The organism is Xanthomonas sp. 3075 (assembly GCF_014197275.1).
Classification (GTDB): domain Bacteria; phylum Pseudomonadota; class Gammaproteobacteria; order Xanthomonadales; family Xanthomonadaceae; genus Xanthomonas; species Xanthomonas campestris_B.
The window spans coordinates 115,344-230,686 of sequence record NZ_JACIFI010000005.1; the positions used below are offsets into that span (position 1 = coordinate 115,344).

Genomic DNA, 115,343 nt, shown 5'->3' on the forward strand with positions numbered 1-115,343 from the left:
GAAGAACGTGCCCGGATCGAACGCGGCATGACCACCTTGTTCGGCACCGTCTTCGGCGAAGTGGTCGCCACCTACGACAGCGACGTGCCGTACTGGTCCACCTCGCCGGGCACCAACTTCGATGGCGCCGCCGACCAGGCCACCGATGGCGACATGCATTACTGGAAGGTATGGGGCGGCCCTGCCCTGCCGGTGACCGAATACCTCAACGTCACTCCGCGTTTCATGTCCGAATACGGCCTGCAGTCGTTCCCGGACATGCGCACCGTGCGCGCGTTCGCCGAACCCGGCGACATGGACCCGGAATCGCCGGTGATGCGCGCGCACCAGAAGTTCGACAAGGGCAATGGCAACAAGCGGCTGATGCTCTACATCCGTCGCGAATTCGGCGAGCCCAAGGATTTCGAGAGCTTCGTCTACCTGAGCCAGCTGATGCAGGCCGAGGGCATCAACCTGGCCGCCTCGCATCTGCGCGCCTCGCGCCCGCAATCGATGGGCTCGCTGTACTGGCAGCTCAACGATGTGTGGCCGGGTGCGTCGTGGTCGAGCGTGGACTACTACGGCCGCTGGAAGGCGCTGCACTATCATGCACGCCGTTTCTACGCGCCGGAATTGATCGCCCCACTGCGTAACGACAAGGGCCAGACGGAGGTGTCGTTGGTCTCGGATCGCACGACACCGCTGGCTGCACGCTGGCGCGTGCGGGTGATGGGCATGGATGGCAAGGTGCTGAGCAAGCGCGAAGAAAAAGCAACGCTCAAGCCGCTCAGCAGCCTGCAGGTGGGCAACTTCAGCGACAAGCAATTGCTGGGCAGCGCCGATCCGAAGCGCACCTATGCGGTGTTCGAGTTGCTGGACGGCGACACGCTGCTGTCGCGCGAGGTGGTGTTCTTCGCACCGGCCAAGCAGCTGGCATTGCCAAGCGCGAAGATCGACAGCCAGTGGCGCGCCGATGGCGACGGCTATGCGCTGACCTTGACCAGCAACACGCTGGCGCGCGAGGTCTGGCTGTCGTTCGGCGATGTGGATGCCACCTTGTCCGACAACGCGTTCGACTTGTTGCCGGGCGAGCCGTTGACGGTGCACGTGAGCAGCAAGGCTGCGCTGACGCAGTTGCAGTCCACGTTGCAGGTACGCGATCTGGCCAGCACGCTGGCCGGTGCGCCGGCGGAGCCGGTGCAGGCGAAATGAGGCCGCCCTCATCCGCCCTGCGGGCACCTTCTCCCGCAATGCGGGAGAAGGAACGGCCGGCTGTCGCAGGACGACCCGGTAGAGCTGGCGGTGCGCCTCCGCCAGAGCCCGCACACGTTGAGTTCCCCTTTCCCGCCAGCAGCCGCATACCTTTGAGTTCTCCTCATCCAGCCAGCCGCCGCACACCCTGAGTTCTCCTCATCCAGCTAGCCGCCTCTCCTGATCCAGCCAGCCGCCACACCTGAGCTCCTTGTCCCGTCGGCAACCAACCGCTGAGCTCGCCCTTCTCCCGCGCGCGGGAGAAGGTGCCCCGAAGGGGCGGATGAGGGCAACGCAGTACCGCCCCACCACGCACCAAAAGACCATTCCCACCCATCCCTCTGCTGCCCCCCTCGAGCCGCCCAATCCGCAGCAGAGTCAAGACAACGCATGGCGGCACGGCCGCTGCGCAGGAGTGAATCGATGTCACCCGTGTTTGTATCGCGCCTGGCCATTGCGCTGGGCTTGAGCCTTGCAGTGCCGTGTGTGGCGCTGTCCGCGACAACCTCCGACCGAACCGCCAACGCTCCGGAACAACGCGCCGCCGCTCTGGTCGCGCAAATGACCCGCGAGGAAAAAGTCGCGCAGGCGATGAACGATGCTCCGGCGATTCCCCGCCTGGGCATCCCGGCCTACGAATGGTGGAGCGAAGGCCTGCACGGCATCGCACGCAATGGCTACGCCACGGTATTTCCGCAGTCGATCGGCCTGGCTGCCAGCTGGAATACCGAGTTGATGCACCAGGTGGGCACGGCGGTCTCCACCGAGGCGCGTGCCAAGTTCAATCAGGCCGGCGGCCCGGGCAAGGACCATCCGCGTTACGCAGGGCTGACCATCTGGTCGCCCAACATCAATATCTTCCGCGACCCGCGCTGGGGCCGTGGCATGGAAACCTACGGCGAGGATCCGTTCCTCACCGGGCAACTGGCAGTGGGCTTCATCCGCGGCCTGCAAGGCGATGATCTGGATCACCCGCGCACCATCGCCACGCCCAAGCACATCGCCGTGCACAGCGGCCCGGAGCCCGGCCGTCACGGCTTCGATGTGGACGTGTCGCCGCGCGACGTGGAAGCGACCTACACGCCCGCCTTCCGTGCCGCGCTCGTGCAAGGTCAGGCCGGCTCGGTGATGTGCGCGTACAACTCCCTGCATGGCACACCGGCCTGCGCGGCCGACTGGTTGCTCAACGGCCGCGTGCGTGGCGACTGGGGATTCAAGGGGTTTGTGGTCTCCGACTGCGATGCAGTGGACGACATGACCCAGTTCCATTACTTCCGTCCCGACAATGCCGGCTCATCGGCCGCTGCGCTCAAGGCTGGCCACGATCTCAATTGCGGGCATGCCTATCGCGACCTCGGCACGGCGATCGAACGCGGCGAAGTGGACGAAGCCTTGCTCGACCAATCACTGGTGCGCCTGTTTTCCGCACGCTATCGCCTGGGCGAACTGCAAGCGCCGCGCAAGGACCCGTATGCCCGCCTCGGCGCCAAGGACATCGACAACCGTGCCAATCGGGCGCTGGCGTTGCAGGCGGCGGCAGAGTCGATCGTGTTGCTCAAGAACCAGGCCAACACCTTGCCGCTGAAAGCCGGCACGCGGCTGGCAGTGATCGGCCCCAATGCCGATGCGTTGGCGGCGCTGGAGGCCAACTATCAGGGCACCTCGTCCGCGCCGGTGACGCCGCTGCTTGGCCTGCGTCAGCGCTTCGGCGCACAGCAGGTCAGCTATGCGCAAGGAGCGCCGCTGGCCGCGGGCGTGCCGGGCATGATTCCGGAAACCGCGCTGCGCAGCGATGGCGGGCCGGGACTGCGTGGCGAATACTTCGACAATGTCGACATGGACGGTTCGCCGCGCGTGGTACGGCAGGATCGCGTGGTGAGTTTCAACTGGGACCAGGTCAGCCCGGCCAAGGGCGTACCCGCCGATCGCTATGCGGTGCGCTGGAGCGGCGAGTTGCTGCCGCCGAGCGCTGGCGACTACACGCTGGCGGTGCGGGTGGCGCGCTGCTTCGATTGCACCGGCCACGATCCGGTGCGGCTGTACATCGACGACAAGCTGGTGGTCGCCGGCAATGCCGAAGACAAGCACGTGCCGGCCGGCATGCACAACGCCGATGGCCGCAGCGTGGAAACCGTGCTGCATTTCGACGACACCCGCCCGCGCAAGATCCGCCTGGAAATGGAACACCGCGGCCAGGATCAGGGCGTGCGCCTGGAGTGGCTGGCGCCGGCCGCAGCGCAACTGGCCGAAGCCGAGCAGGCCGTGGCGCAGGCCGATGCAGTGGTGGCCTTCGTCGGCCTGTCGCCGGACGTGGAAGGCGAGGAATTGCGTATCGACGTACCGGGCTTCGACGGCGGCGACCGCAACGACATCGCCCTGCCCGCCCCGCAGCAAGCGCTGCTCGAACGCGCCAAGGCCTCCGGCAAGCCGCTGGTGGTGGTGCTGATGAGTGGCAGCGCGGTGGCCTTGAACTGGGCCAAGACGCATGCCGATGCGATCGTGGCGGCGTGGTACCCCGGCCAGTCAGGCGGCACCGCCATCGCACGCATGCTGGCCGGTGACGACAATCCCGGCGGGCGCCTGCCGGTGACGTTCTATCGCTCCACCAAGGACCTGCCGCCCTATGTCAGCTATGACATGAAGGGTCGCACCTACCGCTACTTCAAGGGCGAGCCACTGTTTCCGTTCGGCTACGGCTTGAGCTACACGAGCTTCGCCTACACCGCGCCGCAGCTGTCCACCACCACGTTGCAGGCGGGCAACGCGTTGCAGATAACCACCACGGTGCGCAACACCGGCACGCGTGCCGGCGATGAAGTGGCGCAGGTGTATCTGCAGTACCCGGATCGCCCGCAGTCGCCGTTGCGCAGCCTGATCGGTTTCCAGCGCGTGCATCTGAAACCGGGCGAGCAGCGCACACTCACCTTCGCGCTGGATGCGCGCGCCTTGAGCGATGTGGATCGTGCGGGACAGCGTGCAGTGGAAGCAGGCGACTACACGCTGTTCGTGGGCGGTGGTCAGCCGGGAACCGGCGCCGCCGGTGAGGCTGCGGCGTTTTCGATTCAGGGCCGCTCGCCGCTGCCAAAGTAATCGGTACCGCCGCATGACACCCAACAGGCGTCGCCCGTCATGGCCGGCGCCTGTTGCGTCATGCAGCATGTTGCGCCGCAACGCATAACGCACCTGCCGCGCTGATGTGGCGTCGAATTGGTGATCTATCGACAGGCAATGCGTCGATCTGAGCACACGCGTCACACCTGCTTGACAGACGCAACCGTGAGGCCTATCACTACGCGCACTCGAAAGCGCACGCCGTCAGCCCGTGCGCTCCGAAGACGGCAATCGCGTTTCCACGCAGCACCGGCATTGGGAGATGGTTGTATGCAGCATCGTCGTATCGACCAGCGCCCATGTGTTGCCGCTCTCGCATTGCATCGCACCCGCGCGATGCGCGCCGTTGCTGTGACTCTGGCGCAGCCGTTATGACCAAGCACTACAAATTGAGCGCGATGCGATCGCGCTCCAAGTGCATCGCCGGTTATTCCCCGCCCCGCCGCTAACGCCTGCATCGCGGTCCCAGCAGGCAGACGCAGCGGCGCCACTCCCGTTCGGCAAGTCGCCCACGCATTGATCGCGTGCCGTGCGATGCCGTGCGCGTGCATCACCCGCAGACCGTCTGCCCATGAGCAAGGCATCGGCAGGACGTTGCCATCGGCAACGTTGCCCAGCATCTGGCGAGGTGGCACGTGGAAAAGCGTGAGCGTTCGAACGGCAAGCAATTGATCGTGGCAATCCTGACCGTCACCGGCATGGCCTCGGCGGCAGCCGCAATGGCCGGCACGGTGGAGGGCGAGCTCAAAGAGAGCAGCAGCGGCAAACCTGCAGCGAATGCAAAGGTACGCATCGCCGGCACGTCCTATAGTGCGGTGGCCGATGCGCGCGGGCACTTCGTCATCCACGACGTACCTGCCGGGCAATACGCGCTGAATCTGGACTACCCGGGCTTCAGCGCGGCAGAAACCAGCGTCCAGGTCGGCGACAGCGGCACTGCATCGGTGGCCATCGCGCTGGAGGAGGTCAAGCAACTGAAGGCGATCAGCGTGGTGAGCAATCGCTACGACGCCAGCGACCTGAAGATCAATGCCGCCAATACCGTGGATGTGCTGTCGGCCAACGATCTGCAACGCACCGCCGTGCACAACGTGGCCGAAGCGCTGGGCCTGATCGCCGGCATCAACATCACCACCACCGGCTCGGGCTATTTCGGCGGCATCGATGGCGCCGCGCGCGGCGAAGGCATGTTCGCCTCGGTGCGCGGGCTGCCGTCCGAATACAACGTCAACATGATCGACGGCGTCACCGTGGCGCAAGGCATGCCGTATAGCCGCAGCGTGCAACTGAGTTTGTTGCCGCCGACCGGACTGCAGACCATCGTCGCCAACAAGACCTCCACCGCCGACATGGACGGCGATGCGATCGGCGGCACGCTGGATTTCCGCACGCCCACCGCCTACGACTTCAAGGACACCACCAGCGGCAGCATCACCGGCAGCGGCCGGGTGGAGAGCCGCGCACGCGATTACGGCGGCGATGGCCTGGGCGGCGGCTTCGGCGGCGAGTTCCAGCACAAGTTCGGTGAGGCGCAGCAGTTCGGCGTCTATGCCAGCGCGTACTACGATTACCGCACCACCACCAACAGCGAGGTGGCCGCCGCCACCAGCGCGCTCAACGATGGGTCGTGGGAATACCTGAACACCGACGCCGACGGCGACAACGCTGCCGGTTTCGACCCGCAGCACAACCTCACCAGCACCGGCATGAACGTGGGCATCGCTGCCGGCTGGGAGCGTCGCTACGGCGGCAATGCCTCGTTCGACTGGCATGTGGACGACAGCCTGTCGCTGTATGCGCGCATGACCTACGCTTATGCCAAGACCGACCAGGGCACCACCTTCGTGCAGTTGCTGCCGCAGGATGTGAGCTACGTACCCACCGGCACGCCGGGCGTGTTTACACCCAATATCGGCCGCATCGCTTCACGCTTCTGGTACGAGACCAATCCGGAAATCGCCGACCTGGCAACCTTCCAGGTCGGTGCGAAAAAGACCGTAGGCGGCTGGACGTTCATGCCCAACGCGTTCTACAGCTTCGGCAATAACGACCGCCCCGACCATGTGGAAATCGACGGACGCGAAGACAAGTTCACCCAGGACAACTACGCCTACTCCGGCAACACCCTGGTGGGCTATGGCGGCAGCGCGTTCCCGTACCCTCGGCTCACACCTGCACTGCAGGCGCAGGTCAACAACATCCCCTCGTTGTATGCCAGCAGCTATGGCGAACAGACCAAGATCTACTCCGGCCAGAAGAAAGGTGGCGCGCGCCTGGACACGCGCTACGACTTCGAAGATGGCGCGCTGCGCTCGCTGCAGTTGGGGGTGAAGTACAGCAAGAGCAGCCGCCGCTACACCAATCGCGACTGGTATACCGGCGGTGTGGACGGCACCACCACGCTGGGCGACCTGGGGATCTTCACCGGCACCTATGCGTCGATCTTCCCTGGCAAATACGACTGGAATACGCCCCGGGTGAGCGAAGCTGCGGTGGCCGATGTGATCGCCCAGCACGTCACCGACGATGACCTCGACACCTGCGGCAGCGCGTTCTACGTCAACAACTACAACTGCAACACCATGCGCGGCACCGAGGCGGTCAGCGCGGCCTATGCCAGCGCCACCTTCACCATGGGCAACCTGGATATCGTGCCGGGCGTGCGCTTCGAGCACACCGCCATCAACAACACCTTCTGGGTGAGCCCGGTGGATGCCGATGGCAACGCAATCGTCGGCTACTTCGACCACAACCACACCTCCTACAACGAACCGCTGCCCAGCGTGTTCCTGACCTGGCGGCCGGATCTGCGCACCGCCTATCGCGCATCGGTATGGACCAGCTACACGCGCCCGGCTTTCGTGCAACTGGGCGGCGGCAGCCAGATCGATATCTCCAACGGCGTCACCACCATCACCCAGGGCAATCCCGATCTGAAGCCGATCGAATCCACCAACCTGGATCTGTCCGGCGAATGGTCCACCGAGCGCGGCGGGTTCTTCTCGCTGGCCGGCTTCTACAAGCAGCTACGCAACTACATCTACGATGCCGGCTCGGCCCAGGCCAATGGCAACACCAGCGGCAGCGGCACGGTGCTGTACCACATGCCCACTAATGGCGGCGACGGCAAGATCTACGGCGTGGAAATCAGCGCACGGCAGAAATTCCAGGACCTGCCCGCCCCGTTCGACGGCCTGGGCATCAGTGCCAACGCCACCCGCCAGCATGCGCGTGCGGACCTGGGCCTGGATGGCTTCGAGAACGAGCACATGCAGTCTGCGCCATCGGCGATGGCCAATCTGGAACTGTTCTACGAACACAGCGGGTTCTCGTTGAACCTGAGCTATCACTTCAGCAGTTCCTACCTGCTGGGCTACGACTTCCTGCACGCAGGCGCGCCGTGGAACGACCTGTGGGCACGCCCGACCCGGCGCGTGGATCTGCACACCGGTTACCGATTCGACAACGGCGTGAGCATGGATCTGTCGATCTCCAACCTGACCAAGCAATACAGCTACTGGGCGCATGTGGGCCGCAAGAACCTGGCGATCTCCGACATCGTCGATGCCGGCAGCACTGCATTGTTGACGGTCAAGTACGCGTTCTGACGGCATGTCGCGCTGCGCGTTTGCGCGTGCGTGGCGGCACCGCATGCGCGGCCACAGCCGTGCAGCGCGATGCCGCGCGGCAGTTCCTTCCACCCTGGTTGGAGAGACGATGAAACGCAGGAACCTGTGCACCTTCGGCCTGCTCGCACCGTTCGGTCTGGCGGCTGCGCCGGCGGTGCTGTCGTCGCCCCGTGCGCCGGTACCGGATGGCCGGCCACATGTCTTCGGATTCGAGCGCGGCCAGTTCGTGCTGGATCGGCAGGCGTGGCAGATCCGTAGCGGCGAGATGCATCCGCTGCGCATTGCGCGTGCCGATTGGCTGCACCGCATCCGCATGGCCAAGGCGATGGGCTTGAACACCATCGCGCTGTATCTGATGTGGAATGCGTACGAGCGCGAACCGGGGCAGTTCGATATCGAAACCGGCGAACGCGACTTCGTCGCCTTCATCCGGCTCTGCCAGCAGGAAGGCATGTGGGTGTATCTGCGACCCGGCCCGTACGTCTGCGCGGAATGGACGCTGGGCGGCTTGCCTGCGTATCTGCTCCGCGAGCCGGGCATGCGCCTGCGCGACGCACACGATGCCCGTTACATGGCGGCGGTGCAGCGCTACATCGGCGTCGTGGCGCCACGCATCGCACCGTTGATGACCAGTGCCGGCGGGCCGGTGCTGATGCTGCAGATCGAAAACGAATACAGCATGCAGGGCAGCGACGTGGGCTATCTGCAGGCATTGGCCGCGCTGTGGCGCGCGCACGGCATCGATGGCCCGTTTTCACTGGCCGAAGGCATGAAGGATCTGCGTCGACGCAAGGCCTATGTTCCCGGTGCTGCACTGGGATTGGATGGTGCCGATCTGAATGAACTCCACGAAGGAACACAGCTCGCAGGCGATGCACCGGTCTGGGTGGCCGAAGGCTATCCGGGTTGGCTGACGCATTGGGGCGAGGACGCGTTCGCGCGGCGCGATTACGCACCGATGCTGCAGCAGCTGATGGCCGCCGGGTACTCGTTCAATCTGTACGTGGTGCACGGCGGCAGCAATTTCGGGCTGAGCGCCGGTGCCAATGCCGAAGACGATGGTTCGCAATTCCAGCCTGCGCTGACCAGCTACGACTACAGCGCGCCGATCGACGAAGGCGGCCGCGCCACGCCTGCGTACATGGCGCTGCGTCGGATCATCGCCCAGCACACCGGCACTGCGCTGCCAGCGATCCCGGACGCACCGCCCCGCGCCCGCTTTGCATCGTTCACTGCACACCCGGTCGCCACGCTCTGGGACAACCTGGGTGCCGGCCCGGTGCACACCGCACGGCCCGCCGACAATCAGACCCTGCTCAAGCAGAACCTGGGATTGGTGGTGTACCGGCGCCGTATCGCGGCCGGCACGCAGCTGGATCTTGGGCAGGTGCACGATTACGCGACAGTGCACATCGACGGCGACGAGATCGGCCACGTCTCGCGCATGCAGCACGCGCGCCTCAACAGCACCCCGCAGCTGACGCTGCCGCGCGCCGCGTCCAGCGCGCGCACACTGGACGTGCTGGTGGACAGTTTTGGCCATATCAATTTCGGCCCGGCCCTGGGCGATGCGAAAGGCTTGCTCGGCCCGGTGCAGCTGGACGGCGAGGAGCTGCGCGATTGGCAGGTGCACGGCTTGCCGCTGGATGGCGACAACGCGCCCACGCTACGCCCGCTGCAAGAACCACCGACGCGCCCCGGCCTGTTCTTCGCGGCCGACATGCACCTGGAAACAGCCGGCGATCTCTACCTCGACATGCGCCAGTGGCGCAAAGGCTATCTGTGGGTCAACGGACATCTGCTCGGGCGCTATTGGGACATCGGCCCGCAGCACTGCCTGTTCTGCCCTGGGGCGTGGCTGCGCCCGGGCAACAACGCGGTGTTGGTACTGGATCTGCATCAGCTCGCGCCCACCGCGATCCATTGCGCCGACGGGCTGCGCTCGACACGCAGCGCAACGGCCGCAGCGACAGTCGCACCTGCAGCGTCCTGCGCATGCTGACCTCGCCCACCCTGCTGGCGCAACACGCGCAGGCCTCGGCACCGCCGCGCACGCTCGGGTTCTGGAGCGCGCTGTCGGCCAACCTGCTCAACATGATCGGCATCGGCCCGTTCATCACCATCCCGCTGGCGTTGTCGGCGCTGGCCGGGCCGGCAGTGTTGGTCGGCTGGGTCGCCGGCGCGCTGTTGTGCCTGTGCGATGGGCTGGTGTGGGCCGAACTGGGCGCGGCGATTCCCCGCTCCGGCGGGCCGTATCACTATCTGCGCGAAGCCTACGGCCGCGAGCGCTGGGGCCGGCTGTTCGGCTTTCTGTATCTGTGGCAGACGCTGCTGACCGCACCGTTGTCGGTGGGTTCTGCCGCAGTGGGCTGCGTGCAATACCTGGCGTTCCTGATGCCGGCGCTGGGCCACACCCAACTCACCGCCATTGCGATGGCGCTATGCGCGTTCAACACGCTGCTGCTGTATCGCAAGGTGCGCTCGGTGCAGTTGCTGTCGCTGCTGGTCAGTGCGGTGGTGATCGGCGCCTGCGTGTGGATCATCGGCAGCGGCGTGCTGCACTTCGATGTCGGCATCGCGTCGGCATTCTTGCACGCGCGTCCCGCGTCGCCGCATGGATTTTGGCTGGGTTTCGGTGCGGTGGCGTTGATCGCGGTCTACGACTATGGCGGCTACAACAACGTGTGCATGCTCGGCGGCGAAATCCGCAAGCCGCGCCGCACGATCCCGCGCGCGGTGCTGATCTCGATCCCGATCGTGGCGCTGCTGTATCTGGGCCTCAACATCACCTTGCTCGGCGTATTGCCGTGGCAACAGGCCGCGCACTCCAAGGCGGTGATCGCCGACTTCATGCAGGCCATCTATGGCCCCATCGGCAGCACCGTGGCGGTGGCGCTGATCGTGCTGGCCAGTTGGGGCTCGGCGCTGGTGGTGCAGTTGGGCTACTCGCGGGTGCCGTATGCGGCCGCGGCGGCCGGGCAGTTCTTCAGCGTGTTTGCGCGGCTGCATCCGCGCGGCGGGTTTCCCACCGTGTCGCTGCTGTTCGTCGGTGCGACCTCGGCGTTGGCCTGCCTGCTGACGCTGGACGATCTGATCGCCACCTTGATGATCATCCAGATCCTGTTCCAGTTTCTGGCGCAATGCCTGGCAGTGGTGCTGTTGCGACGCAAGCGCCGTCGGCGTGCCTTTGCAATGCCGCTGTACCCGTGGCCGCTGTTGATCAGTGTGTTCGGCTGGCTGTATCTGCTGGCGACCAGCCCGGGACGGCGCCTGCTCGCCGCCGTGCTGGCGCTGTGCGTGGGCAGCGCGTTGTATCTGATCCAGGCGAGGAGGGAGCGCGCATGGCCATTCCAGCTGCAATGAACACGGCGCAACTCATGGTGGTCGGCGAGGTCTATCTGGACCACATCTTCGCCGGCTTCGAACGCTGGCCGGCGCCGGGCGAAGAAGCGCTTGCGCGCCATTACACGCGTGAACTCGGCGGCGGCACCCTCATCACCGCCTGCGCGCTGGCGCGGCTGGGTTGCAATGTGCGCGTGATCGGCGCGATCGGTGCGCAGGACCGTCCGTTGTTCGAACGACGTTTGGGCGAGTTCGGTGTCTCGGCCGAGGGTTTGATCGACTCGGAAGCCGGTACCGGCGTGACCACCAGCGTGTCGCTGCAGGAAGACCGTTCGTTCTTCACCTATGCCGGCGCCAATGCCGAGCTGGGCACGCTGCTGTTGCGCGAAGACGTCATCGCCACGCTGTGCGCAGCAGCGCATGTGCATTTCGCAATGCCGCTGCCAGCAGAGTTGGCGCGTGTGGTGTTGCCGCAGCTGGCACGCGCCGGCTGCACCACCTCGCTGGACGTCGGCTTCAGCCCGGCATGGCTCACCGACCCGGCCAATCACCCCACCTGCCGTGCGGTGAGCTGGTTTTTGCCCAACCAGAAGGAAGCCGCACTGATGGGCTGCGGCGACGGCGCCGATGCCTGCCTGGCCTGGGCGCACGCGCTCGGCCTGCGCCAGACGGTGATCAAGCTCGGCGCCAGCGGCGCGATGGTGATCGACGCTGCCGGCGCGCGCCCGATCGCCGCGCCCGCCGTGCAGGTGCGCGACACCACCGGCGCCGGCGATGCCTTCGATGCCGGATTTCTCGCCGCGCGCCTGCACGGCCAGCCACTGGATGCCTGCGCGCAGCAAGGCTGCCGCAGCGGCGCGGCGTGCTGCAGCGCACTCGGCGCGCTGGACGGTCTGTTTCAACTCTCTCCCCCCACACACGAGGACGTTCCATGAGCAGTTCTGTCGACAATCGCAAGCTGACCCTGATCGGCGGCGGCGGCGTACGCACGCCATTGGTGGTGTACGGCGTCAACGAAGCCGCCGAAGCGCTGGGCGCGCGCGAGATCGTGCTGTACGACCCCGACCAGGAGCGCCTGGCGCTGATGGTGGCGATGGGCCGCGCCATCGTCGCCGAGTCCGGTGGCGCACTGCAGGTGCACGCCGCGCCATCGCTGGAGGCAGCGATCGAAGGCGCGCATTTCGTGCTCAACAGCATCCGCGTCGGCGGCATCGCCCAGCGCGCCTCCGACGAGCAGACCATCATCGGCCACGGTTATTCCGGCCAGGAAACTACCGGCCCCGGCGGCGTGGCCAAGGCCTTGCGCACGGTGCCGGTGGCGATCGAACAGGCGCGCATGATTGAGCGGCTGAGCCCGGACGCCTGGCTGGTCAGCTTCACCAACCCGGCCGGGCTAATCACCCAGGCCATCAGCGCGCACACCCGCGCACGCGTGGTCGGCATCTGCGACACGCCGGTGGAGTTGTTCCACAACATTGCGCGCGCGCTCGGCGAGCCGGCCGCCGATGTGGAATGCGAATACGTCGGCCTCAACCACCTGGGCTGGATCCGCGCGGTGCGCGTGCGCGGCGTGGACGTCATCGACCGCGTGCTCGCCGACGACGCCATCCTGCGTCAGCTGTACCTGGCGCCGTTGTTCGACTTCGACATGCTGCGTGCGCTGCGCTTGATCCCCACCGAGTACCTGTATTTCTTCTACGAACGCCGCCGCGCGCTGGATAACCAGCGCGCCAGCGGGGCCAGCCGCGGTGGCGAGATCGAGCGGCTCAACCGCAGCCTGGTCGGCGACCTGCGCAGCCGCCTGGAGGCCGGCGACACCACCGGCGCGGTGCAGACCTATGCCGCCTACCTGGCGCAGCGCTCCGGCTCGTACATGAAGCTGGAGGCCGAGGCCGGCTCGGCGTTCGCGCCGGACCTGGCGCCGCAGCCGGACCCGTTCCGTGCCAGCACCGGCTATCACCGCATCGCCGTGGACGTGATGAGCGCCCTGACCGGCGCCCGCCCCAGCCGGCACGTGGTCAATGTGCGCAACCAGGGCGCGATGGCTGAGCTGGCCGACGACGACATCGTGGAAATCGCCGCCGACATCGACCGCGACCGCATCGTGCCGATCCCGGCCGCGCCGCTGCCCAGCGCAGTGCAGGGGCTGGTGCGCTCGTTCAAGGCCTACGAGCACGCCGCGATCGAGGCGGCGCTGAGCGGTAGCCACCTGGACGCCTGCAAGGCCATGCTGATCCATCCGGCGATCGGCGAATGGAGCCCGGCGCGGCGCCTGTTGGATGCATTGTTCGGGCATGAGCACGACGATGGCCACTGCGCAGGTCCGGCGCATTGGCGTGCGCAGGCAGCCGGGTGATCGGTGGACCGGGGCGTCGCGTATTGGCGAGACGCCTGTTCGGAGCGCACTCCACTTGCAGCCGCGCTCGGCATGCAGGCCCGACGCCCCCGGCCACCCTCATCCCCGCACCGTCGAGGACGTCGCCAGCAGCGTGTTCAGCGCGGAGCCGCACGCGCGGTGCCCATCAGCAGGCCGGTCTGCGTTGCACCCGCTTGCGGGCGTCGTTACCGCTGTCCATGGCAACGGCATTGCACGGCGAGCAGGCGTTGTCCGCGCAACCGCGGTGACCTGGAGAAGCCGCCACAGCCGCAGCCCACGCATACGACGCCGAATTGTGCGGGCGCACTATGCACATTCGGCGTACACGTTGTATGGTCATCGGAAATTGGTCATGCATAGGTCTCATCACCAGCCGGCGTGTCGCGCGGCTGAGGGAGCGGTGCCGGTGATGCAGACCTCATGCCGAATCCAAGGAGCCTTCAGGTCATGCACACCCGCCGCGACATCCTCCAGTTGCTCGGTGCCAGCGCAGGCGCCGGCCTGCTTGCCGGCGCACTGCCCGCCTTCGCGGCCGCGCCCGCCGCCGGCAGCTCCACGGCCACTGGCAGCTTCGTCAGCAAGCGCCCGCCCAAGGCGCAGCGCCGCTTCGTCAGCAAGGCGGTCGAGCAGCAGATCCTGCAGATCAAGGCGCGCATCGCCGACCCCGAACTGGCCTGGCTGTTCGAGAACTGCTACCCCAACACGCTCGACACCACGGTGGAAACCGGCACCCGCAACGGCAAGCCGGACACCTTCGTCATTACCGGCGACATCCATGCGATGTGGCTGCGCGATTCCTCCGCGCAGGTACACCCGTACGTGCCGCTGGCCAAGCGCGATCCCGGCTTGCGGCGCATGTTCCATGGGCTGATCCAACGCCAGGCCGCCTGCATCCGGCTCGACCCGTATGCCAACGCTTTCCTGCCCGATGGCCAGACCCAGCGCCTGAAGTGGTCGCTCAACGACATCACCGAGATGAAGCCCGGCGTGGGCGAGCGCAAGTGGGAAATCGATTCGTTGTGCTACCCGATCCGCATCGCGCACGAATACTGGCGCGCTACCGGCGATGCGGCACCGTTCGACGACGACTGGCGCGCGGCCATGCATGTGGTGGTCAAGACCTTCCGCGAGCAGCAGCGCAAGGACAACCGCGGCCCCTACGTGTTCCAGCGCCCCTCGCCGCTGGCGACCGAAACCCTGGTGCTGGAAGGCTACGGCCAGCCGACCCGGCCCAACGGCATGATCCACTCGATGTTCCGCCCCTCCGACGATGCCTGCGTGTTTCCGTTGTTCGTGCCGGCCAATCTGTTCGCAGTGGCCTCGTTGCGCCAACTGGCGACGATGAGCACCGCATTGCATCGCGATGCCGATTTCGCCGCCGACTGCACCGCGCTGGCCGATGAAGTGGAAACCGCAACACGCCAGTTCGGCCAACTGCGCGACAGCGACGGGCAGGCGTATTGGGCCTTCGAAGTGGACGGCTTCGGCAACCAGTTGTTCATCGACGACGCCAACGCGCCCGGCCTGCTCAGCCTGGCCTACCTGGGCTGCTGCGATCGTGCCGACCCGGTGTTCCTGCGCACCCGCCAGCTGGCCTGGAGCGAACGCAACCCGTATTTCTCGCGCGGCCGCGCGGCCGAGGGCGTCGGCAGCCCGCACAGCGGCATGGGCACGATCTGGCCGATGTCGATCATCCAGTACGCGCTGGTCAGCGACGACGATGCACAACTGCGCCAATGCCTGCAATGGCTGAAAACCACCCATGCCGGCACCGGCTTCATGCATGAAGCCTTCGACAAGGACAACCCGAGCACCTTCACCCGCGACTGGTTCGCCTGGGCCAACACCTTGTTCGGCGAACTGATCATCGACCTGCACCAACGCAAACCCCAGCTGCTGCGCAGCGCCTGATCCCGTGCGTCGCGCCTGACCCCTGTCCTTCTCCCGATCCCGTGCGTCGCGCCTGACCCCTGTCCTTCTCCCGCCTACGGGAGAAGGTGCCCGAAGGGCGGATGAGGGCGCTCCCGCACCGGCCCATGATTTCCGAGAGCAAACACCCATGGCAACACGACGCGGTTTTCTTCAAGGCGCCATCGCAGCGGCACTGTTCGGTAGCGCCGGTCTCTCCGGGCTAGCCCGCGCACGCGCAGGCAACTACGCACTCCCGGCCGATGCGCGCACCCGCGCCGACCTCACCCGCCACGTCGATGTCTTCATCGGCACCGGCGGCCATGGCCACACTTTCCCCGGCGCGACGCTGCCGTTCGGCATGGTGCAGCTGAGCCCGGACACCTACAACGCGGTGTGGGATTCATGCTCCGGCTACCACGAGTCCGACGGCTCGATCATGGGTTTTTCGCATACGCATCTGTCCGGCACCGGCATCGGCGACATGCTGGACTTCCTGCTGGTGCCCGCCACCGGCGAGGTGAAGCTGGTACCGGGCGCACTCGACGCGCCAGACACTGGCTACCGCTCGCGCTACGACCATAGCGATGAAGCCGCCTCGCCCGGTTACTACCGCGTGCGGCTCAAGGACAGCGGCGTGCATGCCGAACTCACCGCCACCGCGCGCGCAGGCCTGCACCGTTATCACTTTCCCAAGGGCAAGCCGGCGCATGTGCTCCTGGATCTCTGCCATGGCATGCAGGACAAACCCGGCATCCCCACCCGCATCACCGACGCACAGCTGCGCGTGGTCGACGACCGTACGCTCACCGGCGGACGGCGCGTCTATCAATGGGCGCAGGGGCGCTACATCTATTTCGCCATGCGCCTGTCGCGCCCCTTCAAGCGCGTGCAGTTGTACAACGAAGACCAACCGCTGGCCGCAGGCACGCGCAGCATCGACGGCGCGCATCTCAAGGCCGCACTGCATTACCCGGATGCATCCGACGCACCGCTGCTGATCAAGGTCGGCATCTCGGCCGTCAGCGCCGACAACGCGTTGGCCAACCTGGATGCGGAACTGCCCGACTTCGACTTCGCCCGTGTGCACGCGCAAGCCGTGGCCGCCTGGGAAAAAGAACTCGCACGCGTGCGCATCGACAGCGATGACGACGCGCAACGCCGCATCTTCTACACCGGGCTGTATCACAGCCTGCTTGCGCCGACGCTCTTCAGCGACGTGGACGGCCGCTATCGCGGCATGGATCTGAAGATCCATTCGTTGCCCAAGGGTTATCACAACTACAGCACCTATTCGCTGTGGGACACCTACCGCGCACTGCATCCCTTGCTGACCCTGGTGCAACCCGAGCGCGTGCCGGACCTGATGCAATGCCTGGTGCGCGGCGCCAACGAATGCCCGGACGGCGTGGGCATCTGGCCGCTGCAAGGTGTAGAAACCGGCTGCATGATCGGCTACCACTCGGCAGTGGTGCTGGCAGAAGCGCATGCCAAGGGTTTCACCGGCATCGACTACAAAGCCGCATGGCCGGCGTACCGCAAGCGCGCGATGGACGACACCACCCACGGTCTTGGCTACTACCGCAAACTTGGTTACATCCCCGCCGACAAGGTGGACGAAGCGGTCAGCCGCACACTGGAATACGCCTACGACGACTGGGCCTGCGCGCATCTGGCGCAAGCCGCCGGTGCCACCGACGATGCACGCGCACTGCGCAAGCGCTCGCGCAATTACCACAACGTGTTCAACCGCGACAGCGGCTTTGTGCAGGCGCGCCTGGAAGACGGCAACTGGGCCAAACCCTTCGACCCACGCGGCATGGGCCACATTGCCAAGTGGCGCGATTTCACCGAATCCAACGCCTGGCAGGCCACCTTCCTCAACCAGCACGACCTGTACGGCTACATGGATTTGTACGGCGGCCGCGACGGTTTCGTTGCCAAATTGGACGAACTGTTTTCCACCAGCTCGGAACTGCCCGCCGATGCGCCGCCGGATATCGACGGACTGGTCGGCCAGTACGCGCACGGCAACGAACCCAGCCATCACGTGGCGTATCTGTTCGCCTACGCCGGCCAACCGTACAAGACCCAGGCGATGGTGCGCCGGCTGTTGCGCGAGCAGTACCACGACGCGCGCAATGGCCTGTCCGGCAATGAAGACTGCGGGCAGATGAGCGCGTGGTTCGTACTCAGCGCGCTGGGGCTGTATGCGGTGGATCCGGTCAGCGGCAACTACATCGTTGGCAGCCCGTTGTTCAAGCGCGCAGAACTCGATGTCGGCAACGGCCATACCCTGCGCATCGTCGCCAACGACACCAGCGCGCAGAACGTCTACGTGCAATCGCTGAAATGGAACGGCAAACCGATCAACCGCGCCTGGCTGCGCCACGCCGATCTGGCCGCAGGCGGCACGCTGGAATTCAGCATGGGCGCAACACCGAACCTGGCCTTCGGTGCCAACAAGGAGGACCTGCCACCGTCGTTCGCGTAAACGACGCACGCTCCAAGCATCTTGCCCCCCGGCAAGCGGGGGGCTTGTTGTTTCCTTCTCCCGCAAGCGGGAGAAGGTGCCCGAAGGGCGGATGAGGGCCAACCCGCACCCCAACCCAAGCAAAACCCCATCCACCACGCGTGTCACCAGTCACTCGTCACCGCCGAGAATCGCCCATGTTGCGCACCACCCTCAGCCCCCTCGTCCTGGCCCTCGCGTTCGCGCTTCCCGTCACCGCCATTGCCGCCGACACCGAGCGCTGGCCCAGCGTCGGCACGCAAGGCACCCAGTTCGTGCGCGACGGCAAGCCGTATCAACTCCTCTCCGGCGCCATCCATTTCCAGCGCATTCCACGCGCGTACTGGAAGGATCGCCTGCAGAAAGCACGCGCGCTCGGCTTGAACACGGTGGAAACCTACGTGTTCTGGAACCTGGTCGAGCCGCAGCAAGGCCAGTTCGATTTCACCGGCAACAACGATGTGGCCGCGTTCGTGCGCGAAGCCGCCGCGCAAGGCCTCAACGTCATCCTGCGCCCCGGCCCCTACGCCTGCGCCGAATGGGAAGCCGGTGGTTATCCGGCGTGGTTGTTCGGCAAGGACAACATCCGCGTGCGCAGCCGCGACCCGCGCTTTCTCGCCGCCAGCCAGGCGTACCTGGATGCGGTGGCAAAGCAGGTACAACCGCTGCTCAACCACAACGGCGGCCCGATCATCGCCGTGCAGGTGGAGAACGAATACGGCTCCTACGACGACGACCATGCCTACATGGCCGATAACCGCGCCATGTTCGTCAAGGCAGGCTTCGACAAGGCGCTGCTGTTCACCTCCGACGGTGCCGACATGCTCGCCAACGGCACCTTGCCGAACACCTTGGCGGTGGTGAACTTCGCGCCAGGCGAAGCCAAGAGCGCCTTCGACAAACTGATCAAGTTCCGCCCCGAGCAACCGCGCATGGTCGGCGAATACTGGGCCGGCTGGTTCGACCATTGGGGCAAGCCGCACGCCAGCACCGATGCCAAACAGCAGACCGAAGAACTGGAATGGATCCTGCGCCAGGGCCACTCGGCCAATCTCTACATGTTCATCGGCGGCACCAGTTTCGGCTTTATGAATGGTGCCAATTTCCAGGGCAATCCCAGCGATCATTACGCGCCGCAGACCACCAGCTACGACTACGACGCCATCCTCGACGAAGCCGGCCATCCCACGCCGAAGTTCGCGCTGATGCGCGATGCCATCGCCCGCGTCACCGGCGTGCAGCCGCCTGCGCTGCCGACACCGATCGCGAGCGCTGCCCTGCCGGACACGCAACTGCGCGAATCCGCCTCGCTGTGGGACAACCTGCCCGCCCCGATCGCCATCGACACCCCGCAGCCGATGGAACACTTCGGCCAGGATTACGGCTACATCCTCTACCGCACCACCGTCACCGGCCCGCGCAAGGGCGCGCTGTACCTGGGCGAGGTACGCGACGTAGCACGCGTGTATCTGGACCAGACACCGGTCGGCAGCGTCGAACGCCGGCTGCAACAGGTCGCCACCGACGTGGACATTCCGGCTGGCCAACACACCCTGGATGTCCTGGTCGAAAACAGCGGCCGTATCAACTACGGCCCGCGCATGGCCGACGGCCGCGCCGGCCTGGTTGACCCGGTACTGCTGGACAACCAGCAACTCACCGGCTGGCAGGCCTTCCCGCTGCCGATGCGTTCGCCCGACAGCCTGCGCGGCTGGACCCACAAGCCAGTCGCAGGCCCGGCCTTCCATCGCGGCAGCCTGCGCATCGGCACGCCCACCGACACCTATCTGGACATGCGCGCCTTCGGCAAGGGCGTGACCTGGGCCAACGGCGTCAACCTCGGCCGCCACTGGAACATCGGCCCGCAACGGGCGCTGTATTTCCCCGCACCGTTCCAGCGCAAGGGCGACAACACCGTGGTGGTGTTCGACCTGGACAGCACCGCCAAACCCAGCGTGCGCGGGCTGAAACAGCAGGTGTGGATCAAGCCGACGGAATGACGGCCACGGCCGGCACAGCGCGCCGCCGTCGCGTGGATGGCGGCGCACTGTGACGTCAGCCGTGACAGGGCCGGCGCTGTTTCCAAGCCATCGTTCGATGATGACTGCGGCAACGCCACGACGCCGACGATCTGTGCCCGCCCTTCGGTTCGATCGTGCGGCCGGCGTCCTTCGTCCTGAAAACCGTCACGTGTCCGCGCCACGCCGGTGCTGTACCGCTCGAAGCAGTCCCCATGCCGCCCGAACGCCACCGCCGATGCAGCCCCAGCGACAGCGTCATCCAGGTCACTTTGTTCGCTGCCGCTCCCGCCTCGCACCCACTGGCGAGCAGACCCAGGACAGCCACCAGCACGACAGGCCTTCAGACTGGCGCGCGCCCGCCGTTATCTGGACATCCGCTGCCGTGCAGCGTCTGCGACCTGTGCGGTATCGGACGGATCGCATTCCAGGCAAGATCACCGGCTCACGCCGTTGTGGAAGACAGTGGCGCATTCCCGTTGTTCGATGGAGCGACGGTCAGTTCGTGAGTTTCAGGAGCGTTTCATGTCGTCGTCCACCGTCACGCAAGACCTTGTCTCCGCGGTTCCGGAGCAGACCCAGCACGCCTTTGCCGAACACGTCCACAGCAAGCACGCGCCCAGCCAACCGATCGGCAGCATCGAAGCGGCACACCTGATGACGTTCCTGTGCCAGACCCACTCGGCCAAGCAGCCGCAGATCCTGCTGCCGCCGCAGGTGCGCGACGACAACGCGGCCTGAGCGTGACCGGCGCTGCAAGCCAGCGCCGTCATCCGCCGATCGGGGCGAATGCTCCCACTAAAGAAAGTGCCCCACTGCCGCCACACGAACGTGGCATACCGAATCGAAGCAAACCGCACGCAACGCGCCATCTATCGCCGCACGGCGAGAACGAGACGCACACCGGCGCAAGCGCAAGCAGGCGCTGGTTTCAGCAATCGGATCTGGCTACATCACTATTGCCGCTGCGAAAGAACCGATTAACGCGCCCCAGCTCCGCTATTGAACAACTGGCACTCGCGTATATGCACCGTGCGCGGCGACTGCGGCCGCCTGGGCTAACCTGCGCATATAGTATTTAGAGCAGCTAACAAAACCTGGCGGGCGAGCGCCTGTCAGTGAGTGCAGTGGCTTTGTCGGCCGTATGTTGGTGGATGCAGTCAGAAGTCCAGATCAAACACTGAGTGGGTCGAATGCGCGGTGCCCTCACTGCTGGCGGGACACGCCGCAAGTACGTCCATGTAGGCTCGGTGGCGGCATCCATGCCGCCACACGGTTCCGCAAGCGGTGAGGACACCGCACCAGAGACTCCGCTGGTTGCTGTGTTTAAACCCATGCATGCCGACCATCTCGACTGGTCCTTGCCCGTCCACCGTCGCGGGACCTTACGCGGCATGGATGCCGCGTAAGAGCTTACAAGGACGTACTTGCAGCGTGTCCCGCGACGGTGGGCGGGCAAGGGCCCTGCAGCCAGGCCGCAGATCAGCCGGCCTGCAGTAGGCTGACGCGAAGTCGTTTTGTTAGCCGCTCTTAATAGATAATCAAGAGGTATCTTTAAAGAATCCGCACAGCACTGGACCCAGATGCATCTGCCTCGTCTGCTGACCTGCCTTGTTGCCAGCGTTGCCGGCTTCGCCGCCCAGGCTGGATCGCCCACGCCGGCACCCTCGCCCATCGTGCTCAGCGAGTTCATCGCCGACCCGGCACCGACGCCGCAGGCACATGCTTCCACGCTGCTGGAAACCCGCAACGGCACGCTGCTGGCAGCCTGGTTCGGTGGCGCGCACGAAGGTGCGGCCGATGTCGGTATCTGGCTCACCCAACGCGGCCCGCAACAATGGCAGCCACCGCGACGCATCGCCGATGGTGCACACGCAGGTCCCGGCGGCACGGCGCTGCCGGCGTGGAATCCGGTGCTGTTTCAGTCCAGCACCGGGCCTGTGCAGCTTTACTACAAGCTCGGCCCCAATCCCCGCCAGTGGTGGGGCCTGCGCATCACCTCATCTGATGACGGCGCGCACTGGTCGCCGCCGCAGCGTCTGCCCGACGGCATTCTCGGCCCCATCAAGAACAAGCCGATACAGCTACCGAACGGCCGCATCCTGTCACCCAGCAGCAGCGAAGACCGTGGCTGGCGCGCGCATCTGGAATGGAGCGACGACGATGGCGCGCATTGGCAACGCGGCATGCCGCTCAACGACCCGGCGGTGATCGGTGCGATCCAGCCCAGCCTATTGGTGCACGCCGATGGCCGCGTGCAGGCACTCGGCCGCAGCCAGCAGAACAAACTTTTCAGCACGTTCTCACATGACGGCGGCCAGCGTTGGCAACCGATGCAGTTGCTGGATGTGGACAATCCCAACAGCGGCACCGACGCCGTGATGCTGCGCGACGGCCGTGCCCTGCTGGTCTACAACCCCGGCATCGCCGGCAAGGACTGGTGGGACGGCCGCGGCACCCTGGCCGTCGCGCTATCGGATGACGGCGTGCATTGGCAGCGCGTGCTCACGCTGGAAGACAGCGCCAAGGACGAATTTTCGTATCCAGCCGTGATCCAGACCCGCGATGGGCTGGTCCACATCAGCTATACCTGGAAGCGCCAGCGCATCAAGCATGTCGTGATCGATCCGGTGCGACTTGGCAGCAACGCGGATGGCAAAACGCCACAGCCACGGCTGCACAGTCCGGAATAAGTCGAGTGCACGGTGTCCTCGCCGCTCGTGGGACATGCCGGGAAGACACAAAACAACCGAAGTTTCGAAGCAAAGCGTTGTTCAGGTGCAGTCAGAAGCTCAGTGAGCCGAGGGCGCGGCGAGGACACCGCACCAGAAAATTTGCTGGCTGCTTTGTTGAAAAACATGCACACCGACCATCTCGACCGGTCCTTGCCCGCTCACCGTCGCGGGACCTTACGCGGCATGGATGCCGCGTAAGAGCTTACAAGGACGTACTTGCAGCGTGTCCCGCGATGGTGAGCGGGCAAGGGCCCTGCAGCAAACTCACAGTGTCGAGGGCGCGGTGCCTCACCGCTCGCGGGACACGCCGTGAACCCATCCCTGGGGGCTCGGTGGCGGCATCCATGCCGCCACACGGTCCCGCAAGCGGCGAGGACACCGCACCAGAGACTCCGCTGGTTGCTGTGTTTAAACCCATGCATGCCGACCATCTCGACTGGTCCTTGCCCGCCCACCGTCGCGGGACCTTACGCGGCATGGATGCCGTGTAAGAGCTACATGGACGTACTTGCTGCGTGTCCCGCGATGGTGGACGGGCAAGGGCCTTGCAGCCGAGCAGCAGATCTGCCGCTCTAGGCCTCACGTCCCCTGCAACAACCCCACAATCCGCCGCACACGCGCCACATCGGTCTGTTGGTAATCGCCGCCCAGATCGGTGATATAGGCATGCCGCGCATGCACCTGCGCCGCAACCGGCCCACGTGAGGAGGCATGAAATTCGCGCGCACCGGTGTTGGCACGCAGTGCAAGCACATTGCTTTCGGAGACACCGGCGCCCGGCATGATGCTGATGCGCGCGCCCGCCTGGCGCACCAGTGCCGCGATGGTGTCGCTACCTTCCAGCGCGCTCGCACGCGCACCCGACGTCAGCACGCGCTCGCACCCCAATGCGATCGCATCTTCCAGGACCCGCGACGGATCGGCGCTGACGTCGATCGCACGGTGGAAGGTCACACCGAGCGATCCGGCGGCGGCGATCAACACGCGCATCGTGGCCATATCGACCTGCCCCTGCGGATCCAGCGCGCCCAGCACCACGCCATCGCAGCCCAGCCGCACGCATTGCTCCACATCCCGGCGCATCGCCTCGACTTCGTCGGCATTGAACACAAAGTCGCCCACCCGCGGGCGGATCAATACATACAGCGGAATCTGCAGCCGCTCACGCACCACCGCCAGCGTGCCGAACGAGGGCGTCAGCCCGCCGCCATCCAGTCCGCCGCACAGTTCCACGCGCAGCGCACCGCCGTCCTGCGCGGCCAGTGCCGAGCCCACCGAATCGGCAGCCACTTCCAGTCCCAGCACGCTCACGCGGCAGGCTCGGTGGTGTAGTGGCTTTCGCCGGGCACCAACAGATCCTGACGCTGCGCATCGCATACCGTGTAACTGAAGCCTTTCTGGATTGCGAACGCGCCGACGTCACCGCGCTTGTTCATCGCCAGAAACCCAACCTGCAAGGTGCGGGTGAGTTCGGGCTTGCGACGTATCAGCCGCATCACCACCTCGCGGCAGGCATCGGCAGGCGATTTGCCCTGACGCATCATTTCCACCACCGCAAAACTGCCGACGTTGCGGATCACTTCCTCGCCCACACCGGTCGAGGTCGCACCGCCCACTTCGTTGTCCACGTACAGGCCGGCACCGATGATCGGGCTATCGCCGACGCGGCCATGCATCTTCCACGCCATGCCACTGGTGGTGCACGCACCGGACAGGTTGCCGTGCGCATCCAGTGCCAGCATGCCGATGGTGTCGTGGTTGTCCTTGCCGCCCGGCAATTTGGCATCGCGCCAGGCGCGGTTCTCGACATTGGCTTCCGGCGAATACTTCGAGGTCTTCAACCACTGCTTCCAGGCCGCCTCCGAACTGGGGGTGAGCAGCTTGGTTTTCGGAAAGCCCTGCTCCAGCGCGAACTGGCGCGCACCATCGCCAACCAGCATCACGTGCGGGGTTTTTTCCATCACCGCCCGCGCCACCGAGATGGCATGCACCACATCTTCGAGCGCCGCCACCGACCCGCAGTTGCCGAGGTGATCCATGATGCAGGCATCCAGCGTCACCCGCCCGTCGCGGTCGGGATAGCCGCCCAGGCCCACGGTGGGATTGTTCGGATCTGCCTCGGGCACGCGTACGCCGGCTTCCACCGCGTCCAGCGCAATGCCGCCGGTGCTGAGGATCTTCCAGGCTTCCTGATTGGCCGCAATGCCGAAATCCCAGGTGGAAATCACCCGCGCCCCACCGCGCGGCAGCGCCGCGACCCGGCCGCTGCTGCCGGCGCCGACGGCCGCCTGCGCGCGTGCGCCCCAGCCAGCCAGACCAGAAGCGAGCGCGCCAAGCGTGGCGCTCTTGAGGAAGTGACGACGTTGGATCATCCGGGCGAACTCCATGACGAAAACGGGTAGCCGCATCACACGGCAGCAGCGCCCATCATGCGACAGCCGCGCGTGCGGATAAACCGCCTTGCGGCATCCACCGATGCGGATCCACGCACAACGCAGGCTGTGCCGGCGGCGGAGGATGAAAGGCGTTTCGCCTTCCGGGGGCTTGATCGCCTTCATCGCACGATGCAGTGGAGAGCCGAGATCATGCGAGTGCGACATTGCATCGCACTTCCACCGCACTGCCATTGCAGCATCGTCGCCGTACGTCCCCGTCACTCGAGCCAGCAACATGCACCGCTCGCTTGCCAGCGGAGCGGCTGCAGGGCGGCACGGCAACGTGACCCGCGCAGCGCTCTACTTCTCGCCGCTCTACTTCTCGCCGCTCCCCTGGTCGTCGTCGCGCAATTTACTGGTCAGCACATGGTCGCGCCAGACGCCATTCAATTGCAGATAGCGACGCGCATGGCCTTCGATCTGAAAGCCCAGCGATTGCAGCACACGCGCACTGCGCAGGTTGTCCGGGACGTACTGGGCCATCACCCGATGCAGGCCGAGCGGCCCGAAGGCGAAGGCGATGCCCTGCGTGGCGGCCCAGCGCACCAATCCGCGCCCCTGATATCCCGCGTCAATGCCGTAACCCATGTGGCAGGCCTGAAACGCACCGCGCTGGATCTGGGTCAATCCCACTGTGCCGATGACCTGCTCGCCCTGCAGCATCACCAGTTGCAGTTCGCGCTCGCCGGGTACCGCACTGCGGTAGGCGATGCACAGGCGACGCCAGCCGTCGGTGGTATAGAACGCGGGCGGCCGCAGCGGCATCGCATTGGCCAGATGTGTGCGGTTACGCGTGTGGTAATCGGCCATTGCCGCCGGGTCGACCACGGCCAGGTCGCAGAGCACGATGCCATCGGCGTGCCGCAGCGGGGCGAACACGGGGATGCTCACGACGGCCGCAGCCGCGCGTTGGGCGTGTCGTCCGTGCTGCGTGTATCAGGCTGACGCATGCAGATCACGCCCCCGTAAGCGGTCTCCGAAAAGCAGCACATCGTCGCGACCCAGTTGCCGGATCGGCACCGACTGCATGCAGCAAGTGCAGTGGCCACACGCTGCGTGCACCGAGCCAGCCCGACACCCCATCGCATTGCATCCCGACACGACGCGCATGCCCGCTGCGTCGGCGTCCTGTCAGTCGCGCCTAGGCAGCAACCGCCGCAAGCGCCTGCGCCACCTGCGCTTCGATCGCATCCAGATTCGGCAGCAACGCGCTCTGCTCGCCCAGCAGCACACGCATGTGCACGCCGTCGGGCAGCGCCTCTTCGGAGGCGTCGGCCAACAGGCCGTCACGCGGCACCGAGATCAACTGCGGGAACGAAGCGGTCAGCAATGCGAAATACGGCAATGCCGGATTGCCACCCAATGCCTTGAGCACGATCACCTTGTTGTTGAGCGCCGTCGGTTCGTCGCCAAGGCCGCTCAGGCGCGCGAACGACAGCAGCGGCACCTTCCAACCATACCAATCGATGCGTCCCACCACCCAGCGTGGCATGTCGGCCAGCGGCTCGACCGCCACCCGCGACATCACCTCGGCCACCGTGGCATTGGGCAGCAGCACGCGTTCGGTGCCCGCCTGGATCAGGACGCCGCGGATTTCGTCATTGTTGGCGTAGCTCATCGCACCATTCCGATCTGAGAGGGAGCGCCCGGCTTATGCCGGCCAACGCTGTACCAACGCCTGCGCCAAGCGCGCCGGGTCGCCGGTCAAAATGCCTTGTCGGGCCAGACGCGCCGCAGCGGCCGGGTCGTAGCAACCATCGGCGGACTGCCCCGCCAACCAAGCGCCCTGCGCGGCCAGCGCCAGCGCCGCATCCACCAGCGCCTCGTTGGCGCCACTGAGCATCAGCACCGCACTGTCGGCCGGCGGCAGCGCGGCAATCAGCGCTGCGGCATCGGTCAGGGCAACAAAGGCCAGGCTGCCAGCACGCTGCTGCACGCCGACCTCTTCAGGCAGCACATACACCTTGCCGGCAACGATCGCCTGCCCCACTTCGCCCAGCTCGACCGGCAACGCAGACACGCGGCCCATCTGCCGCACCAGGTTGCCGTACTGGCCACCATCGAGCGTCATGCGCACCAGCACCGCGCGCGGAAAATCCAGCGGCAATGCGGCCAATAGACGACGAATCGCATCCGGCCCACCGATGCCGGCCATCACCAGCACCACACCGGTGGTCTCGCCGCTGTGCTCGATTTCCACCAGCGACAGCCCGCCGGTGGACAGCACGGCGATGTCCGGCTCGGCGCGCGGGCGCACCACCACGGCGACCTCATCGACCAGGCCCCAGGTGCTGGAATCGCCCAGCGTCAGGCCGGGGGTGTCGTCCACAACGGCCGGCTCGGAAGCGCCGGCGGAGCGCGTGAACAAGGCGTCGTCCGGCATGCGTTCGAAGACATGCGCGGCCGCTTCCAGATGCTGATCCAGTTGCAGATCCGAATGCTGTCGTGGCGCCAGCGCCAGCCCCGGCTCCGGGTGCAGCGACGGTTCGGTTTCGGTGCCCGGCGGCAAGACGTCGGCATGGCCGTGCAGCTTGGCGGCCAGATGGCGCACCCAGCGCTGCGCTTCCCAACCCTCGCGGCGCACGGTCAGCTCGGCCTCGTCGAAGATCACCGTGACGCCGGGCATGTTGAAGGCGGGCTCCAAGGCTTCCAGGGCATCCTCGATCGATGGCTCCAGCGCCACCAGCACCGCGACCGGTTCGACGTCGCGCAGCATCTGCACGTCCACCGCCGATGGTTCGTCTTCCAGCACGACCTGCGCGCCGGCCAGGCCGAGCGCTTCGCGTAGCCGCTCGCGTGCTTCACCGGGCCGGCCCAGCAGGACGACCGGCGTCCCCATTGCGCCATTAGTCTCGAACACGGGCGATCCCCAGCAGGTCATACACGTTGCGCATCAGATCCAACTCTTGATAAGGCTTGCCCAGGTAACGCTGCACACCGATCTCGAAAGCGCGCTGGCGATGCTTCTCGCCGCTGCGCGAGGTAATCATCACGATCGGCACCGCCTTGAAACGCGGGTCGGCGCGCATGGCGGTCGCCAGCTCGTAACCGTCCATGCGCGGCATTTCGATATCCAGCAGCATCAGGTCGGGCACGCGCTCTTCGAGCAACTCCAATGCCTCGACACCGTCGCGTGCGGTGGACACATCCAGGTTGTGGCGTTCCAGCACGCGGCTGGTGACCTTGCGCATGGTCAGCGAGTCGTCGACCACCATCACCAACGGCACCTGGCGCTGCGTTTCGGTCTGGGTTTCCACCGCCGGACGCGCCGGTTGGGTGAGGTAACGACGCACCAGCGGCGCCACGTCCAGGATCACCACCACGCGGCCATCGCCGGTGATGGTGGCGCCGTAGATGCCCGGCACCGACGCGATCTGCAGGCCCACCGGCTTGACCACGATCTCACGGTTGCCCAGCACCTGATCGATCGCCACTGCCGCACGCAGATCGCCGGCACGCACCAGCAACAACGGCACCTGCGCCTGGCCATCGGCACGCGCAACCGGCTGGCCGACCAGCGAGCCCAGATCGTGCAGCACGTACTCTTCGCCCGCGTAGTGGTAACCACCCTCGCCCGACTCGTAACGGGTCCGCGAGATGCGGCCGATACCGCTGACCGAACCCACCGGCACCGCAAAGGTGGTCTCGCCGATGCGCACGAACACCGCCTGGGTGACCGCCAGCGTCTGCGGCAGGCGCAGGGTGAAGGTGACGCCCTGGCCGCGCACCGAGTGGATGTCCACCGAGCCGCCGAGCTGGCGCACTTCGTTGCGCACCACGTCCATGCCCACGCCACGGCCGGCCAGCTGGCTGACCTGCTCGGAGGTGCTGAATCCGGAGGCGAAGATGAGGCCATCGAGTTCGGCATCGTTGAGCACCTGGCCCGGCTCGATCAGGCCGCGCTGCTCGCCACGGCGACGGATCGCCTCGCGGTCGAGTCCGGCGCCGTCGTCGGCCACTTCCAGCACGATTTCCGAGCCTTCGCGGCGCAGACGGATCGCGATGCTGCCTTCTTCCGGCTTGCCTGCCTCGCGCCGCTGTTCCGGCGTTTCCAGCCCATGCGCCACCGAGTTGCGCAGCATGTGCTCCAGCGGCGCGACCATGCGATCGAGCACGTTGCGATCGAGTTCGCCGTGGGTGCCTTCCAGCGCCAGATTCACCTGCTTGCCGGTATCGGTGGCGGCCTGGCGCACCACACGGCGCAGACGCGGCACCAGGCCGTCGAACGGCACCATGCGCGCACGCATCAAGCCGTCCTGCAGCTCGGAGCTGACGCGCGACTGCTGTTGCAGCAGACCGTCGTACTGGCGCGAAAGATCTTCCAGCACGCCTTGCAAACCGCCCAAGTCGGCGGCCGATTCGTTCAGCGCGCGGCTGAGCTGCTGCAGGGTGGAGAAGCGGTCCAGTTCCAACGGATCGAAGGTGCGATCGCCCTGGTCCTGTTCGCGCTGATAGCGCGCCACAATCTGCGCTTCGGTTTCCAGGTCCAAACGCCGCAACTGGTCGCGCAGACGGGCATTGGTGCGATCGAGCTCGCCCATGGCGCCACGGAACGCGCCCAACTGCTGTTCCAGCCGCGAACGGTAGATGGCCACTTCGCCGGCGTGATTGACCAGGCGATCGAGCAGGTCGGCGCGCACGCGCACCTGCTCCTGCTGCACGCGCGGCAGGAAGTCTTCTTCGGTCTGGCCTTCCACCGGGACCGGTGCCGACAGCGGCGCCGGCTCCACCGACGCCTTGGCGATCGCACGCACATCGGCGTCGCTGGGCGGGGCGGCGTTGCGGCCACGGGTACGGGTTTCGAACGCTTCCACCAGGTCGGTGGGCATCGCCACCGCGCGGTGCATGCCGGTGCGGGTCAGCAACTGGTGCAACCGGTCGAAGCCGCGTTCGAACAGGCGTACGTCGTCGCGGTCGATATCGGTGCGGTTGGCGGCCACCGCTTCGAGCAGCGATTCGATCGCATGACCAAGGTCGCCGATGGCATTGATGCCGGCCATGCGCGCGCCGCCCTTGAGCGTGTGCAGGTCGCGCTGCAGTCCGTTGAGGACCTCGCGGTCTTCCGGTGCTTCGCGCATGCGGGCGATCAGGCCGTCGCAATGGTCCAGCAGGTCGCGGCCTTCATCGACAAAGATATCCACCAGCTCGCCATCGAGCTTGTCGAAGTTGAGCGGGCCGATATCGAGCGCGGCGCCGGCATCGTTGGCAGCGGTGTCGGCCGGTGCGGCATCGTCCACCGGCGCGCTGAAGGCCACGGCTGCAGTGTCTTCGTGTTCACTTGACGCGTCGGCCTGTGCGGCGTCCTGGATCCGGTCGGCGTGCTCGCCGTGTTCGGAAGGCGCGAGGTGATCCGTCGCGGCGGTCGCGGCGGCCGTCGCCTCTGCAGCATGGTGCTGTGCGTGGACCTCGGCCTCGGGTTGGACATCTGCATCAGCAACAACGCCCGCATGCAGTTCCGGCGCCAGTTCCGACTGCGGATCGCCGGCCTCTTCGACCTGGTCGGCCACCTGCGCCATCTCGAAAACCTGCACCGATTCGATGGTGTGCTCGGGGAGCGCGTCGGCCGTCTGCTGCGGTTCCGAGGCGGACTGTGTTTCCACACTGTGCTCGACTGCTGCAGCGTGCTCTGCCTCTGCGGTGTCCTCGGCTTCTGCAGCATGCTCCGCGTAGGCTAGGTGCTCGCCTTCAGCAGACTGCGCTGCCTTTGCAGCGTGTTCGGCCTGGGCAGCATGTGCGTGCGCTTGTGCATCGGATTGCGCCTGTTCGTTCGAATGGAGGTGCTCTTGCGCTTGCGCAGGTTCGTACGAATGCGCGGGTTCCGGGTCCAGCTGCTCGCCCGAGGTTACGGGCTCTTCGAAAGACGCTGTCTCGCCCAGGTGCGCCGTGTCTTCGGCATGCAGCTGTTCGCCCGCCTGCACGTCGGCAGCGTGCGGCGACGCTGTTTCGGTGTGCGGCGCCACCGTGTGGGCAGGCTGCTCACCGTGGTGCGCCTGCGCGTTGGCGTCATCGTGCGATGTGGCAGCACGCTCGTCCTGATCGGTCGATACGCCGTCCAGCAGGCCGGATTCGGGCGTCCAGTCGTCGGCTATCGAGGCCGGCGTCTCGTCGGCCACCGGCGGCTGCGCATGCACCGCTTCCAATGCCTCGATGGTCTCGACAGGCGCTTGGTCCGTGGACGCTACGCCCTCGATCGACAGTGCCTCGGCGTCGTGCGCCGCTGCAGTGCCATCGCCTTGGTCGTGCTGGTCGTGCACGGTCTCGCGTTCGTTCAGCGATGGCGGCTCGACCTCTGCGCGCTCGGCATCGCCATGTTCGGTTTCCGGCGCGGCAAGCGTCTGCGCGTCGCCCAGCGCGGCTTCCGCAGCAGACAATTCATCCACTGCAACCGGCTCGGTCGCCTCTGCTACATCGCGCGCTTGCTCATCCAACGCGGTGTCGGCAATCCCGGCGTGCTGCAATTCGGTCGCATCCCAGGCGGCGGCGTCGACCACCGGCTCATCGGACGGCGTGTCGTGCGTCTCGACAGCAGGCGATGCAGCAGCGTCTGCGTGCTCGTGCCGGGCCACATCGCCATGCAACGCGTCGGCGACCTGCTCTGACCCGGCATCGGCTGCGACTGCATCAGCGGGTGCTGCGTGTTCGGTCTCGAGCGAATCGCCCCCCTGTTCCTGCTCCAGCGCGGCAACGTCGGCCGTCTGCTGCCCGTCGTTGTTCGGCACGGGCGCATCCAGCGCGAGCGCCGAGCCGTCACCGGCGTCAGCCTCGGCTTCGGCCAGCTCGTCCACCGCAATCGATGCCTCGACATCGGCATGCGCATCGGCATCCTGCGACGCGGCATCGGCAACAGGTGTCGGCGCGTCGATATCGGTGGCAGTCGATGGCAGCGTGCTCGCGTCCAGGTACTGCGACAGGTCCTGCGCGCCGGTCAGTTCGACCGTCGCTTCGCTGTTGGCTGACGTCTCGCCGGACGCGTCCAGATCGTCCAAATCATCCAGTTCGTCGAAAGCCACCTGCGGCGGCCACTGCGCTTCGGGCAGCGTGTCCGCCAGCGCACGCAGCCGTTCGGCCAATGGTGCGAACGACGGAATCAGCGGCGCCTCGGCGCGCAGTGCGGTCACGGTCGTGGCGATCGCTGCCGCTGTTGCCGTGATGGCGTCGACACCCTCTGGCGACGGGATGACCGACGCGGCGAGCAGACGCTTGACGTAACTTTCGGCCGGCGTGGTCACCAGGGTGATTTCCGGCACGTCGGTCATCGCAAACGCGCCACTCATGGTGTGCACGGCGCGCAGCAATTCTTCGCTCGCCAACTGCGGTTCGGCATGGTTGGCCTGCAACCATGCGTTGACGGTTTCCAGGTGCGTGGCGACTTCGGCTTCCAGGATCTCGCGCAGCACGCTGTCCACCGACGCCGGCGTACCGCCGCTTGCGGCAACCCCATCGGCGGCCGCCGGAATGTCGGCCACACCCGCAGCCACCGTCGTCACCGGCGCTGCCAGGTAGTAGGCCTCGTCGCCTGCGGCGACACGTTCGGCAACGGCCTGAATTTCCGGCAGATCGGCGCTGATGCGGCCTTGGTCGCGCAACGCGGCATTGAATTGCGGCAGCACCTCGTACGCCAGTTCCACCATCGCCACGACTGCTGGACTGGCCGGGCGCGAGTTGTCGAGCACGCGGTTGAGCATGCTCTCGATCTTCCAGCTGAACTCGCCCAGCACGCTGGCGCCGACCAGGCGACCGCTTCCCTTCAAGGTGTGGAAGACCCGGCGGATCGTGCGCAGGTTGTCGGGGTTGTTGGGCGCGGCACGCCACGCCGGCAACAGCTGGCCCAGGTTGACCAGTTCTTCGTCGAACTCTTCCAGGAATACGTCGCGGATATCGTCGTCGATATCGCTATCGCCGAAGCCGCCGAAGATACCCGCAGCGGCGTTGGCGCCGGCGTGCGCCGGTTCGCTTGCGGACTGCTCGGGCATTGCCTCGGCATCGGTATCGGCAGGCGCAGCAGCGCTCGGCGGCGTCTGTGGTCGGTCCACATCGAACTGCGCAGCGGCAGCGTCGAGCTGGGCCAGGAACGCCGCCGACGTATCGTCCAGCTCGAATTCGCTGACCACCGCCTGCTGCACGCGCGGCGCATCCGGTACTGCGGTGTCTTCTGCCGGCGGCGCCGGCGGCTCGGGCATGGACTCGACGAACGGGTCGTCCAGTTCCTGCGGCGGCAATGATGGCGGCAACGGCGGCGGCGAAAATGCATCGTCGATGCTGGTCTGCGCACGCTGCGTCTGCGCCTGGGCGATGAAGTCCAACGGTGCTTCGCGTTGATCGGCATCGCCCGGCAGGTCGATCTGCTCGATCTGCAGCGGCGCCGGCTCGGCAACCACCGGCGGTGCAGTATCGTCCTGCTCCAGCGCGCTCAGGTCCACGGTGTAGCTGACCTGCGCGGCATCGGCAGGCACGCCGGCGTCCTGCTCGGCCGACACCGGGTCGAATGCGGAGGTGGCGATCGGTGCAGCCAGCGCACTGGCGTCCAGTTGCCAATCGCCGGGCGCCTGCGCGCCGTCGTCGGACAGGTCCAGCGGTGCGACCGTAAACGGCACATGCGCCTGACCGGAGAGGGTTTCCTCGGCAGCCACCGGGTCGAACGAGAACACCGTGTCGCTGGCGGCAGCGCCAGTGTCGTGCACCACGCTCGCGGCGAACGGCGTCTCGACCACGGTTTCGTCGGCCCATTCCAGCGTCGCGGTGGGTACCAGGTCATCGACTGCAGCCGTCGGCGCCTGATCGGGTTGGCTCGGCGAAGCAACAAGCGGCGGCGGCTCGACCAGCGTGCCCGGTTGCTCGGCGCCGACCGGCAATTCGGACGGTTCGCCCGACGGCAGCGGCCAGTAACGCAGCGTTTCCAGGCTGTTGCGGGTGATGTCCAGAATCTCTTCGCGGCCGGGACGGCGCTCGCGCAGCGCTTCCAGGTAATACTCCAGGCTTGCCATCGCATCGGCCAGCGTATCGAGCTGACGCCCGCTGGGCACGCGCTGCTTGCCGATCAGCTCCTGATCGACGTAACGCCGCACACCTTCCAGATAATCGGCCGCCTGCGGCAGTTCGAGAATGCGCAACGCACCGCCCACTTCGCCGAGCAGATGCGGCACATCGCTCAGGCGGGAGTGATCCCAATTGGTTTCGATGAAGGCGACGAAATGCTCGCGCGCCGCACCGAAATTGGCGATCGCTTCCTGCGCCAGCACATCCACAGTGCGGCGCACTTCCGAGGAGGTGGCACTGATGCCGGCTTCGTTCCCATCGCCGATGTCGGCGCCAAGGCTGGCAACCTGATCGTCCAGCGAGGCATCCACGTACAGCAGCGCGCCGGCGATATCCAGCAGCACGCCTTCATCCATCTGCACCTGACCATCGACCACGCGCGCCAGCGCATCGCGCTGTTGCACGACGACATTACGCGCCACGCCCAGGCCCATCATGCCCAGGGTGTCGGCAACGCTGCCCAGGTCCTTGACCTGGGTCTGCAGTTCGGCGATCTCGCCGCCGGTACGCAGATGCAGATCCAGCGCGTCTTTCACGCGCAGCAATTCTTCCTTGACCGCGTTGCCGACGGTGTCGAGCAATTCGCGATTGCGCCCGCTCAGACTGCCGCGGGCATGATCCAGCTCGGCTTCGGTGGCCACACCGGCCTGCGGATCGAACGCGAACAGCACGCTTTCGTTCAGACCCGGCTGACCACGCGTGGCGCGGATTTCATTGAGCAATGGCAGCAGCACGATCGGAATATCGCGGTGACCGTTCTGCAGACGCTCCAGATAGTCGGGCAGCAGCACGGTGCCGCGCATCAGCATGGCGCAGGCTTCGTCGCGGTCGGCGACCTCGCCGCCCTGCACGGCCTGGGCCAGCAGTTCCAGCTCTTCGGCCACCATCGCCGGTGCGTAGAGCTCGACCATGCGCAAGGTGCCCTGCACCTGATGCAGATAGCCGGCGCAAAAACGCATCCGACTGGTGTCGGACGGTTCTTCGGCAAAGTATTCGATCTCGTTGCGCGCCTGGCGCAACGTCTCGTCCAGCTCCGGCTTGACCCAGCCCAGTGCGGCGTGACTCATCGCATCGCGAAGCGCACTCATTCCAGCCCCCTGACAACGGCCGATGTACCGCCAGTGCGGCACCCGGTCACTACCTGCATCGACGTAACGCGACTACGCGCCATCTGCAATCCTTTCCCGTTCCGCGTCGTGGTCACGCCGGCAGCTTGAAGTCGGCGACCGAACGGCGCAGATCGGCAGCGAGCTGGGCCAGGTTGCCGATCGACTCGGCCGTCTGCTCCGCACCCTGCGATGTCTGGCTGGTGATCTCACGGATCACGCCCATGGTCTGTGTGATGTCCGTCGCTGCGGCCGACTGCTGGTGCGCGGCGATGGAGATGTTCTTGATCAGGTTGTTCAAGGCGTTGGACACGCGCTCGATTTCGGTCAGTGCGGTGCCGGCGTCTTCGGCCAGACGCGCGCCGGAGACCACTTCGGAAGTGGTCTGCTCCATCGAGCTGACCGCTTCGTTGGTATCGGCCTGAATGGTCTGCACCAGACCTTCGATGCGTCGGGTCGCACCGGAGGTGCGTTCTGCCAGGCGCTGCACTTCGTCGGCCACCACCGCGAAACCGCGACCGGCCTCGCCCGCCGAGGCCGCCTGCACCGCGGCATTGAGCGCCAGGATGTTGGTCTGCTCGGAAATGTCGTTGATCAGTTCCACGATCGAGCCGATCTCCTGCGAGGATTCGCCCAACCGCTTGATGCGCTTGGAGGTTTCCTGGATCTGGTCGCGGATCTGGTCCATGCCCTGAATCGTCTCGCGCACCACGCCGGCACCTTCGGCTGCGATCACCACCGAGCGCTGCGCCACTTCGGCCGACTCGGTGGAGTTGCGCGAGACCTGTTCGATGCTGGCGGCGATTTCGCTGATGCGCTCGGAGGCAGTGGTGATCTGGTTGGCCTGCTGGCCGGCCGCGTCGGCCAGCTGCATGGCCGTGGCCTGGGTTTCCTGGGTCGACACCGCGACCTTGGCCGAGGTGTCGTTGATCGTGGTCACCAGATGGCGCAGTTCGTCCACGGCGTAGTTGATCGCGTCTGCGATCGCGCCGGTCATGTCTTCGGTCACCGACGCCTTGACGGTCAGGTCGCCCTCACCGAGCGAGCTGATTTCGTCCAGCAACCGCATGATCGCCTGCTGGTTGCGGCTGTTGAATTCCACCTGCGCCTGATAACGCACGTCCTGCTCGCGCGAGCGCACCCGCACCGAGCTCCACACAAAACCGATGATCGCCAGCAACGCCACCAGGCCGGACACCACGCCCAGCCAGAAATTCGGGAACAGACGCGTGTCGCGCGCCGAACCGAACGCCGAGAACGCGTCGAACAGCTTCTTGCTGTCGTCGAGCATCTTGTTCGAGCCGGCGGTCAGCGCGGCCGCCGCCGACTGCGCAGCGAACAGATTGCGCGAGCTGGCGAGGATGGCATCGACGTCGGTCTTCATCGTCGCCCACTGCGCCTGCGACTGCTCCAGTGCCGACAGCGCAGCCGGGTTACGCACCGCGGCGATGCCGAGTTCTTCGTTGCCTGCACGCAGGCCCTCCAGCATCTGCGTGAACACCACCGAGTCGCGGGCCAGCGCGTCGCCCGAGGCGGCCGCATTGGCGCCGCCGGCGCGCATTTCGGTCACCCGGCGTGCCATGGTGCCGGCCACCACCACCTGCTGCAGGGTGTTATAGATCTGCGAGGCGGGCGCGCCGCTGACCGTCATTGCGCGCACCACTTCGTTCAACTGCGCCTGCAACTGCGGCACGTTGCCCGAGAAGCGCTCGGCATTGCCGGCCAGGCCGAGCACCGCCGGTTCGCTGGCGATGACCTGATCGGCATTCTTGCTCAGCGGCACCCAGGTGGCCTTGAGTTGCGCCATCGGGCTGGCCACCGTGCCTTCCTGGCCATAGCGGCCATCCAGGTCGCTGACCGTGCTGTCGATGCGGCTCTTGGTCTGCTTGAAGGCGGCAAACGCCTTGGGGTCGCCGGAGACCGCTTCGCGCCCCTGATTGGCCAGCTGCTGCGAGAGCACCTGCAGATCGGCCGCGCCGGTGCCGGCACCGGCCAGGCGACTGCCTTGCCAGGTGGCAACGCCGGTATTGGCGCCGAACACGATCATCGACAACACCAGCAAGCCAAGCCAGAAGCTGGTGCTGACGCTGCCGAGCTTGTTGGTCTTGCGGGCGTCCGGGGCGGTACTCATGGTTCGACCTCGATCTGTAGGGCGTAGCGGGGTCGCGGCTTAGGCCGCGGCCTGCCGGAATTCAGGAGTGCGCGACAGCAACGCCAGGGAAAACACGCCCCAGTCCTGCGTCTCGTTGCGAAAGGCACGGTCGATGAAATGTGCATAGCGGCCCTGCGCCAGCTCGCCAGGCTCGACCGCCTGGACCTGCTCGAAACTGCGCTGGCCGTACAGCTCATCGATGGTCAGCGCGACGTCGCCGCCGCTCTGGCGCATGATCAGCACGCGTTGGCCTTCCTGCAGTACCGTGCGCCGGCCCTCCAGAAACTGTTTCAGATCGATCACCGGGAACAGATTGCCGCGCAGGTTGCCCACGCCCAGCAGCCAGGGCTGTGCGCCCGGCACCGGCGTCACCGGCGGCATCGGCACGATTTCCGCGACTTCGCGAAAGTCCGACACCAACCGGCGCGTGCCGACGCGGTAACCGACCCCGCGCCAGATATCGGTGGAGAACTGGCGTTCCGGCAGCGGCGTGGCGTGCGCAAGACTACGGCGTTCGTAGTCTTCGAGAATGTCGAATGGAGAGCGCATCAACGCACCAGTTGTTTAATACGAGCAATCAGATCGTCTTCGCGCGGCGGCTTGACGATGTAGTCGCTGGCACCTTGTCGCAGTCCCCAGGCCTTGTCCGTTTCCATGCCCTTGGTACTGACCAGCAGCACGGGGATGTCCTTGGTGGCCGGGTCGCGCGCCAGCGCACGCGTTGCCTGGAATCCGCTCATGCCGGGCAGCACCACATCCATCAACACCAAGTCCGGCGCCTGGCTGCGAATCAGCTCAAGCCCTTGTTCGGCGTTGTCGGTGGCGACGACCGTATGGCCGGCTTTTTCCAGCCATTGACTGAAGACTGCCCGGTCGGTGGGCGAGTCCTCGATCAATATAATTCGAGCCATGTTGCCTTTCCCCCTGGTCAGGCGTGGACGTACGTGCGAATCGCGCTCAGTAGTTCTTCACGGGTGAACGGCTTGGTCAGATATTGCTCGGAGCCGACGATGCGGCCACGTGCCTTGTCGAACAGGCCATCCTTGGACGACAGCATGATGACCGGCGTCGACTTGAAGAGCTGGTTGCCCTTGATCAACGCGCACGTCTGGTACCCATCCAGGCGCGGCATCATGATGTCGACGAAAATGATCTGAGGTTGCTGGTCGGCAATCTTGGCCAGTGCCTCGAACCCATCGGTCGCTGTTACCACTTCACACCCCTCGCGCTTGAGCAGCGTCTCGGCGGTGCGGCGAATGGTTTTCGAATCATCGATCACCATCACCTTCAGTCCTGCGAGTTCCCCACCCGCAGCAATGTGTTCACTCATGCAAATATCCCCGGACGTGCGACGCTTCTTTCCTGCCGACGTCGCTACGAAACTGCATGTATATCCCAAGACCCGCGCTGACTGTCAAGGGCGCATTGCCGGGGGCCCGCCAGGCGGACGTTCCGACCACGTTTGGGGGTGTCCGGACCGACAAGTCGCGCACTCACGACCCGCCGGACGCGCCATCGCCCGCCGCTTGAAGTTACCATCGGCAGCCTGTTCGAAAGGTTTAGCCTCATGTCGCTCGACGTCGTTGTGGTGATGGACCCCATCGCCTCCATCAAGATCGCCAAAGACACCACCTTTGCCATGTTGCTGGAAGCCCAGCGCCGTGGCCACCGGTTGCAGTACGTGCGTCCAGGCGGGCTCAGCCTGCGCGAAGGACGCGCGGTGGCGCAGGTGGCACCGCTGAGCGTGCGCGAGGACAAGAACGACTGGTTCACCCTGGGCGCGTTCGCCGAGCTGGAATTCGGCACTGGCCAGGTGGTGCTGATGCGCAAGGACCCGCCGGTGGATGCGGAGTTCATCTACGACACCCAGGTGCTGGCCGTGGCGCAACGCGCCGGTGCGCAGGTGGTCAACGATCCGCAGGGCTTGCGCGATTACAACGAGAAGCTGGCGGCGCTGCTGTTTCCGCAGTGCTGCCCGCCGACCCTGGTCAGCCGCGATGCGGCCGCGCTGAAGGCCTTCGTGCTGGAACATGGCCAGGCGGTGCTCAAGCCGCTGGACGGCATGGGCGGGCGCTCGATCTTCCGTAGCGGCACCGGCGACCCCAATCTCAACGTGATCCTGGAAACGCTGACCGACGGCAACCGCAAGCTGACCCTGGCGCAGCGCTTCATCCCCGACATCACTGCCGGCGACAAGCGCATTCTGCTGGTGGACGGGGTGCCGGTGGACTACTGCCTGGCGCGGATTCCGCAGGGCGACGAGTTTCGCGGCAATCTGGCCGCCGGCGGGCGCGGCGAAGGCCGGCCGCTGTCCGAGCGCGACCGCTGGATCGCCGCACAGGTGGGCCCGGAGATGCGCCGCCGCGGCATGCGCTTCGTCGGCCTGGACGTGATCGGCGATTACCTCACCGAGGTCAACGTCACCAGCCCCACCTGCGTGCGCGAGCTGGATGCGCAGTTCGGCTTGAACATCGCCGGGCTGCTGTTCGACGCGATCGAGGCCGGCCCCGCGCAATGAAGGCGGCTGCAGCGCTGCCGACGGCCATGGACGAACGTCGGCGGCTGACCGCGACGCTGGTGGTTTCGCTGCTGCTGCACGGCGCGCTGATCCTGGGCGTGGGCTTTGTGGTCAGCGAAGACGCACCGTTGGTGCCGACGCTGGATGTGATCTTCAGCCAGACCAGCACCCCGCTGACGCCCAAGCAGGCCGATTTCCTGGCCCAGGCCAACCAGCAAGGCGGCGGCGACCACGCCACCGCCCAGCGTCCGCGCGACAGCCAGCCCGGCGTGGTGCCGCAGGACCGTCCCGGGCTGGCGCCGCAGGCACAGCGCGCGACCAGCGTGCAGGCGCCGGACCCCATGCAGACGCGCGTGGTGTCCAGCCGCCGCGGCGAGCAAACCGTCGCGACCCCGCAACCGAATCCCCAGACCGACCCGCTCTCGCCCAACGATGCGCAGCGCGTGCAGCGCGATGCGGAAATGGCCCGGCTTGCCGCCGAGGTGCACCTGCGCTCGGAGCAGTACGCCAAGCGCCCCAATCGCAAGTTCGTCTCGGCCAGTACCCGCGAATATGCGTATGCCAACTATCTGCGCGCCTGGGTGGATCGCGCCGAGCGCGTGGGCAATCTCAACTACCCGGACGAGGCGCGCCGTCGCCGCCTCGGCGGCAAGGTGGTGATCAGCGTGGGCGTGCGCCGCGACGGCAGCGTGGAAAGCAGCCGCGTGCTGATCTCCAGCGGCACCCCGGCACTGGATGCGGCCGCGCTGCGCGTGGTGCAGCTGGCGCAGCCGTTTCCGCCGCTGCCCAAGACCAAGGACGATGTGGATATCCTGCAGGTCACGCGGACCTGGTTGTTCCTGCCCGGCGGCGAGCTGCACGACGATCGCTGAGCTGTGACGCGTCCGATCGGGACGCGTTTTCCTGCGGCATGCCTGGCAACCTGGGTTGGCCAGTTGCGTCAGGTGCGGCGTTACGCGGCCTGCGCCGCAGCGTAGAGGCGATCGGCCAACGCCACGATCTCGCCCGCATCCTGCACACGTTCGCGCCAGGCGGCGGGAATCCCGTCGATGCCATAGAACGCACCGGCCAGCTGCCCGCAGATGGCGGCGGTGGTGTCGGCATCGTCGCCCAGGTTGGCCGCACGCAGCACCGCGTCGGCGAACGTGTCGGTGGTGGCGAAGCACCAGAGCGCCGCCGATAGCGCATCGACCACATAACCCGTGCCACGGATCTGCGCTGCCGGAACGGCCGCATGATCGCGCATTGCCAGCGCGCGCACTGCCGGTGTCGACAGCGCCTCGCACGGGGTCTGCAGCACCGCCTGACGCGTGCCGCCGAGCAGCGCTGCCCGCAGTTGGAACGCGAACAACCTGCAGGCGTCCACTGCTTCGGCAGCGGCATGGGTGGTGCGCGAGCTGTCGGCCGCGCGCTCGCCCAACGCATCCGGGCGCTGCGCGTAGTACATCGCCACCGGCGCCAGCCGCATCAACGAACCATTGCCGGCCGAACGCGGATCGGTGCTGCCGCTGAAGGCCGGGCCGCCATCCAGATAGCGCTCCAGCGCCTGCCGCACGGTCGCGCCGATATCGAAGCAGGTGCCGGTACTGCTGAGGTAACCGTGCTGGTACCAGTTGCAATAGCGATTCATCTGGTCGCCAGCATCGAAGCCCTGTCGATGCAGCAGGCTGTGCGCCAGGCACAGCGCCATCGAGGTGTCGTCGGTCCACTGCCCGGCACGCAGCGCGAACGGGCCACCGCCGCGCATGTCGTCGATCGGCGTGAAACTGCCGGGCGCGCAGAATTCCAGCGTGGTGCCGAGCGCATCGCCGACCGCCAGTCCAAGCAGGCAGCCGCGAAACCGCGCGCGTTGAAGAGCGTCGGTCATGGCGCGCCACCCGCCAGCTTGGCGGCGCGTGCGGCCTGCTGCTCGACCAGGGTCAAGGCAACGTTGTCGCGCAGATACGCAGGCTCCACCCGCTCCGGCGCCACGCCTTCTCCACGCAGCAACGCCGGCACCGCGAGCGTGAGCAGATCAGCCGCGTGCGGCAATGCAGCCGCATCCACGCTGGTCAGTTGCGCTGCGAAACGGTGTTGCAGCACTGCATCGGCGGCAGCGAATCCGCTGCCGACCCCGGCAAGGTTGTGCAGCGTGCCGGGCAGCCCCCATGCCTCCGGTGCACAGACCCGTTCCGGCGACAGTTCCAGCAGGGTGTCGCCACGGCGCTCGAACATGCCGGCATACACCTCGCCCATGCGCGCATCGATGCAGGCCAGCACGTGCGTGGCCTGTGCCGGCGCACGCAAGGCCAGCACCTGCAAGGTGGAGACCGCCAACACCGGCAGATCCAGGCCCAGGGCAATGCCTTGCGCAATGCCGATCGCCAGACGCACGCCGGTAAACGCGCCCGGACCACGCCCCACCGCAATCGCATCGAGTTGTCGCCGCGTGATGCCCGCCTCGGCCAGCAACTGCCCGGCCCATGGCAGCGCCAGTTCCGCGTGGCGACGCGGCGCCAGCTCGAAGCGCTCGAGCACGCGGCCCTGCACGTGCAGTGCGACGGAACAGGCTTCGGTGGAGGTCTCGAATGCGAGAACGTTCATGGCAGGGCCGCAGGCAGGAAGGAGAAGATCACGCGTCGCCGAACGGCAGCGCCAGGACGCCATTGTCGCCCACCGGCTCGGCGACGCCAAAGAACGCGCGCACGTCGGCGATGTCGCGGGTGCGTGCGAATGGCGGCAGCGAGTTCATAAAAGTGCGGCCGTAGCCCTTGTTCAGCAGCCGCGGATCGCACAGCACCAGCACGCCGCGATCGGTCTCGCTGCGGATCAAGCGGCCCACGCCCTGCTTGAGCGCGATCACCGCCTGCGGCAGTTGTTCGTCGCGGAACGGGTTGCCGCCGTCGCGGCGGATCGCATCCAGGCGTGCTTCGAACACCGGGTCGTCGGGCGCGGCGAACGGCAGCTTGTCGATCACCACCACGCTCAAGGCATCACCGACCACGTCCACGCCCTCGCGGAAGCTGGCCGACCCCAGTAGCACGCCGTTGCCGGAATCGCGGAAGCGCTGCAGCAAGGTCGCGCGCGGCGCTTCGCCCTGTACGAACAACGGCCACGGCGCGCCGCGCAACGCTTCGGCCGCTTCACGCAGCGCGCGGTGCGAGGCGAACAACAGGAAGGCGCGGCCGTTGGAGGCGTCCAGTACCGGCGTCAGTGCGGCAATCAACGCGGTTCCGAAACCGCGTGCGGCCGGATCGGGCAGATGCGGCGGCAGATAGCACAGCGCCTGGCGCGCCCAATCGAACGGACTGGGCTGCAGCAAGGTCACCGGATCGCTCAGCCCCAGGCGCTGCGCGATGTGATCGAACTCGCCGCCCACCGCCAGCGTGGCCGAGGTGAACACCCAGGCCGCATGGGATTTTTCGCGGTGTTCGCGCAGCGGGCCGGAGACATCCAGCGGCGTGCGCTGGCAACGGAATCCGCGCGGGCTCAGCTCGTACCAAAGCACATCGTTGTCGACGGTGTCGGGCAGGTCCTGCTCGAAATCCAGCACCGGCGCGTCCTCGCCCAGCCAGCGCGACAGCCGTGCAAGCGCTTCGCGCGCGCGCGCAGTGCAGCCATCGAAGCCCGGCGATGCCTCGCGCAACGGCAGCAAGGCGTCGCCCAACCGCGCCAGCGACGACAGCACCGCATCGAAGCCTTCGCGTACCTGCGGCTTGGACAGCGCGCGCCATTGCGTGCCGCGCGACGGCAGCCCTTCCATGCCCGCGCGCAGACTGCGCAAGGCTTCGTCCAGGGCCAGGATCGGCGCTTGCAGGCTGGCCTGCGCGCCGGCGACCAGACGCGCTTCCACCATGCAATCGCGTGCCAGCTCCTGCCATGGCCGCATGCCGAAACTTTCGCCGAAGAAATTGGCCGCCAATTCCGGCAGCTGATGCGCTTCGTCGATGACGAAGGCCTGCGCACCGGGCAGGATCTCGCCGAAACCTTCCTGCTTGAGCGCCAGATCGGCCAGCAGCAGATGGTGATTGACCACCACCAGATCGGCCGCCTGCGCACGCTGGCGCGCCTGCACCACGAAGCATTCGCTATAGAACGGGCACTCGGTGCCCAGGCAGTTGTCGACGGTGGAAGTCACCAGCGGCAGCAGCGGCGAGTCGTCCGGCAAGGCTTCCAGCTCGGCCATGTCGCCGAACTGGGTGCGTCCGCTCCAGGCGACGATGCGCTGGAACTGCGAGACCTGTTCGGGCGTGGCAAAACGCGGCTCGCCACGCGCCTGCTGGGTGCGGTATTTGCACAGATAATTCGCGCGCCCCTTCAACAGCGCGCTGCGCAAGCCGATGCCGAGCGCGGCCCGCACGCGAGGCAGATCGCGATGGAACAACTGATCCTGCAATGCGCGCGTGCCGGTCGAGACGATGGTCTTCAGGCCCGACAACAACGCCGGCACCAGATAGGCGTAAGTCTTGCCGGTACCGGTGCCGGCTTCGGCCAACAGCACGTCGCGCTGCTCGAACGCCTCGGCGATGGCGCCGGTCAGGCGTAACTGCGCGGCACGTGGCGCGAACGCGTCGAGCTGACGCGCAAGCGCCCCGCCCTCGCTGAGCGCCTCGATGCTGGCAGTGGCAAGTTGGGACATGAGAGCGGACGAAAAGCGGGCAAGAAGCGCGACAGCCTAGCGCGTGTGCGGCGATGCTGCCTTGATTGCGCTTGGCGGACTGCCGAACGTTGCCGAAGCGCCAACGCTCGGCTGTTGCATCCGACGACGTACCGTTGTGTCGTCGGCAAGCGCACATGCGGCGCGCCATGCATCGCCGCCGTGGCTGACGCACGTCGCGCCGCGAGGTCGGTCTGGGATGGACGAAGCGCTCTGCAGCGCTGCACGCACGAGGCAGCCCTGTCGCACAGCGGTCGCGTCCGGCGGCTGCCGGGCACGGTCGTGTTGAAGGCTCCGCTCAGCCGGTCGCCTCAATACCGCTTCACGCCCGGCACCGTGCATCCGGCGATCTGTGACTTGGCCGAGGCGGCGTTTTCCTTCTCGCCACGCGCAAGCCTGGATTGCTCGATGGTTGCCCAGTGCCGGCGGCACAGCGGGCCGGTCTTGGAGCCCAGCTCCACCGCCTGATTGGCGAAGCGCTCAGCCGCAGGCCAATCGCCCTGCAGCACGGCCACTTCGGCGCGTTCCTGCAGGATGGCCGGATCGCCGGAGACCAGGCCCAGCGCCTGATCCAGCGCGGCGGCGGCGGCGGCCAGATCGCCGGCCTGGCGCTTGGCCTTGGCGGTCTCGCGCAGATCGTCCACCTGCGGGTCGCGCAATGGCTGTACCGACAGCTCGGTGTCGTCGACGCCGGCCTCGCGTTCGATCAAGGCCAGCCGTTGCGCGGGCGTGGTCGGGTCCACCGGTGTCGGCGGCGGCGCGGGCGGCGCACTGACGCAGGCGGTGAGTGCGGCGAGCACGCCGGCAACAACAAGCAAACGGTGCAGGTGGTTCATCGGGTCACTCCGGTTCAACGCGCGGGTGGAGGTGAGGCCGGCGCGGGCGCAGGCTCTTGCGGCTTCTTTTCCAGACCGAAGAAGCGACGCCAGCCGCCGCCGCTGGATTGCTCGGCAGGGGCGGACGTGTCGGCGGGAACGCCTTCGATCGAGGGGGCATTGCCGGCACACGGGGCGTGGGCCGGGGTGAACCCGACCACGAACGGGAACTGGCGCGCGCCCGGGCAACCGGGATCGGTCACGCCGGTGCCGGCCGCCTCCACCCATTGCCAATCCAGACCCTTGCCGCTGACCTTCAACGGCGCAGTCGGCAGCCGGGCAAAGATGCTCGACCACACCCGCATCGCGCCGGTGGCGCCGTACAGGCCGGTCTCGGCATTCTGGTCGTTACCCATCCAGATCACCGCCAGATGGTCGCCGGTATAGCCGGCATACCAGCTGTCGCGGCCATCGTTGGACGTACCGGTCTTGCCGGCCGGCGACAACCGCCCCAGGCCATCGCCGAGCAATTGCCGCGCGGTGCCGCCGCTGACCACCTGCTGCAGGGCGATGCTGATCAGGTTGGCCGCCACCGAATCGCCTTCCTGCGCCGGCGCGGGCGTCTTGTCGTAGCGCTTGAGCAGCTTGCCCTGCGGATCGAGCACGCCGCGCACCGCATGCAGCGGCTGGATTTCGCCACCGGCGGCCAGGAACTGATACAGCTGCGCCATGCCGTACGGGCTCTGATCGGTCGCCCCCAGGATCAGCGAGGGATTGGTGTCGGCCTTGATGCCGGCCAGCACCTGGATCAACTGCGCGATGCGCTCCGGGCCGACCTGCATGCCCACGCGCACCGTGGCCTGGTTGTAGGAATGCGCCAGCGCATCGATCAGCCGCACCGTGCCATGGCTGCGGTTATCGGAATTGCCCGGCGACCAGGTCTTGCCACGACTGAGTTGCACCGTGACCGGTGAATCGTCGACAAAGCTCGACAAGGCCCAGCGGTCCGGCGAGGCCAGCGCCAGCAGATACACGAACGGCTTGAGCAACGAACCGACCTGCCGCTGCGCTTCGACTGCGCGGTTGAAACCGGGCTTGGCCACATCGCGGCTGCCCACCACCGCCAGCACGTCGCCGTTATGCACGTCGGTGACCACCAGGCCAGCCTGCAACGGCGGGCGCTTCTTGTTGTCCAGGCGCTTGATGGTGCCGGTGACCGCGCCTTCGGCGTAGGCCTGCGCGGACGGCGACATGCCGGTCAGCACGCTCATGCCGGCGCCCTGCAGCACGCCTTCCGGGTAATCGTGCGCCAGCTGGCGCCGCACCAGGTCCACATAGGCCGGGAAGCGATTGGCCGCGACCAGGCCGGGCTCGGTCGGCACGCCCAATGGCGCGGCCAGAGCACGCTTGTATTCGGCCGCGTCGATCAGGTTGTTTTCGTGCAGCTTGGCGAGCACGAAGTTGCGCCGATCCAGCGCGCGCTCCGGGTTACGCCGCGGGTCGTAATACGACGGCCCCTTGACCAGCCCGATCAGCAACGCGATCTGCTCGGTGGTCATCGAATTGAGTTCGCGCCCGAACCACAGTTCGGCACCGGACGACACGCCGTGGATCGCCTGCCCGCCGCGCTGGCCCAGATACACCTGATTGAGATAGGCCTCCAGGATGGTGCGCTTGTCGTAACGCGCCTCCATGATGACCGCGTACAAGATCTCGTTGAACTTGCGCGTGACCGTCTGTTCCTTGCCGATGCCGAGCAGGCCGCTGCGCGCCAGCTGCTGAGTCAAGGTGCTGGCGCCCTGGCGAACCTGGCCGCCGGAGCGCGCCATGATCCAGGCCGCGCGCACCATGCCGCTGAGATCGATGCCGTGGTGGCTGTTGAAGTCGCGGTCCTCGACCGCCTGCAGCCCGGTGACCAGCAGCTCGGGCACTTCTTCCATGCGCACCAGACGGCGCTCTTCCTGCTTCTGCCCGTACAGCGTGGCGATGCGCGCCGGATCCAGGCGCGCCGTCTTCAATGCCTTGCGGTCGCCGGCATCGCGCAGGCTGGCCACACGTCCGCCGGACAGGCTGACCTCGACCCGCCGCGCGGGCACGCGCCCGTCCACATCGATATAGCCGCGGCTGGCGATGGTGAAGCGGTTGCCGTCCTGCTGGTAGGTCCCGGCCAGCGTGGCCTGCCCGTCGTCGCGGTAGGACGCCGCGTCCAGCTCGGTCTTCAAGGTGGCCGCATCCAGCGCGTTGCCCGGCGCCAGCACCAGCGGCCGCCCATACACGCGGGTCGGGATCTGCCAACGCAGTTCGCCGAAGCGCTGGGTGACCTGCTTGTTCAGATACACCGTGTACGGAATCAGAAAACCGAGCGCCAGCGCCAACGCGGCAAAGCCCCAGACAATCAGTCTGCGTTGCCAGCGGGAGCCTTGCTCGGTGGAATCGTCCTCGAAATCGTCGGGAGCGTCGTGGTCGTGGCGTCGGGGCACAGGGATGCGAGAATGTAGAGTCCGGCGAGTCTAGCGCAGCGCTGCGGTGGCTGCGGCATGCCGGGCTCCCTTGACTTAGCGCCTGTTATGGACTTCGCGGTGGGTGCGAAGTCCATAACGCGCTCAAAGCGCGGCCGACGGAATTATTGCGGCATGCAGCGTCACGCCGACGCGCACCGCGCTCGGAATCGGCAGGGACCGCTCGTACACTGCGGTTCCTGCGCACCGTCCAGGCTACCGGACATCCGCCCGCTCCATTTCATTCGCCGCTCTACGTTGGAGTTCCACCGCAATGTCGATGTCCTTGGCCGACGCACGCTATCTGTTCAATCGCGTGCTTGGGCTGATCCACCGCAGTGTGGCGAGCATGCGCACACGCGGCTGGCGCGCCACCTGGCAGCGCATTCGCGTGCACACGCAGGCGCCGCCGGTCGCGCTTGGCGCACCGCTGTGGCTGCCCGACAACACACCGTTTGCCGCGTTTTGCGTGCCGCACAGCGAAGCGCCGCACGTCACGCTGGTGATTCCGGTCTACAACCACATCCAGCACACCGTGGCGTGCCTGCGCGCATTGGCGGCACATCCGCCGCAGCTGGACGTGGAGATCGTCGTGGTGGACGACGGCAGCAGCGATGCCACGCAAGCGCAGCTGCCGCAGGTGCAGGGCCTGCGCTATCACCGCCGCGCGAGCAATGACGGATTCGTCGCCGCCTGCAACGACGGCCTCGCGCTGGCGCGTGGCGAGTACGTGGTGCTGCTCAACAACGACACCATCCCGCAACCCGGTTGGCTGGATCGGCTGATCGCCACCTTTGCGCAGCATCCACGCGCCGGCTTGGTCGGCGCGCAACTGGTGTATCCGGACGGGCGCCTGCAGGAATCCGGCGGAGTGGTCTTTGCCGATGGCAGCGCCTGGAGTTACGGCCGCTTCGAATCGGTCGACGACCCGCGGCATGCGTACGTGCGTGCCATGGACTACTGCTCGGGCGCGGCGATCGCGCTGCCGCGCGCATTGCTGCAGACACTGGGCGGGCTGGATCGTCGCTACATGCCGGCGTATTACGAAGACACCGATCTGGCGTTCGCGGTGCGCGCGGCGGGCCATCAGGTGCTGGTGCAACCGGCCAGTGTGGTGGTGCACGACGAAGGCACCAGCAATGGCACCGATACGCGTACCGGGGTGAAGGCGTATCAGGTGCGCAACCAGCGCGTATTCGCCGAAAAATGGCAGCAGGTGCTGGCCACGCAGTTGCCGGCCGGCAGCGTGCCCGTGCCTGCACTGCTGCATCGCGGCCAGCGCCAGATACTGATCCTGGACGAATGCGTGCCACAACCGGACCGCGATTCGGGATCGTTACGTCAGTTCAATCTGATCCGCCTGTTGTGCGAAGAAGGCGCGCATGTGGTGTTCGTGCCCACCCGCCGCGAACATGCGGGGCGGCACACGCAGGCGCTGCAGCAATTGGGCGTGGAAGTCTGGTATGCGCCGTTTCTCGACGGCATCGGCAGCTGGTTGCGCACCCATGGCCCGCGCTTTGCGGTGGTGCTGCTGGTGCGTCACCACGTCGCGCATGCCTGTCTGCCGTTGCTCACACGCTATGCGCCGCAGGCGCGCACCTTGTTCGACACCGTCGACCTGCATTACCTGCGCGAACGCCGCGGCGCCGAGTTGGCTGGCGATGCCAATCTACTGCGGAGCGCCGAGCGTACCCGTCTGCGCGAGTTGGAGATCATGGCCGCCACCGACGTCACCGTGCTGGTCTCGGCCGCCGAACAAGCGCAATTGCAGGCGGATGCGCCGCAGATCCGTACCGCCCTGCTCTCCAACCTGCATGAAGTGGCCGGCAGCGGCCATTCCTTCGCGCAGCGCCGCGACCTGGTGTTCGTCGGCGGCTTCCGGCATCCACCCAATGCGGATGCGGTGCAGTGGTTCATCAGCGCGATCTTTCCGCAGGTGCGTGCGCAGTTGCCGGAGGTGATCTTCCACTGCATCGGCGCGGACATGCCGGATGCGCTGAGATTGCTCGCCGACCAATCCCCAGGCGTGCAGGTGCACGGGCATGTGCCGGATCTGGTGCCGTTTATGGAGACCGCACGCATCGCCGTGGCGCCGCTGCGCTTCGGTGCCGGCGTGAAGGGCAAGATCAATCTGAGCATGGCACACGGGCAGCCGGTGGTCGGCACTTCCTGTGCGGTGGAAGGCATGCATCTGCGCGATGGCGAGGATGTGTGCGTGGCCGACGACGCTGACGCGTTCGCCAATGCGATCGTGCGGCTTTATCAGGACCCAGCGCTATGGCAACGCCTGGCCGATCACGGATTACGCAACGTGGCCCGGCATTTTTCGCTGGATGCAGCGCGTGACACGGTGCGTGCATTGTTTATCAAGGGTTGAGTGTGGCGCGAGCGCGTGACTCGCGCGTGGCGGCGGGGCGGCCGACCTGTTGCTGCGTGCCTCAACGTTGCTCGGCCACGGCCTTGACCCGACGGGTGAACTCGACCAATTCCGGCAATCCCGGATCCAGTTGCTGCGCCTCGTCCTGCGCACGCCGGGCAAACGCCGCATCCTCCTGCCCCAACCGTTCGCTCCCCACCGCGACCCAGCGTTGCGCCAGGCGACGACGCGCGCCGACCAGCGCATCGCCATTGGGCGTCAGCGCCTGCCATGCATCCAGACAACCGCGCGCAGCACGCAGTCGGTTATTGCGTAGCTCCTCCTCGAAACAGCGCTGGCTAGCCGGTGCCACGCGGGCGGCCGCCTGCAATACCCGCGGATCGCGCGGTGCCAGCGCCTGCGCTGCACGTACCGCGTCGTAGGCACTGGCGCCGGGCGGGGTCATCCATTGCCGCTGCGTTTCGGCATCTGCCACGCGTTGCAGCAGCGCGCGCAGGCGGCGCTCGCGGGCGTTGCGCGACAAGCCGGTTTCGGGGCCGCGCTGGGCGTCGCGGGCACGCGCAATCGCCTGTTCGGCCTGTGCGATCGATGCAGCGCCGGGGACCAGCGTGCGTGCATCCTGCAGCGACTGCAGTGCGGCGTCGAATTGGAAGTCGGCGGCCTGACGGCCGGCCTGCGCGGCGTATTCGCTTGCCACCTGTTCCAGCCCGCGCTGGGCGCCTGCATCGTCTGGCTCGGCGGCCAGCAGCGCATTGAAATCGCGCGCCGCCGGTGCCAACCGGCCGCGTCGCAGCAAGGCCAGCGCGCGCTGCCGCCGCTGTTCCAGCGCGCGGTGGTAATGGCCCTCGGTCAGCGGCATGTCCACATGCCCCGCATCGTAGCGTTTGGCGGCGGCCAGCAACGCCGCCGCATCGGCGAGCGCATCGCGTGCCAGCGCATGGCGTGCCTGCGCCAGCAGATCGGTCAATGCATCCTCGCGCCCTTCCAGCGCATCGGTGCGGTCCGGCGCCAGGGTCAGGATGCGCTGGTACAACGGCAATGCGCTATCCGGGGTGCCATCCAGCTGTCCGTGTTGCTGGGCGGCCACGGCTTGTGCGAACAAGGCGTCCAACCCGGCGCGTTCGGCCTGCAAGGTGCGCAAGCGCAACGCCACCGGCGCGATCTGCGCCTGCGGTACTTGCAGCGCGTTGGCCAGTGCCACCGCACGTTGCGCAGCGGCAGCGTCGCCGGCCGCGATCGCCGCTCGCGCCTGCACGACTGCCGCAGCGCCGGTGCGCGCCAGCCCGGCGCGGGCCTCGCTGCGATCGCTGTCCAATGCCAGGGCGGCCGCGAACAGTTCGCGCGCACCGTTGCCATCGACTGCGCTGAGGCGACCGCGCGCCAAGGCCGCATCACCGCGTTGCAGCAGTCGCTGGATGCGCGTGTCCGGCCACAGCCAATCGGCCAACGGCTTGCGCAAGACGACCGTGGTCAGCAACAGGCATGCGCACAACGCCAACGCCACGCGCCACAACGCACGGCTGCGCAATGGCGCCCAGAGGCGGGGCGATCGGGCCCAGCGCGGAAGCGGAAACATGCGGTGGCGTCCATCCTTGGTGCGACCTGACGGGGGCGCGTTCACCGCATCATGTTAGCTGGCTGTCCTGCGAAGGCGACGTGGGGATGGAGAATCGTCAGGCGAGCACACCCTGCCTGTTCAGACCCGACCACCGGCGCGCTGCGGCGCAATCACCCCAGGCGTCGCACCTCGTTGACGCCGGGCAAGGCGTCCAGCTTGCCAAGCAGGCTGGACAGCTGGTCGTAATCGCTGACCTTCAAGCGCAAGCGCAATTGCGCGCGGCCGGTGTCGCGCACGTTGTCGCTGTTGATTTCCAGCACGTGCGCGTCCTCCTGCGCGATCAGGTTGGTGATGTCCTTGAGCAGCCAGCGGCGATCGACTGCGCGCACCTGCACATCCACCTCGTAGCCGCTGCCGGCCTGCCCCCACTCCACCGACAGCACGCGCTGCGGATGCGCGGCTGCCAGACGTGCCAACGCGGCGCAATCGGTGCGATGGACCGTCACGCCCCGGCCACGGGTGAGATAGCCGGCGATCGGCTCGCCCGCCACCGGCTGGCAGCAGCGCGCCAGCTGCACCAGCAGATTGCCCACGCCCTGTACGGTGAACTTGGACTTGCCCAGTCCCTCGCGGCGCGCCGTCGGTCGCGGCGGTGCCGGCACGACCGGCTGCGAGGCGGCCCGCTCGGCCTCCAACAAGGCACGGCTGACCTGGTTGGGCCCGGTATCGCCCAGCGCTACCTGGATATACAGATCGTCGATATTCTCGACGTGGAATTTGCGCGTGGCCACGCTCAGGTCGGAGTGCTGCAGCCCCAGGCGCTTGAGCTCGCGATCGAGCAGGTCCTTGCCGGCCTGCACATTGCGCGCGCGGTCGAGCTTGTGGAACCACGCACGCACCTTGTCGCGCGACCGCCCGCTGGCTAGAAAGCCATTGGACGCCAGCAGCCAGTCGCGGCGCGGGTCGGCTTCCTTGGCGGTCATGATCTCCACGCGGTCACCGCTGCGCAGCCGATAGGTGAGCGGCACGATGCGGTCGTTGACGCGCGCGCCTCGGCAGCGATGACCGACCATCGTATGCACGTGATAGGCGAAATCCAGCGGCGTGGCGCCTTGCGGCAAGTCGATGACCTCGCCCTTTGGCGTCAGCGCGTAGACACGATCTTCGATCAGCTCGGCATCCAGCGCACCGGCCAGCTCGCCGTGGTCGCCTTCCTGCACTTGCTCCAGCAGCTGGCGCATCCACAGGATCTTGCGGTCGAACGCCTTTTCGGCACCCTTGCCGCCTTCCTTGTACTTCCAGTGCGCGGCCACGCCGAGTTCGGCCTGCGCGTGCATCTCGTGGGTGCGGATCTGGATTTCGATGGTGCGCCCTTCCGGGCCCAGCACTGCGGTATGCAGCGAGCGGTAGTCGTTGGCCTTGGGCCGGGCGATGTAATCGTCGAACTCGCTCGGCACCGGCGCCCACAGCGAATGCACCGCACCCAGCGCGGCGTAGCAGGCGGCCACGTCGTCGACCATCACCCGCACCGCGCGGATGTCGTACAGCTGATCGAAGGACAGGCGCTTTTTCTGCATCTTCCGCCAGATGCTGTAGATGTGCTTCGGCCGCCCGCTCACGTCCGCATGCAGGCCCTGCTGGGCCAGCGTCGTCGACAAGGTGCGTTTGACCGCTTCCAGATAGCGCTCGCGTGCGACGCGGGTTTCGTCCACCTCGCGCGCGATGCGGCGGTAGGTCTCCGGCTCCAGGTGCCGAAACGCGAGGTCCTCAAGCTCCCATTTCACCTGCCAGATGCCCAACCGGTTGGCCAGTGGCGCATGGATGTCGCGGGTGAGCTGGGCGAGCGCGCGGCGCTCTTCTTCGTTCTGCCGGTCGGCCACGCGCATGCGCGCCAATTGCCGCGCCAGCAGGATCGGCACCACCCGCAGGTCGTGGATGATCGACAGCAGCAACCGCCGCAAGCCTTCGCTGTTGCGCCCGGCTTCACGCCCGGCGTGCAGCGCCCAGACCTGGTCGGCGGCATCCAATCCTTCCAGCAAGCCCTCCACCGCCACGCGCCGCTCGGCCGGCTGCCACGGCAAGCCTGGTACCGAGGCGCGCAACACGGGCAGGTCGAACAGCAACGCCGCGATCAAGGTGGCCTCGTCGGCTGCCAGCAGCGCCAGCGCATCCAGCGTGTCGGCCAGCAGCGTCCACGGCACGTCTTCGGCCTGCGCTGATGGCAATTGCTGCCAGGCCTGCGCCAGCGCCTCACGCAATGCGGGCGCGATCGAGGCGATGGCAGGACGCTGCAGCAAGGTCTGCAGACGGTCGACAGAGGAACTGGTCACAGCAATGGACACGGGCGATGGGCAACACAAGTGGTCTGATCGCTACGGTAACGTGCGCGTTACCTTCTTCACAACGCGCGATTGCAGCGCGCGCGCGGCGCAGCGACACGGTTGCGCTTAGCGTCGATTCACCCGCCAACGCCTTGATTCGCAACCGCTGTGCGGCGCAGATCGCACACGGTTTCAAGCAACCCGCACGCAAACACCGGTTTTTACATGCCCTTTACAACTCGGCCCAGGCGGCTGCCTATGCTGCAGTGGCGTCCTCGCTGCGTACTTGCGTACTGCCGTGGCGACGTCCTCTCAATCAACTGCGAGATAGCCGATGAAGACCTGGAAGAAGCCTGTCGTTCGTGAAGTCAATTGTGGCGCCGAGATCAACTGCTACGTCTCCGGCGAATTCTGAGCTCAACTGCCGCCCCTCCTCCCGATGCATGACCGGCTGCTGCCGGCAGATTCAGGTAACAGTTCTCCATGCGCATCATCGTTCTGGGATCGGCGGCCGGCGGTGGGCACCCGCAGTGGAATTGCCACACACCCGCAAGTCAGCGCGCGTGGCAACAAGCAGACGGTGCCCAACGTCGTACCCAGGCCAGCATCGCCGTCAGTGCCGACGGCCACCGCTGGGTCCTGATCAACGCCTCTCCCGATTTTCGCCAACAGGTGCTCGCGACACCAGCGCTTTGGCCGCAGCACGGCCTGCGGCATTCGCCGATCGAAGCGGTACTGCTCACCAGCGGCGAAATCGACCACATCGCCGGTTTGCTGTCGATGCGCGAAAGCCAGCCCTTCTCGCTGCATGCCAGCAGCCGCGTGCTGGACCTGCTCGCGCAGAACCCCATTTTCGACGCGGTCAATCCGCAGCACGTGCAGCGCCAGCCGTTCGCGCTCGACACGCCCCTCTCCTTGTTGGGCCTGCAACTGACGCCCTTCTCCGTGCCCGGCAAGGTGCCGTTGTTCATGGAATCGCGCAGTGGCGGCGACCTGGCCGGTTCCAACGAAGAAACCCTTGGCCTCACCATCGACGACGGCCGGCACCGCGTGCACTACATTCCGGGCTGCGCGGCGATGACCGACGCCCTGCGCACGCGCCTGCGTGGCGCCGAGCTGGTGTTCTTCGACGGAACGCTGTGGCGCGACGACGAAATGGTGCAGCTCGGCGTCAGCCAGAAGACCGGCCAGCGCATGGGCCATATGAGCATCGACGGCCCGGACGGCACCATCGCCGCGTTTGCACCGCTGGAGGTAGCGCGCAAGGTGTTCATCCATATCAACACCACCAATCCAGTGCTCGATAGCCACTCGCCGGAATACGCCAGCGCGCGTGCCAGCGGCTGGGAGGTCGCGCACGACGGCCTGGAGATCACCCTGTGACCGCCCTGCTCACTCCCGACCAGCTGGAAGCGGACCTGCGCGCCATCGGCGCGCGTCTGTATCACGACCAGCATCCCTTCCACGCGCTGTTGCACGACGGCAAGCTCGATCGCGGACAGGTGCAGGCATGGGCCCTGAACCGCTTCGAATACCAGCGTTGCATCCCGTTGAAGGACGCCGCGATCCTGGCCCGCATGGAAGACCCGGCGCTGCGGCGGATCTGGCGCCAGCGCATCCTCGACCACGATGGCAATAGCGCCACCGATGGCGGCATCGCGCGTTGGCTGCATCTAACCGATGCGCTGGGGCTTGACCGTGGCCTGGTCGAATCCGGGCGCGCGCTACTGCCCGGCACGCGCTTCGCGGTACAGGCGTATCTGCACTTCGTCCGCGAAAAAAGCCTGCTCGAGGCGATCGCCTCATCGCTGACCGAACTGTTCGCACCCAACATCATCGGCCGACGCGTGGCCGGCATGCTCAAGCACTACGACTTCGTTTCGCCCGAAGCGCTGGCCTATTTCGAGCATCGCCTGACCGAAGCGCCACGCGATTCGGACTTCGCGCTGGATTACGTCAAACAGCACGCCGATACCGTGGAGCGGCAGGAGTTGGTCAAAGCCGCGCTGCACTTCAAATGCTCGGTGCTGTGGGCGCAGCTGGATGCATTGCATGTGGCCTATGTCAGCCCGCGCATCGTGTGGCCGGATGCCTTCGTGCCGGACCGCGACGCCGGCCGGGTAGCGGCGTGAGCGCCATCACCCGCGACAGCCAGCCCGCCCTGCGCGCAGGCGTGCGCCTGCAGCACGATCGCGCACGCAGCCAATGGGTGCTGCTGGCGCCCGAGCGGGTGGTCGAGCTGGACGAGATCGCATTAGTGGTGGCGCAACGCTACGACGGCACGCGTTCGCTGGCGCAGATCGCGCTGGAACTGGCGGCGGAATTCGATGCCGATGCGGCCGATATCGAAGTGGATGTGATCGAGCTCACCAACACCCTGCATCAGAAGCGCCTGCTGCGGGTATGAGCATCGCGCCGCCGCCCCTGTCGGTGTTGCTGGAGCTGACCCATCGCTGCCCGTTGGCGTGCCCTTACTGCTCCAACCCGATCGCGCTGGCCGCACTGCGCGAGGAAATGGACACCGCCGGCTGGCGCTCGCTGCTGCAACAGGCTGCCGACATGGGCGTGCTGCAGGCGCATTTTTCCGGTGGCGAGCCGATGCTGCGCAAGGATCTGCCCGAGCTGGTGGCACATGCACGCGCGCTCGGGCTGTACAGCAACCTGATCACCTCCGGCGTGGCCGGCGGCGAACCAATGCTGGATCAATTACAGGCCGCCGGGCTGGAGCATGTGCAGCTGAGCGTGCAGGACGTCGACCCGGCCGGCGCCGACCGCATCGCCGGCTATCGCAACAGCCTGTCGAAAAAGCGCGAATTCGCTGCCGCCGTGCGCGCGCGCGGCCTGCCGCTGACGCTCAATGCAGTGCTGCATCGGCATAACGCCGAGCGCGTGCCCGGTATGATCGCGCTGGCGCTGGAATGGCAGGCCGAGCGCATCGAAGTGGCGCACACCCAGTATTACGGCTGGGGCCTGCGCAATCGCGCCGCGCTGATGCCCAGTCGCGCGCAGCTGATGGCCACCATCGACGCGGTGGAGACCGCGCGGCGCGACCTTGGCGACCGCCTGGCGATCGACTTCGTCACCCCCGACTATTACGCACGCCAGCCCAAACCGTGCATGGGCGGCTGGGGCCAGCGCTTCGTCAATATTTCCCCGCGCGGCGACGTGCTGCCCTGCCATGCGGCCGAAACCATCGACGGCATGCGCTTTGACAATCTGCGCGAGCGTTCGCTGGCCGACATCTGGAACAACGGCGAGGCGTTCGTGCGCTTTCGCGGCACTGCGTGGATGCCGGAGGTCTGCCAGGGCTGCCCCAAGCGCGAGATCGACTGGGGCGGCTGCCGCTGCCAGGCTCTGGCGCTCAGCGGCGATGCCGCCACGCTGGACCCGGTCTGCGAACGTTCGCCGGCACATGCCCAGGTGCGCGCCACCGCCGAACGCGAAGCCGCAGCGCCGGCACCGGACTTCATCTACCGCCGTCCAGGCCGCCCCGAGCGCGCAGCCTCTGCCGCCGCAGACGCGCTGCGCATCGACAGCGAATAGCCATCTGCGGCGTGCGCCGGCTAGCGTCTACACTAGTTGCCTCTTCTGATCGGATGGCTTCCATGTCGCTTGCGCGCCGCATTCCCCTGCTGGTCTGCCTGATCCTCGCCTTGAGCGCCACCCCGGCCCTTGCGCAGCGCGCAGTGCACGGCGACCTGCAGTCGCAGATGAGCGCCGAGCAGTTCAAGGCCGCCGGCCTGGACAAGCTCGATGCCAACGAACTGGCCGCGCTCAACGATTGGCTGCAGGGCAAGGTCGCCAAGGAAGCGGCCGTGGTGGTCGAACAGGCCAAGGAAGCCGGCCGCCAGGAAGTCATCGTCAAGAACCGGGGTTTCTTCGATTTCGGCAGCAACGAGCCGATCGAAAGCAACATCGTCGGCGAGTTCAAGGGCTTTTCGAAGGGGCGCGTCTATACCCTGGCCAATGGTCAGGATTGGGAGCAGACCGACAGCGCCAGCTTGGCAGGCGTGCGCAAGAATGCGCCCAAGGTCAAGATCAAACCCGGCCTGGTCGGCGTGTGGTATCTGCAGATCGAAGGGTACAACTCGCCGGCCAAGGTCCGCCGGATCAAGTAAGCGCAGCGATCGACACTGTCTGTCGCCGCCGCGCGGGCGCAGCCGACGCCCAACACCGCACACGTGAGTGAGCCGACAAGATCGATCCAACCCGGCCGGACCATTGACACCGTTGTCACCAACTTCGACACAAGCTCTACCCGCTGACCGCTTCGGCCGATCAGACGACCACAAAGGACCGCCCGTGGCTGCGACGTCGTACTCTGCTCCTGCTTCCACCTCGCCCACCGCTCCGATCGCCGCCAGTTTCATTGCGGCCGACGTGGGAGGCACGCATGTGCGGGTCGGCCACGTGACGCGAACGGGCGACGCGGCGATCGCGCTGTCGCACTACCGCACATATCGGTGCGCCGAACACACCAGCCTGGATGCCATTCTTCTCGACTTCCTGCAGCAGGTGCGCGGCGTCGATGCAGTGGTGATCGCCAGCGCCGGGGTCGCGCTGGACGATGGCAGCTTCATCAGCAACAACCTGCCGTGGACGATCTCGCCCAGCCATCTTCGCACCGCGCTGGAGATGCCCAGGGTGCACCTGGTCAACGATTTCGAAGCGGTGGCCTATGCCGCACCGCAGATGGACCAGCGCGCGGCCCTGCAACTGAGCGGACCGACGCCGCGGCATGCACGCAACGCTGGCCCGATCCTGGTGGTCGGCCCCGGTACCGGGCTAGGTGCTGCGGTATGGATCGACGCAAAACCTCGCCCGGTCGTACTTGCCACCGAAGCCGGTCAGATGGCACTGGCCAGCACCCACGACAGCGAACTGCAGCTGCTGCAAATCCTGCTGCGCAAGCAGCCTTATCTGTCGCTTGAGCATGTGCTCTCCGGCCCCGGGCTGCTGAGTCTCTACGGTGCCATCTGCACGCTGCATGGCACCACGCCACGCCATCGACTGCCTGCCGCGATCACCCATGCAGCGCTATACGAAGACGATGCGCTGGCGCGCGATTGCCTGCAGACCTTCTGCGCCGTGCTGGGGAGTGCGGTGGGCGACATGGCGCTGGCCTATGGTGCGACCGGCGGCATCTATCTGGCGGGGGGCATCCTGCCAACCATCGGGCCCTTCCTGCATGAGAGCGCCTTTCGCGAACGCTTTCTGGCCAAGGGACGCATGCGCGCAGTCCTGGAACGCATTCCGGTCAAGTTGGTCGAGCACGGGCAACTGGGGGTACTCGGCGCAGCCAACTGGTATCTGCAACACCACGCCGAGGTGGCGTAAGCGCACCATTACGCGCTCACCGCGCGCTCACTGCGAGCGCGCGCAAGACCAGCACACTGCGCACACGCCAGCTCTCCGTCCATCGGTGTGGGTGATGCGGAGAGGCACCATGAGCTACCGCACCACCCTGCTGTGCAGCGCGATCGCGTTGTCGCCGGCATTGGCTGCGCAAGGCCAAGACGCCGGTGCCCGACCGGCGACCGATCTTGATGCGTCGCAAGGGGTCGGCATCGCTGCCGGCCTGGAAATCGCTCGACTCCCGAGGCACCGGCACCGGTCTTGCCGAAGCGATCACCGCCGATGACATCGGCAAGTTTGCCAGTCCCAACGTCGCCGAAGCGCTGTCGCAGATTCCCGGCGTCAGAGCGGCCAACGGATGTCGTGCGCATGGATCAGTGCGCCAAGGAGGACGGCAAGCCATCATCCTTGGCGCATCCAGCGCCACTCACGTACGCAACGCAGCCGCCCGCTGCGACAACTTCTTCGCCGACACGCCCGACTTTGCGCCCAGCTCCTGCGCAAACACCGATACGCGCAATTCCTCCAGATCCCAGCGTAGCGACTGCCACTCATCGCGTTGCTGCAAACCACGCGCCGCCGCCTCGTCCAACGCATCCACGAACGGCTTGAGTTCGAGCATGCGCGCCTGGTCGCGGGCCGGATCGCGTTTGGCGCGCTCGGTCCGCAGGATCATCGCCTTGAGATAGCGCGGGTAATTAGCCAGCGCCTCGGCCGGTGTGTCGCGCAGGAAACCGGCATGCACCAGCGCACGCAGCTGCTGCTCCATATCGTCCAGATTACCGCGCGCCCAGCCCATCAACGGTGCTTCCAGCAAGGGCTTGAGCTCGGCCACAGCGCCGAGAATGCTTTCGGCCAGTTTCAGTCGCTCCATCGCCTCGCCGAACAGGCGCTTGATCGCCTCGTCGCGGCGCTGCGCAAAGCCGCCAGGGTCACGAATCGCGCCCAGGCCATCGGCCAGTACCGCGTTGAGCGCGGCATCGACCAGATCGCCACGCAGGCGCTCCTGCGATTCGATCGCCGCGTACAGCAGACCGGTCTTGGGCGACACCGGCAGCTGCTTGCGCGCCTGTTTGATCTTGTCGGCCAGCGCGATTTCCAGCAGCCGGCGCACGCCGCGTGGGTGCGCCTGCGCCGCTTCTTTGCGATCGGCAAAGATGCGCAGCGCTGCGTCGTCGCCTTGATCCACCAACGCCGGATACGCCGGCACACCGGCTTCGCCGGCGACCTGTTCGGGAATCGGCGTGGACGGAAAATCGCGCAAGCCCTCGGCCGCCAGGGCACGGCCTGCGCGCGCGGCAAAGGCCTGGCCCGCACGCTCGCCAAAGCGTGCGCGCAATCCGTCCAGATCGCGCGACTCGGCCAATACCTTGCCGTCGTCGTCGCGCAGGCGCAGGTTCATCAGCAGATGCGTGTCCAGCGACTCTTCGTCGAAATCCAGCGCCGCCACCTGCGTGCCGGTGGCCTTGGTCAGAAAGCGCGCCAGCTCGCCCCGGATATCGTCGGCCGAGGCGATGCTGTAGGCCTCGTAGAACGCGCGTCCGAAATCCGGCGCCGGCACATAGTTGCGCCGTTGCGCCTTGGGCAGGCTGCGAATCAACGCCGATGCCTTGTCGGCAACGAAGCCCGGCGCCAGCCATGACAGCCGCGCCGGATCCAGCGCATTGAGCAGGTGCAGCGGCACATCCAGCGTCACGCCATCATCGATGGCGCCCGGCTCGAAGCGGTAATGCAGCGGCAGCCGCGCATCGCCCAGCGGGAAGTACTTCGGAAACCGATCGGCCTCGCTGCCTTCGCCCGGCAACAGATCGTTCAACGTCCAGTGCAGGCTGCGGCGCTTGTCCGGCGGCAAGGTCTTCCACCAGGCATCCAGCCCGCTGGCCGAATGCAGTTCGGCCGGAATGCGATCCAGATACCAGCGCGCCTGCCAGTCTTCGTCTGCAACGATGCCCGCGCGACGCAGCTTGGCTTCTTCTTCGCGCGCCTGTTCCAGCACCTTGAGGTTGTCGGCGATAAACGCCGCACGCGTAGTGATCTCGCCCGTCACCAGGCCCTGGCGCACGAACAAGTCATGCGCGGCGGGCGGGTCGATCTTGCCGAAATGCACCGGCTTCTTCGGCGCCAGCACCAGCCCGAACAGGCTGATCTGCTCGGAGGCGACCACCTGCCCCTGCGCACGCGACCAGTGCGGGTCGAAATGCTTGCGCGCCAGCAGATGCCCCAACTCGGCGATCGCCCAATCCGGCTCGATCGCGGCATTGGTCATGCCCCAGACTTTTTGCGTATCCAGCAGCGTGGCAGCCAGCATCCACGGCGGCGGCTTGCGCGCCAAGGCCGAGCCGGGGAACGGCACGAACCGGCGTTGGCGCGCGGCGAGAAAGTCGCCTTTTTCGGTGCGATGGCCGATCTGCGTGGGCAGGCCGGCCAACAGCGCGCGATGCAAGGCCTGATACGCCGCCGCGCGTTCGCGCTCGCTGGTGCGCGCCGACGCCTCGGCAGCTTCGGCCTGCTTGCTGACAGCGGCAGACGTGTGCTGTTGTGCAGGTGACGCGTTCGGATCCGGCTTGCCTTCGCGCGCCAGCCGCGCAGCGCGATGCAACTGCCCGCGCGTCGGCCGGTTGGCGTTGTGGCCGTCCTCGCGCGCAGGCGCGCTGGCACCGGCCAGCAATGGCGCCAGCATCGCAGCGGCCGGCTCTTCGCTCCAACCCAGCTCTTCGCACAACAGGCGCAGCTGCCGATGCAGCTCACGCCATTCGCGCATGCGCAAAAACCCGACGAAATGCCGGTTGCACCAGTCGCGCAACTTGGACTGGGTGAGATCTTCGTGCACCTGTCGGTACGCCTCCCACAGGCGCAGGATGCCGACGAATTCCGAGCGTGCATCGGCAAACAGCGCATGCGCGTTGTCGGCTGCTTCACGTGCTTCGGGCGGGCGCTCGCGCGGATCCTGGATGCCCAGGAACGAAGCGATGATGATCATCTCGCGCAGGCAGCCGTGCTGCTGCGCCGCCACCAGCATGCGCGCCAGTTTGACGTCCACCGGCAGGCGCGCCATCTGGCGGCCGATGGCGGTGAGACGGCGCTCGCCATCGATCGCGCCCAGCTCCAGCAGCTGCTGCCAACCATCTGCCACCGCGCGTTCGTCCGGCGCTTCCAGAAACGGGAAATCCTCGATCCGCCCCAGCCCCAGCTGCAGCATGCGCAGGATCACGCCCGACAGCGACGCGCGGCGGATTTCCGGGTCGGTAAACGCCGGGCGCGCGGCAAAATCCGCTTCGGCATACAGGCGGTAGCAGATGCCTTCGGCGATACGCCCGCAACGGCCCATGCGCTGGTTGGCGCTGGCCTGCGAGACCGGTTCGATATGCAGGCGATCCAGCTTCTGCCGCGGGCTGTAGCGCTTGATACGCGCAAAGCCTGGATCCACCACATAGCGGATGCGCGGCACCGTCAGCGAGGTTTCGGCCACATTGGTGGCCAACACCAGGCGCCGACGCGGGCCCGGATTGAACACCCGGTCCTGGTCGGCCGCCGACAGCCGCGCGTACAGCGGCACCACTTCGGTTTCGCGGTACTTGCGTCGTTCCAGCGACTGGTGCGCATCGCGGATCTCGCGTTCGCCCGGCAGGAACAGCAGCACATCGCCGCGCGGGTCGATGCGGGTGATCTCGTCGATCGCCGCCACGATCGCATCGTTGACGGTGCGTTCGCCATCGCGCCCATTGTCTTGTGCGCTGTCGCCGCTGTCGCCCGCATCGCCTTCCAGCGGGCGGTAACGCACCTCCACCGGGAAGGTGCGGCCTTCCACATTGATCACCGGCGCATTGTCGAAATGCTGCGCGAAGCGCTCGGTGTCGATGGTGGCCGAGGTGACGATCAACTTGAGATCCGAGCGCTTCTGCAGCAGCTGCTTGAGATAGCCGAGCAGGAAATCGATATTGAGGCTGCGCTCGTGCGCCTCGTCCACGATGATGGTGTCGTAGGCCGACAACCAGCGGTCGCTGGCGATCTCGGCCAGCAGGATGCCGTCGGTCATGAACTTGATCCGCGACTGCTCGCTGACCCGGTCGGTAAAGCGCACCTGGAAGCCCACTGTGGTGCCCAACGGCGTCTTCAACTCCTCGGCCACACGCGCAGCCACCGCACGCGCCGCAATCCGGCGCGGCTGGGTGCAGCCGATCATGCCGGCCGCACCGCGCCCGGCCGCCAGACACAGCTTGGGCAGCTGCGTGGTCTTGCCCGACCCGGTTTCGCCGGCGATGACCACGACTTGATGGTCACGGATCAGCGCGATGATGCGCTCGGCCTCGCGCGCGATCGGCAGTTGCGTATCCAGCGTGATCGCCGGCTGCTGCTCGGCACGCGCCTGGCGCTGCGCCTGCGAGGTGGCCAGCGCCTGCTCGAACGCCTCGCGCACCTGCAGGTTGCCGGGCTTGCCCTGCCAGCGTGACCATAGACCCAGCAAACGACCACGGTCGCGGCTCATCGCGCCATCGACGGCGCGGCGGCGCTCACGCAAGGTGTTGGCAAGATCGGTATCGATAGCGCTCATTGATGGAAAAATGTGAAAGATTGAATGACAGATGATCCTTTAGCTTGTCTATTGTGACGCCATATCAGTTCCACCAGATATCTGTTTCCTCAGGAGAACCATCCCATGTCCAAGAAGAAGAACGCCAACAAGCCCGTCGTCGTCAACGACGCATTGCCGGTTGCCGCTGCATCCGCACCTCACATCGATATCGGGATCAAGGACAGCGATCGCAAGCGCATCTCCGACGGCCTGGCCCGCTACATGGCTGACGCCTTCACGTTGTACCTGAAGACCCACAACTTCCATTGGAACGTCACCGGGTCGATGTTCAACTCGCTGCACACCATGTTCGAAACCCAGTACACCGAGCAGTGGGCCGCGCTGGACGAAGTGGCCGAGCGCATCCGCGCCCTGGGCTACAACGCGCCGGGCTCCTACAGCGAGTTCGTCGCCCTGACCTCGATCCCGGAAGAACAGGGACTGAGCGACAGCGCCGACTGGCGTGAGATGGTGCGCCAACTGGTCAGCGGCAACGAAGCGGTCTGCCGCACCGCCCGCAAGGTGCTGGGCACCGCCGACGACGCCGGCGACGACCCGACCGTGGACCTGCTGACCCAGCGCCTGCAGACCCATGAAAAGTACGCCTGGATGCTGCGCTCGCTCTTGCAGTAAGGCGCTGTGCGCTACTGGGCGATGGATTGCCCGACCAGTCAGTTGTCAGGTGCAAGGCAGCAAGTCTCTCCCGCCTGCGGGAGAGCGCAACTGTCTTGATCGCCCGGCGGTGATGGCTGCCCCCATCCGCTTGGGCACCTTCCCCCGCAAGCGGGAGAAGGCAGGCAATCGAGCATTGCGGTGGGCAGGCAGTCGGCGGGCAGGCAGTCGATCGCTGCGATGGGGAGCCCCTCTCCCGCCTACGGGAGAGGGTGCCCGCAGGGCGGGTGAGGGTACGCCAACGCAACCCTGATCGTGACAACCGCATCGGCTGCCTGGCATCTCCCGCGCCGCACGACCTGCGTCCAGCGCATCCGCCAGGCGGTGTTCGCCACGTCGACCACATCGCGGCGTTCCCCGATACCGCATTGCGCAACACCGTCGGCATGACACCGGCCAGGGCTTGACCTGCGCGGTATCCTAGAGCGATGCCTTCTCCCGCTCACGAACTGCTCAGCCGCGTCTTCGGTTACGACGATTTCCGTGGTCCTCAACAGGCCATCGTCGAACACGTCGCCGCTGGAAACGACGCACTGGTGCTGATGCCTACCGGTGGCGGCAAGTCGCTGTGTTACCAGGTGCCGGCACTGCTGCGCGATGGCATCGGCATTGTCATCTCGCCGCTGATCGCGTTGATGCAAGACCAGGTGGAAGCCTTGCGCCAGCTCGGTGTGCGCGCCGAATTCCTCAACTCCACACTGGACGCCGAAAACGCACAGCGGGTCGAGCGCGCCCTGCTGTCCGGCGATCTGGACCTGCTCTATGTCGCGCCGGAACGGCTGCTGACGCCGCGCTTCCTGTCGTTGCTGGAACGCAGCCGCATCGCGCTGTTCGCCATCGACGAGGCGCATTGCGTGTCGCAATGGGGCCACGACTTCCGCCCCGAATACCGCCAGCTCACCGTGCTGCACGAGCGCTGGCCGCATATCCCGCGCATGGCGCTGACCGCCACCGCCGATCCGCCGACCCAGCGCGAGATCGCCGAGCGGCTGGACCTGGTCGACGCGCGCCATTTCGTCAGTTCCTTCGACCGCCCCAACATCCGCTACACCGTGGTGCAGAAGGACAACGCGCGCAAGCAGCTGCAGGAATTCCTGGGCCGACATCGCGGCTCGGCCGGCATCGTCTATGCGATGTCGCGGCGCAAGGTCGAAGAAACCGCGCAATATCTTTGCTCACAAGGCTTCAATGCCCTGCCCTACCACGCCGGCCTGCCAGCCGAGGTGCGCGCGCAGAACCAGCGCCGTTTCCTGCGCGAGGACGGCATCATCATGGCCGCCACGATCGCCTTCGGCATGGGCATCGACAAGCCGGACGTACGCTTCGTCGCGCATGTGGACCTGCCCAAATCGCTGGAAGGCTACTACCAGGAAACCGGCCGCGCCGGCCGCGATGGCGACCCCGCCGAAGCCTGGCTCTGCTACGGCCTGGGCGACGTGGTGCTGCTCAAGCAGATGATCGAACAGGGCGAGGCGGCCGAAGAGCGCAAGCGTCTGGAGCGCGCCAAGCTCGATCACCTGCTCGGCTACTGCGAATCCATGCAATGCCGCCGCCAGGTGCTGCTGGCCGGCTTCGGCGAGACCTATCCCAAGCCCTGCGGCAACTGCGACAACTGCCTGACGCCGGCGGCCGCCTGGGACGCCACCGTGGCCTCGCAGAAGGCGCTCAGTTGTGTGTACCGCAGCGGGCAGCGCTTCGGTGTCGGCCACCTGCTCGACATCCTGCGCGGCAGCGAGAACGAGCGCATCAAGCAGCTTGGCCACGACCAGCTGAGCACCTACGGCATCGGCCGCGACCTGGACGAGCGTACCTGGCGCGGGGTGTTCCGCCAGCTGGTGGCCGCCAGCCTGCTGGAGGTCGACAGCGAAGGCCACGGCGGCCTGCGCCTCACCGACGCCAGCCGCCAGGTGCTCAAGGGCGAGCGCCAGGTGATGATGCGGCGCGAGAACCCGGCAGCCGGACGCGAGCGCGGCGCGCAACGTACCGGCCTCCCGGTGCAGCCGCAGGATCTGGTGCTGTTCAACGCCTTGCGCGGCCTGCGCGCGGAACTGGCCAAGGAACAGAACGTGCCGGCCTTCGTGATCTTCCACGACAGCACGCTGCGCAACATCGCCGAACAACGGCCCACCAGCATCGATGCGCTATCGCGCGTGGGCGGCATTGGCGGCGGCAAGCTGGCCCGCTATGGCGCGCAGCTGATCGAGATCGTGCGCGAGCAGGGCTGATGCAACAGCGCGTGGTATCGCAGTGGCGGCGCTGGCACAAACAATCCGCACAATCGACAGCGCGCATTCAATCAGCCGTTGCTAGTTTCACAAGGCGATCTGGCACGCGCTGTCAGTCCCTCTTAGTAGAGTCCAACCGATGAAACGCAGCCTGCTTCTTCTGGCAACTCTGTTCGCTGCCGGCAGCGCACTCGCCCAGGCCGGCGATGGCCGTGCCGAGCCCGGCACGGCGCGCGCGCTGGACCTGAGCATTCCGCAGGCGCCGATGCAGTACCGCTCGGACCCTGAATACAGCACCGACCCGCCGGGCACCTTCTATGGCGACAAGACCGGCCCCAAGCCCGCCTTGAGCGTACCCAGTGCCGCCTCGATCGCTGCCGAACGTGCGGAGCAGTGCCAGGGCAAGCTGCATGGTGCCGTAGAGACCGGCATCGGCTACTCCAACCGCGGCGGCAACAGCAATTGGCAGGCGGTCAATCTGAACTCCTGCAAGACCTACTACGACGACGACGGCAAAGCCCATCAGATCGGCGTCAGCATCAGCGTCGGGCGTGGCGAAGGCCCGGTCTTCGGCCCTCGCTACGGGCCTGGCGGTTACGGCCCCGGCCCGTTCGGCTGGTAACCATACAGCCCCGTCTGCATTGACAGAGGGTTCACTGCCGCATCGCTGAAAATGAGGCCTGCCTCACGAGACATGCGCATGCCACAGAACAAGGAACGGCCGATTGTATTCGTCGTCGAAGACGGCGACGGTACACGCCAACTCAGTTGCCTTGTGCTGGAGAGCTATGGTTTCACCTGCCGCAGTGCCGGCTCGGTTGAAGAAGCCTTGCGCTTGATCGAAAGCGACCCGCGCGTCGATGTACTGTTTTCCGACATCCATTTCCCTGGCGGTCTGACCGGCGTGGACCTGGCCGTCAAGACCGCGCACGCGCCGTACAACCTGCCGGTGTTGCTGACCTCGGGCCTGGCGGTCGAATACGTGGAAGAGATCCTGCCCGATGGTGTGGCGTTTCTGGAAAAGCCTTACACGCCCGAGCAATTGCTGACCGCGATTCGCAGCGTGATGGCAAAGCACCGGGTGCTGTCGACTCCGGTTGCGTGATGCTGGTGATGGCGCCTTGATGCAGGTCGCGGTGATGGATATCGGCGTCTTCGCTATGGCCGAGGCATGTCGTTTCAACGCCATGTAGACACCGATCACGCGCGCGTTGGTCTGAGGCGTTGGTCTGAATTGCATCGGCGCAGCGCTAGAACCTCTTGTCCCACGCCACCATGCCCGGTTGTAACGGGCGCGCATCGCTGTGCATGGACGCACGCCGCCTGCACTGCAACCCCTCGATCGCAGCGAGCTGGCACCACAAGCATCGCCTCGCGTTTGAAGCTCGCATCAGTCGACGCTGCGAGGATCTGCGTGCAAGGCATTAGCGATGACCTCGCGTGCGTCATCAGCAGCTGTGTCGCAACGACACCCCCACGCGCATCGCTGACGCATTCGGTAGTACGCATACCTGCTATTTCACGCGATCAAGCAGATCGCTCGCTAGGCTAGTTCGAATGCAGCTTTTCGCTGCACAAGAATTCAGGAGATTTCCATGGGCGACAATTCGTTTCTGTCACCGGCGTTCGTCATCTTGGTCGTTGCGATCATCGGCGTGGTTTTCTGGCTGGTAACCCGGGCCAAGAAAAAGCGCAACAAGAAGTAAGGATCAAGCGCCGCAACGACGGTGTGCGCATGCACATCCTCGCCAGGTTGCAATCCACTGGCGAACGGACCGCGTTGGTGAGCTCATCTCGGGTCACGCATCGCCGCTGTGTGCGCCTGCACATACAGAGCAGACAGGCATCAAGTGCGGTTGCGGCAGCTGCGCCAGGCACTACAGCAGTGCCGAGCGTTCTTCCTCATTTGCTTGCAGCGGCCTGCGCGCGCGCCACGGCAATCAGAAGCGCTCACCTGCCGGCAGATAGCGCCATTGCCCAATGGCGAGCTTGCCAAGCGACACGCGACCAACCCGCAGACGTCGGATGTTGACCGCCTCCAGCCCGACCTCGCTGCACATGTGGCGCAATTGGCCGGGGTGCACATGCTTGATCGCGAACCGTAACCGCTCTTCGTTCTGCCAACTCACCTTGCACGGCGACAGGCTGCGTCCTTGGTAGACCAGCCCGTGCGCAAGGCGCGCCATTCCATACGGACGTAACTCGCCACGCACTTCGACCAGAAATTCCTGCTCGATCGCGCTGGCATCGGCGCTGAGCCTGCGCAACACGCGGCCATCCTGGCTCAGCACCAGCAACCCACTGGCTTCGTCTTCCACCGGTAACGGTGTAGCCAAGCGCAGGAAGTGCCGCTTCAGCACACGCGTGCCGGACTGGTCCAGGTCGCTGCGGGCAGCCGGTGTCGCCAGTCCCAAGGCAGCTTCCGCAGTCATCCCTGCCGGCTTGTGCAACAGCAGGGTGGCGGGCTCGGCCGGCTCGAGCACTGCATCCGGGGCCAGTGTCACCTGCGCTGCCGTCGCCAACGCTTGCGGCTCTTCGACCACCACACCGTCCACACTGACCCAGCCGCCCTCGATGTACTGCTGGGCCTCGCCGCGCGAGCAGCCGAACAGCGCGGCAACGCATTTATCGAGACGGATCGGATCGGACATCGGGGCGGCTCTGCATCGGGCCCGGCAGTGTACGGGCGATAACGCACAATGTGCTTCTGCGCCGCCTATCGACGTGGGAAAATCGGCGTTCACCCAGGAGACCCCACATGTTCATCAAGTTCGGCACGACCCGGATCCGCCTCGCCCACATCTGCGTCGTCAACGATCCGTTCAACGCCGGGGAAAACTTCGGCTCGTACTGCCACTCGGTCCGGGTGGGAATGCTCTCGGGCGAAGAGGTCATCGCGCGCTTCAACAGCGAAGCAGCCGCCGAACAGCTGCACGCCGAGGTCCTCGCTGCGTTGGAAAGCTGACCCCGAACCGGTCTTGCGGGTGCGCCTGCGCAAGCCTGGGTGCTGAGCACCAAGGCGCTCGCAATGGCGCACGACGACAGCGCAGTGCGATGCCGCGTTACGCAGGCTCTATCGCCTTGGCCAACGACGGCGCGTGTAGGCTGCGCCGTCTCATTCAGGCGTGAGCGACGCCGATGCGATCCCACGCAGAGGCTCCAAGATGCGCGCTGGTGCGTGCGGCGGAACTGTAGCAACCTGAACCGCACTCGGCATCACGGCAGATTCCTTGAATGAATCACAAAATATTCGCGTGAATTGGGTTCCTAATAGCGCAACCACTGATACGCATTTTTTTCATACGTCATGACGCGCAGTGGTTTGCCACGGTCCGTCCGTGCCGTTGGACCATCGCCACATCAGCTGGAAGAACGCGTTGCCGGGGAATCGGCGCGGACTGCCCAGACCCGGAACAGAAGACACCCGTAGCACCCTAGGTCCCTGCATTCGCCATCGCGACTGCGGGGAATCGCTGTGTCTGCGTCCAGCCGTCTTGCCTCCCGCCGGACGTGCCTTGCCGGTCGAACACTTCCCATCAACGCGACACGGTCGCTCCGGACGCATCTGCCACGCAGATGTGGCGGTGGCCGCTACCAGTCAGGACGCAGACCATGAATCCAAGAATGAAACTATTGCCGTTGATGCTGCTCGCCGTCAGCCATGGAGTGCTCGCCCAGCAGTTGCCTGGAGCAGGCAGCCAGCTGCGCCAGCTGCCGACACCAACGCCTCCGCAGCAAACGTCGCCGCAGATCCGTATCGAGGACGGCACCGCTGCGGTCGCGACCGCAGCCGCCGATGCTCCCAGCGTCGTGATCGACCAGCTACAGGTCACCGGCGCTAGCGCGTATCCAGACGCCGAGCTGGTCGCCCTTACCGGTTTCACCGCAGGCACCCGGCTGACGCTGGCGCAGATGCAGGCCATGGCCGCGCGCGTCACCAAGCATTACCGCGACCATGGTTACTTCGTCGCACGCGCGTATCTTCCGCCGCAGGACGTCACCCTGCATACGCTGACCATCGCGGTCAGCGAAGGGGTGATCGGACAAGTCGTCCTGCGCAACCACAGCGGCCTGGCCGACGACGTGGCCAACAGCCGCCTGGCCGGGCTGGAAAGCGGCGCTCCGCTCACCATCAAGCCGATCGAAAACCGCCTGCTGCTGCTATCGGACATCCCCGGCGTTGTCGCGCAGTCGACGATGGCACCAGGCCAGGCGCCGGGCAGTTCCGACCTGATCGTGGACATCGCCCCGGGCCGGCGTGTCACCGGCAGCGTCGATGCCGACAACGCCGGCAACCCGTACACCGGGGAGTACCGCGTCGGTGGCACGGTCAACCTCAACAATCCGCTGGGACGCGGCGACGTGGCCTCGTTGCGCGTGCTGACCTCCGGCTCGGGCCTGACCTACGGCCGCGCTGCGTACCAGATGCCGTTCGGCCGGGTCACCGCAGGCGTGGCGTACAGCAGGCTCGACTACGAGCTGGGCGAGCAATACAAGGGCCTCGGCGCGCACGGTACTGCCGACATCGCCAGCATCTTCGGTTCGGTTGCGCTGATCCGTTCGCGCGACACCAATCTCTACGCCGGCCTGATGTACGAACACCGGACCTTCGAGGATCGAATCGACCTGATCAACTCGGTGGTCGACAAGAAGGCGCAAGTCGCCACCGCCAGCCTGTACGGCAACCATTACGACAATGTCGGCGGCGGCGGCGCCAATACGTTCTACCTTGGTCTGTCCGTTGGCAACCTCGACATCCAGACGCCGGCAGCGCGCACGGCCGACGCGGCCACCGCACGTAGCCAGGGCGGTTACACCAAGCTGGCCTTCAACGCATCGCGCCTGCAGCGGGTCTCCGAGCTGGTTTCGCTGTATGCGGCGATCGGCGGACAGATCGCATCGCGCAACCTGGACCCCTACGAGAAGATCGTGCTGGGCGGAATCGACGGCGTGCGCGCCTATCCGCAGGGCGAAGGCTTCGGCGACGAAGGCCTGCTGCTCAACCTCGAAGCGCGCCTGCTGCTGCCGGGGCTGAGCGAACGCGTGCCCGGTCAGGTTCACCTGGTCGGCTTCATCGACGCCGGCCGGATCACCAGCAACCGGGATCCGTGGTTCGCCGGGTCCAACGACCGCACCCTGAGCGGTGCAGGCGTCGGCGCCATTTGGGAGATGCAGGGCAACTTCGCGGTCAGAACCTACTACGCACGCAAGCTGGGCGGCGAAGACGCGGTTTCCGCGCCGGACAAGTCCGGGCGCTTCTGGATCCAGGCCATCAAGTATTTCTGATCCTCGCCTTTTCGCCGCATTCGCTTCATCCAGACATTCGAAGGATCACCCATGAACCTTGTCCAAGCTTCAAGCCAGGCCACCGGCCCGGCAACCGCCAACGCGCACCGCCGCGGGCTCGATCGCATGGTCACCCATGCACTGTCGGCAGCGCTGCTGCTGGCGCTGGCTCCATCGCTGCATGCAGCGCCGCCGTCGGGTGGCGTGGTGACCACCGGCACGGCCACCATCGATCAGTCCGGCGGGAACACCCGCATCACCCAGACCACGCAGAAGGCGTCGATCAACTGGCAGGACTTCAGCATCGGCTCCGGCGAATCGGTGCAGTTCGTGCAACCTGGCGCCAGCTCCATCGCGCTCAATCGCGTGCTCGGGGCGAACCCGTCGCTGATCCTTGGCAACCTCTCCGCCAACGGTCAGGTATTCCTGCTCAATCCCAATGGCATTCTGTTTGGCAAGGGTTCGTCGGTGAACGTCGGCGGACTCGTGGCCTCGACCATGAACATCAGCGACGCCGATTTTCAGGCGGGACGATACGCCTTCACCGGCGCAGGTTCCGGCTCGGTGGTCAACCAGGGCAACATCACCACCGGTGATGGCGGCTACGTGGCACTGATGGGCAGGAGCGTCAGCAACCAGGGGCTGATCGTCGCCCGGCTGGGCACGGTGGCGCTGGCAGCAGGCGAGGCCGTCACCCTGGACATGGCCGGCGATGGACTGTTGAACGTGGCGGTGTCGGCGGGCGCAATGAATGCGCTGGCCGAGAACGGCGGGATCGTCCGCGCCGATGGCGGCCGCGTACTGATGACGGCGCAGTCCGCCGACATGCTGATGCACACCTCGGTCAACAACACCGGCGTCGTCCAGGCGCGAACCATCGAGCAACGCAACGGCACCATCCTGCTGCTGGCAGACATGCATAGCGGCACGGTCACGGTCGGTGGCGTGCTGGACGCCAGCGCACCGAACGGTGGCGACGGAGGCTTCGTGGAGACCTCGGCCGCCAAGGTCAGCGTCGGCGCAGGCGCCCGCATCACCACCGCTGCGGCCACTGGCAGGAACGGTCGCTGGCTGATCGATCCGCAGGACTTCACAGTGGGCAGCGCACCCGGCGACAACATCGCCGGCTCCACGCTGTCTGCCCAATTGGTGACCAACAATGTCGAGATCACCACCAGCGGAGCGGGAACCGAAAACGGCGACATCTTCGTCAACGATGCAATCGTCTGGTCGGCCAGCGGCGGCCCCACCACGCTGACGCTGACCGCCAACCGCAACGTCGACATCAATGCGCCCATCAACGCCACCAACGGCAACTTGGCGGTGTGTTGCGGCCAGGACGTCAACGTCAACTCCGCCATCACCACCACCAACGGCAGCGTGCTGCTCAGCGCAGGCAGGGACATCAACCAGCGTGCGTCGATCACGGTGACCGACGGCAACCTGATGATGTGCGCGGCCAATAACGTCAACATCAGCGGTGCCATCACGCTCACTCGCGGCACCAACGATCCTACCCGCAGTCTGGGCTTGCCGCTGGGCGTGACCCTGAGCGCGGACACCGACGGCACCGGCCCTGGCATCGAAGGCGGCACAGTCGTGTTCGACGCACTCGCGCCGCCAGCTGCAGTCACCGTTGCTCCGGTGAGGATCTACTACAACCCCGTCTCGTACACGACGCCCACCGACTATTCCACCCGCTTCACGCTGACCCAGGGTGCCGCGCTGAGCCAAGCGATGCTGGTGTTCGCAAACGGCGGTGACAAGGCCTTCGACGGCACCACCGCGACCACGCTGTCCGGGCTGAAAGGCAATCCCGATGGGGTGGTCCTGGTCGCAGGCCCGGGCGCCAGCGCCAATTTCGACACCGCCGATGCAGGCAGTGGCAAGGGCATCAGCTTCACCGGCTATACCCTGGCCGGAACCAACGCCGGGGCGTTCGCACTGCCGTTGAACTGCTGCGGTACGGTTGTCGCGCATACCACGGGCACCATCACCGCCTTGGTGCCGCCCCCTCCCACGACGCCTACCACGCCGACTATCCCTACGAATCCCACAACGCCTACCACGCCTACTACCCCTACTAATCCAACTACACCGACCACGCCTACGACACCCACAAACCCCACAACGCCCGGCACGACCACGCCTACGACACCCACAAACCCCACGACGCCCGGCACGACCACTGTACCGGGCACCCGCGAGCCCTTCTTCGTGCCGCCGCCGCGTCCCGAACTGCCGCTGTTGCCGCCGCAAACCCTGCTGGTGGTGACGCCGCCGGAAGAACCGCCGCAAACGCTGTCGTTCGTGACGCCGGAGCCGGTACCGGTACCGGTCAAAGCGCCCGCGTACGTAGCGCCGATGCGCGCCCCCAAGCCGTACCGTAACTAGCATGGGGAGCGCAGTCGACTCACCGCTAGCCTTTCGGCCGCTGCGTGGTCTGCGCGCAGCGGCGAAGCGGGTAGGTGTCGCGGCGCTGCTGACTGTGGCGCTGCAGACCGCGATGGCGGCAGAAAGCGCACCGGCCGTGGCCGCAGCCCCGGCGGCGGTCACGGCCGGCACGGGGCCACAGCTGGCTGATTTCAGGGGCGCGGACACGTCACCCGAGGCCAGGGGCGTGGCGGACTGGGTTGTGCACTCCGGTGACAACGCCGGCATGCCGTATCTGATCGTGGACAAGGTCCAGGCCCGCGTGTTCGTGTTCGACCGGCTCGGGCAGTTGCAGGGCAACGGGCCTGCGTTGCTCGGCATGGAACGCGGCGACGGCACCGTCAATGGGATCGGCAAGCGCCAACTCGCGTCGATAGCGCCCAACGAACGCACCACGCCCGCGGGCAGATACGTGGCATCCCTGGCCCTGGATCTAAAGGGAAAACAAATCCTGTGGATCGACTACGACTCGGCGCTGGCGCTGCACCCCATTGCCAAGGGCACGCCAGCGGAGCGGCGCGCCGAACGCCTGGAAAGCGCCACCCCGGCGGACAACCGAATCTCCTATGGCTGCATCAACGTGGCGGCCGCCTTCTTCGAACGGGTGGTCAGCCCCACCTTCGCGCACAGCAACGGCGTGGTCTACATCCTTCCGGAGACGCGCTCTGCGCATGAGGTTTTCGGCTCTTACGACGCGGATGGGACAGCAACATCGGTGGGGATCGCTCCGCATTGAGCGCTCCAAGACGTCACCGCTAGGGCAGGGCCAGGACAGGCTGGCTCCTTGGCGCCTTCATCGCGCCCACGTTTTCCTGGCGCTGCTGCGGTCGGTCAGGGACCGGAAAGGCAAAACTGCGAGCCGTTGTTCCGGTACTTGCAGCGAAACGACATGGTCGGCTCGACGCAGCACCGACTGTATCGCTGGCATTCGCTCACGCACACCTTCAAGCCTCTGATCGATATCGGCTCGCACACCTGCAACACGCTTCCAGATGACGCGAGTGCCAAGGCCAGCAACGGCAAGACGGATTGAGCGGCGACGTGCGGCAAGCGCAACCCCAACTCGCCCCGGGGCACATCGCAATGAGCAAGCACCATGTGCACGAGCACAATGAAGCGCACCACTCCCCGCGTCATTGTGGAGCAGGCGAGCGATTGCGGAGCGGTAGACCCGGCTGAAAGCCATGCTGGAATTGGTGGGCCGTGATGGATTCGAACCATCGACCAAAAGATTAAAAGTCTTCTGCTCTACCGACTGAGCTAACGGCCCCTGACCCGACTGCGCGCCGGGGTGCGCATTCTACCCTACCCTGGCGTCAAGACGAAATCGCGTACCGGGTCGGGTCCGGAACACCGGCGTCGGCGAAGCCGGCGGCGCGCAGGCGGCAAGCGTCGCAGTGGCCGCAGGCGCGCCCGTCGGCATCGGCGCGATAGCAGGAAACGGTCAGGCCGAAGTCCACGCCCAGGCGCAGGCCTTCGCGGACGATGTCGGCCTTGCTGAGAAATTGCAGCGGCGCGTGCACCCGCAGTCCGGCGCCTTCGACGCCGGCCTTGGTGGCCAGGTTGGCCAGGACTTCGAACGCACGCACGAATTCCGGCCGGCAATCGGGATAGCCGGAATAATCGACCGCATTGACCCCGCAGAACAGGTCGTTGGCGCCAACCACTTCGGCCCAACCCAACGCCAGCGACAACATGATGGTGTTGCGCGCGGGCACGTAAGTGACCGGAATCCCTTCGCCGCCGGCATCGGGCACATCGATATCGTCGGTCAGCGCCGAGCCGCCGATACTGCGCAAGTCCACATCGACAACCTTGTGCGCGACCACCCCTTGCGCGGCGGCGACCCGTGCAGCCGCATCCAGTTCCGATGTGTGCCGCTGGCCATAGCGCACGCTCAATGCGTGCACCGTAAAACCCTGCTCTTGGGCGAGCGCGACGACGGCGGCGGAGTCCATGCCTCCGGACAACAGAACAACGGCTTTTTTCATGGGATCAGGCACCAACAATGGGAGCGGAAGGCTAGCAGGCCCGCCGCATGACGGCGACGCGGCGGCCCGCTGGCGAATGCAACGCGGTGGCACGGGCGATGCCGGAGCAGTGCCGACAGCATCCTACGGCTGACAGGTGGCAAAAACGCAGTCGACGAACTCGACGTAACCCCGCGGTAGCGCAGCGATCGGATACCAGCGTCCAGCCCTCCGGACTCGGCAACGGTGCCACCCGGCATGCACCCTACGCCGCCCGGCGAGCCCGGCCAAGCCGCCGCACCAGCGCATCGGTGCCAGCCATCCCCATTCCACTGTCCCCACCCGCTCAGACGCGCAGTCTCAGCGGCCCGGCTCATCGTTCCATAGCAGCTTGTGCAACTGCATCTGGAAGCGCACCGGCAGGCGATCGGCCACTATCCAGTCCGCCAATGCGCGTGGGCTCACTTCGCTCTTGCTGGGCGAAAACCACACCGTGCAACGACGATCCAGCGCGTGCGCAGCGACTACATCGCGCGACCACTCGTAGTCCGCGCGGCTACAGATCACGAACTTGATCTGGTCGCGTGCGGTCAACAGCGGCAGGTTGTCCCAGCGGTTGCGCGCCTCTTCGCCGGATGCCGGCGTCTTGATATCGACCACGCGCGAGACGCGCGGATCGACCTCCGAGACGTCCAGCGCGCCGGAGGTTTCCAGCGAGACATCAAAGCCGGCATCGCACAATTTCTGCAGCAGCACCAGGCAGCGCTTCTGCGCCAGCGGCTCGCCGCCGGTCACGCAGACGTGACGCACACCGTGACCAGCCACCTCGGCAACGATCGCATCGATATCGTGCCACTGCCCGCCATGGAAGGCGTACGCGGTATCGCAATAGTGGCAACGCAGTGGGCAACCGGTCAGGCGCACGAACACTGTCGGCCAGCCGGCGGTGTCGGCCTCGCCCTGCAACGACAGGAAGATTTCGGTGATCTTCAATCGCGGCAACGGCGACTGGACGATCTCGCTGGGGACGGCGGCGGCATTCATGGACAAAGTATGCGCCACGCCGAAAGGCGTGGACGTGCGGACTCAGCGCAGTTGCTGGCCGAGGCGGATGGACTGCAGGCGTTCCTGGGCGACACGTGCAGCGTCGGAGCCCGGATACTGCGATGCGACCTGTTGCAGCGTCTGCTGGGCTTCGTCGTTCTTGCCTTCGCCATACTGCGACAGGCCGAGCTTCAACAGGCCGCCAGCGGCCTTGTCATGCGTGGGATAGCGGCTGACGAGATCGCGGAACTGCACCTCGGCCAGCTGGAAATTTCGGGTGGCGTAATAGCTTTCGCCCAGCCAATACAATGCATTGGGGGTGTAGACGCCGTTGGGGTAGAGCTGGAGAAAGCTCAAGAACAATTGCGAGGCATCGTCGTACTTGCCGTTCTTCAACGCATCGAATGCGACGTTGTAGGCGGTACGTTCGTCGCCGCTGACGGCCAGGGTGCCTGGGTCGCCATGGACGGACGGCGGCTTCTCGGAAGTTGCCGCCGCTGCAGGCCGCGCGGCCGGAGCCGGGGCGGGGGTGGCGCTGCCGTTGGCCGGTGGCAATGGCGGTGTTGCACCACCTGCACCTTCCAACCGATTCAGACGCCCGTCCAGGTCCAGATACTGGTCCTTGGACTGTTGCTTGAGTTGCTCGTTGTCGTGCTGCAGCTGTTCCACCGTCGCTCGCAAGCCCTGCAGGTCCGAACGCGCCTGCTGCAGCTGATTGAGAAGATCGGTGTTGGCCTGACTGCTGGCCTGCTGCTGCTCGAGTACGGCCACACGATCAGCGAGACTGGCCCGCTGTGCGTATGCCGGCGCGGCGACCACGAGGGCCGCCGCGACGAACAGGGATGTCACTCGAAAGCGCATCGCTTCTTACTGAGCCGTGTACACGATTTCGACGCGGCGGTTCTGCGACCAGCAGCTTTCGCTGGTTTCGGTGCAGACCGGACGCTCTTCACCGTAGCTGACGACGGTCAGCTGGCTGGCCGAACCACCGGCAGCCTGCAGCGAGGACGACACGGCGTTGCCACGGCGCTCGCCCAGGCCCATGTTGTACTCACGCGAACCGCGTTCGTCGGCATTGCCCTGCAGGGTGATGCGCGAGGACGGACGGTCACGCAGGTACTTGGCGTGGCAAGCCATGATGGCCTGGAATTCCGGCTTCAGGGAGTCCTGATCCAGATCGAAGTAGACAACGCGCTGGCGCAGGCAGGCATCGGTATCCAGGTCGCCCGGGCCGTACAGGCCAGAGGTGGACGGACCGGTCGGAGCAGTGGAACCGGCGGTGGTATCAGTTGCAGGAGGCGGAGTTTCCTTCACCTTCTTCGAGCAACCAGCCAGCACGGCGACGGACAACAGGGAGACAAGCAAGACGCGGGTGGACTTGTTCATGGGATACCTATGGAGGCTCTGGGCCAATGAGTGGTTTAACGCAGCGAAATATTAACATTAATGCGCGGTTCGGTAAGGCCCCCATGCGGGTTCTCTTACATCTCCATCGGCCAGGACCAGACGCTGGCGGACGCGAGCGTCGGAAGACACGGCGTAGAGCACGCCCCGGCCACCCTCACGAGCGGCGTACAGGACCATGCTGGCGTTGGGCGCGAAGCTCGGCGACTCGTCCAACGAACCCGGCGAGAGCGTGCTCCAGCTAGGCGAACCCAGGCTGCGATCCATCATGGCGATGCGGTAGCTATTGCCACTGCCCTGCGCCACCGCGATCTTCTTGCCGTCGAACGACACGCTGGCGGTGGCGTTGTAGTTGCCCTGGAAGGTCACCCGATTGGCGCTGCCGCCGCTGGCAGCCACCTGATAGATCTGCGGGCGACCGCCGCGATCGGAGGTGAAATAGATGCTGCCGCCGTCCGGCGCCCAGGTCGGCTCGGTGTCGATGCCGAAGTGGTTGGTCAGCTGGGTCAACTGCTTGCTGCCCAGATCCATCACGTAGATTTCCGGGTTGCCGCTGCGCGACAGCGCCAGCGCCAGGCGGCGACCGTCCGGCGAGAACGAGGGCGCACCGTTGATGCCACGGAAGCTGGAGACCAGTTCACGCGCGCCGGTGGAGATGTCCTGCAGATAGATCGACGAATTGCCGCGCTCGAAGCTCACGTAGGCCAGCTTCTTGCCGTCCGGGCTCCAGTTCGGCGACAGCAACGGCTCGGCCGACCGCACGATGGTCTGCGGGTTGTAGCCATCGGAATCGGCCACCATCAGCGCATACCGCATCGCGCCGCCCTTACCGCTGGCAGTCACGTAGGCGATACGGGTCCAGAACGCGCCGCGCACGCCGGTGATCTTTTCGTAGATCGCATCGGCCATCTGATGCGAGACATCGCGCATCGCGTTGGCGCGCGCAGTCATTGCCAAGCCGAGCATGCGCTCGCCCTTGGCGACGTCGAACAATTCGTACTCGACGCGGTAAGCGCCCTCGCCCGCATCCATCACGCGACCGACCACGATGTAGTTCTGCTTGAGGGTGCGCCAGGTCTGGAACTGCACTTCGGTGCCGCGCACCGGCTTTTCGACGATCTGCGCCGCCGGCAAGGTGCGGAACTGACCCGAACGATCCAGGTCGGCGCCGACCACGGCGGACACATCGGTCTGCGGGGCAGTACCGGAACCCTGGTAGGGCATGGGGATGACGGCGATCGGCGTGGCCGAGGCACTACCGCCCACGATATCGATGGTGAGCCCTTGCTGCTGCGCGAATGCGCTCAGCGGCAACAACAGGACAGTCAAGGCAGCTAGCCAACGCAGTGGTTTTTTCATGGACGGCTCGGATGGGCGGGAAAAGTGTGCAAGGGATACCAATCAACGAGTGAACATACTCGCAATCGTGAACGAGACAGCGTGAAAATGGAGCGAGCGGTCGAGCACCGTCATCTGCGGGCTCGGCGCGCGTACCGGCCACGCCGCGCAAATCGATCGCTCGACAACGCGGCGTCCGTGCATCCCAGCCGGCACACCACCCACTCAATCCAACCGAGGCGCGGCGCCAACTGCGCTGCCGCACCTCGTCCTCCCAGGCCAGCGTCTACTGGTCCTGCGGAGTGAATACAAAAGTCAGATTGCGCTGGAACACCGACTCGAACCCGCGATACGGCAGCGGCTGCGCGCTCAGCACCGCAGCCTCGATCGACCGCTGGCCGGCTTCGTCGTACGGGCAACCCGGCGCAACCTTGGCCTCCATGACCGTGCCACCGGGCAACTGGCGGATGTTGATGGTGCACTTCTGACCCGGCGGCACCGACGGCGGGCGCACCCACTGCGACAGCACCTTCTGCTGGATCGCGGCCGCGTACTTGGCCGACAGGTCGGTATTGGTACCGCCCTGCCCTGCTGTCGGTTGCGCGGTGGCAGCGGCAGCCGACGAGGCTTGCTGCGCACGCGCAGCAGCGACCTGGCGCAACTTCTGCTCGGCCAGCGCCGCTTCCTTGTCGGCCTGGGCGCGCTGACGGCGGATATCGGCGATCTTCTTCTGGCGCTCGGCGTCGGCAGCCTGCTGGGCAGCGGCCTGCTTCTTCTTGGCGTCGTCTTCTTCCTGCTGCTTGGCCAGGCGCAATTTCTGCTCGGCTTCTTCCTGGCGTTTGCGCTCGGTCAGGTCGATCTGTTCCTGGCGACGCTTGGCCTCCTGTTCCTGCTTGGCCTTTTCGGCAGACAGCGCGAGCGCATCGACGCGTTCCTGATCGACCTTGTCCGGTTGCGCGACGCGCTCCTGTGCCTGTGCCTGCTGTGGCGTGGGCGCATCCTGCGGGCGCGGCTCGGGAATCGGCTGCGGCGGCGGCACGCTGTCTTCCGGCGCGGGTTCGGGCAATGGCGCGGGCGGTGGTGGCGTCTCTACCGGGGTCGCCTTCAGTGCCTGGCGTGCAACACGCGCCTCGGCAGCGGACACGTCCAGCGAGGCTTCCATGCTGGGATCGCCCGCGGCCGGTTCGACCGAGCGTTCGGGCGACCACAGCCAGCCGGCGATGAACACCAGCGCGACCAGCACGTGCACGACCAGGGCCAATACGACCGGTCGAAGCCAGCCATCCTCGCGCGCCGTCTGCGTGGGAAGTGCGTCAGCGTGCATCGCTGCCTGCAGTGGCGCCGGCGTCGGAAATCAGACCAACCTTCTCGACCTTGGCCTGCTTGAGCACATCGATGGCGTCCATGATTTTTTGATACGGGGCAGCGCGATCGCCAGCCACGACCACGCGCGCCTCCTTGTCCTGCGCCACGATGGCGGCCAGCTGCGCCTGCAGCGCGGCCACGTCCATCGCCTGCGGCTTGCCCTTGGGCAGCTGCAGCGCGAGCTGACCATCGGCAGCGACCACCACCACGATCGGGTCCTGCTTGCTCTCCAGCGCCTTGGCGCGCGAGCTCGGCAGGTTGACGTCGGTGCTGAGGGTCAGCAACGGTGCGGTCACCATGAAGATGATCAGCAGCACCAGCATCACGTCGATGTACGGCACGACGTTGATGTCGGATTTGAGCTTGCGCTTCTTACGGCGGGAAATACCGGAAATCATCGCGAAACGTTCCTATTGATCCCCCGCACAGGGATGTGCGGGCTCTTGCGAGGGACTCGCCCATCCAATCCCTCGCACACGCCTGTGCGAGCTGTCGCGAGTGGCTCGCCTGTCCAATTCCTGGGCGCTGGCACACAGGCGTGTACAACCGCCCCGCCTGCCACGTCCACGCACAGGAACGTGCCGGCGATGGCGAGGGGCTGGCCTACGCGCCAGCTGTCGCAGGGCACGCGCATCACTCGTCCGCGCCGGCCTGGCGCTGCAGGATCGAGCTGAACTCGTCGGCGAAGGTCTCGTAGCGCACCGACAGCCGTTCCACACGGGTGGTGAAGCGGTTGTAGGCCCACACCGCGGGAATCGCCACGAACAGACCGATGGCGGTGGCGAACAAGGCTTCGGAGATGCCCGGCGCCACGGCCGCGATACCGGCCTGCTCGCCGCTGCTGACCATGTCGTGCATGGTTACCATGATGCCGAACACGGTGCCCACCAGGCCCACGTACGGCGCGGTGGAACCGATGTTGGCCAGCAACTCGAGATTGCGTTCGAGCTGATCGACTTCGCGGGTGAAGGCGGTGCGCATGGCGCGCTGTGCGCCTTCCAACTGCACACGCGCATCCAGCCGACGCCGGTCGCGTAGCCGCGAAAATTCGCGGAACCCGCTTTCGAACATCGACTCCAGACCGCCGACCGTGCGGTTGCGGTCGGTGGCCGAGGCGTACAGCTTGGCCAGATCAGCGCCGGACCAGAAGCGGTTTTCGAACTCGTCCGCCTCGCGGTTGGCTTGCTTGAAGGCGCGCGCCTTGCGGAAGATGATCACCCAGCTGATGAACGAGCCGATCAGCAGCAACAACACGATGATCTTGACCGGGATACTCGCCCGCAGGATCAGATCGACATAGTTGATGCTGCTGTTGTGCGCCACGCTGGCGGTCTGTGCCGCAGCGGCGGCAACGTCCTGCGGTAGTGCTTCCACTACCGTGTCCTGCAGGGCCAGGAGCAATGCAATCGACATCCGTTTGTTCCTCAGTAATCGGATTCTTGGGTTTCTAAAGCTTTCAACACGTCATACAGCGCATCGTCCATCCCACGCGGGCGGAAGTCGCTGGCGCCGAGTGCGGCAATACGCACCTCGGCGGTCAGCAGCACTTCGCCCTCGCGACGTACCGACTGCGCAAACAGCAGGCTGGCCCGTTTGCATTTACGCAAGACCGCCGACACTGACAGCGCGTCGTCGAGCCGGGCCGGCTTGAGGAAATCCAGTTGCATCGAACGGACCGCGAACACCAGATCGTGCTCCTGGCGCATGCGGTCCTGCCCGTAACCGAGTGCGCGCATCCACTCCGTGCGCGCCCGTTCCATGAAAGCGACGTAGCGCGCATGGTAGACCACGCCGCCGGCGTCGGTATCTTCCCAATACACGCGTGTCGGCCAACTGAATACAGGCGGGGATTGGGGAATCGGGAGTCGGGAATCGGATGTCATGGGCACGGATGCTTGATCGAGGCGGCCCGGGCGCGGGACTGACGGAGCGTCATCAGAACAGGTCTCCCGGCTCGCCGATGCCCGGAGAGCGGTCGCGCGGTGGCTTCAGGCCCAGGTGCAGATAGGCCTTGGTGGTGGCCATGCGCCCGCGCGCGGTGCGGATCAGAAAGCCCTGCTGAATCAGATAGGGCTCGATCACATCTTCCAGCGTGCCGCGCTCTTCCGACAGCGAGGCAGCCAACGATTCCACGCCCACCGGCCCGCCGTCGAAGTGATCCACGATCACCCGCAGCATGCGACGGTCGAGCTCGTCGAAGCCTTCCGGGTCGACCTTGAGCATCTGCATGGCGGCCTGCGCCACCGGCAGGTCGATATGGCCGGACGCCTTGACCTGGGCGAAGTCGCGCACCCGCCGCAGCAGCCGGTTGGCGATACGCGGGGTGCCGCGCGCGCGGCGCGCGATCTCGGCCGCGCCATCGGGCGTGCAGTCGATGCCCAGGATCGCCGCCGAGCGGATCACGATGTGGGTCAGTTCCTGCGGGGAGTAGAACTCCAGCCGCTGCACGATGCCGAAGCGGTCGCGCAATGGCGCGGTCAGCAGGCCGGCGCGGGTGGTGGCGCCGATCAGGGTGAACGGCGGCAGGTCGATCTTGATCGAGCGTGCGGCCGGGCCGTCGCCGATCATGATGTCGATCTGGAAATCTTCCATCGCCGGATACAGCACTTCTTCCACCACCGGCGAGAGCCGATGGATCTCGTCGATGAACAGCACATCGTGCGGCTGCAGATTGGTCAGCAGCGCGGCCAGGTCGCCGGCTTTTTCGATCACCGGGCCGGAGGTCGAACGCAGGTTCACCCCGAGCTCGTTGGCGATGACGTGGCTGAGCGTGGTCTTGCCCAGGCCGGGCGGGCCGAAGATCAGCACGTGATCCATCGCCTCGCCGCGCGCCTTGGCCGCTTCGATGTAGATCTGCATCTGCTCGCGCACCGGCTGCTGGCCGAGATAATCGGCCAGGCGCTTGGGGCGGATGCTCGCATCGGCGGCATCGTCTTCGCGGGTGGCGCTGCTGGCGATGATGCGCTGTTCGGTCATCCCGCCATCTTCTCATGCCGCGCATCGCCGGCGCAGCATTGATCCAGATTTCTAGAGCTAAAGCTCGGCTTGCCGCAACACGCCGAAGAACGCCTCGAAGCTCGGCGCGCGCCAGGTCGGCACCAGCCCGTCCCAGTCCTCGAAATAGACGACCTCCGGCTCGCATTGCGGGCCGCGTGCGCGATAGTCCAGGCATAGCAGGCAGTCGATGTTATGGGCCGACAGCACCAGCAGCTGATCCAGGCCGGCGTGCAGGCAGGCTGCGGCGCTGAAGTCATTCCGGTCTTCGAAGGCATCGGCAAAATCCAGCACGCTGCGGATTTGCGCCAGCGGCAACAGATCGCGATCCACCAGCACGCATTCCCAATCCAGGCAAAGATCGGCGGGAAAGCGGGTGCGCGGCACCCAGCACCAATTGGTGTCACCACCGTCCTGGACGCTGTACAGGCGCTTGAACAGTGCCGGCAAGCGCACGCCCAGCCGCGCTTCGGTGGCAGCCAACATGGCGGCGTCCGCCGCAGCTCGGCCCCCGTTCCGCCGCTCGGGGCCGCTCCAGAACGTGGTCAATGCGGGCGGCTGCGGCTGCCACTGCAGCACATCCCGACCGTACTTGGACTGCAATGCCGGCGACCAGTAGCGGACATCGACCAACTGCGACAGCAGATCGTCCACGTTGGCGAACACGCTCAGCCGGCGCTTGTCGCCCGCATCGACGTACACCAGGGTGGGCTCGACATCGGATGCGGAGTAGTCCAGACACAGCGCGCGGCTGGGCGAACGATGATCGGCCGCGATGGCGATCACGCAGCGATCGTCGCCACCTTCCGCCAGGCCGGCGTAGGCATCGTCGCGATACTCCTGTCGGGCACGCACCTCGGCGAAGGAGAACAGTTCCGCACTGCCGAGCAGGCGCGCGCGCGGGATCAGCCACTCGGCCTTGCGCCAGTTGTCCGGCTGCTCCAGCGACCGGCCACGCGCCATCTGCACCGCGCCGCCGTCATAGCGCGCATACAGTTGCCGCAGCCAGGCCGGCAGACGGATGCCGAGCCGGGTTTCGGCCGCTTCGATCGCCTCCGCCGTAGCGGGCATCCGACCAGGATTCAGTGCTTCGTCCCAGAATGTGTCCAGTGTCGGGGAGCAGCCGTAAAGCATCCACTTGAGCGCGGCCATGCTCAGATCTCCACTTGTGCGCCCAGTTCGACCAGGCGATTGCCGGGAATGCGGAAGAAGCCGGTCGCCGGGGCCGCGTTGCGATGCATCAGCGCGAACAGCTTGTCGCGCCAGATCGGCATGCCGCGGTTGGCGCTGGCCACGATGGTTTCGCGGCTGGCGAAGAAGGTGGTATCCATCGGGTCGAAATAGATCCCGCCCTGGTCGCAGGAGCGCATCAGCGCCAGCGGCACGTCCGGCGTTTCCATGAAGCCGAAGCGCACGTAGACGCGGTAGAACTCGTCGCCGATGGCGTCCATCTGCAGCCGTTGCCTGGCGGTGGCATACGGCACGGGCAGCGTCTCCACGGTGAGGAACACATTGCGCTCGTGCAGCACCTTGTTGTGCTTGAGGTTATGCATCAACGCATGCGGCACCACCATCGGGTCGGCGGTCAGGAAGATCGCCGTGCCGGGCACGCGCACCGGTGGCGCCAGCATCAGCCCGGGCAGGAAGCTATCCAGCCCGATGCCGTCCTTGCGGATCTCGCTCTGCAACAGTTTGCGGCCACGTCGCCATGTGCGCATCAGGATGAACAGGATCAGTCCGAGCAGCAGCGGGAACCATGCGCCGTCCATGAACTTGATGATGTTGGCGTACAGAAAAGCGCAATCCACCACCAGGAATACCGCTGCAAGCACCCAGAGCAGGGGGCGCGGCACGCGTGGATTGGCGCGTGCGTAGATGATCATCAGCACCGTGGTGATGAGCATGGTACCGGTCACCGACACGCCATAGGCCGTCGCCAGCGAAGCGGAATTACCGAAGCCAAGCACCGCCACGATGACCAATGCCAGCAGGATCCAGTTGATCGCGGGCACATAGATCTGGCCGATCGTGGAGTGCGATGTATGGCGGATATGCATGCGCGGAATGTAGCCCAGCTGCATCGCCTGACTGGCCACCGAATACGCACCGGTAATCAGCGCCTGCGAGGCGATCACCGTGGCGGCGGTCGCCAGCACGATCATGGGGTACAGGCCCCAGTCGGGCACCGCTTCGTAGAACGGATTGCGCACCGCAGCCGGGTCGCGCAGCATCAGCGCGCCCTGGCCCAGGTAGGTCAGGGTCAGCATCGGCAGCACCAGGAAGTTCCAGGAGTAGCGGATCGCCTTGGCGCCGAAATGCCCCATGTCCGCATACAGCGCCTCTCCGCCGGTGACCGAGAGCACCACCGCGCCGAGCACGAACACCGCATGCCAGTTGTGCTCGGCAAAAAACCGCACGCCCCACCACGGATTGAGCGCATGCAGCACTTCCGGCGCCTGCGCCAGGTTGTAGACACCAATCGCACCAAGCACCAGAAACCACAGCAGCGTGATCGGGCCGAACGCCTTGCCGACCTTTTCGGTACCGAACCGCTGGGCCAGGAACAGCGCCACCAGCACCGCCACGGTGATGGGGACGATGAAATTGTGCAGCTGTGGCGCGGCGACCTCCAGCCCCTCCACTGCCGAGAGCACGGAGATGGCCGGGGTGATCACGCCGTCGCCGAAAAACAACGAGGCGCCGAAGATGCCGAGCACGCCAACCACGTAGACCGAACGCGAGCCGCCAGGCAGCGCGTTCTGCGCCAGCGCGGTCAGCGCCATGATGCCGCCTTCGCCGTCGTTGTCCGCACGCATGATGATGGCGACGTACTTGAGCGTGACCACAGTCATCAACGCCCAGAACACCAGCGACAGGATGCCGAGCACGGTGTCGTGGTCGGGGGTCAGGCCGTAGTGCGGCGAAAACGCTTCCTTGAGGGTGTACAGCGGGCTGGTACCGATGTCGCCGAAGACGACGCCAATGGCACCCAGCACAAGCGGCAGACCGGTCTTGCCATGCGAATGGCTGGAGCTGGGGGGAGTTGGGGTGGAGGCCATGTGGGAGTCAGATTAGCGCCGCGAGGCGTGAAGAGGGAGATTCGCGCGCAACTCAGCGCAGCGCGGCTTGAAGTGCCTTGCGGATGACGGTGGCGACTTCGTCGCCCTCTGCCCCGGCCTCGCGTGCCATGCGCACGGCCTCGGCCGGCTTGTAACCCAGTTGCTGCAACGCCACGGCGGCTTCGGATACCGCATCCGGGCCGAGCTGACCGGTGATCGGCGCGCCGCTGCTGAAATCGGCGGCGCGGTCGCGCAGTTCCACCACCATGCGCTCGGCGGTCTTCTTGCCGATACCGGGGATGCGGGTCAGCGCGGTGATATCGCCACTGGTGATGAGGCGGGCGAATTCGTCCACGCTCACGCCCGACAACACCGCCAGCGCGATCTTGGCGCCGATGCCGGTGACCTTCTGCACATCGCGGAACAGCCTGCGCTCACCCTCGCGCAGGAAGCCGTACAGCGAGACGCTGTCTTCCTTCTGCGCGTAGTGAGTGAACAGGATGACGTCACGGCCGACATCGGGCAGATCGTAGAAGGTGCTCATCGGCGCCTCCAGTTCATACCCCACCCCGCCCACGTCGATCACCAGCCACGGCGGCTGCTTGTAGGCCAGGATCCCGCGCAGGCGGCCGATCATTGGGCACCGCCATGGCGGTGCCGGGATTGGGGAATCGGGAATCGGGAATCGCAAGAGCGTGAGCTTCCCTGGATTCCGCGTTTGCGATTTCCGATTCCTGATTCCCGATTCCCGATTCTCATTTCTTGCGGCTCCAGGCCTGTTGGGTATTGACGCCCATTCGCTGCGCAGTGGCGCGGACATGGGCGTGGGTGATGGCGACCGCCAGTGCGTCGGCGGCGTCGGGCTGCAGCTTGCCTTTCAGGTTGAGCATGATGCCGACCATGTGTTGCACCTGCACCTTGTCCGCACCGCCCTTGCCGACCAGCGCCAGCTTGATCTCGGTGGCAGCGTACTCGTGTACCGGCAGGTCGCGTAGTACCACAGCGCAGATCGCCGCGCCGCGCGCGTGCCCGAGCTTGAGCGCCGAGTCGGCACTTTTGCCCATGAACACCTTTTCGATCGCCACTTCATCCGGCCGGTAGGTCTCGATCACCTCACCCAGCCCGTGCAGCAGGCGCTTGAGCCGCTGGGCGAAGTCGCCCTCGCCCAGCAGCACCAGCGGCGCGTGATAGACATGCCGGCTGCGACCACTCTCGTCGATGTCGATGATGCCGAGCCCGGTGCGCTGGGAGCCGGGATCGATGCCCAGGATGCGGGTCATCGAGGGGCCGGGAATCGGGAGTCGGGAATCGGGAATGGGTAAAGCGGCCTACTGGCGTGCTCGACGCTGCCGGGCAATGCAGGATGCGGCTGTTTCGATTCCCGATTCTCCATTCCCAATTCCCGGCGCTTACGCGCCTAGCGCTGCTTGATCGACGTTCGAATACACGTCCTGCACGTCGTCCAGGTCTTCGAGCATGTCGAGCAGCTTGCGGACCTGGATGGCGGTGTCGCCGTCGACGGCGATGTCGTTTTCGGCGCGGAAGGTGATTTCGGCGTGGGCCGGCTCCAGGCCGGCGGCGGTCAGGGCGTCCTTGACCTGGGCGAAGGCGTCCGGGGCGGTCAGCACGTCGATGGCGCCGTCTTCCGGGTACACCACCACGTCGTCGGCGCCGGCTTCGATCGCCGCGTCGGTGAGGGTGTCTTCGTCGCTACCGGCGGTAAAACTGAGCACGCCCAGGCGCTTGAACATGAAGGCCACCGAGCCATCGGTGCCCATGTTGCCGCCGCATTTGCTGAAGGCATGACGCACGTCGGCAACGGTGCGCACGCGGTTATCGGTCAGGCAGTCCACGATCACCGCCACGCCGCCGGGCGCGTAGCCCTCGTAGCGCACTTCTTCGTATTCCACGCCGTCCAGCTCGCCAGTGGACTTCTTGATGGCGCGTTCGATCACGTCCTTGGACATATTCGCCGACAGGCCCTTGTCCATGGCGGTGCGCAGGCGCGGGTTGTTGGACGGATCGCCGCCGCCAGCGCGCGCGGCCACGCTGATCTCGCGGATGATCTTGGTGAACATCTTGCCGCGTTTGGCGTCGGAGGCGTTCTTGCGGCCTTCGATCGAGGGGCCTCTACCCATGGGTGGTTCCAGACTGGCTTGGATGACAGGGCGCGGATTTTACCTGATTGCTCGCCCGCACCGGGGCCGCGGTGTTCAGTGGCGGAATCGGCCCTGGCGCAGGAAGCGCAGCGCCTGCTGGACGGCCTCGGGCGAGCGTATCAACCCGCTATGGCTGGCCTGCACCACGCAGTGATCGCGCAAGCCGGGCAAGCGAGTTTCGGCCAACGCCACGGTACCGTCGGATCCGGCGTCCAACGGCGCCAGCCAGCGACCGACCCCACTGGCAACGTTGCCGGCGACCTGACCGACCTCGGCGGCGCCGTCCCACGGGGCGATGCCTTGCTGCAGCAACGCCGCGCTACGCCCCAGCGCCCAGACGCCGCCACGCTGCGCCAGCCCGCGCGCAGCCGCGCTACCAGCCAGCGGGGAACCCAGACACACCACCCGCCTCACCGGCAGATCAGGCGCCCGACTCAGCGCCTGCAGGGTGATCAATCCACCCAGACTGTGCGCGATCACCGCGCCCACCGGCCTGCGGCGGAGATGCGCCACCAGCTGCGGCACCGCCGCCTGCGGACCACCAAGCACGCTCGCATAGCCGAAGATGGACACCCGGCAGCCTTCGGCACGCAGCCGCCATGCCAGGGGCCACAACCAGCTGCGGGCGTTCCAGATGCCATGCACCAGCACCACGTCCATGTTGTCGACCGCCCCTTCCGGGGAAGCACCGCGCGCATCCGTTGCCATTGCTGTGGTCTGCATGGTGGTGTCGAAAGGGGTCCTGGAAATCGATGCCTGCAGCTAACCGGATGCGCGCTTAACGCCGGGCTTATCGCCCATCGGCACCCTGGCTGGAAGCGGCGCTACAGGGTGTGGACGGGGCTGGTACGCCGGCCCGCATCGCCACGGTGCGCTGCCCGGATCACCCCACCTGCACGGCGATCTGGACGGCGTGCGCATGCGCCGACGCAGCGATTGGCGTCGGCGCCCGGCAATCCCGACCACCCATTCGATCCGGGCAGGATCATGCACACCCGCTTGCGTGACCCAAGAACGCGCGCCCCAGGCATTGCCGCCAGCCTAAAGCGGTTCCGCGCCCAACGCCGGAGCGGCGACCACCTCGACCAGGAACTCTGCCACCGCGCGCACCGCCGGCGCCTGGCGCAGGTCGGGATGCACCACCAGCCACAGCTCGCGTTCCATCGCCTCGCTACCGCCAGGCAGGCGAACCAGCCGGGGGGCGTCCACCAGGCCTGGCGATCGGCCAGCAGGGCCACGCCAGCCCCGGCACGCGCAGCGCCACGCTGGACGTCGGCGCTATTGCTGCGCAGGACCAACGGACGCCCGGCCGCACGTGCGAACGACATCCGTTGCTGGGGGCTGTCGTCCAGGCTGTGGTCGTAGCCGATGAAGGCGTACTGCGCTGGGGCGGTACGCGCCAGATAATCGGGCGCAGCGTAGTAGGAAAACCGCAGCCGGCGCAGTCGCCGCACCACCAGATCCGGGTCGACCGGACGGCTCAGGCGCAGCGCCAGATCGGTTTCCCCGCACAGCGACGCCGTCCGGGTTTCGGCGATCAGCGTCAACTGGATGGCCGGATGCCGCCGGCACAGATGCCCAGGTGCGGCGCCACCAGCGCGCTGGCGGTCGCTGGCGGCACGCTCAGCGACACCGGCCCACCGATCTGCTGTTGGCCGGCGGCCGCCGCACGCAGGACCGCCTGGGCGTCGTCTTGCCTCTGCCGGCTCAGCGCAGCGAGGCGCTGGCCGTCCGCGGTCAATACGTAGACGCGGGCGCGCCGATCCACCAATTTCAGGCCTAGCGCGGCTTCCAGCGCGGCGATCCGGCGCGCCACGGTGGCGTGCTCCATCTTGAGCCGGCGCGCGGCAGCCGCGAGCGAGCCGGCCTGGGCGAAGGCGGAAAAATGACGCAGATCCTCCCAATCCAACATGGGAATTTATTCACATCCAGCAATGATGATCCGGGAATAGCAAACGCCCATGCCCGGCGCAGCATGGCGGCTCCGTTTATTGGCCTGCCGACATGCGCCCCACTGCCCTGATCTATGCCAGCCTGATCCTGACCGCCTTTTCCTGGGGCAGCGCGTTCAACGTCGGCGCGCACGTCATCAGTGGCATGCCGCCGATCAGTGCCGGCGCCGAACGGTTCGCGCTGGCCAGCGTGGTGTTGCTGGCAATTCTGGGCGCGCGCGGCGCACTGTCCTGGCAGCGTGCCCGCGCGTACGCACCGGCGCTGCTGACAGTGGGCCTGCTGGGCGTGGCCGGCTTCAACCTGGCGATGTTTTTCGGGCTGCGTACCACCCCTCCATTCAACGCGGCACTGATGATGGCCACCACGCCACTGTGGACGCTGCTGCTATCGGCCGTGCTAGCAAATGAGCGCATGGCGCTGGACCGGGCTGGTTTGCGCTCTGGCCGGTGTGGTCTTGGTGGTCAGCGACGGCGATCCGGCACGGTTGCTAACGCTGCAATTGGCCCTGGGCGATCTGATCGTGCTCGGCGGTGCGCTGTGCCGGGCACTGGCCACGGCCGTGTCGGATCGCTATCTGGGCGCGCTCAGCGCACTGGAAACCACCACCTGGTCGATCGTGGCCGGCACCGTGGTGATGCTGGCGCTGGCGGCGGCGCTCGAGCATCCGCTGCGGCCCGCCGATGCGGCACCGGCCAGCGTCCACCTCGGCATCGTCTACCTGACGCTGTGCAGCAGCGTGCTCGGTTACCTGCTGTGGTTCGGTGCGATCCGCCGCGTCGGCGCGGGCACCGCTGCAGGATTCTTCAACCTGGTGCCGGTATTCGCGCTGCTGGCTTCGCTGCTGGAAGGACGCCAGCTACCGGGCATCCAGGCCGCCGGCGTGGCGGTGGTGGTGGCCGGGGTGGTGATCGCATCGCGCCAGACCGCGACGCCAGCGCCTGCACAATCGTGCTCCGCGCGTTGAAAGCACGTGTCGGCAATGTGTTGCGAACGATTGCTCGCCCTCGACTGGGCGGCCTGCAGTGGCGAAACAGCACTGCTTACGCAACTCAGCGCCTAACGGACTGGATTGAGTAAGCCTGGCAGGGCGATATGACTGAACTCCTGGACGCAGTAGCCGCGAAACTGGGCGAAGGAAGGTCATTACGCCCTCTGTTGCGTTGGAAACAACCCGGCATGGATAAAAAAAAGTTACCGGTCGCACCCAAACCCCAAGACTCAATCTCCATACGGATTTATGTCAGGCGCACTACTTTGAGCCTGATGATATTGGTTATCGAATTTAATCATGCATGCCACTGCCACTTGCCACTGAAAAAAGTGACATCACCCACTAAAGATGTCCCGCTTCAGGCCGCTACCCTCGCAGGTGGCGAAAACCCACCAGACGAAGCGCAGGTCGCTGGTAGCAAGTCAGCCATCTCGCCGTTCTACGAATGAACTGTTCATCAACAATGCGCGGTGGACGCATTTGGTGATGAACGACATCTGGTGCCGCCTCACGAAATCCACGATTGGCAAGCAACCGTAACAGGACCGCTGCGCAGCCGCAGTAAGCAAGGAGAGTCACTAACATGTACAAGAAGAGCATCATTCTGGCATCGTGCGTCGCCGTAGCGACAGGTGTCTGGTATGCGGGCGCCGCAACGACCGACGTAACGCACTCCGCTCCCGAAAAAGCTCAAGCCGCCGCGCAGTCTGGATATCCTGCGGCTGCCGTTGATCGCGCAATTGGTGCTTCTGGCCCGACTGCAGGCTCGTCCGCATCTTTTGATGCGCCGGACAATGGCACGCTGGTTTCATACGACAAAAAGCCGTCCATCAAGGAAGGTCCATTCGATCTCTATCCCGCCCGCATCAGCGAAAGCTATGCGCTACGCGCAACGATAGAAGGGCAAATGACAATCGTCGCGCCAGACGGCACTCGCTTGAAAATGGATTATGTCCGTCATGTCGAGGGCAAAAATGGCAACTGGACATGGGTAGGTCGTTTGCCTGGCGCACAGATCGGTGAGGAATCGGTCGTGACCTTCGGCAAGAATGCCGTCTTTGGATCGCTTGGCAGCAGCGGTGGCAAGGTCTACCGCATATCCACGATCAACGGCCAGCCATATGTCATGTCTGCGTCTCAGGTCCAATTGCAAGCAGCTACTCCTAGCAAGCGCGGCGACGCGCTCACACCTCCACAGTCGGCAGCCGCTACATCGTCTGCCGCACCTGGTGCGATTCCCGAGTACACAAGCCTGGCCCAGGTGAACGCGGCAGCGGGTACGACATCGACCAACACCATTGACGTCGTCCTCGGCTACACGCCTGATTACAAAGCCTATCGGGGCGGAGAATCCGCAATCGAGACAGTGATGACCAATCTGGTGGAAATTGCCAATCAAGCCTTCGCAAATGCGAACGTACAAGCGCGTTATCGCTTGGTCGGCACCATAGAAGTTGCCTATACCAACAACAACGACAACAGCCAGGCGCTGCAAGAAGTGACCTGGATTAGTGCTTACAACGATGCTTTCCGCCCGATCCGCCAGATCCGTGAAAACTACGGCGCCGACCTCGTCGCAGTGATTCGCCGCTATAACGATTCCACCCAAAACAACTGTGGCGTCGCTTGGGTGAATGGCCAAACCGACTCCCGCTATGCGTATGCGATCGTGTCTGAAGGCGTGGACGGAAACTACTATTGTCCGCCGACCACATTGGGGCACGAGCTCGGGCATCTGCTCGGCTCTTATCACCAGCGGGAAACCGGACAAGAAACCGGCTTCAACTATGGACATCGCAGCGATGTAGGCAGCTTTCACACCCTCATGGCCTATAGCATCAATGGCCAGCGCGAAGTCAATGTCTATTCAACGCCTTTTGTCCAAAGCTGTTATGGACAGTCGTGCGGCGTGATTGGCCAGGCCGACAACGCTATGGCATTCGTGATAACCATCCCCAGAATCGTTCAATTTCGGTCAACCATGGTCCCTTTTGACGACTCCAGCTCTCCAGGGCAGATCGTTGGCCCATCCGGAAAGTGCTTGGATGTGGCGGAGGGCGGTACCGGCGACATGTCCGCCATTAAAGTCTGGGGATGCAATGGGCTGCGGCAGCAAAAGTGGCACTGGCAGAGCCTGAGCCGCTCCTTCCGCAGCAATGGCACCGACAAGGTATTGGATATTCAGGGAGTGAATTCCAGCAATGGTGCGTCGATCCAGCTCTATTCACTGAATAGTTCGTCTAATCAACGCTGGAACTTCAGGACTTCGTCGATCATCGCCAGCGGAGGCAAGGTATTGGATGTCGCTAACGCTGGCAGCCAGAATGGAGCACGCCTGCAAACCTGGGACAACCTCGGAGGCTCCAATCAAATCTGGAACTTCAATCCAACAACCGGAGCAATCCAGGTTTCTACCGGCAGGTGCTTGGACGTCGCAGCATCCGGAGTGACAAGTGGCACCGCTGTACAGCTCTGGGATTGCTCGGGAACCAAAAACCAGAAATGGTCGCTTGGCAAGAACGGCTCGATCATCGGCTACGGCGGCAACTGCCTCGAAGCAGCCGGCAATTTTGGGGCAAATGGCCGATCGATCGTAATGGCCACGTGCAATGGCAGCCAGGCACAAACATGGCGCATTCGTGGACAGATTCGCAGCGACCTGAACAACAAGTGCCTGGATGACTCTGCTGGAGGTACCACCAACGGTGCACGTGCGCAGATGTGGGATTGCCTTGGCAATGTCAACCAGACGTGGGAAGTCCAGCCGAACTAACAAGAGGGCAGAACACGCCCCATTGAGAGACTTTTGTCTCTGGGTCTAGCCATTCAAACTGCCCTTGCGCCTTCATGCGGCAAGGGCAGTTTTTTTTCCAGGAATCAAGTTTCCTGGCAAGAGGCTCTGCAAGTCCAAAAAACTAATGTCCGTGACATCGAGTGGTACGACTCGATGTCACGGACCACAAAAAAACGCGAATGAGGCGATATCGCACCTCAGTTGCACGAACTACCAACACCTGAGCGAACACGTCGCTCCTATGGTCGCAAGCGTCACTGGTGCTTGGTGGATTTTGCGACGCGGCGCAGGATGTGCTCGCGATCCAGGATGCGGCCGACCGGGAATTCGTATTCGCCAACTTTCTCGAAGCCGTAGCGGGCATAGAAGCGCTGCGCGCCGAAATTCTCCGACCACACGCCGATCCATAGCGTGCGTGGGCCGTCGCGCTCCAGCCACTCCAGTGTGGTTTCGAACAGGCGGCTGCCCCAGCCGGTGTTCTGATAGTCCTTCAACAGATACAGCCGCTTGAGCTCTCCATCACCGGGACGCACATCTGCGTGCGGCAGCCCGCACGGCCCGGCGGCGGCGTGGCCGACCAACAGGTTGTCCATCTCCAGCAACCAGATCGCATAGTCCGGGTGCGCCAGCACGATGCGGGAGCGCTCCACTGCGTAGGTCTCTTCCAGAAAGCCGTGCAGGTCTTCTTGCGGATACAGATGCCCGAAGGTTTCGGTGAAGGTCTGTGCGGCCAGCAGCGACAAGGCTTCGGCATCGTCCGGTGTGGCGCGGCGGATGCGGGTCATGCGGGACTCTCGTGCCGGGTAGACGTGGCAGCTTCTCGCATGCGGCCGCGTTGCTGCAAGCGGGGAATGGGGATTGGGGATTGGGGATTGGGGAATCGGGAATCGGGAATCGGGAATCGGGACAGCATCTGCGATGCGTGAATTCCCCGGCAGGATTCGGCATGGGCGCTGACGGGTTTCACCAAGCGCGCACGACCGGCTCCGCATGGCACCGCGCAGGAAAGATGAACACTGCGAGGAATGGTGATCCACTGGCGGAGCTCAGGCGCGCTTGAGGCGGACCTGCAGGACGCACTGCCGTCGGTGATCGGCGGCGGTTGGACGGCGGTGACCGGTGCGCAGCGCGCAGCCCCTGACCCTGGCGCTAACGTTCCACCAAAGCGCGCAGCGCTGGCTGCGCTGGGCGCCTCGTACAGATGACCACGCACACGGCATGGCCATCTGCTAGCACAGGTCAGACCTGCCTGGGGCGCACCTGCACGTGCACTTCGGCCAGCTGCTCGGCCGGAATCGGCGACGGGGCGTCGGTCATCAGATCCTGCGCGCCGGTGGTCTTGGGGAACGGGATCACGTCGCGGATCGATTCGGTGCCGGCCATCAACGCAGCGATACGGTCGATCCCGAAGGCGATGCCGCCGTGCGGCGGTGCGCCGTAGTTCAGCGCATCCAGCAGGAAGCCGAACTTGGCGCGCGCTTCCTCGGCGCCGATGCCCAGCAACTCGAACACCGCGCTCTGCATGTCGGGGCGGTGGATACGGATCGAGCCGCCGCCGATTTCGTTACCGTTGAGCACCATGTCGTAGCTGCGCGAGACCGCCGTGCGGGCATTGGCGCGCAGGTCGGCGATGTCGTCCACCGCCGGCGCGGTGAAGGGGTGATGCAGGGCGACGTAACGCTGCGCTTCGTCGTCCCATTCGAACATCGGGAAGTCGGTGACCCACAGCGGCGCCCAGCCATCGGCGATCAACTTGAAGTCCTTGCCGGCCTTCAAGCGCAGCGCGCCCATGAAATCGGACACGGTGTTATAGCCGCCGGCACCGAAGAACACGATGTCGCCATTGCTCGCACCCACGTGCTTGAGCAACGCGGCAAACGCCTCTTCGGAAAAGAACTTGGCGATCGGCGAGCTGACTTCGCCGGTTTCCGACAGCTTGATATAGGCCAGGCCCTTGGCGCCGTACTTGGCGGCATGCGCGGCGTACTCGTCGATCTGCTTGCGCGACAGCGCGGCGCCACCGGGAATGCGCAGCGCGGCCACGCGGCCGTCGGCATCGTTGGCGGCAGCGGTAAACACCGGGAATTCGCTGGATTTGACCAGCTCGGCCACATCGACCAATTCCAGCGCGATGCGCAGGTCCGGCTTGTCCGAGCCATAGCGACGCATCGCCTCGGCCCAGGTCATGCGCGGGAACTGCGCGGCCAACTCGACGTCCACCACCTCCTTGAAGATGGCGCGGATCATGTTTTCGACGAAATCCTGCACGTCGCGCTCGCGCACGAAGGCGAACTCCATGTCGAGCTGGGTGAATTCCAGCTGCCGATCGGCGCGCAGCGCCTCGTCGCGGAAGCAGCGCGCGATCTGGTAGTAGCGGTCGAAGCCGGCCACCATCAGGATCTGCTTGAACAGCTGCGGCGACTGCGGCAGCGCGTAGAACTCGCCCGGATGCATGCGCGCCGGCACCAGGAAGTCACGTGCACCTTCCGGGGTGGCCTTGGTCAAAATCGGGGTTTCGATGTCCTGGAAATCGCGCGCATCCAGATGGCGGCGCAGCGCCTGTACCAGCTTGATGCGGGTGCGCTGCATGCGCTGCATTTCCGGACGACGCAAATCCAGATAGCGGTACTTCAGCCGGGTTTCTTCGCCCGGATTTTCGTGCGCATGGAACGGCAGCGGCGCGGCCTTGTTGAGGATGGTGATGCGGGTGGCGATCACTTCCACCTTGCCGGTGCGCAGCTTGTCGTTGACCGCATGCCGCGCACGCACCACGCCTTCGACCTGCAGCACGTCTTCGTAGCCGAGGCTGGCGGCGACCGGGAACACCTCGGCGTTCTCGGGCTCCACCGTCACCTGCACGATGCCTTCGTGGTCGCGCAGGTCGATGAAGCACACCCCGCCCAGGTTGCGGGCCACGTCGGTCCAGCCGGCGAGAGTGACGGTTTGGCCGATCATGGTCTCGTCGACCAGGCCGCAGAAGTGGGTACGCATCGAAAGCTCCGCTGAAAACCCGACACAGGACAGCGCCGGAGAGCCGGATATTCTGGGGCCGGCGGGCGGCAGGAGCAAATGCGCAGGCACTCATGGGCGCTTAAGTCAGCGCCCGGCTGAATAGGCGCCAGATCCCTCCGCACCAAGGACGACACGATGCTGCGCACCGCCCTGCTGCTCTCCGGCTTCGGCCTGATCTCCCTGACCGGCCTGCTCACCAGCGCTCCTGCCACCGCGCAGGACCGCGGCTGGAACGGCCCCAGCATCACCTGCTCCAGCAACGACAACCGCCGCCGCGAATGCGATACGCCATTCCGTGGCCGCGCCGTGCTGGTGGAAAACATCTCCGGCACACGCTGCATCGAAGGCCGCAACTGGGGCAGCGACCGCGGCCGGGTCTGGGTGGACGATGGCTGCCGCGCGCGCTTTGTCGAAGGCCGCGGCGGCGGCTGGGACCGTGGCGATCGTGGCTACGGCGGCCGCGACGACCAGCCGCGCGACGACTACGCCCTGACCTGCGCCAGCGACGATCGCCGCCTGCGCACCTGCGACTGGGACCGCCGTTACGGCCGGCCGGTGCTGACGCGGCAGCTGTCCGACGCGCGCTGCGCCGAGGGCCGCAACTGGGGCTACGACGCGCGTCGCGCGACGATCTGGGTCAACGATGGCTGCCGCGCACGCTTTGAGGCACGTTGAGCGGCCGCGCCTGCCGGCCGATCCTGGATTGGATCGGCCGGCGTGCGCCAGCCAGCCGCCGGCGCCGCTAGAAAGCCGCTCAGTGCCGCAAAAGACGGGTTGCGCCGCGTGTCAAGCGGCTTGCCCGTCAACGCCCCTGGCGTCGCGGATGCCGACATATCGACAACCACCCGACCGGCAAAGGCCTGACCGCAATACCCGGCAAGTGCGGCGAGAAAGCGATCGGCAGGCGCGGGACTGGCGGCGACGGCGTGCGGCGACGCGGACATCGCGCATCCCCCAGCGGCGGCGAGCGCCGCCAGCAGCAGGATCAGGCGGAAGCTCATCCGTTACGCGCGTGCCGCACCGGTCACGCAGGGTCGGAGGCGGGCTTGGCGGCCGGCTTGCTCTCGGCGGCCGGCGCTGGCTTGGCATCGCCCCCGCCGCTGCTGTCGGTGAGGTTTTTCTTCTTTTCCCCGGCCGATTTGAAGTCGGTCTCGTACCAGCCACTGCCCGACAGACGGAACGACGGCGCGGTGATCTGGCGCTTGATCGTGGCGGCAGCGCACGCCGGGCAGTTCTGCGGATCGGGGTCGGCCATCTTTTGCAGGCGGTCGAAGGCGTGGCCGCAGGTGGTGCACTGAAACGCGTAGATGGGCATGGAACTCTGGTCGGTGACGATGCGAAGGCGCAGATTCTAGAGCGTGCCGGGCGGTTTGAGGTGGGCCGCACAGTCTGCGCGAGGTGGGCGCAGACGCATCGCGGCACCGTTGGCAAGCCGCGCACCGGATCCTGCCGACGATGTTCTTCGCTCTCTGGCAACCTCCACGCGCTGGAGGCTGCATCTGTCATGGGCAGCGCCGACCACCCACGCATCGCAACGGAGTTACGCAGGCATGCAGAACACCGGCACGCAGCGCCATGCCGTGACCGATGCGGCGGCGACCACACGCCAAAACAAACATCGCACGCACTGGCTACATAACGCAGCGCCGATGCGTTGCACGTCTGCAGTAAAAAACAGGCAACTGCGCAAACGTAGCGACGAGGTGAAAGAGGCCAATCGAGCGGGCTGTTAAACTTGGTCACGTGATCGACGCGCCTTTTCCCCCACAAAGGCCGCTTCCATGTTGCGGCTGACTGCGCTTTTGCTCGGTGTTGCCCTGCTGCTGACCGGCGGCGGGCTGCTCGGCACGCTGCTGGCCGTGCGCGGCGGGCAGGCCGGTTTCGACGCGCGTGCGCTGGGGCTGATCATGTCCGGCTATTTCGCCGGCTTCTTTCTCGGCACCTTCTTCGCACCGCCGCTGATCCGCCGGATCGGCCATATCCGCGCCTTCGCGTTCTATGCCGCGCTGGCCGCCATCGCGGTGCTGCTGCATCCGATCTGGCTGAGCGCCTGGGCCTGGGGTTTGCTGCGGCTGGTCACCGGTGTGGCGCTGGTCGGTCTCTATACGGTGATCGAGAGCTGGCTCAATGCCGAGCCGGATGCACGCCGACGCAGCCGGGTGTTCTCGGTGTACATGGCGATCAATCTGTCTGCGCTTGCACTGGGCCAGGTACTGCTCACTGCCGGTGATGCGCGTGCGCCGGCGATGTTCACGCTGACCGCGATCCTGATCTGCGCGGCGGTGATGCCGGTGATGACCACACGGCTGATCCCGCCCGAGGTGCCGCACGTGTCGCGCCTGCGGCTGAAAACGCTGTACGCGCTCGCCCCGGTGGCGACCATCGGCGCGGGATTGTCCGGCCTGGCGATGGGTGCGTTCTGGGGCCTGTTGCCGGTGTACGCCGACCGCATCGGGCTGGATGCCGATGGCGTGGCGATGTTCATGCTGAGCGCCATCGTCGGCGGCGCGGTGCTGCAATGGCCGATCGGGCGCATCAGCGACGGCCATGACCGCCGCATCGGGCTGGTGGCGGTGAGCGTGCTGGCGGCCAGTGTCGCCATCGCTGCGGCGCTGCCGATGGTGCAGGCGCAGACCACGCTGCTGTTCGTGCTGTTCTTCGTGTACGGCGGGCTGGCGTTCTCGCTGTATCCGTTCGCGGTTGCGCACATGCTGGACTACCTGCCGCGCGAACAGCTGCTGTCCGGCTGCAGCAGCCTGCTGCTGGTCCACGGTGTGGGCGCGGCGCTCGGCCCCGCATTGGCCGGCGGCGCGATGCAGAAATTCGGACCGGCCGCATTGCCGGTGTATTTCGCGGTGATGCTGCTGGGCCTGGCCGGTTTCACCCTGACGCGGCTGCTGCGCTTTGCGCGCCTGCGCACCCATCCGATTGCGTTCCGTCCGATGTTGCGCACCACGCCATCGGCGTTGGAACTGATCCCGGAAACCGATTCTCCCTCCCCTCCCAAAAAGGACGCCCATTGACTGATCAAACACTTCATTCGCATCCCTCATCCCCGACTCACCCCCGCCCGGATCCGGCCGTGATCCTGGCCACCGACCTGGACGGCACCTTCCTGGCCGGCTCCGCCGAGCAGCGTCACCAGCTCTATCGTCTGGTCGATCAGCATCCGGAAATCCGCCTGATCTTCATCACCGGGCGCGGCCTCGAAGCAGTGATGCCCCTGCTCACCGATCCCACCATTCCCCGCCCCGATTACGTGGTCTGCGACGTTGGCGCCACCGTGGTCGATGGGCACACCCTGCAGCCGCTGCAGCCGTTGCAATCGATGATCGATGCACACTGGCCGGGCGAACAGGTGGTGGCGCAGGCGATGCGCGCGTTTCCGCAACTGCAGCGCCAGGACGTACCGCAGGAACGCCGGTGCTCGTATTTCTGCGATCCGGCGACGCTGGCACCCTTGCGCGCGCAGATCGAAGACAGCGCACGCGCACTCGGCTGCGACGTGCTGTATTCGGCCGATCGCTATCTGGACATCCTGCCGCCGGACACCGACAAGGGCCGCACGCTGGCGGCCCTGGCGCGCCATCTGGACTTGCCGCGCGAACGCATCCTGGTGGCCGGCGACACGCTCAACGATCTGTCGATGTACCGGGCCGGTTTTCGCGGCGTCTGCGTCGGCGATTCGGAGCCGGCGCTGACGCAGGCCACCGCTCATCTGCCCGAGACCTATCACGCCAGCGCGCCCGGCTGCGGCGGCATCCTTGAAGCGATCGCGCATTTCGGTCTGTTGGCCGCCAACGACCCGCATGTGCCGGCGATGCAGGTACCGCGCAAGGGTGGCGCCGATCTGGTGATGGTCTATCACCGCCTGCCCTATGACGAAGTGGTCGAAGACGGCCAGCTGGTGCGCCGCGCGCCACGTTCGCCGAACGGCATCATTCCCTCGCTATTGGGCTTCTTCGAAGGCGGCCAACGTGGTTCGTGGGTGGCCTGGAGCATCGACGATCCCAAGCGCGGGCCGTTCCAGACCCATACCGAGGTCGATACGCAGCGCTATCCCACGCTGACGGCCGCACGCGTGCCGCTGAGCAAGAGCGAGGTGGACATCTTCTACAAGCGTTTCTCCAAGGAAGCGTTCTGGCCGATGCTGCATGTGTTCTGGGAGCGCGCGCGTTTCCGCGAAGACGATTGGCAGGTGTTTTTGACCGTCAACCGCAAATTCGCCGAAGCCACCTCCGCCGAAGCCGCGCACGGCGCCACCGTGTGGATCCACGATTACAACCTGTGGATGGTGCCGGCGTACCTGCGCGAGCTGCGCCCGGACCTGAAGATCGCCTTCTTCCATCACACCTATTTCCCCTCGGCCGATGTGTTCAATGTGGTGCCGTGGCGGCGCGAGATCATCGGCAGCCTGATGTGCTGCGACTATGTCGGCTTCCATATTCCACGCCAGGTGGAGAACTTCGTCGACGTGGTGCGCGGCGTGATGCCGGTGGAACGACTGGCGCAGGAAAGCTGCGCTCCGCGCTTTCTGACCTATGGATGCGCGGTGGGCCTGGATACGATGACCACCTGCCTGCGCGTGGCCGACCGCGACGTGGCGCTGGGTGCGCACCCGGTCGGCACCGATCTGCGCCGCATTCGCACCAGTCTGAGCCAGCCGGACGTGCGCAACGACATCTTCAAACTGCGCCGCGAGATCGGAGCGCGCAAGCTGGTGCTGTCGGTGGAGCGACTGGATTACACCAAGGGCACGCTGGCCAAGCTGGAAGCCTTCGAGCGCCTGCTCGATCGCCAGCCGCAGCTACTCGGCAAGGTCACCTTGCTGATGGTGTGCGTGCCCGCCGCGCGCGAGATGACCATCTACCGCACCTTGCAGACACAGATCGAGCAGGCAGTGGGTCGCATCAACGGACGCTTCTCGCGGCTGGACTGGACCCCGGTGCGGTTCTTCGCCCAGGCACTGCCGTTCGAGCAGGTGGTGGCGCATTACGCCGCCGCGCAGGTGATGTGGATCACCCCGCTGCGCGACGGGCTGAACCTGGTCGCCAAGGAGTTCGTCGCGGTGCAGGGCATCGAAGGTGGCAGCGGCGTGCTCGTGCTCAGCGAATTCGCCGGCGCCGCCGCCGAATTGAAGGGCGCGGTGCTGACCAATCCGCACGATCCGCTCGATCTTGCCGCCGGCCTGCTGCAGGCCTTGTCGATGCCCGACGACGAGGCCGCCGGGCGCTTGCGACAGCTGTACGACAGCGTGGAGTACTACGACGTGGACCGCTGGGGACGCGAGTTCCTGCAAGCGGTCGCACGCAGCCGCGGCGCGCAGGGGCGGCCGGCGCTGCACCCGCCCACCACGGCCGTCGAACCGGTGGCCTGACCCGACCGGCAGTACGAACGCATGACAACGCCCGGCTCGTCCGGGCGTTGTCATGTGGGCGCAGATGCGGTGCGCCTGCGACCCGACGCACCCCCCGTCATCATCACGCAATGCAGACGCGGCAGGCTTGCGAGCTCCCTCCCCGCTTGTTGGATTGCAATGGATTCGACGTCCTCCTCGCGCGTGCGCCACCCGGCCACGCTCGCGCTGCTGCTGGTTCCGCTCACCCTGCCCGCCTACGCACAGCAAACCCCGGACGGCGCAACGCCAGGCCCGACCGCGGCCGAACCGGCCGGCAACGGCGAGCAGGTGTCCACGCTCGACCAGGTACAGGTGGTCGGCCAGGCGATGACGTATTCCAAGACCACCGTCAGCAAGGAAATGCTGGACCGCCAGTTCGTGCTCGGCAGCGTCAACGACGCGCTCAACGAACTGCCCGGCGTGGTGGTCACCGAAGCCGATGCGTTTGGTTCCTCGGACTGGGGCACGCAGATCAGCATGCGCGGCTTCGTCAGCAATCGCGACACCCAGCAGATCGGCACCACCATCGACGGCGTGCCCAACGGCGGCTCGGCGTATGGCGGCGGCTCCAAGGCCAACCGCTTCATCGACATGCCCGATCTGGAAACGGTGGAAGTCAGCCAGGGCACCGCCGACATCGCCTCGCGCTCCAACGAAGCGCTGGGCGGCACCTTGAACTATCTCACCGGCGAACCGCTGGAAACGCAGCGTGTGCGCGTGATCGGCGGCATCGGCGACAACCAGGCGCGCAAGTATTACGCGCGCTACGACACCGGCCTGCTCGGCGACAACACGCGCGCCTGGGTCAGCGGTTCGTCGGCGCGCAACGACGACTGGATCGACGGCAGCGGCCACACCAGCCGCGATCACCTGGCCGGCAAGTTCGTCAGCGTGTTGGACAAGTGGACGCTCAGCGGCTACGCGTCCTACGACGATGCCGACGAATCCGAATACACCAGCGTGACGCCGGAGCAGTTCGCGCGCGATCCCGAACATGACCTGCTCACCGGCACGCTCACCGGCATTCCGTACCTGGATCAGAACTACCGCTCCGGCTCGCGCGCACTGCGCAAGAACACCTTCGGCTACCTGCGTGGCGCCTTCGATGGCGGCAATGGGTTCAAGACCACGCTCACCGGCTACGCGCACCGCATGCAGGGCCGTGGCGACTGGATTCCGCCTTACCTGGTGGACGTCACCAACGATGGTGCCGGCGCACCGGAATCGGAAGCGCGCGGCGGCAACACCGTGTATGCCGGCAGCGACCTGGGCAAGCTGTATTACCTCACCCCCGGCGGCGCGGCGGCCACCATGCTGGCCGGCTGCGCAGGCAGCGATGCATTGCCTGCCGAATCCAATCCGGCCTGCTATCCGGCAGGGTCGGTCCCGGTGCAGTCGTACCGCCACAGTCACTACGACAACCACCGCGCCGGTGCGATGGCCGATGTGGAATGGCGTGCCGATCTCGGCGCCATCGACAATACCGTGCGCGCCGGTGCCTGGCTGGAGCGCTACGATCGCAGCGTCACCCGCGACTGGCACCGCCTGCTCAACGTCGGCACCAACATCAGCTTCGATCATCAGCCGTACTGGGTGCAGTTCAAGGACCAATACCAGACCGACGAGCAGATGTACTACGTCGAAGATGTGATGCGCTATGGCGCGTTCGCCTGGCGCGTGGGCGTCAAGCAGTTCTTCGTCGACCAGACCCGCGACCGCCGTATCGGCGATGCGCAGCATGTGGAATCGGATTCGCATTCGGACCCGCTGCTGTCGGCCGGCCTGACCTGGACCACCCCGGTGCAGGGCCTGGAAGCCTTTGCCGGTTACTCGCAGAACTTTGCCGCGATTCCCTCCGGCGTGCTGGGCGAAACCGACCCGGTCGCGCTGAGCCGGGTCAAGCCGGAAACCGCCGACAACGTCGAGCTCGGCCTGCGCATCAGCCGCTGGCCGTTGACCGGCAGCGTGACGCTGTACGACATCCGCTTCGACAACCGCATCGTCTATGTGCCGGCCAACTTCGTCAGCGGCATCGACTATCTCGGCGAAACCGATGGCGTGTATGAAAACTTCGGCGGCGTGCATGCGCGCGGCGTGGAAGCAGCGCTGGGGTATGGCTGGGACAACGGCTGGCGTCTCAACGGCGCCTACACCTACAACAAGGCCGATTATCTCGGCAGCGGCGATGCTGCGCGCGATACCGCGCTGGAGATCACGCCTGGTGCGCAGGTGATCGGCCAGCCGCGCAACACGCTGGTGGTGTCGGCCGATTGGCGCGGCCAGGCATGGCGCTTCGGTGTGTCCGGGCGTTATCTGGGCAAGCGCTATCTGGATGCATCCAACGTTGCCGCGCTCGACGGCGTGACCACCTTCGATGCCAACCTCGGCTTGGAACTGTCGCAGCTATCGTCGCAACTCAAGGGAATGCAACTGGCGCTCAATGTCAGCAATCTCACCGACAAGCGTTATCTGGAAGGCGTGGATGGCAGCGACAGCGCGTTCATCGCCGCACCGCGCACGGTCGGCCTGACGCTGACGCTGGATCTGTAACGTCAGATCGACAGCTGCGTGGATGCGCCGACGCTGTTGCTTCTTGCGCTGGTGAGCGAGGGAGGATTGGGGTGAGGGCACAAGCGCCCCCATCCGCCCTTCGGGCAGCTTCCCCCGCAGGCGGGGGAAGGGACTCGGCGAGGTTCGGCCAACCACGCAAGATGCGGGGGACATCCTTCCGCAGCAATCCGCCCCCTCTCCCGCCTGCGGGAGAGGGCTGGGGTGAGGGCACGGCGCCCCCATCCGCCCTTCGGGCAGCTTCCCCCGCAGGCGGGGGAAGGGACTCGGAGAGGTTCGGTCAATCACGCAGGATGCGGGGAGATCCTTCCGCAGCAATCCGCCCCCTCTCCCGCCTGCGGGAGAGGGTTGGGGTGAGGGCACGGCGCCCCCATCCGCCCTTCGGGCAGCTTCCCCCGCAGGCGGGGGAAGGGAGTCGGAAGGGTTTAGCCAATCAAGAGGTGACACGATGATCGATCTTCCCCGCCGCCGTGTGTTGCAGGCCGGACTCAGCGCTGGTACGGCGGCGCTCTTGCCGAGCATCGCGCGTGCCGCAGCAATCGCACCGGACCGTCGCACCGGCACGCTGGAAGATCTGCAACACGTGGTGATCCTGATGCAGGAAAACCGCGCGTTCGATCATTACTTCGGCAGCCTGCCGGGCGTGCGCGGGTTCGGCGATCGCTTTCCGATTCCCGCGCCGCCGCTGCCAGGTGCCCCCACACGTACGGTGTGGCTGCAACCCAGCCAGGATGGCCGCCAGTGGCTGACCCCGTTCGCACTGGATACGGCAGCGCAATTCGGCTTCATGCGCGTGCAGGGCACGCCGCATAGCTGGGTGGACGCCCAGTACGCCTGGGACCATGGACGGCTCGGGCATTGGACCGCAGCCAAGCACAACCACGCACTCGGCTATTACGGGCGTGCGGACATTCCGTTCCAGTACGCGCTGGCCGATGCATTCACCGTCTGCGATGCATACCACGCCTCGATCCAGACCGGCACCAATTCCAATCGCGTGTTTCTGTGGACCGGCAGCAACGATCCGCAGGCACGCGCCGGTGGGCCGGTGATCGGCAACTCGCACGACAACTTTGCGGAATTGGGCGGTTTCGCCGAGCCGTATCGTTGGACCACGTATGTCGAGCAGTTGCAGAGCGCCGGGGTGTCCTGGCAGATCTATCAGGACATGCGCGACAACTTCACCGACAACCCGCTCGCCGGCTTTGCGCCATTTCGCCAGGCGTTCAGCGGCGCCCCCGGCCACGATGCGCCGCTGCGCGCGCGCGGGGTGAGTACGCGCGGCGTGGAGCAATTGCGCGACGACGTGCTTGGCGGGCGTTTGCCGTCGGTGAGTTTCCTCATTGCCGATGCGGCCGGCAGCGAACATCCGGAACCGTCCAGTCCCGCACAAGGCGCCGCTTACACCGCGCGCGTGCTGGATGCGCTGACCGCCGATCCACAGGTCTGGAGCCGCACCGCGTTGCTGTTGATGTTCGACGAGAACGACGGCTTTTTCGATCACGTGCCGCCGCCGGCACCACCGTCGCTGGACCCACGTGCGGCCGGCGGCGTTGCCGGGGCATCGAGCGTGGCCACCGACGACGACTACCATCGCCACCCCGCACCCGGCGAGCAAAAGGTGGATCTGCCCGACTTGCGCGGCCGCCCCTACGGCCTGGGCCCGCGCGTGCCGCTGTACGTCATTTCGCCGTGGAGTCGCGGCGGCTGGGTGGATTCGCAGGTGTACGACCACACCTCGGTGCTGCGCCTGCTGGAACGTCGCTTCGGCGTGCCTGCACCGGAGATCACGCCGTGGCGGCGTGCGGTCTGCGGCGACCTCACCAGCGCGTTCGATTTTCGCAACGCGGATACGCGCCCGTTCGTTGCCGCGTTGCCCGATATCAGCGCCAGCGCAGCGCGCGCGGCGGCATTGCGCGAACACAGCTTGCCGCCGCTGCCGGCGACGCTGCAACCGCCGCAGCAGCCGTTCGGTGTGCGGCGCTCACGCGCGGTGCCTTATCGTCCCGCCGTGCAGCTGGCCTATGGGCAGGAGGAGCCCGGCAAGGTGCTGCTACGCATGTCCAACAGCGGCGCTGCCCTCGTGCTGCATGTCTACGACCGCTACGACCTGACCGCGATTCCGCGCCGCTACACGGTCGGCAAGGGCGCCACATTGGAAGGCAGCTGGCCCACCTACGATGGCCGCTACGATCTGTGGCTGATCGGCCCCAATGGCTTCCATCGCCACTATTGCGGCGATCTGAGCGCTGCATTGCTCACCGCCGATGTCATGCAGGATCCGAACGATCCGACCCTGCTGGCGGTAACGCTGCGCAACGCCGGCAATGCCGCCGTGCGCGTGGCGCTGCAGCCGGCGGCGTATGCGAATGCGCAGCCACACGAACGACTTGCCGTTACGCCCGGCAGCACCCAGCGACGTAGCTGGAAGGCCGGTGCAAGCGGCGGCTGGTACGACCTGTGGGTGCAACACGACGGCGCAGCCCAGCGTCTGGCCGGACGCATCGACACTGGTGCAGACAGCGTCAGCGATCCAGCCATGGGGGGACCGGCGCGGCTGCAGCAAGACATGCCTTTGTCGATCGGCGCACTCGGCTGAGCCTTGCAGCCAGGCGTGCGGTGGGAGCGCATGTCTGACTGCGTGATCAGCACGCTTGCGCACGGCCGCGCTCAGCGCGCGTCGGCCGCGTCCAGCATGCCGATCGTGCCTAACCAGGTTTCCACCAGATGCGGCCATTGCGCGATCGGCAGTGCGCCCGCGCGCAGACCGAACGCATGCCCACCTTCGGCATAGAGATGCATTTCGACCGGTACGCCGGCCTGATTGAGCGCCACGTAGTAGGCCAGCGACTGACTGACGCCATCCACCGCATCGTCCTCGGCCTGCAGCAAAAAGGTCGGCGGCGTTCTGGCAGTGACGGTGATGTCTGGCCGCAGCGACAGATGGGTCGGATCGCGCGTGGCGCCGTCTTCATCCTCGTGCGCCCACAGATGGCCAGGATAGACGGCGATGGCGAAGTCCGGGCGGCAACTCTGCGCATCCGCCGCGTCCACCGGCGGATACGTGCGCTTCGCGAAATGCGTACTGATCGCGGCCACCAGGTGTCCGCCCGCAGAAAAACCGAGCACACCGATCTTGTGCGGGTCCACGGCCAACTGGTCCGCCTGCGCGCGCACCAGCCCTAGTGCACGCTGGGCGTCCTGCAGGGCCGTTTGCACCTTCGGGTAATAGCGGCGGTCGTTGATCCAGGTCGGCCCCGAGTTCGGGACGCGGTATTTCAACAGCACACAGGTAATACCGCGCGCGGTCAGCCAGTCGCAGATTTCCGTCCCTTCCAGATCCATGGCCAGGACTTGATAGCCACCGCCGGGGAACACCAGCACCGCCGCACCGGTGTTGTGCGTTTTGGGCGTATACACCGTCATCGTCGGGCGGCTGACATCGTTGACCCTGGCCCACCACGTGCGCCCTTCGCCGGGACCGACCGATTCCGGCTTCGGATGCGGCAACGCATTGGGAACCTTGCCAGGCCAGATCGGTACCTGCACATGGCCCGGCGCCGGTTGCCAGATCTCCGCCTGCGCCGATGTGTGAGCGAGCACAAGTGCAGCGGCTGCTACTGCAAAAAGAAGCGAATTACGCATTGGGAGTGATCCAGTGGATGGCGAGAGTGGGATAGGAGTGGATGCGATGCGTTCGATTGCAGGCCTGGCAGCGCATGCGCCTGGATGTCGTGATCTGCAATGCGAGCGCGGCTGCCGCGCTCCACTGGAATGCGCGATGCCGCAAGCCTGCGGCGGCATACGCTGGGCCGCCACGCTCGCGGAGCGAGGAGATGGCTACGCCGCAGACGCGCCTAGCACCGCGACACTCAATCCGCGAGCGTCTCGCGCACCGCGACCGCCACCGCCTTCAGCGCCGCATCGCGTGCTGCGTCGTCGACCTTGGCGCCGTTCAAGTACGTCGTCAGCAGCAGTGGCGCCCGGCCCTTCGGCGGCCAGAGGATGGCGATGTCGTTGCGGGTATCGGTGCCGTTGCTGCCGGTCTTGTCGCCGATCGTCCAGTCGGGCGTGAGCCCCGCACGCAGGCAATCGTCGCCGGTGCGGTTGTCGATCATCCAGGCGGTCAGCTGCTTGCGCGAGGCCGGTTGCAGCGCGTCGCCGAGCAGCAGCGTGCGCAGCGTGGCGGCCATCGCCGCAGGGGTGGTGGTATCGCGCGGGTCGCCGGCGGCAAACCGGTTCATCTCCGGCTCGTAGCGGTCGCTGCGGGTCTGGGCATCGCCGATGCTGCGCAGGAAGGCGGTCAATCCGGCCGGGTCGCCGATCAGCGGAAACAGCAGGTTGGCGGCAGGATTGTCGCTGTAGATCATCGTGGCCCGGCACAGTTCGCCGACACTCAGCGAACCGCCGACATGGCGCTCGGTCACCGGCGCATGCTCGAGCATGTCCGAGGCACGGATCTTGACCCGTTGCGCCAGCGTCAGCCTGCCCTGGTCCACCCGCTGTAATACTGCAGCAGCCAATACAAATTTGAAGGTGCTGCACATCGGAAAGCGCTCGTCTTCACGCTGACCGATGCGCTTGCCGGTGGCGCTGTCGAGCAGGCCGATGCCCAGGCGGCCGCCGGTGCCACGTTCGATCTCCGCCCACCGTGCCCGCAGCGCATCGTCTGCCGTCATCGCCGGGGTAAGCGCCCATGCGGGTCTGGAGGCTGCAAGCAGCACGCTCGCGCCGGTGGCGCACAAGAATTGTCGACGGTTCAACATGGACTATGCCTCCTCGGGAGAGCCCGCAGTATCGGCGCAGGCTGGCCACCGGACTATTGCGATGTTTCAATCCCTGGCATGAATTGAACTAATCTCTGCGCATGCCCCGCCCTCGCCTCCCACTCAATGCCCTGCGCGCCTTCGAGGCCGCTGCGCGTCATCAGAACCTGACCCGCGCGGCCGGCGAGTTGTGCGTCAGCCAGGCCGCACTCAGTCACCAGATCAAGGCGCTGGAGCAACAGCTGGGCACCAGCCTGTTCCACCGTCTGCCGCGCGGCGTGGCGCTCACCGACGAGGGCGCGGCGTTGGCGCCGGTGCTGGGCGAGGCCTTCGACCGCATCGCCGCCACCCTGGAGCGCTTTGCCGATGGGCGCTATCGCGAGGTGCTCAGCGTGGGCGTGGTGGGCACCTTCGCCACCGGCTGGCTGCTGCCGCGAGTGCCGGCCTTTCATGCCGCGCACCCGGAGATCGAATTGCGCCTGTCCACTCACAACAACCGGGTCGACCTGGCCGGCGAAGGGCTGGATCTGGCGATCCGTTTCGGCGATGGCGACTGGCAGGGCCAGATCGCGCATGCGCTGATGGAGGCGCCGTTTGCGCCGGTGTGCGCGCCCAGCATGGCGCGCGGCTTACGCACCCCGGCCGATCTGGCGCAGCTGCCGTTATTGCGTTCGTACCGCCAGGACGAATGGCCGCAGTGGTTTCGCGCCGCGGGTGTGGCCGACGTCAGCGCACGCGGGGCGATGTTCGATTCGTCGTTGACCCTGGCCAGCGCGGCGGCGGCCGGTGCCGGCGTGGCGTTGCTGCCGCTGCCGATGTTTCGCCAGGATCTGGATGCAGGGCGCCTGGTGTGCCCGTTCCCGATCCAGATCGACGCCGGGCGCTATTGGCTCACCCGGCTGCGCTCGCGCCCGGAAGGCGACGCCGATGCGCGACTGCGCGACTGGCTGCTGGCAGAGCAACAGCGCTCCGGCTGAGCGCTCTCTGCAACTGCGTGCTCAGCGGCGCGCGGACGCCTCGATGCCCTGCACCGCCACGCGGCGAAACGCCTCGTAGTGCGCCTTGTCGGCGAACCAGTGCGGGGCGAACAACTCGAACAAGCGGTCGTTGTGATACAGCAGCAGAACGCGCTCGTTCTCGCGGTAGCGGATGTAGTCGGACCACGGCCGGCGCAGCCGCCCGTCCGCCCAGGTGATCTCCAGCCCGGTCTCGTCCCACGCATAGGTGTAGGTGTACCGCAGCGAGGCCTGCTGGGCGTGCAGGCGTTTGATCTTGCGTGGCAAGCCCCAGACGTGCAACAACGCCAGGCCGATCAAGCCGCCGCCGCCGCCGCCGATCAGCACCGGGCCGATGATTTCGCTGGCCCCGATCAGTTGAAACACCCCTGCCCCGATCAGGAGCAGGACAACCAGGAACACGATCAAGAGCTTGGCCGTATACCGTGCATGCAACCGCTGCGCGGCCAGATGGTCTTCCAGGCTGATGGTGACGGTGATCATGTTCGCGACATCCTTGTGCTTGGTTAGCTGCGCATCGTAACGCCTGCGCGTTACGCGCCCTCGATCAACTCCATCCACGCCGCTTCCGCTGCAGCCAGCTGCTGCGCCGTCGCCTCGCGGTCGCGGCCCAGCACCGCCATCTTCTCGGTGTCGGCGTAGTTGCGCGGGTTGGCCAGTTCGCGGTCGAGCTCTGCCAGCGTCGCTTCCAGCTCGCCGACGCGCTTTTCGGCGCTGGTCAGCTTGTGCGGGTTGACGGCTTTTTTCGGCGGCAGCGGTTTGGTCGGCGGCGGCGGGGTCGGCGCCACTTCGGCCATCTTCTGCTTGGTGCCTTGCGCGGCCGGGCGGCTGCGCAACCAGGCGGCGTATTCGTCCAGATCGCCATCGAACGGCTCGACCACGCCATCGGCCACACGCCAGAAGCTGTCGCAGACCAGGCCGATCAGATGGCGGTCGTGCGAGACCATCACGATGGCGCCTTCGAAATCGCTCAGCGCCTCGGCCAGCGCCTCACGCATTTCCAGATCCAAATGGTTGGTCGGTTCGTCGAGCAGCAGCACGTTCGGCTGCTGCCAGGCGATCAAGGCCAGCGCCAGGCGCGCGCGCTCGCCACCGGAGAATCCATCCACTGCTTCAAACGCGCGGTCGCCGGCGAAATTCCATTTGCCGAGGAAATCGCGGAACGCCTGATTGGAGCCATCCGGCGACAGATCGCGGAAGTGATCCATCGGCGACTGGCCTTCGTGCAACGATTCCACCGTGTGCTGGGCGAAGTAGCCGATGCGCAGATCCGGATGTGCGCTGCGCTCGCCGGCCAGCGGCGCCAGTTCGCCCACCAGCGTCTTGACCAGCGTGGTCTTGCCCGCGCCGTTGGGCCCCAGCAGGCCGATGCGGTCGCCCGCTTCCAGGCCGAAGCCGACGTCGTGCAGGATGACGGTCGCTGCGCTGCCCCCATCCGCCCTTTGGGCACCTTCCCCTGCTTGCGGGGGAAGGGTAGCGGGATAGCCCGCTTGTAGATGATTGAGACGGATCAACGAAAACGGCAGGCGATTGGGCTGCGCAAACTGGATGCGGAATTCGCGCTCGGCACGCACCGCCTCGGTGCCGGCCATCTTGGCCAGCCGCTTCATGCGGCTCTGCGCCTGGGTGGCCTTGCTGGCCTGCGCCTTGAAGCGGTCGATGAAGCTCTGCAGATGCGCGCGCTCGGCCTGTTCCTTGTCGTGCGCGATCTGCTGCTGGCGCAGGTGCTCGATGCGCTGGCGCTCGAAATCGGTGTAGCCGCCGACGTACAGCTTGGCGGTGCCGCCGTGCAGATGCAGCGTATGCGTGGCTACGTTGTCGAGGAATTCGCGGTCATGCGAAATCAGCAACAAGGTGCCCGGGTACTTGAGCAACCATTGCTCCAGCCACAGCACCGCGTCCATGTCCAAGTGGTTGGTCGGTTCGTCGAGCAGCAGCAGGTCGCTGGGCATCATCAGCGCGCGCGCCAGATTCAACCGCACCCGCCAGCCGCCGGAGAACGAGGACACCGCGCGGTGATGGGTGTCGGCCGGGAAGCCCAGGCCGTGCAGCAACTTGCCGGCACGCGCTTCGGCATCATAGGCGCCGAGTTCGGCCATCTTCTGGTGCGCGTTGGCGACCGCTTCCCAATCTTCGCGCGCGGTGGCGGCAGCTTCTTCCTGCAGCACCGCAGACACCTCGATATCGCCACCAAGCACGAACGACAGCGCCGGATCGGGCAGCGACGGGGTTTCCTGCGAGACGCTGGCGGTGCGCACCTTGCCGGGCAGATCGACATCGCCCTTGTCCGCTTCCAGTTCGCCCTTCACCGCAGCGAACAGGCTCGACTTGCCGGTGCCATTACGGCCCACCACACCGACGCGGTAGCCGGCATGCATGGTCAGGTCGACGTTGGACAACAGCAGACGCTCGCCGCGTCGCATGGAGAAGTTGCGCAGGGAAATCATTGATGGGCAGTCCGATAGAACGAAAAGGAATGAGCAGATGAGCAGCACTCCTGCGACGCCATTCTAGCGTTAACGAATAATTAGCGCCTTCGGGCTGGCCGCCATCTTCATCCACCGTGTTGCGACCAGACCCTGCCCAGCCTTGCAGGTCCTGCTTTGACCCCCGTTTCGGAGTTGCCATGAATACCCCGTTGTCCACGCTCGCAA

At 66.1% G+C, this 115,343-nt stretch carries 88 protein-coding genes, 1 tRNA gene, 1 other RNA gene and 1 pseudogene (2 of these 91 cut by a window edge); 44 read left to right on the forward strand and 47 right to left on the reverse strand.

The features are described 5' to 3' along the window. The 12 genes from GGR62_RS06605 to GGR62_RS06660 all read left to right on the forward strand — a co-directional run. Positions 1 to 1,191, forward strand: the 3' portion of a protein-coding gene (locus tag GGR62_RS06605; RefSeq protein ID WP_184407128.1) for a glycoside hydrolase family 2 protein. Its footprint begins 1,491 nt before the window's first position; only the last 1,191 of its 2,682 coding nucleotides appear in the window; the start codon falls outside the window, past its left edge; the stop codon is at positions 1,189 to 1,191. A 462-nt stretch (positions 1,192 to 1,653) separates the two neighbouring features. Next, positions 1,654 to 4,320 carry a glycoside hydrolase family 3 C-terminal domain-containing protein gene (locus tag GGR62_RS06610; protein WP_184407129.1) on the forward strand — a complete coding sequence of 889 codons (2,667 nt, stop codon included), beginning with the start codon at positions 1,654 to 1,656 and terminating at the stop codon, positions 4,318 to 4,320. A 740-nt stretch (positions 4,321 to 5,060) separates the two neighbouring features. Beyond that, the gene (locus tag GGR62_RS06615; protein WP_260305626.1) at positions 5,061 to 7,949 is read left to right on the forward strand and encodes a TonB-dependent receptor; all 2,889 of its coding nucleotides are present in this window, start codon (positions 5,061 to 5,063) and stop codon (positions 7,947 to 7,949) included. Positions 7,950 to 8,058: 109 nt separating this feature from the next. After that, positions 8,059 to 9,972, forward strand: a complete 1,914-nt coding sequence (locus tag GGR62_RS06620; protein ID WP_184407131.1) for a beta-galactosidase — start codon at positions 8,059 to 8,061, stop codon at positions 9,970 to 9,972. Then, positions 9,966 to 11,333 carry an APC family permease gene (locus GGR62_RS06625; protein ID WP_184407132.1) on the forward strand — a complete coding sequence of 456 codons (1,368 nt, stop codon included), beginning with the start codon at positions 9,966 to 9,968 and terminating at the stop codon, positions 11,331 to 11,333. The genes GGR62_RS06620 and GGR62_RS06625 overlap by 7 nt, the downstream gene beginning before the upstream one ends. Beyond that, a complete protein-coding gene (locus GGR62_RS06630) occupies positions 11,330 to 12,247 on the forward strand; it encodes a carbohydrate kinase family protein (protein WP_184407223.1) in 918 nt (305 codons plus the stop codon). The genes GGR62_RS06625 and GGR62_RS06630 overlap by 4 nt, the downstream gene beginning before the upstream one ends. Beyond that, positions 12,244 to 13,668: a 6-phospho-beta-glucosidase gene (locus GGR62_RS06635; RefSeq protein ID WP_184407133.1), complete on the forward strand. Its 1,425-nt coding sequence runs from the start codon at positions 12,244 to 12,246 to the stop codon at positions 13,666 to 13,668. The genes GGR62_RS06630 and GGR62_RS06635 overlap by 4 nt, the downstream gene beginning before the upstream one ends. Before the next feature lie 468 nt (positions 13,669 to 14,136). After that, positions 14,137 to 15,600 (forward strand): glycoside hydrolase family 125 protein, encoded by a 1,464-nt coding sequence (locus tag GGR62_RS06640; RefSeq protein ID WP_184407134.1) that lies wholly within the window; start codon positions 14,137 to 14,139, stop codon positions 15,598 to 15,600. Positions 15,601 to 15,748: 148 nt separating this feature from the next. Then, positions 15,749 to 18,091, forward strand: coding sequence for a GH92 family glycosyl hydrolase (locus tag GGR62_RS06645; RefSeq protein WP_184407135.1), 2,343 nt, complete (start codon positions 15,749 to 15,751; stop codon positions 18,089 to 18,091). 176 nt (positions 18,092 to 18,267) lie between these two features. Further along, complete coding sequence (locus GGR62_RS06650; protein ID WP_184407136.1) at positions 18,268 to 20,109, forward strand: beta-galactosidase family protein; 1,842 nt, start codon at positions 18,268 to 18,270, stop codon at positions 20,107 to 20,109. A 543-nt stretch (positions 20,110 to 20,652) separates the two neighbouring features. Next, positions 20,653 to 20,868 carry a hypothetical protein gene (locus tag GGR62_RS06655; RefSeq protein ID WP_184407137.1) on the forward strand — a complete coding sequence of 72 codons (216 nt, stop codon included), beginning with the start codon at positions 20,653 to 20,655 and terminating at the stop codon, positions 20,866 to 20,868. 842 nt (positions 20,869 to 21,710) lie between these two features. Continuing rightward, positions 21,711 to 22,820 carry a sialidase family protein gene (locus GGR62_RS06660; protein WP_184407138.1) on the forward strand — a complete coding sequence of 370 codons (1,110 nt, stop codon included), beginning with the start codon at positions 21,711 to 21,713 and terminating at the stop codon, positions 22,818 to 22,820. 621 nt (positions 22,821 to 23,441) lie between these two features. Here the strand turns inward: GGR62_RS06660 and GGR62_RS06665 are convergent. The 10 genes from GGR62_RS06665 to pilG form a co-directional block, all read right to left on the reverse strand. After that, on the reverse strand, positions 23,442 to 24,164 hold the full coding sequence (locus GGR62_RS06665) for a copper homeostasis protein CutC (protein WP_260305627.1): 723 nt from the start codon (positions 24,162 to 24,164) through the stop codon (positions 23,442 to 23,444). Between the two features lie 5 nt (positions 24,165 to 24,169). Continuing rightward, positions 24,170 to 25,234: a N(4)-(beta-N-acetylglucosaminyl)-L-asparaginase gene (locus GGR62_RS06670; protein WP_184407140.1), complete on the reverse strand. Its 1,065-nt coding sequence runs from the start codon at positions 25,232 to 25,234 to the stop codon at positions 24,170 to 24,172. Positions 25,235 to 25,612: 378 nt separating this feature from the next. Beyond that, a complete protein-coding gene (locus tag GGR62_RS06675) occupies positions 25,613 to 26,188 on the reverse strand; it encodes a GNAT family N-acetyltransferase (RefSeq protein WP_184407141.1) in 576 nt (191 codons plus the stop codon). 250 nt (positions 26,189 to 26,438) lie between these two features. Next, positions 26,439 to 26,915, reverse strand: a complete 477-nt coding sequence (locus GGR62_RS06680) for a chemotaxis protein CheW (protein ID WP_184407142.1) — start codon at positions 26,913 to 26,915, stop codon at positions 26,439 to 26,441. A 33-nt stretch (positions 26,916 to 26,948) separates the two neighbouring features. Continuing rightward, positions 26,949 to 28,136 (reverse strand): chemotaxis protein CheB, encoded by a 1,188-nt coding sequence (locus tag GGR62_RS06685; RefSeq protein WP_184407224.1) that lies wholly within the window; start codon positions 28,134 to 28,136, stop codon positions 26,949 to 26,951. Positions 28,137 to 28,143: 7 nt separating this feature from the next. After that, entirely contained in the window at positions 28,144 to 35,421 is a 7,278-nt protein-coding gene (locus GGR62_RS06690; RefSeq protein WP_184407143.1) for an Hpt domain-containing protein, read from the reverse strand. Positions 35,422 to 35,533: 112 nt separating this feature from the next. Then, positions 35,534 to 37,570 (reverse strand): methyl-accepting chemotaxis protein, encoded by a 2,037-nt coding sequence (locus GGR62_RS06695; RefSeq protein ID WP_184407144.1) that lies wholly within the window; start codon positions 37,568 to 37,570, stop codon positions 35,534 to 35,536. A 39-nt stretch (positions 37,571 to 37,609) separates the two neighbouring features. Then, on the reverse strand, positions 37,610 to 38,140 hold the full coding sequence (locus GGR62_RS06700; RefSeq protein WP_184407145.1) for a chemotaxis protein CheW: 531 nt from the start codon (positions 38,138 to 38,140) through the stop codon (positions 37,610 to 37,612). Next, the gene (locus tag GGR62_RS06705; RefSeq protein ID WP_184407146.1) at positions 38,140 to 38,502 is read right to left on the reverse strand and encodes a response regulator; all 363 of its coding nucleotides are present in this window, start codon (positions 38,500 to 38,502) and stop codon (positions 38,140 to 38,142) included. The genes GGR62_RS06700 and GGR62_RS06705 overlap by 1 nt, the downstream gene beginning before the upstream one ends. A gap of 17 nt (positions 38,503 to 38,519) precedes the next feature. Then, positions 38,520 to 38,921 carry a twitching motility response regulator PilG gene (pilG, locus tag GGR62_RS06710; protein ID WP_023904776.1) on the reverse strand — a complete coding sequence of 134 codons (402 nt, stop codon included), beginning with the start codon at positions 38,919 to 38,921 and terminating at the stop codon, positions 38,520 to 38,522. 237 nt (positions 38,922 to 39,158) lie between these two features. Between pilG and gshB the strand changes: the two genes are divergently transcribed. Both gshB and GGR62_RS06720 read left to right on the forward strand, forming a co-directional pair. Further along, entirely contained in the window at positions 39,159 to 40,109 is a 951-nt protein-coding gene (gshB, locus tag GGR62_RS06715) for a glutathione synthase (protein WP_184407147.1), read from the forward strand. Continuing rightward, the gene (locus tag GGR62_RS06720; RefSeq protein WP_184407148.1) at positions 40,106 to 40,981 is read left to right on the forward strand and encodes an energy transducer TonB; all 876 of its coding nucleotides are present in this window, start codon (positions 40,106 to 40,108) and stop codon (positions 40,979 to 40,981) included. Before gshB ends, GGR62_RS06720 begins: the two co-directional genes overlap by 4 nt. Positions 40,982 to 41,061: 80 nt before the next feature. Here GGR62_RS06720 and GGR62_RS06725 read toward each other — a convergent pair whose 3' ends face one another. From GGR62_RS06725 to mrcB, 5 genes are all read right to left on the reverse strand, one after another. Further along, on the reverse strand, positions 41,062 to 41,976 hold the full coding sequence (locus tag GGR62_RS06725) for an ADP-ribosylglycohydrolase family protein (RefSeq protein ID WP_184407149.1): 915 nt from the start codon (positions 41,974 to 41,976) through the stop codon (positions 41,062 to 41,064). Further along, positions 41,973 to 42,692 carry a tRNA (adenosine(37)-N6)-threonylcarbamoyltransferase complex dimerization subunit type 1 TsaB gene (gene tsaB / locus GGR62_RS06730; RefSeq protein WP_184407150.1) on the reverse strand — a complete coding sequence of 240 codons (720 nt, stop codon included), beginning with the start codon at positions 42,690 to 42,692 and terminating at the stop codon, positions 41,973 to 41,975. The genes GGR62_RS06725 and tsaB overlap by 4 nt, the downstream gene beginning before the upstream one ends. Before the next feature lie 28 nt (positions 42,693 to 42,720). After that, on the reverse strand, positions 42,721 to 44,727 hold the full coding sequence (locus GGR62_RS06735) for an ATP-dependent DNA helicase (RefSeq protein ID WP_184407151.1): 2,007 nt from the start codon (positions 44,725 to 44,727) through the stop codon (positions 42,721 to 42,723). Positions 44,728 to 45,056: 329 nt separating this feature from the next. Further along, the gene (locus GGR62_RS06740) at positions 45,057 to 45,581 is read right to left on the reverse strand and encodes a tetratricopeptide repeat protein (RefSeq protein ID WP_184407152.1); all 525 of its coding nucleotides are present in this window, start codon (positions 45,579 to 45,581) and stop codon (positions 45,057 to 45,059) included. A gap of 14 nt (positions 45,582 to 45,595) precedes the next feature. Further along, the gene (gene mrcB, locus GGR62_RS06745) at positions 45,596 to 48,040 is read right to left on the reverse strand and encodes a penicillin-binding protein 1B (RefSeq protein ID WP_184407153.1); all 2,445 of its coding nucleotides are present in this window, start codon (positions 48,038 to 48,040) and stop codon (positions 45,596 to 45,598) included. A gap of 193 nt (positions 48,041 to 48,233) precedes the next feature. On the opposite strand from mrcB, the gene GGR62_RS06750 reads away from it, so the two are divergent. Beyond that, positions 48,234 to 48,308, forward strand: a non-coding RNA gene (locus GGR62_RS06750) — sX9 sRNA. A gap of 24 nt (positions 48,309 to 48,332) precedes the next feature. After that, positions 48,333 to 50,435, forward strand: coding sequence for a glycosyltransferase (locus tag GGR62_RS06755; RefSeq protein WP_184407154.1), 2,103 nt, complete (start codon positions 48,333 to 48,335; stop codon positions 50,433 to 50,435). A gap of 61 nt (positions 50,436 to 50,496) precedes the next feature. Here GGR62_RS06755 and GGR62_RS06760 read toward each other — a convergent pair whose 3' ends face one another. Both GGR62_RS06760 and GGR62_RS06765 read right to left on the reverse strand, forming a co-directional pair. Beyond that, entirely contained in the window at positions 50,497 to 52,011 is a 1,515-nt protein-coding gene (locus GGR62_RS06760) for a hypothetical protein (RefSeq protein WP_184407155.1), read from the reverse strand. Positions 52,012 to 52,163: 152 nt separating this feature from the next. After that, positions 52,164 to 54,353 (reverse strand): bifunctional (p)ppGpp synthetase/guanosine-3',5'-bis(diphosphate) 3'-pyrophosphohydrolase, encoded by a 2,190-nt coding sequence (locus GGR62_RS06765; protein WP_184407156.1) that lies wholly within the window; start codon positions 54,351 to 54,353, stop codon positions 52,164 to 52,166. A 295-nt stretch (positions 54,354 to 54,648) separates the two neighbouring features. On the opposite strand from GGR62_RS06765, the gene pqqA reads away from it, so the two are divergent. The 8 genes and pseudogenes from pqqA to GGR62_RS06805 form a co-directional block, all read left to right on the forward strand. Beyond that, positions 54,649 to 54,729 carry a pyrroloquinoline quinone precursor peptide PqqA gene (pqqA, locus tag GGR62_RS06770; RefSeq protein ID WP_002812057.1) on the forward strand — a complete coding sequence of 27 codons (81 nt, stop codon included), beginning with the start codon at positions 54,649 to 54,651 and terminating at the stop codon, positions 54,727 to 54,729. Positions 54,730 to 54,797: 68 nt separating this feature from the next. Next, entirely contained in the window at positions 54,798 to 55,697 is a 900-nt protein-coding gene (gene pqqB / locus GGR62_RS06775) for a pyrroloquinoline quinone biosynthesis protein PqqB (RefSeq protein WP_184407157.1), read from the forward strand. Further along, positions 55,694 to 56,446 (forward strand): pyrroloquinoline-quinone synthase PqqC, encoded by a 753-nt coding sequence (gene pqqC, locus GGR62_RS06780; RefSeq protein WP_184407158.1) that lies wholly within the window; start codon positions 55,694 to 55,696, stop codon positions 56,444 to 56,446. The genes pqqB and pqqC overlap by 4 nt, the downstream gene beginning before the upstream one ends. Further along, positions 56,443 to 56,721 (forward strand): pyrroloquinoline quinone biosynthesis peptide chaperone PqqD, encoded by a 279-nt coding sequence (gene pqqD / locus GGR62_RS06785; protein ID WP_184407159.1) that lies wholly within the window; start codon positions 56,443 to 56,445, stop codon positions 56,719 to 56,721. The genes pqqC and pqqD overlap by 4 nt, the downstream gene beginning before the upstream one ends. Beyond that, positions 56,718 to 57,857: a pyrroloquinoline quinone biosynthesis protein PqqE gene (pqqE, locus tag GGR62_RS06790; RefSeq protein ID WP_184407160.1), complete on the forward strand. Its 1,140-nt coding sequence runs from the start codon at positions 56,718 to 56,720 to the stop codon at positions 57,855 to 57,857. Before pqqD ends, pqqE begins: the two co-directional genes overlap by 4 nt. A gap of 62 nt (positions 57,858 to 57,919) precedes the next feature. After that, positions 57,920 to 58,432: a hypothetical protein gene (locus tag GGR62_RS06795; RefSeq protein ID WP_184407161.1), complete on the forward strand. Its 513-nt coding sequence runs from the start codon at positions 57,920 to 57,922 to the stop codon at positions 58,430 to 58,432. 184 nt (positions 58,433 to 58,616) lie between these two features. Next, entirely contained in the window at positions 58,617 to 59,651 is a 1,035-nt protein-coding gene (locus GGR62_RS06800; protein ID WP_184407162.1) for a glucokinase family protein, read from the forward strand. Positions 59,652 to 59,760: 109 nt separating this feature from the next. Further along, a pseudogene (locus GGR62_RS06805) lies at positions 59,761 to 60,013 on the forward strand (hypothetical protein); the annotation flags it as partial. 83 nt (positions 60,014 to 60,096) lie between these two features. Here GGR62_RS06805 and hrpA read toward each other — a convergent pair. Then, the gene (gene hrpA, locus GGR62_RS06810) at positions 60,097 to 64,221 is read right to left on the reverse strand and encodes an ATP-dependent RNA helicase HrpA (protein ID WP_184407164.1); all 4,125 of its coding nucleotides are present in this window, start codon (positions 64,219 to 64,221) and stop codon (positions 60,097 to 60,099) included. Positions 64,222 to 64,326: 105 nt separating this feature from the next. Here hrpA and GGR62_RS06815 point away from each other — a divergent pair, with 105 nt between their 5' ends. The 4 genes from GGR62_RS06815 (at position 64,327) to GGR62_RS06830 (ending at position 68,244) form a co-directional block, all read left to right on the forward strand. Continuing rightward, positions 64,327 to 64,875 (forward strand): Dps family protein, encoded by a 549-nt coding sequence (locus GGR62_RS06815; protein WP_184407165.1) that lies wholly within the window; start codon positions 64,327 to 64,329, stop codon positions 64,873 to 64,875. 467 nt (positions 64,876 to 65,342) lie between these two features. After that, positions 65,343 to 67,139: a DNA helicase RecQ gene (recQ, locus tag GGR62_RS06820; RefSeq protein WP_184407166.1), complete on the forward strand. Its 1,797-nt coding sequence runs from the start codon at positions 65,343 to 65,345 to the stop codon at positions 67,137 to 67,139. A gap of 139 nt (positions 67,140 to 67,278) precedes the next feature. Next, on the forward strand, positions 67,279 to 67,761 hold the full coding sequence (locus GGR62_RS06825) for a hypothetical protein (RefSeq protein WP_184407167.1): 483 nt from the start codon (positions 67,279 to 67,281) through the stop codon (positions 67,759 to 67,761). 78 nt (positions 67,762 to 67,839) lie between these two features. Then, the gene (locus tag GGR62_RS06830) at positions 67,840 to 68,244 is read left to right on the forward strand and encodes a response regulator (protein ID WP_184407168.1); all 405 of its coding nucleotides are present in this window, start codon (positions 67,840 to 67,842) and stop codon (positions 68,242 to 68,244) included. 835 nt (positions 68,245 to 69,079) lie between these two features. Here the strand turns inward: GGR62_RS06830 and GGR62_RS06835 are convergent. Next, positions 69,080 to 69,790, reverse strand: coding sequence for an rRNA pseudouridine synthase (locus tag GGR62_RS06835; protein ID WP_184407169.1), 711 nt, complete (start codon positions 69,788 to 69,790; stop codon positions 69,080 to 69,082). Positions 69,791 to 69,897: 107 nt separating this feature from the next. On the opposite strand from GGR62_RS06835, the gene GGR62_RS06840 reads away from it, so the two are divergent. The 5 genes from GGR62_RS06840 to GGR62_RS06860 all read left to right on the forward strand — a co-directional run bounded on the left by GGR62_RS06840 (position 69,898) and on the right by GGR62_RS06860 (position 75,891). Further along, positions 69,898 to 70,104 carry a hypothetical protein gene (locus GGR62_RS06840; protein ID WP_184407170.1) on the forward strand — a complete coding sequence of 69 codons (207 nt, stop codon included), beginning with the start codon at positions 69,898 to 69,900 and terminating at the stop codon, positions 70,102 to 70,104. Positions 70,105 to 70,763: 659 nt separating this feature from the next. Continuing rightward, positions 70,764 to 72,425 (forward strand): ShlB/FhaC/HecB family hemolysin secretion/activation protein, encoded by a 1,662-nt coding sequence (locus tag GGR62_RS06845; protein ID WP_221229074.1) that lies wholly within the window; start codon positions 70,764 to 70,766, stop codon positions 72,423 to 72,425. A gap of 51 nt (positions 72,426 to 72,476) precedes the next feature. Continuing rightward, on the forward strand, positions 72,477 to 74,819 hold the full coding sequence (locus GGR62_RS06850; RefSeq protein WP_184407172.1) for a filamentous hemagglutinin N-terminal domain-containing protein: 2,343 nt from the start codon (positions 72,477 to 72,479) through the stop codon (positions 74,817 to 74,819). Positions 74,820 to 74,913: 94 nt separating this feature from the next. After that, positions 74,914 to 75,594 carry a L,D-transpeptidase gene (locus GGR62_RS06855; RefSeq protein WP_221229075.1) on the forward strand — a complete coding sequence of 227 codons (681 nt, stop codon included), beginning with the start codon at positions 74,914 to 74,916 and terminating at the stop codon, positions 75,592 to 75,594. Positions 75,595 to 75,642: 48 nt separating this feature from the next. Next, entirely contained in the window at positions 75,643 to 75,891 is a 249-nt protein-coding gene (locus GGR62_RS06860) for a hypothetical protein (RefSeq protein ID WP_184407173.1), read from the forward strand. 161 nt (positions 75,892 to 76,052) lie between these two features. On the opposite strand, the gene GGR62_RS06865 is transcribed toward GGR62_RS06860, so the two are convergent. From GGR62_RS06865 to GGR62_RS21135, 20 genes are all read right to left on the reverse strand, one after another. Then, positions 76,053 to 76,128, reverse strand: a tRNA-Lys gene (locus GGR62_RS06865). Between the two features lie 46 nt (positions 76,129 to 76,174). After that, positions 76,175 to 76,849 (reverse strand): 7-cyano-7-deazaguanine synthase QueC, encoded by a 675-nt coding sequence (gene queC / locus GGR62_RS06870; protein ID WP_184407174.1) that lies wholly within the window; start codon positions 76,847 to 76,849, stop codon positions 76,175 to 76,177. A 339-nt stretch (positions 76,850 to 77,188) separates the two neighbouring features. After that, positions 77,189 to 77,872 (reverse strand): 7-carboxy-7-deazaguanine synthase QueE, encoded by a 684-nt coding sequence (queE, locus tag GGR62_RS06875; protein WP_184407175.1) that lies wholly within the window; start codon positions 77,870 to 77,872, stop codon positions 77,189 to 77,191. Between the two features lie 42 nt (positions 77,873 to 77,914). Then, positions 77,915 to 78,733 carry a tol-pal system protein YbgF gene (gene ybgF, locus GGR62_RS06880; RefSeq protein ID WP_184407176.1) on the reverse strand — a complete coding sequence of 273 codons (819 nt, stop codon included), beginning with the start codon at positions 78,731 to 78,733 and terminating at the stop codon, positions 77,915 to 77,917. 6 nt (positions 78,734 to 78,739) lie between these two features. Continuing rightward, positions 78,740 to 79,258, reverse strand: a complete 519-nt coding sequence (gene pal / locus GGR62_RS06885; protein WP_184407177.1) for a peptidoglycan-associated lipoprotein Pal — start codon at positions 79,256 to 79,258, stop codon at positions 78,740 to 78,742. Positions 79,259 to 79,315: 57 nt separating this feature from the next. Then, positions 79,316 to 80,635, reverse strand: a complete 1,320-nt coding sequence (gene tolB, locus GGR62_RS06890; protein WP_184407178.1) for a Tol-Pal system beta propeller repeat protein TolB — start codon at positions 80,633 to 80,635, stop codon at positions 79,316 to 79,318. A 265-nt stretch (positions 80,636 to 80,900) separates the two neighbouring features. Continuing rightward, positions 80,901 to 81,938 carry a cell envelope integrity protein TolA gene (gene tolA / locus GGR62_RS06895; protein WP_184407179.1) on the reverse strand — a complete coding sequence of 346 codons (1,038 nt, stop codon included), beginning with the start codon at positions 81,936 to 81,938 and terminating at the stop codon, positions 80,901 to 80,903. Then, positions 81,928 to 82,377, reverse strand: a complete 450-nt coding sequence (gene tolR / locus GGR62_RS06900; RefSeq protein ID WP_184407180.1) for a protein TolR — start codon at positions 82,375 to 82,377, stop codon at positions 81,928 to 81,930. The genes tolA and tolR overlap by 11 nt, the downstream gene beginning before the upstream one ends. A 235-nt stretch (positions 82,378 to 82,612) precedes the next feature. After that, positions 82,613 to 83,392, reverse strand: a complete 780-nt coding sequence (tolQ, locus tag GGR62_RS06905) for a protein TolQ (protein ID WP_003482569.1) — start codon at positions 83,390 to 83,392, stop codon at positions 82,613 to 82,615. 11 nt (positions 83,393 to 83,403) lie between these two features. Next, positions 83,404 to 83,862 (reverse strand): tol-pal system-associated acyl-CoA thioesterase, encoded by a 459-nt coding sequence (gene ybgC, locus GGR62_RS06910; RefSeq protein WP_184407181.1) that lies wholly within the window; start codon positions 83,860 to 83,862, stop codon positions 83,404 to 83,406. A 52-nt stretch (positions 83,863 to 83,914) separates the two neighbouring features. Next, entirely contained in the window at positions 83,915 to 84,955 is a 1,041-nt protein-coding gene (gene ruvB / locus GGR62_RS06915) for a Holliday junction branch migration DNA helicase RuvB (RefSeq protein WP_184407182.1), read from the reverse strand. Positions 84,956 to 85,012: 57 nt separating this feature from the next. Beyond that, positions 85,013 to 86,125 (reverse strand): SMI1/KNR4 family protein, encoded by a 1,113-nt coding sequence (locus tag GGR62_RS06920; protein ID WP_184407183.1) that lies wholly within the window; start codon positions 86,123 to 86,125, stop codon positions 85,013 to 85,015. Between the two features lie 2 nt (positions 86,126 to 86,127). Then, the gene (locus GGR62_RS06925) at positions 86,128 to 88,032 is read right to left on the reverse strand and encodes a potassium transporter Kup (protein ID WP_184407184.1); all 1,905 of its coding nucleotides are present in this window, start codon (positions 88,030 to 88,032) and stop codon (positions 86,128 to 86,130) included. Positions 88,033 to 88,084: 52 nt separating this feature from the next. Beyond that, complete coding sequence (gene ruvA, locus GGR62_RS06930; protein ID WP_184407185.1) at positions 88,085 to 88,669, reverse strand: Holliday junction branch migration protein RuvA; 585 nt, start codon at positions 88,667 to 88,669, stop codon at positions 88,085 to 88,087. Positions 88,670 to 88,787: 118 nt separating this feature from the next. Beyond that, positions 88,788 to 89,312: a crossover junction endodeoxyribonuclease RuvC gene (gene ruvC, locus GGR62_RS06935; RefSeq protein WP_184407186.1), complete on the reverse strand. Its 525-nt coding sequence runs from the start codon at positions 89,310 to 89,312 to the stop codon at positions 88,788 to 88,790. Between the two features lie 129 nt (positions 89,313 to 89,441). Further along, the gene (locus tag GGR62_RS06940) at positions 89,442 to 90,170 is read right to left on the reverse strand and encodes a YebC/PmpR family DNA-binding transcriptional regulator (protein ID WP_184407187.1); all 729 of its coding nucleotides are present in this window, start codon (positions 90,168 to 90,170) and stop codon (positions 89,442 to 89,444) included. A 75-nt stretch (positions 90,171 to 90,245) separates the two neighbouring features. After that, entirely contained in the window at positions 90,246 to 90,899 is a 654-nt protein-coding gene (locus tag GGR62_RS06945) for an alpha/beta hydrolase (protein ID WP_326520244.1), read from the reverse strand. Between the two features lie 333 nt (positions 90,900 to 91,232). Then, complete coding sequence (locus GGR62_RS21130) at positions 91,233 to 91,400, reverse strand: hypothetical protein (RefSeq protein WP_260305601.1); 168 nt, start codon at positions 91,398 to 91,400, stop codon at positions 91,233 to 91,235. 334 nt (positions 91,401 to 91,734) lie between these two features. Then, the gene (locus GGR62_RS20935) at positions 91,735 to 92,103 is read right to left on the reverse strand and encodes a LysR family transcriptional regulator (RefSeq protein ID WP_221229077.1); all 369 of its coding nucleotides are present in this window, start codon (positions 92,101 to 92,103) and stop codon (positions 91,735 to 91,737) included. Positions 92,104 to 92,215: 112 nt separating this feature from the next. Next, positions 92,216 to 92,509, reverse strand: a complete 294-nt coding sequence (locus tag GGR62_RS21135; protein ID WP_260305603.1) for a hypothetical protein — start codon at positions 92,507 to 92,509, stop codon at positions 92,216 to 92,218. Positions 92,510 to 92,547: 38 nt separating this feature from the next. Here GGR62_RS21135 and GGR62_RS06960 point away from each other — a divergent pair, with 38 nt between their 5' ends. The 3 genes from GGR62_RS06960 (at position 92,548) to GGR62_RS06970 (ending at position 95,908) form a co-directional block, all read left to right on the forward strand. Continuing rightward, positions 92,548 to 93,108, forward strand: coding sequence for a DMT family transporter (locus tag GGR62_RS06960; protein WP_184407189.1), 561 nt, complete (start codon positions 92,548 to 92,550; stop codon positions 93,106 to 93,108). A 128-nt stretch (positions 93,109 to 93,236) separates the two neighbouring features. Further along, entirely contained in the window at positions 93,237 to 93,584 is a 348-nt protein-coding gene (locus GGR62_RS06965) for a hypothetical protein (protein ID WP_184407190.1), read from the forward strand. Positions 93,585 to 93,718: 134 nt separating this feature from the next. Next, positions 93,719 to 95,908 (forward strand): ricin-type beta-trefoil lectin domain protein, encoded by a 2,190-nt coding sequence (locus tag GGR62_RS06970; protein WP_184407191.1) that lies wholly within the window; start codon positions 93,719 to 93,721, stop codon positions 95,906 to 95,908. A gap of 275 nt (positions 95,909 to 96,183) precedes the next feature. Here the strand turns inward: GGR62_RS06970 and GGR62_RS06975 are convergent, their stop codons facing one another. Together GGR62_RS06975 and aspS are read right to left on the reverse strand one after the other, a co-directional pair. Beyond that, positions 96,184 to 96,714: an N-acetyltransferase gene (locus GGR62_RS06975; protein WP_184407192.1), complete on the reverse strand. Its 531-nt coding sequence runs from the start codon at positions 96,712 to 96,714 to the stop codon at positions 96,184 to 96,186. A gap of 454 nt (positions 96,715 to 97,168) precedes the next feature. Beyond that, positions 97,169 to 98,920 (reverse strand): aspartate--tRNA ligase, encoded by a 1,752-nt coding sequence (gene aspS, locus GGR62_RS06980; protein ID WP_184407193.1) that lies wholly within the window; start codon positions 98,918 to 98,920, stop codon positions 97,169 to 97,171. 156 nt (positions 98,921 to 99,076) lie between these two features. Between aspS and GGR62_RS06985 the strand changes: the two genes are divergently transcribed. After that, positions 99,077 to 99,616, forward strand: a complete 540-nt coding sequence (locus tag GGR62_RS06985) for a DUF3011 domain-containing protein (protein ID WP_184407194.1) — start codon at positions 99,077 to 99,079, stop codon at positions 99,614 to 99,616. Here the strand turns inward: GGR62_RS06985 and GGR62_RS20940 are convergent. Both GGR62_RS20940 and GGR62_RS06990 read right to left on the reverse strand, forming a co-directional pair. Continuing rightward, positions 99,550 to 99,942, reverse strand: a complete 393-nt coding sequence (locus GGR62_RS20940; protein WP_221229078.1) for a hypothetical protein — start codon at positions 99,940 to 99,942, stop codon at positions 99,550 to 99,552. The genes GGR62_RS06985 and GGR62_RS20940 overlap by 67 nt on opposite strands. A gap of 23 nt (positions 99,943 to 99,965) precedes the next feature. Continuing rightward, the gene (locus GGR62_RS06990) at positions 99,966 to 100,256 is read right to left on the reverse strand and encodes a zinc ribbon domain-containing protein (RefSeq protein ID WP_184407195.1); all 291 of its coding nucleotides are present in this window, start codon (positions 100,254 to 100,256) and stop codon (positions 99,966 to 99,968) included. A 235-nt stretch (positions 100,257 to 100,491) separates the two neighbouring features. On the opposite strand from GGR62_RS06990, the gene GGR62_RS06995 reads away from it, so the two are divergent. The 5 genes from GGR62_RS06995 to GGR62_RS07015 all read left to right on the forward strand — a co-directional run bounded on the left by GGR62_RS06995 (position 100,492) and on the right by GGR62_RS07015 (position 109,506). Further along, entirely contained in the window at positions 100,492 to 100,674 is a 183-nt protein-coding gene (locus GGR62_RS06995; RefSeq protein WP_184407196.1) for a hypothetical protein, read from the forward strand. Positions 100,675 to 100,722: 48 nt separating this feature from the next. Then, complete coding sequence (locus tag GGR62_RS07000) at positions 100,723 to 101,964, forward strand: MFS transporter (protein WP_184407197.1); 1,242 nt, start codon at positions 100,723 to 100,725, stop codon at positions 101,962 to 101,964. A 59-nt stretch (positions 101,965 to 102,023) separates the two neighbouring features. Continuing rightward, entirely contained in the window at positions 102,024 to 104,318 is a 2,295-nt protein-coding gene (ggpS, locus tag GGR62_RS07005; protein ID WP_184407198.1) for a glucosylglycerol-phosphate synthase, read from the forward strand. A gap of 159 nt (positions 104,319 to 104,477) precedes the next feature. Continuing rightward, positions 104,478 to 106,889 carry a TonB-dependent receptor gene (locus GGR62_RS07010; protein ID WP_184407199.1) on the forward strand — a complete coding sequence of 804 codons (2,412 nt, stop codon included), beginning with the start codon at positions 104,478 to 104,480 and terminating at the stop codon, positions 106,887 to 106,889. Positions 106,890 to 107,355: 466 nt separating this feature from the next. After that, positions 107,356 to 109,506 carry a phospholipase C, phosphocholine-specific gene (locus tag GGR62_RS07015; protein ID WP_184407200.1) on the forward strand — a complete coding sequence of 717 codons (2,151 nt, stop codon included), beginning with the start codon at positions 107,356 to 107,358 and terminating at the stop codon, positions 109,504 to 109,506. A 71-nt stretch (positions 109,507 to 109,577) separates the two neighbouring features. Here GGR62_RS07015 and GGR62_RS07020 read toward each other — a convergent pair whose 3' ends face one another. Next, on the reverse strand, positions 109,578 to 110,552 hold the full coding sequence (locus GGR62_RS07020; RefSeq protein WP_184407226.1) for an alpha/beta hydrolase: 975 nt from the start codon (positions 110,550 to 110,552) through the stop codon (positions 109,578 to 109,580). Between the two features lie 227 nt (positions 110,553 to 110,779). After that, entirely contained in the window at positions 110,780 to 111,673 is an 894-nt protein-coding gene (bla, locus tag GGR62_RS07025) for a class A beta-lactamase (RefSeq protein ID WP_184407201.1), read from the reverse strand. Positions 111,674 to 111,774: 101 nt separating this feature from the next. Here bla and ampR point away from each other — a divergent pair, with 101 nt between their 5' ends. Continuing rightward, on the forward strand, positions 111,775 to 112,650 hold the full coding sequence (gene ampR, locus GGR62_RS07030) for a LysR family transcriptional regulator AmpR (protein WP_184407202.1): 876 nt from the start codon (positions 111,775 to 111,777) through the stop codon (positions 112,648 to 112,650). Positions 112,651 to 112,671: 21 nt separating this feature from the next. Here the strand turns inward: ampR and GGR62_RS07035 are convergent, their stop codons facing one another. Together GGR62_RS07035 and GGR62_RS07040 are read right to left on the reverse strand one after the other, a co-directional pair. After that, the gene (locus GGR62_RS07035) at positions 112,672 to 113,172 is read right to left on the reverse strand and encodes a YcxB family protein (protein WP_184407203.1); all 501 of its coding nucleotides are present in this window, start codon (positions 113,170 to 113,172) and stop codon (positions 112,672 to 112,674) included. 50 nt (positions 113,173 to 113,222) lie between these two features. Then, a complete protein-coding gene (locus GGR62_RS07040; protein ID WP_184407204.1) occupies positions 113,223 to 115,136 on the reverse strand; it encodes an ABC-F family ATP-binding cassette domain-containing protein in 1,914 nt (637 codons plus the stop codon). 179 nt (positions 115,137 to 115,315) lie between these two features. Between GGR62_RS07040 and GGR62_RS07045 the strand changes: the two genes are divergently transcribed. Further along, a protein-coding gene (locus tag GGR62_RS07045; protein WP_184407205.1) for a TonB-dependent receptor crosses the window boundary here: on the forward strand, positions 115,316 to 115,343 show its 5' end (the start). Its footprint extends 2,360 nt past the window's final position; the window shows 28 of its 2,388 coding nt (coding positions 1-28); the start codon lies at positions 115,316 to 115,318; its stop codon lies beyond the right edge, outside the window.

What these genes read in the sequence shown, in the direction of transcription:
- GGR62_RS06655 (WP_184407137.1), top strand. Translation starts at nt 20,653, where the DNA reads ATGTCGTCGTCCACCGTCACGCAAGACCTTGTCTCCGCGGTTCCGGAG.
- ybgC (WP_184407181.1), bottom strand. Translation starts at nt 83,862, where the DNA reads ATGACATCCGATTCCCGACTCCCGATTCCCCAATCCCCGCCTGTATTC.
- GGR62_RS06700 (WP_184407145.1), bottom strand. Translation starts at nt 38,140, where the DNA reads ATGCGCTCTCCATTCGACATTCTCGAAGACTACGAACGCCGTAGTCTT.
- GGR62_RS06680 (WP_184407142.1), bottom strand. Translation starts at nt 26,915, where the DNA reads ATGAGCTACGCCAACAATGACGAAATCCGCGGCGTCCTGATCCAGGCG.
- queC (WP_184407174.1), bottom strand. Translation starts at nt 76,849, where the DNA reads ATGAAAAAAGCCGTTGTTCTGTTGTCCGGAGGCATGGACTCCGCCGCC.
- hrpA (WP_184407164.1), bottom strand. Translation starts at nt 64,221, where the DNA reads ATGAGCGCTATCGATACCGATCTTGCCAACACCTTGCGTGAGCGCCGC.
- GGR62_RS06725 (WP_184407149.1), bottom strand. Translation starts at nt 41,976, where the DNA reads ATGACCGACGCTCTTCAACGCGCGCGGTTTCGCGGCTGCCTGCTTGGA.
- pqqB (WP_184407157.1), top strand. Translation starts at nt 54,798, where the DNA reads ATGCGCATCATCGTTCTGGGATCGGCGGCCGGCGGTGGGCACCCGCAG.
- GGR62_RS06850 (WP_184407172.1), top strand. Translation starts at nt 72,477, where the DNA reads ATGAACCTTGTCCAAGCTTCAAGCCAGGCCACCGGCCCGGCAACCGCC.
- GGR62_RS06920 (WP_184407183.1), bottom strand. Translation starts at nt 86,125, where the DNA reads ATGGCCGCGCTCAAGTGGATGCTTTACGGCTGCTCCCCGACACTGGAC.
- GGR62_RS06670 (WP_184407140.1), bottom strand. Translation starts at nt 25,234, where the DNA reads ATGATCCAACGTCGTCACTTCCTCAAGAGCGCCACGCTTGGCGCGCTC.
- pqqE (WP_184407160.1), top strand. Translation starts at nt 56,718, where the DNA reads ATGAGCATCGCGCCGCCGCCCCTGTCGGTGTTGCTGGAGCTGACCCAT.
- GGR62_RS06965 (WP_184407190.1), top strand. Translation starts at nt 93,237, where the DNA reads ATGACTGAACTCCTGGACGCAGTAGCCGCGAAACTGGGCGAAGGAAGG.
- GGR62_RS06940 (WP_184407187.1), bottom strand. Translation starts at nt 90,170, where the DNA reads ATGGGTAGAGGCCCCTCGATCGAAGGCCGCAAGAACGCCTCCGACGCC.
- GGR62_RS06995 (WP_184407196.1), top strand. Translation starts at nt 100,492, where the DNA reads ATGCAGAACACCGGCACGCAGCGCCATGCCGTGACCGATGCGGCGGCG.
- GGR62_RS06685 (WP_184407224.1), bottom strand. Translation starts at nt 28,136, where the DNA reads ATGGGGACGCCGGTCGTCCTGCTGGGCCGGCCCGGTGAAGCACGCGAG.
- tolQ (WP_003482569.1), bottom strand. Translation starts at nt 83,392, where the DNA reads ATGTCGATTGCATTGCTCCTGGCCCTGCAGGACACGGTAGTGGAAGCA.
- GGR62_RS06815 (WP_184407165.1), top strand. Translation starts at nt 64,327, where the DNA reads ATGTCCAAGAAGAAGAACGCCAACAAGCCCGTCGTCGTCAACGACGCA.
- GGR62_RS06615 (WP_260305626.1), top strand. Translation starts at nt 5,061, where the DNA reads ATGGCCGGCACGGTGGAGGGCGAGCTCAAAGAGAGCAGCAGCGGCAAA.
- GGR62_RS06720 (WP_184407148.1), top strand. Translation starts at nt 40,106, where the DNA reads ATGAAGGCGGCTGCAGCGCTGCCGACGGCCATGGACGAACGTCGGCGG.
- ruvC (WP_184407186.1), bottom strand. Translation starts at nt 89,312, where the DNA reads ATGACCCGCATCCTGGGCATCGATCCCGGCTCCCAGCGCACCGGGCTC.
- GGR62_RS06825 (WP_184407167.1), top strand. Translation starts at nt 67,279, where the DNA reads ATGAAACGCAGCCTGCTTCTTCTGGCAACTCTGTTCGCTGCCGGCAGC.
- ybgF (WP_184407176.1), bottom strand. Translation starts at nt 78,733, where the DNA reads ATGCGCTTTCGAGTGACATCCCTGTTCGTCGCGGCGGCCCTCGTGGTC.
- GGR62_RS06625 (WP_184407132.1), top strand. Translation starts at nt 9,966, where the DNA reads ATGCTGACCTCGCCCACCCTGCTGGCGCAACACGCGCAGGCCTCGGCA.
- tsaB (WP_184407150.1), bottom strand. Translation starts at nt 42,692, where the DNA reads ATGAACGTTCTCGCATTCGAGACCTCCACCGAAGCCTGTTCCGTCGCA.
- GGR62_RS06735 (WP_184407151.1), bottom strand. Translation starts at nt 44,727, where the DNA reads ATGTCCCAACTTGCCACTGCCAGCATCGAGGCGCTCAGCGAGGGCGGG.
- bla (WP_184407201.1), bottom strand. Translation starts at nt 111,673, where the DNA reads ATGTTGAACCGTCGACAATTCTTGTGCGCCACCGGCGCGAGCGTGCTG.
- GGR62_RS07010 (WP_184407199.1), top strand. Translation starts at nt 104,478, where the DNA reads ATGGATTCGACGTCCTCCTCGCGCGTGCGCCACCCGGCCACGCTCGCG.
- GGR62_RS06945 (WP_326520244.1), bottom strand. Translation starts at nt 90,899, where the DNA reads ATGGCAACGGATGCGCGCGGTGCTTCCCCGGAAGGGGCGGTCGACAAC.
- gshB (WP_184407147.1), top strand. Translation starts at nt 39,159, where the DNA reads ATGTCGCTCGACGTCGTTGTGGTGATGGACCCCATCGCCTCCATCAAG.
- GGR62_RS06740 (WP_184407152.1), bottom strand. Translation starts at nt 45,581, where the DNA reads ATGAACCACCTGCACCGTTTGCTTGTTGTTGCCGGCGTGCTCGCCGCA.
- GGR62_RS06990 (WP_184407195.1), bottom strand. Translation starts at nt 100,256, where the DNA reads ATGCCCATCTACGCGTTTCAGTGCACCACCTGCGGCCACGCCTTCGAC.
- tolA (WP_184407179.1), bottom strand. Translation starts at nt 81,938, where the DNA reads ATGCACGCTGACGCACTTCCCACGCAGACGGCGCGCGAGGATGGCTGG.
- GGR62_RS06640 (WP_184407134.1), top strand. Translation starts at nt 14,137, where the DNA reads ATGCACACCCGCCGCGACATCCTCCAGTTGCTCGGTGCCAGCGCAGGC.
- GGR62_RS20935 (WP_221229077.1), bottom strand. Translation starts at nt 92,103, where the DNA reads ATGTTGGATTGGGAGGATCTGCGTCATTTTTCCGCCTTCGCCCAGGCC.
- GGR62_RS06795 (WP_184407161.1), top strand. Translation starts at nt 57,920, where the DNA reads ATGTCGCTTGCGCGCCGCATTCCCCTGCTGGTCTGCCTGATCCTCGCC.
- GGR62_RS20940 (WP_221229078.1), bottom strand. Translation starts at nt 99,942, where the DNA reads ATGAGCTTCCGCCTGATCCTGCTGCTGGCGGCGCTCGCCGCCGCTGGG.
- GGR62_RS06705 (WP_184407146.1), bottom strand. Translation starts at nt 38,502, where the DNA reads ATGGCTCGAATTATATTGATCGAGGACTCGCCCACCGACCGGGCAGTC.
- GGR62_RS06925 (WP_184407184.1), bottom strand. Translation starts at nt 88,032, where the DNA reads ATGGCCTCCACCCCAACTCCCCCCAGCTCCAGCCATTCGCATGGCAAG.
- GGR62_RS06695 (WP_184407144.1), bottom strand. Translation starts at nt 37,570, where the DNA reads ATGAGTACCGCCCCGGACGCCCGCAAGACCAACAAGCTCGGCAGCGTC.
- GGR62_RS07015 (WP_184407200.1), top strand. Translation starts at nt 107,356, where the DNA reads ATGATCGATCTTCCCCGCCGCCGTGTGTTGCAGGCCGGACTCAGCGCT.
- GGR62_RS06835 (WP_184407169.1), bottom strand. Translation starts at nt 69,790, where the DNA reads ATGTCCGATCCGATCCGTCTCGATAAATGCGTTGCCGCGCTGTTCGGC.
- GGR62_RS06830 (WP_184407168.1), top strand. Translation starts at nt 67,840, where the DNA reads ATGCCACAGAACAAGGAACGGCCGATTGTATTCGTCGTCGAAGACGGC.
- GGR62_RS06630 (WP_184407223.1), top strand. Translation starts at nt 11,330, where the DNA reads ATGAACACGGCGCAACTCATGGTGGTCGGCGAGGTCTATCTGGACCAC.
- GGR62_RS07040 (WP_184407204.1), bottom strand. Translation starts at nt 115,136, where the DNA reads ATGATTTCCCTGCGCAACTTCTCCATGCGACGCGGCGAGCGTCTGCTG.
- aspS (WP_184407193.1), bottom strand. Translation starts at nt 98,920, where the DNA reads ATGCGTACCCACTTCTGCGGCCTGGTCGACGAGACCATGATCGGCCAA.
- tolB (WP_184407178.1), bottom strand. Translation starts at nt 80,635, where the DNA reads ATGAAAAAACCACTGCGTTGGCTAGCTGCCTTGACTGTCCTGTTGTTG.
- GGR62_RS06970 (WP_184407191.1), top strand. Translation starts at nt 93,719, where the DNA reads ATGTACAAGAAGAGCATCATTCTGGCATCGTGCGTCGCCGTAGCGACA.
- GGR62_RS06760 (WP_184407155.1), bottom strand. Translation starts at nt 52,011, where the DNA reads ATGTTTCCGCTTCCGCGCTGGGCCCGATCGCCCCGCCTCTGGGCGCCA.
- ampR (WP_184407202.1), top strand. Translation starts at nt 111,775, where the DNA reads ATGCCCCGCCCTCGCCTCCCACTCAATGCCCTGCGCGCCTTCGAGGCC.
- GGR62_RS06755 (WP_184407154.1), top strand. Translation starts at nt 48,333, where the DNA reads ATGTCGATGTCCTTGGCCGACGCACGCTATCTGTTCAATCGCGTGCTT.
- recQ (WP_184407166.1), top strand. Translation starts at nt 65,343, where the DNA reads ATGCCTTCTCCCGCTCACGAACTGCTCAGCCGCGTCTTCGGTTACGAC.
- tolR (WP_184407180.1), bottom strand. Translation starts at nt 82,377, where the DNA reads ATGATTTCCGGTATTTCCCGCCGTAAGAAGCGCAAGCTCAAATCCGAC.
- GGR62_RS06635 (WP_184407133.1), top strand. Translation starts at nt 12,244, where the DNA reads ATGAGCAGTTCTGTCGACAATCGCAAGCTGACCCTGATCGGCGGCGGC.
- GGR62_RS07020 (WP_184407226.1), bottom strand. Translation starts at nt 110,552, where the DNA reads ATGCGTAATTCGCTTCTTTTTGCAGTAGCAGCCGCTGCACTTGTGCTC.
- pal (WP_184407177.1), bottom strand. Translation starts at nt 79,258, where the DNA reads ATGAACAAGTCCACCCGCGTCTTGCTTGTCTCCCTGTTGTCCGTCGCC.
- GGR62_RS07000 (WP_184407197.1), top strand. Translation starts at nt 100,723, where the DNA reads ATGTTGCGGCTGACTGCGCTTTTGCTCGGTGTTGCCCTGCTGCTGACC.
- pqqA (WP_002812057.1), top strand. Translation starts at nt 54,649, where the DNA reads ATGAAGACCTGGAAGAAGCCTGTCGTTCGTGAAGTCAATTGTGGCGCC.
- GGR62_RS06985 (WP_184407194.1), top strand. Translation starts at nt 99,077, where the DNA reads ATGCTGCGCACCGCCCTGCTGCTCTCCGGCTTCGGCCTGATCTCCCTG.
- GGR62_RS06845 (WP_221229074.1), top strand. Translation starts at nt 70,764, where the DNA reads ATGAAACTATTGCCGTTGATGCTGCTCGCCGTCAGCCATGGAGTGCTC.
- GGR62_RS06690 (WP_184407143.1), bottom strand. Translation starts at nt 35,421, where the DNA reads ATGAGTGCGCTTCGCGATGCGATGAGTCACGCCGCACTGGGCTGGGTC.
- queE (WP_184407175.1), bottom strand. Translation starts at nt 77,872, where the DNA reads ATGAATGCCGCCGCCGTCCCCAGCGAGATCGTCCAGTCGCCGTTGCCG.
- ruvA (WP_184407185.1), bottom strand. Translation starts at nt 88,669, where the DNA reads ATGATCGGCCGCCTGCGCGGGATCCTGGCCTACAAGCAGCCGCCGTGG.
- GGR62_RS06660 (WP_184407138.1), top strand. Translation starts at nt 21,711, where the DNA reads ATGCATCTGCCTCGTCTGCTGACCTGCCTTGTTGCCAGCGTTGCCGGC.
- GGR62_RS06645 (WP_184407135.1), top strand. Translation starts at nt 15,749, where the DNA reads ATGGCAACACGACGCGGTTTTCTTCAAGGCGCCATCGCAGCGGCACTG.
- GGR62_RS06650 (WP_184407136.1), top strand. Translation starts at nt 18,268, where the DNA reads ATGTTGCGCACCACCCTCAGCCCCCTCGTCCTGGCCCTCGCGTTCGCG.
- pilG (WP_023904776.1), bottom strand. Translation starts at nt 38,921, where the DNA reads ATGAGTGAACACATTGCTGCGGGTGGGGAACTCGCAGGACTGAAGGTG.
- GGR62_RS07035 (WP_184407203.1), bottom strand. Translation starts at nt 113,172, where the DNA reads ATGATCACCGTCACCATCAGCCTGGAAGACCATCTGGCCGCGCAGCGG.
- ruvB (WP_184407182.1), bottom strand. Translation starts at nt 84,955, where the DNA reads ATGACCGAACAGCGCATCATCGCCAGCAGCGCCACCCGCGAAGACGAT.
- GGR62_RS06620 (WP_184407131.1), top strand. Translation starts at nt 8,059, where the DNA reads ATGAAACGCAGGAACCTGTGCACCTTCGGCCTGCTCGCACCGTTCGGT.
- GGR62_RS06960 (WP_184407189.1), top strand. Translation starts at nt 92,548, where the DNA reads ATGAGCGCATGGCGCTGGACCGGGCTGGTTTGCGCTCTGGCCGGTGTG.
- GGR62_RS06610 (WP_184407129.1), top strand. Translation starts at nt 1,654, where the DNA reads ATGTCACCCGTGTTTGTATCGCGCCTGGCCATTGCGCTGGGCTTGAGC.
- GGR62_RS06840 (WP_184407170.1), top strand. Translation starts at nt 69,898, where the DNA reads ATGTTCATCAAGTTCGGCACGACCCGGATCCGCCTCGCCCACATCTGC.
- GGR62_RS06975 (WP_184407192.1), bottom strand. Translation starts at nt 96,714, where the DNA reads ATGACCCGCATCCGCCGCGCCACACCGGACGATGCCGAAGCCTTGTCG.